At 70.4% G+C, this 113,940-nt stretch carries 92 protein-coding genes, 1 other RNA gene and 7 pseudogenes (2 of these 100 only partly in view); 52 read left to right on the top strand and 48 right to left on the bottom strand.

The features are described 5' to 3' along the window. Positions 1-329: the 3' end of a sensor histidine kinase gene (locus ACIA8E_RS08930; RefSeq protein WP_399295966.1), read on the top strand. Its footprint begins 940 nt before the window's first position; only the last 329 of its 1,269 coding nucleotides appear in the window; its start codon lies beyond the left edge, outside the window; it ends in the stop codon at positions 327-329. After that, positions 314-961 carry a response regulator transcription factor gene (locus ACIA8E_RS08925; RefSeq protein WP_326603290.1) on the top strand — a complete coding sequence of 216 codons (648 nt, stop codon included), beginning with the start codon at positions 314-316 and terminating at the stop codon, positions 959-961. The genes ACIA8E_RS08930 and ACIA8E_RS08925 overlap by 16 nt, the downstream gene beginning before the upstream one ends. A 22-nt stretch (positions 962-983) precedes the next feature. Here the strand turns inward: ACIA8E_RS08925 and ACIA8E_RS08920 are convergent, their stop codons facing one another. Both ACIA8E_RS08920 and ACIA8E_RS08915 read right to left on the bottom strand, forming a co-directional pair. Further along, positions 984-2,675 carry an alpha-L-fucosidase gene (locus tag ACIA8E_RS08920; protein ID WP_399295963.1) on the bottom strand — a complete coding sequence of 564 codons (1,692 nt, stop codon included), beginning with the start codon at positions 2,673-2,675 and terminating at the stop codon, positions 984-986. Positions 2,676-2,811: 136 nt separating this feature from the next. Further along, positions 2,812-3,315: a MarR family winged helix-turn-helix transcriptional regulator gene (locus ACIA8E_RS08915; RefSeq protein WP_399295961.1), complete on the bottom strand. Its 504-nt coding sequence runs from the start codon at positions 3,313-3,315 to the stop codon at positions 2,812-2,814. A 70-nt stretch (positions 3,316-3,385) separates the two neighbouring features. On the opposite strand from ACIA8E_RS08915, the gene ACIA8E_RS08910 reads away from it, so the two are divergent. Beyond that, on the top strand, positions 3,386-3,949 hold the full coding sequence (locus ACIA8E_RS08910) for a carboxymuconolactone decarboxylase family protein (protein ID WP_399295959.1): 564 nt from the start codon (positions 3,386-3,388) through the stop codon (positions 3,947-3,949). Between the two features lie 107 nt (positions 3,950-4,056). Continuing rightward, positions 4,057-5,592 (top strand): DUF1996 domain-containing protein, encoded by a 1,536-nt coding sequence (locus ACIA8E_RS08905; protein WP_399295957.1) that lies wholly within the window; start codon positions 4,057-4,059, stop codon positions 5,590-5,592. 38 nt (positions 5,593-5,630) lie between these two features. On the opposite strand, the gene ACIA8E_RS08900 is transcribed toward ACIA8E_RS08905, so the two are convergent. Continuing rightward, positions 5,631-6,158, bottom strand: coding sequence for a hypothetical protein (locus ACIA8E_RS08900; RefSeq protein ID WP_399295955.1), 528 nt, complete (start codon positions 6,156-6,158; stop codon positions 5,631-5,633). 109 nt (positions 6,159-6,267) lie between these two features. Between ACIA8E_RS08900 and ACIA8E_RS08895 the strand changes: the two genes are divergently transcribed. The 5 genes from ACIA8E_RS08895 (at position 6,268) to ACIA8E_RS08875 (ending at position 11,961) form a co-directional block, all read left to right on the top strand. Further along, on the top strand, positions 6,268-8,238 hold the full coding sequence (locus tag ACIA8E_RS08895) for a hypothetical protein (RefSeq protein ID WP_399295953.1): 1,971 nt from the start codon (positions 6,268-6,270) through the stop codon (positions 8,236-8,238). Between the two features lie 378 nt (positions 8,239-8,616). Next, entirely contained in the window at positions 8,617-8,934 is a 318-nt protein-coding gene (locus tag ACIA8E_RS08890; protein WP_399295951.1) for a hypothetical protein, read from the top strand. A 246-nt stretch (positions 8,935-9,180) separates the two neighbouring features. Continuing rightward, a complete protein-coding gene (locus ACIA8E_RS08885) occupies positions 9,181-10,086 on the top strand; it encodes a metal-dependent hydrolase (RefSeq protein WP_399295949.1) in 906 nt (301 codons plus the stop codon). Positions 10,087-10,089: 3 nt separating this feature from the next. Further along, the gene (locus ACIA8E_RS08880) at positions 10,090-11,169 is read left to right on the top strand and encodes a PDR/VanB family oxidoreductase (RefSeq protein ID WP_399295947.1); all 1,080 of its coding nucleotides are present in this window, start codon (positions 10,090-10,092) and stop codon (positions 11,167-11,169) included. Positions 11,170-11,238: 69 nt separating this feature from the next. Continuing rightward, positions 11,239-11,961, top strand: a complete 723-nt coding sequence (locus ACIA8E_RS08875; protein ID WP_399295945.1) for a TetR/AcrR family transcriptional regulator — start codon at positions 11,239-11,241, stop codon at positions 11,959-11,961. 12 nt (positions 11,962-11,973) lie between these two features. On the opposite strand, the gene ACIA8E_RS08870 is transcribed toward ACIA8E_RS08875, so the two are convergent. The 9 genes and pseudogenes from ACIA8E_RS08870 to ACIA8E_RS08830 form a co-directional block, all read right to left on the bottom strand. Continuing rightward, the gene (locus tag ACIA8E_RS08870) at positions 11,974-12,324 is read right to left on the bottom strand and encodes a 5-carboxymethyl-2-hydroxymuconate Delta-isomerase (RefSeq protein ID WP_399296055.1); all 351 of its coding nucleotides are present in this window, start codon (positions 12,322-12,324) and stop codon (positions 11,974-11,976) included. Positions 12,325-12,591: 267 nt separating this feature from the next. Next, positions 12,592-13,584, bottom strand: a pseudogene (locus ACIA8E_RS08865) (ATP-binding protein); the annotation flags it as partial. A gap of 264 nt (positions 13,585-13,848) precedes the next feature. Beyond that, a complete protein-coding gene (gene pulA / locus ACIA8E_RS08860; protein ID WP_399295943.1) occupies positions 13,849-19,161 on the bottom strand; it encodes a pullulanase-type alpha-1,6-glucosidase in 5,313 nt (1,770 codons plus the stop codon). Between the two features lie 260 nt (positions 19,162-19,421). After that, positions 19,422-21,128: a carbohydrate-binding module family 20 domain-containing protein gene (locus tag ACIA8E_RS08855; protein ID WP_399295941.1), complete on the bottom strand. Its 1,707-nt coding sequence runs from the start codon at positions 21,126-21,128 to the stop codon at positions 19,422-19,424. A 416-nt stretch (positions 21,129-21,544) separates the two neighbouring features. Continuing rightward, positions 21,545-22,603: a LacI family DNA-binding transcriptional regulator gene (locus ACIA8E_RS08850; RefSeq protein ID WP_313936984.1), complete on the bottom strand. Its 1,059-nt coding sequence runs from the start codon at positions 22,601-22,603 to the stop codon at positions 21,545-21,547. After that, entirely contained in the window at positions 22,588-24,264 is a 1,677-nt protein-coding gene (locus ACIA8E_RS08845) for a glycoside hydrolase family 13 protein (RefSeq protein ID WP_399295939.1), read from the bottom strand. Before ACIA8E_RS08845 ends, ACIA8E_RS08850 begins: the two co-directional genes overlap by 16 nt. A 99-nt stretch (positions 24,265-24,363) precedes the next feature. Then, positions 24,364-25,263: a sugar ABC transporter permease gene (locus tag ACIA8E_RS08840; RefSeq protein ID WP_399295937.1), complete on the bottom strand. Its 900-nt coding sequence runs from the start codon at positions 25,261-25,263 to the stop codon at positions 24,364-24,366. Further along, a complete protein-coding gene (locus ACIA8E_RS08835) occupies positions 25,260-26,273 on the bottom strand; it encodes a carbohydrate ABC transporter permease (protein WP_030970645.1) in 1,014 nt (337 codons plus the stop codon). The genes ACIA8E_RS08840 and ACIA8E_RS08835 overlap by 4 nt, the downstream gene beginning before the upstream one ends. Positions 26,274-26,295: 22 nt before the next feature. After that, a complete protein-coding gene (locus ACIA8E_RS08830) occupies positions 26,296-27,570 on the bottom strand; it encodes an extracellular solute-binding protein (RefSeq protein ID WP_313936987.1) in 1,275 nt (424 codons plus the stop codon). Positions 27,571-27,975: 405 nt separating this feature from the next. Between ACIA8E_RS08830 and ACIA8E_RS08825 the strand changes: the two genes are divergently transcribed. Together ACIA8E_RS08825 and ACIA8E_RS08820 are read left to right on the top strand one after the other, a co-directional pair. Then, entirely contained in the window at positions 27,976-29,043 is a 1,068-nt protein-coding gene (locus tag ACIA8E_RS08825; protein WP_399295934.1) for a LacI family DNA-binding transcriptional regulator, read from the top strand. Between the two features lie 73 nt (positions 29,044-29,116). After that, positions 29,117-30,049, top strand: coding sequence for a phosphatase PAP2 family protein (locus ACIA8E_RS08820; protein WP_399295932.1), 933 nt, complete (start codon positions 29,117-29,119; stop codon positions 30,047-30,049). 92 nt (positions 30,050-30,141) lie between these two features. Here the strand turns inward: ACIA8E_RS08820 and ACIA8E_RS08815 are convergent, their stop codons facing one another. Further along, positions 30,142-33,132: a bifunctional [glutamine synthetase] adenylyltransferase/[glutamine synthetase]-adenylyl-L-tyrosine phosphorylase gene (locus ACIA8E_RS08815; protein ID WP_399295930.1), complete on the bottom strand. Its 2,991-nt coding sequence runs from the start codon at positions 33,130-33,132 to the stop codon at positions 30,142-30,144. 137 nt (positions 33,133-33,269) lie between these two features. Between ACIA8E_RS08815 and ACIA8E_RS08810 the strand changes: the two genes are divergently transcribed. After that, positions 33,270-33,785, top strand: coding sequence for a pyridoxamine 5'-phosphate oxidase family protein (locus tag ACIA8E_RS08810; RefSeq protein WP_399295928.1), 516 nt, complete (start codon positions 33,270-33,272; stop codon positions 33,783-33,785). A 100-nt stretch (positions 33,786-33,885) separates the two neighbouring features. Here the strand turns inward: ACIA8E_RS08810 and ACIA8E_RS08805 are convergent, their stop codons facing one another. From ACIA8E_RS08805 to ACIA8E_RS08795, 3 genes are all read right to left on the bottom strand, one after another. After that, positions 33,886-34,698, bottom strand: a complete 813-nt coding sequence (locus ACIA8E_RS08805; protein ID WP_399295926.1) for a putative protein N(5)-glutamine methyltransferase — start codon at positions 34,696-34,698, stop codon at positions 33,886-33,888. Between the two features lie 148 nt (positions 34,699-34,846). After that, positions 34,847-35,116: a hypothetical protein gene (locus tag ACIA8E_RS08800; protein WP_399295924.1), complete on the bottom strand. Its 270-nt coding sequence runs from the start codon at positions 35,114-35,116 to the stop codon at positions 34,847-34,849. Positions 35,117-35,397: 281 nt separating this feature from the next. Continuing rightward, a complete protein-coding gene (locus ACIA8E_RS08795; protein ID WP_399295922.1) occupies positions 35,398-35,994 on the bottom strand; it encodes a TetR/AcrR family transcriptional regulator in 597 nt (198 codons plus the stop codon). Between the two features lie 221 nt (positions 35,995-36,215). Here ACIA8E_RS08795 and ACIA8E_RS08790 point away from each other — a divergent pair, with 221 nt between their 5' ends. Together ACIA8E_RS08790 and ACIA8E_RS08785 are read left to right on the top strand one after the other, a co-directional pair. Then, the gene (locus tag ACIA8E_RS08790; RefSeq protein WP_399296053.1) at positions 36,216-37,829 is read left to right on the top strand and encodes an MFS transporter; all 1,614 of its coding nucleotides are present in this window, start codon (positions 36,216-36,218) and stop codon (positions 37,827-37,829) included. Positions 37,830-38,121: 292 nt separating this feature from the next. Further along, positions 38,122-39,024 carry an NmrA family NAD(P)-binding protein gene (locus ACIA8E_RS08785; RefSeq protein ID WP_399295920.1) on the top strand — a complete coding sequence of 301 codons (903 nt, stop codon included), beginning with the start codon at positions 38,122-38,124 and terminating at the stop codon, positions 39,022-39,024. Positions 39,025-39,536: 512 nt separating this feature from the next. Here ACIA8E_RS08785 and ACIA8E_RS08780 read toward each other — a convergent pair. The 3 genes from ACIA8E_RS08780 to ACIA8E_RS08770 all read right to left on the bottom strand — a co-directional run bounded on the left by ACIA8E_RS08780 (position 39,537) and on the right by ACIA8E_RS08770 (position 41,158). Continuing rightward, a complete protein-coding gene (locus tag ACIA8E_RS08780; RefSeq protein WP_355993761.1) occupies positions 39,537-39,683 on the bottom strand; it encodes a hypothetical protein in 147 nt (48 codons plus the stop codon). Positions 39,684-39,846: 163 nt separating this feature from the next. Further along, positions 39,847-40,863 carry an alpha/beta fold hydrolase gene (locus tag ACIA8E_RS08775; protein ID WP_399295917.1) on the bottom strand — a complete coding sequence of 339 codons (1,017 nt, stop codon included), beginning with the start codon at positions 40,861-40,863 and terminating at the stop codon, positions 39,847-39,849. A 49-nt stretch (positions 40,864-40,912) separates the two neighbouring features. Beyond that, positions 40,913-41,158 (bottom strand): hypothetical protein, encoded by a 246-nt coding sequence (locus ACIA8E_RS08770; protein WP_399295915.1) that lies wholly within the window; start codon positions 41,156-41,158, stop codon positions 40,913-40,915. A gap of 75 nt (positions 41,159-41,233) precedes the next feature. Between ACIA8E_RS08770 and ACIA8E_RS08765 the strand changes: the two are divergent. Next, positions 41,234-41,636 (top strand): annotated as a pseudogene (locus tag ACIA8E_RS08765) (hypothetical protein); the annotation flags it as partial. Positions 41,637-41,755: 119 nt separating this feature from the next. On the opposite strand, the gene glnA reads toward ACIA8E_RS08765, so the two are convergent. Then, positions 41,756-43,117 (bottom strand): type I glutamate--ammonia ligase, encoded by a 1,362-nt coding sequence (gene glnA / locus ACIA8E_RS08760; RefSeq protein ID WP_399295913.1) that lies wholly within the window; start codon positions 43,115-43,117, stop codon positions 41,756-41,758. Positions 43,118-43,357: 240 nt separating this feature from the next. Between glnA and ACIA8E_RS08755 the strand changes: the two genes are divergently transcribed. The 6 genes from ACIA8E_RS08755 (at position 43,358) to ACIA8E_RS08730 (ending at position 49,391) form a co-directional block, all read left to right on the top strand. Continuing rightward, on the top strand, positions 43,358-44,035 hold the full coding sequence (locus ACIA8E_RS08755) for a DUF3105 domain-containing protein (protein ID WP_399295911.1): 678 nt from the start codon (positions 43,358-43,360) through the stop codon (positions 44,033-44,035). Further along, positions 44,032-44,811 (top strand): DUF305 domain-containing protein, encoded by a 780-nt coding sequence (locus ACIA8E_RS08750; protein WP_399295909.1) that lies wholly within the window; start codon positions 44,032-44,034, stop codon positions 44,809-44,811. The genes ACIA8E_RS08755 and ACIA8E_RS08750 overlap by 4 nt, the downstream gene beginning before the upstream one ends. 140 nt (positions 44,812-44,951) lie before the next feature. Continuing rightward, positions 44,952-45,377, top strand: a complete 426-nt coding sequence (locus tag ACIA8E_RS08745) for a CBS domain-containing protein (protein ID WP_327124631.1) — start codon at positions 44,952-44,954, stop codon at positions 45,375-45,377. 73 nt (positions 45,378-45,450) lie between these two features. Beyond that, entirely contained in the window at positions 45,451-45,864 is a 414-nt protein-coding gene (locus ACIA8E_RS08740) for a hypothetical protein (protein ID WP_399295907.1), read from the top strand. 62 nt (positions 45,865-45,926) lie between these two features. Then, complete coding sequence (locus tag ACIA8E_RS08735; RefSeq protein ID WP_399295905.1) at positions 45,927-47,558, top strand: multicopper oxidase family protein; 1,632 nt, start codon at positions 45,927-45,929, stop codon at positions 47,556-47,558. Positions 47,559-47,636: 78 nt separating this feature from the next. After that, positions 47,637-49,391, top strand: coding sequence for an NAD+ synthase (locus ACIA8E_RS08730; protein WP_399295903.1), 1,755 nt, complete (start codon positions 47,637-47,639; stop codon positions 49,389-49,391). 120 nt (positions 49,392-49,511) lie between these two features. Here ACIA8E_RS08730 and ACIA8E_RS08725 read toward each other — a convergent pair whose 3' ends face one another. From ACIA8E_RS08725 to ACIA8E_RS08710, 4 genes are all read right to left on the bottom strand, one after another. After that, complete coding sequence (locus ACIA8E_RS08725) at positions 49,512-50,732, bottom strand: MFS transporter (RefSeq protein WP_399295901.1); 1,221 nt, start codon at positions 50,730-50,732, stop codon at positions 49,512-49,514. 120 nt (positions 50,733-50,852) lie between these two features. After that, entirely contained in the window at positions 50,853-51,770 is a 918-nt protein-coding gene (locus ACIA8E_RS08720) for an endonuclease/exonuclease/phosphatase family protein (protein WP_399296051.1), read from the bottom strand. Between the two features lie 295 nt (positions 51,771-52,065). Then, a complete protein-coding gene (locus ACIA8E_RS08715) occupies positions 52,066-52,728 on the bottom strand; it encodes a TetR/AcrR family transcriptional regulator (protein WP_399296049.1) in 663 nt (220 codons plus the stop codon). A gap of 128 nt (positions 52,729-52,856) precedes the next feature. Further along, the gene (locus tag ACIA8E_RS08710) at positions 52,857-54,503 is read right to left on the bottom strand and encodes an MFS transporter (protein ID WP_399295899.1); all 1,647 of its coding nucleotides are present in this window, start codon (positions 54,501-54,503) and stop codon (positions 52,857-52,859) included. A 156-nt stretch (positions 54,504-54,659) separates the two neighbouring features. Here ACIA8E_RS08710 and panB point away from each other — a divergent pair, with 156 nt between their 5' ends. The 3 genes from panB (at position 54,660) to ACIA8E_RS08695 (ending at position 57,580) form a co-directional block, all read left to right on the top strand. Then, complete coding sequence (gene panB, locus ACIA8E_RS08705) at positions 54,660-55,544, top strand: 3-methyl-2-oxobutanoate hydroxymethyltransferase (RefSeq protein ID WP_326603331.1); 885 nt, start codon at positions 54,660-54,662, stop codon at positions 55,542-55,544. Positions 55,545-55,712: 168 nt separating this feature from the next. Continuing rightward, positions 55,713-56,726 (top strand): ATP-binding cassette domain-containing protein, encoded by a 1,014-nt coding sequence (locus ACIA8E_RS08700; RefSeq protein WP_399295896.1) that lies wholly within the window; start codon positions 55,713-55,715, stop codon positions 56,724-56,726. Further along, a complete protein-coding gene (locus ACIA8E_RS08695) occupies positions 56,723-57,580 on the top strand; it encodes an ABC transporter permease (protein ID WP_399295894.1) in 858 nt (285 codons plus the stop codon). Before ACIA8E_RS08700 ends, ACIA8E_RS08695 begins: the two co-directional genes overlap by 4 nt. Before the next feature lie 13 nt (positions 57,581-57,593). Here the strand turns inward: ACIA8E_RS08695 and ACIA8E_RS08690 are convergent, their stop codons facing one another. Next, positions 57,594-61,106 carry an AfsR/SARP family transcriptional regulator gene (locus ACIA8E_RS08690; protein WP_399295892.1) on the bottom strand — a complete coding sequence of 1,171 codons (3,513 nt, stop codon included), beginning with the start codon at positions 61,104-61,106 and terminating at the stop codon, positions 57,594-57,596. Between the two features lie 232 nt (positions 61,107-61,338). Between ACIA8E_RS08690 and ACIA8E_RS08685 the strand changes: the two genes are divergently transcribed. Next, positions 61,339-62,133 carry a site-2 protease family protein gene (locus ACIA8E_RS08685; RefSeq protein ID WP_399295890.1) on the top strand — a complete coding sequence of 265 codons (795 nt, stop codon included), beginning with the start codon at positions 61,339-61,341 and terminating at the stop codon, positions 62,131-62,133. A gap of 179 nt (positions 62,134-62,312) precedes the next feature. On the opposite strand, the gene ACIA8E_RS08680 is transcribed toward ACIA8E_RS08685, so the two are convergent. Continuing rightward, a complete protein-coding gene (locus tag ACIA8E_RS08680) occupies positions 62,313-62,489 on the bottom strand; it encodes a hypothetical protein (protein WP_267005466.1) in 177 nt (58 codons plus the stop codon). Between the two features lie 81 nt (positions 62,490-62,570). Next, positions 62,571-63,281, bottom strand: a complete 711-nt coding sequence (gene npdG / locus ACIA8E_RS08675; RefSeq protein ID WP_399295888.1) for an NADPH-dependent F420 reductase — start codon at positions 63,279-63,281, stop codon at positions 62,571-62,573. A 140-nt stretch (positions 63,282-63,421) separates the two neighbouring features. Here npdG and ACIA8E_RS08670 point away from each other — a divergent pair, with 140 nt between their 5' ends. Together ACIA8E_RS08670 and ACIA8E_RS08665 are read left to right on the top strand one after the other, a co-directional pair. Continuing rightward, on the top strand, positions 63,422-64,024 hold the full coding sequence (locus tag ACIA8E_RS08670) for a hypothetical protein (protein ID WP_399295886.1): 603 nt from the start codon (positions 63,422-63,424) through the stop codon (positions 64,022-64,024). Between the two features lie 74 nt (positions 64,025-64,098). After that, complete coding sequence (locus ACIA8E_RS08665; RefSeq protein WP_399295884.1) at positions 64,099-65,391, top strand: MFS transporter; 1,293 nt, start codon at positions 64,099-64,101, stop codon at positions 65,389-65,391. Positions 65,392-65,443: 52 nt separating this feature from the next. Here the strand turns inward: ACIA8E_RS08665 and ACIA8E_RS08660 are convergent, their stop codons facing one another. Then, entirely contained in the window at positions 65,444-65,674 is a 231-nt protein-coding gene (locus tag ACIA8E_RS08660) for a hypothetical protein (RefSeq protein WP_030926153.1), read from the bottom strand. A 58-nt stretch (positions 65,675-65,732) separates the two neighbouring features. On the opposite strand from ACIA8E_RS08660, the gene map reads away from it, so the two are divergent. After that, complete coding sequence (gene map, locus ACIA8E_RS08655) at positions 65,733-66,590, top strand: type I methionyl aminopeptidase (RefSeq protein WP_313937012.1); 858 nt, start codon at positions 65,733-65,735, stop codon at positions 66,588-66,590. Positions 66,591-66,791: 201 nt separating this feature from the next. Continuing rightward, positions 66,792-67,457: a heme oxygenase (biliverdin-producing) gene (locus tag ACIA8E_RS08650; RefSeq protein WP_399295882.1), complete on the top strand. Its 666-nt coding sequence runs from the start codon at positions 66,792-66,794 to the stop codon at positions 67,455-67,457. Positions 67,458-67,604: 147 nt separating this feature from the next. Here the strand turns inward: ACIA8E_RS08650 and ACIA8E_RS08645 are convergent, their stop codons facing one another. Continuing rightward, positions 67,605-68,336: a PhzF family phenazine biosynthesis protein gene (locus ACIA8E_RS08645; protein WP_399295880.1), complete on the bottom strand. Its 732-nt coding sequence runs from the start codon at positions 68,334-68,336 to the stop codon at positions 67,605-67,607. 312 nt (positions 68,337-68,648) lie between these two features. On the opposite strand from ACIA8E_RS08645, the gene efeO reads away from it, so the two are divergent. Genes efeO through ACIA8E_RS08625 form a run of 4 tightly spaced genes read left to right on the top strand, consistent with a single transcriptional unit; the run spans position 68,649 to position 72,983 of the window. Continuing rightward, positions 68,649-69,785 carry an iron uptake system protein EfeO gene (efeO, locus tag ACIA8E_RS08640; RefSeq protein WP_399295878.1) on the top strand — a complete coding sequence of 379 codons (1,137 nt, stop codon included), beginning with the start codon at positions 68,649-68,651 and terminating at the stop codon, positions 69,783-69,785. A 20-nt stretch (positions 69,786-69,805) separates the two neighbouring features. Beyond that, positions 69,806-71,110, top strand: coding sequence for an iron uptake transporter deferrochelatase/peroxidase subunit (efeB, locus tag ACIA8E_RS08635; protein WP_399295876.1), 1,305 nt, complete (start codon positions 69,806-69,808; stop codon positions 71,108-71,110). Between the two features lie 33 nt (positions 71,111-71,143). Next, positions 71,144-72,115 carry an iron uptake transporter permease EfeU gene (gene efeU, locus ACIA8E_RS08630; RefSeq protein WP_399295874.1) on the top strand — a complete coding sequence of 324 codons (972 nt, stop codon included), beginning with the start codon at positions 71,144-71,146 and terminating at the stop codon, positions 72,113-72,115. Continuing rightward, entirely contained in the window at positions 72,048-72,983 is a 936-nt protein-coding gene (locus ACIA8E_RS08625) for a hypothetical protein (RefSeq protein WP_399295872.1), read from the top strand. The genes efeU and ACIA8E_RS08625 overlap by 68 nt, the downstream gene beginning before the upstream one ends. A gap of 147 nt (positions 72,984-73,130) precedes the next feature. Here ACIA8E_RS08625 and ACIA8E_RS08620 read toward each other — a convergent pair whose 3' ends face one another. Next, positions 73,131-73,877 (bottom strand): bifunctional DNA primase/polymerase, encoded by a 747-nt coding sequence (locus tag ACIA8E_RS08620; protein ID WP_030970575.1) that lies wholly within the window; start codon positions 73,875-73,877, stop codon positions 73,131-73,133. A 341-nt stretch (positions 73,878-74,218) separates the two neighbouring features. Here ACIA8E_RS08620 and ddaH point away from each other — a divergent pair, with 341 nt between their 5' ends. Further along, positions 74,219-75,076: a dimethylargininase gene (gene ddaH / locus ACIA8E_RS08615; protein ID WP_399295870.1), complete on the top strand. Its 858-nt coding sequence runs from the start codon at positions 74,219-74,221 to the stop codon at positions 75,074-75,076. A gap of 17 nt (positions 75,077-75,093) precedes the next feature. On the opposite strand, the gene ACIA8E_RS08610 is transcribed toward ddaH, so the two are convergent. After that, positions 75,094-76,092, bottom strand: coding sequence for a small ribosomal subunit Rsm22 family protein (locus ACIA8E_RS08610; protein ID WP_399295868.1), 999 nt, complete (start codon positions 76,090-76,092; stop codon positions 75,094-75,096). A 194-nt stretch (positions 76,093-76,286) separates the two neighbouring features. Between ACIA8E_RS08610 and ACIA8E_RS08605 the strand changes: the two genes are divergently transcribed. Continuing rightward, positions 76,287-77,621 carry a hypothetical protein gene (locus ACIA8E_RS08605; protein WP_399295866.1) on the top strand — a complete coding sequence of 445 codons (1,335 nt, stop codon included), beginning with the start codon at positions 76,287-76,289 and terminating at the stop codon, positions 77,619-77,621. A 58-nt stretch (positions 77,622-77,679) separates the two neighbouring features. Here ACIA8E_RS08605 and ACIA8E_RS08600 read toward each other — a convergent pair whose 3' ends face one another. Further along, entirely contained in the window at positions 77,680-78,984 is a 1,305-nt protein-coding gene (locus ACIA8E_RS08600; protein WP_399296047.1) for a multidrug effflux MFS transporter, read from the bottom strand. Positions 78,985-79,061: 77 nt separating this feature from the next. Between ACIA8E_RS08600 and ACIA8E_RS08595 the strand changes: the two genes are divergently transcribed. After that, positions 79,062-80,063, top strand: a complete 1,002-nt coding sequence (locus tag ACIA8E_RS08595) for a Gfo/Idh/MocA family oxidoreductase (protein ID WP_327124655.1) — start codon at positions 79,062-79,064, stop codon at positions 80,061-80,063. Between the two features lie 19 nt (positions 80,064-80,082). Here the strand turns inward: ACIA8E_RS08595 and ACIA8E_RS08590 are convergent, their stop codons facing one another. After that, positions 80,083-81,711, bottom strand: coding sequence for an alkaline phosphatase D family protein (locus tag ACIA8E_RS08590; protein WP_399295864.1), 1,629 nt, complete (start codon positions 81,709-81,711; stop codon positions 80,083-80,085). A 318-nt stretch (positions 81,712-82,029) separates the two neighbouring features. Here ACIA8E_RS08590 and ACIA8E_RS08585 point away from each other — a divergent pair, with 318 nt between their 5' ends. Together ACIA8E_RS08585 and ACIA8E_RS08580 are read left to right on the top strand one after the other, a co-directional pair. Further along, positions 82,030-82,803 (top strand): SDR family oxidoreductase, encoded by a 774-nt coding sequence (locus ACIA8E_RS08585; protein WP_399295862.1) that lies wholly within the window; start codon positions 82,030-82,032, stop codon positions 82,801-82,803. 201 nt (positions 82,804-83,004) lie between these two features. After that, complete coding sequence (locus ACIA8E_RS08580; protein ID WP_399295860.1) at positions 83,005-83,880, top strand: PhzF family phenazine biosynthesis protein; 876 nt, start codon at positions 83,005-83,007, stop codon at positions 83,878-83,880. Here the strand turns inward: ACIA8E_RS08580 and ACIA8E_RS08575 are convergent. Both ACIA8E_RS08575 and ACIA8E_RS08570 read right to left on the bottom strand, forming a co-directional pair. Further along, positions 83,807-84,832: an NAD-dependent epimerase/dehydratase family protein gene (locus ACIA8E_RS08575; RefSeq protein WP_399295858.1), complete on the bottom strand. Its 1,026-nt coding sequence runs from the start codon at positions 84,830-84,832 to the stop codon at positions 83,807-83,809. The two genes, ACIA8E_RS08580 and ACIA8E_RS08575, sit on opposite strands and share 74 nt — an antisense overlap. Further along, a complete protein-coding gene (locus ACIA8E_RS08570; RefSeq protein ID WP_399295857.1) occupies positions 84,829-85,743 on the bottom strand; it encodes a ScbA/BarX family gamma-butyrolactone biosynthesis protein in 915 nt (304 codons plus the stop codon). Before ACIA8E_RS08570 ends, ACIA8E_RS08575 begins: the two co-directional genes overlap by 4 nt. 199 nt (positions 85,744-85,942) lie before the next feature. On the opposite strand from ACIA8E_RS08570, the gene ACIA8E_RS08565 reads away from it, so the two are divergent. The 3 genes from ACIA8E_RS08565 (at position 85,943) to ACIA8E_RS08555 (ending at position 89,054) form a co-directional block, all read left to right on the top strand. After that, a complete protein-coding gene (locus tag ACIA8E_RS08565; protein ID WP_399295855.1) occupies positions 85,943-86,605 on the top strand; it encodes a ScbR family autoregulator-binding transcription factor in 663 nt (220 codons plus the stop codon). A 196-nt stretch (positions 86,606-86,801) separates the two neighbouring features. Further along, the gene (locus ACIA8E_RS08560; RefSeq protein WP_399295853.1) at positions 86,802-87,950 is read left to right on the top strand and encodes a serine hydrolase domain-containing protein; all 1,149 of its coding nucleotides are present in this window, start codon (positions 86,802-86,804) and stop codon (positions 87,948-87,950) included. Positions 87,951-88,151: 201 nt separating this feature from the next. Beyond that, positions 88,152-89,054 carry a glycosyltransferase family 2 protein gene (locus ACIA8E_RS08555; protein ID WP_399295851.1) on the top strand — a complete coding sequence of 301 codons (903 nt, stop codon included), beginning with the start codon at positions 88,152-88,154 and terminating at the stop codon, positions 89,052-89,054. A gap of 133 nt (positions 89,055-89,187) precedes the next feature. On the opposite strand, the gene ACIA8E_RS08550 is transcribed toward ACIA8E_RS08555, so the two are convergent. Further along, entirely contained in the window at positions 89,188-89,883 is a 696-nt protein-coding gene (locus ACIA8E_RS08550; protein ID WP_399295849.1) for a hypothetical protein, read from the bottom strand. Between the two features lie 411 nt (positions 89,884-90,294). Between ACIA8E_RS08550 and ACIA8E_RS08545 the strand changes: the two genes are divergently transcribed. Further along, entirely contained in the window at positions 90,295-90,504 is a 210-nt protein-coding gene (locus tag ACIA8E_RS08545) for a hypothetical protein (RefSeq protein WP_267005442.1), read from the top strand. Between the two features lie 95 nt (positions 90,505-90,599). On the opposite strand, the gene ACIA8E_RS08540 is transcribed toward ACIA8E_RS08545, so the two are convergent. The 6 genes and pseudogenes from ACIA8E_RS08540 to ACIA8E_RS08515 all read right to left on the bottom strand — a co-directional run bounded on the left by ACIA8E_RS08540 (position 90,600) and on the right by ACIA8E_RS08515 (position 99,464). Next, positions 90,600-92,714 carry a glycoside hydrolase family 6 protein gene (locus tag ACIA8E_RS08540; protein ID WP_399295847.1) on the bottom strand — a complete coding sequence of 705 codons (2,115 nt, stop codon included), beginning with the start codon at positions 92,712-92,714 and terminating at the stop codon, positions 90,600-90,602. Between the two features lie 236 nt (positions 92,715-92,950). Next, positions 92,951-93,706, bottom strand: a pseudogene (locus ACIA8E_RS08535) (cellulose binding domain-containing protein); the annotation flags it as partial. A 27-nt stretch (positions 93,707-93,733) separates the two neighbouring features. Beyond that, a pseudogene (locus tag ACIA8E_RS08530) lies at positions 93,734-94,426 on the bottom strand (hypothetical protein); the annotation flags it as partial. Positions 94,427-94,521: 95 nt separating this feature from the next. Beyond that, the gene (locus tag ACIA8E_RS08525) at positions 94,522-97,266 is read right to left on the bottom strand and encodes a glycoside hydrolase family 48 protein (protein WP_399296045.1); all 2,745 of its coding nucleotides are present in this window, start codon (positions 97,264-97,266) and stop codon (positions 94,522-94,524) included. 119 nt (positions 97,267-97,385) lie between these two features. Further along, positions 97,386-97,604 (bottom strand): annotated as a pseudogene (locus tag ACIA8E_RS08520) (glycoside hydrolase); the annotation flags it as partial. A gap of 930 nt (positions 97,605-98,534) precedes the next feature. After that, a complete protein-coding gene (locus tag ACIA8E_RS08515) occupies positions 98,535-99,464 on the bottom strand; it encodes a TIGR03619 family F420-dependent LLM class oxidoreductase (RefSeq protein ID WP_399295845.1) in 930 nt (309 codons plus the stop codon). A gap of 363 nt (positions 99,465-99,827) precedes the next feature. Between ACIA8E_RS08515 and ACIA8E_RS08510 the strand changes: the two genes are divergently transcribed. The 7 genes and pseudogenes from ACIA8E_RS08510 to ACIA8E_RS08480 all read left to right on the top strand — a co-directional run bounded on the left by ACIA8E_RS08510 (position 99,828) and on the right by ACIA8E_RS08480 (position 105,812). Then, positions 99,828-100,235 carry an archease gene (locus tag ACIA8E_RS08510; RefSeq protein WP_399295844.1) on the top strand — a complete coding sequence of 136 codons (408 nt, stop codon included), beginning with the start codon at positions 99,828-99,830 and terminating at the stop codon, positions 100,233-100,235. Positions 100,236-100,261: 26 nt separating this feature from the next. After that, positions 100,262-101,245 (top strand): CapA family protein, encoded by a 984-nt coding sequence (locus ACIA8E_RS08505; protein ID WP_399295842.1) that lies wholly within the window; start codon positions 100,262-100,264, stop codon positions 101,243-101,245. Between the two features lie 5 nt (positions 101,246-101,250). Beyond that, positions 101,251-102,678 carry an RtcB family protein gene (locus ACIA8E_RS08500; protein ID WP_399295840.1) on the top strand — a complete coding sequence of 476 codons (1,428 nt, stop codon included), beginning with the start codon at positions 101,251-101,253 and terminating at the stop codon, positions 102,676-102,678. A gap of 275 nt (positions 102,679-102,953) precedes the next feature. Further along, positions 102,954-103,625: pseudogene (locus ACIA8E_RS08495) on the top strand (dienelactone hydrolase family protein); the annotation flags it as partial. A gap of 207 nt (positions 103,626-103,832) precedes the next feature. Then, positions 103,833-104,255 carry an RlpA-like double-psi beta-barrel domain-containing protein gene (locus tag ACIA8E_RS08490; protein WP_030926101.1) on the top strand — a complete coding sequence of 141 codons (423 nt, stop codon included), beginning with the start codon at positions 103,833-103,835 and terminating at the stop codon, positions 104,253-104,255. A gap of 11 nt (positions 104,256-104,266) precedes the next feature. After that, positions 104,267-104,881 carry a cell wall protein gene (locus ACIA8E_RS08485; RefSeq protein ID WP_399295838.1) on the top strand — a complete coding sequence of 205 codons (615 nt, stop codon included), beginning with the start codon at positions 104,267-104,269 and terminating at the stop codon, positions 104,879-104,881. Between the two features lie 31 nt (positions 104,882-104,912). Beyond that, the gene (locus tag ACIA8E_RS08480; RefSeq protein WP_399295836.1) at positions 104,913-105,812 is read left to right on the top strand and encodes a MauE/DoxX family redox-associated membrane protein; all 900 of its coding nucleotides are present in this window, start codon (positions 104,913-104,915) and stop codon (positions 105,810-105,812) included. A 131-nt stretch (positions 105,813-105,943) separates the two neighbouring features. On the opposite strand, the gene ACIA8E_RS08475 is transcribed toward ACIA8E_RS08480, so the two are convergent. Beyond that, positions 105,944-107,992 (bottom strand): glycoside hydrolase domain-containing protein, encoded by a 2,049-nt coding sequence (locus ACIA8E_RS08475; RefSeq protein WP_399295834.1) that lies wholly within the window; start codon positions 107,990-107,992, stop codon positions 105,944-105,946. Positions 107,993-108,181: 189 nt separating this feature from the next. Between ACIA8E_RS08475 and ACIA8E_RS08470 the strand changes: the two genes are divergently transcribed. Continuing rightward, the gene (locus tag ACIA8E_RS08470) at positions 108,182-108,427 is read left to right on the top strand and encodes a hypothetical protein (RefSeq protein WP_399295832.1); all 246 of its coding nucleotides are present in this window, start codon (positions 108,182-108,184) and stop codon (positions 108,425-108,427) included. Between the two features lie 527 nt (positions 108,428-108,954). On the opposite strand, the gene rnpB is transcribed toward ACIA8E_RS08470, so the two are convergent. The 4 genes and pseudogenes from rnpB to ACIA8E_RS08450 all read right to left on the bottom strand — a co-directional run bounded on the left by rnpB (position 108,955) and on the right by ACIA8E_RS08450 (position 111,992). Then, positions 108,955-109,356: RNase P RNA component class A (gene rnpB, locus ACIA8E_RS08465), an RNA gene on the bottom strand. Between the two features lie 69 nt (positions 109,357-109,425). Further along, positions 109,426-109,590, bottom strand: a pseudogene (locus tag ACIA8E_RS08460) (Uma2 family endonuclease); the annotation flags it as partial. Positions 109,591-109,699: 109 nt separating this feature from the next. Beyond that, complete coding sequence (locus tag ACIA8E_RS08455) at positions 109,700-110,218, bottom strand: TetR/AcrR family transcriptional regulator (protein ID WP_399296043.1); 519 nt, start codon at positions 110,216-110,218, stop codon at positions 109,700-109,702. 331 nt (positions 110,219-110,549) lie between these two features. Further along, positions 110,550-111,992 carry an RNB domain-containing ribonuclease gene (locus tag ACIA8E_RS08450; RefSeq protein ID WP_399295830.1) on the bottom strand — a complete coding sequence of 481 codons (1,443 nt, stop codon included), beginning with the start codon at positions 111,990-111,992 and terminating at the stop codon, positions 110,550-110,552. A 186-nt stretch (positions 111,993-112,178) separates the two neighbouring features. Between ACIA8E_RS08450 and yaaA the strand changes: the two genes are divergently transcribed. Both yaaA and eda read left to right on the top strand, forming a co-directional pair. Next, the gene (yaaA, locus tag ACIA8E_RS08445) at positions 112,179-112,979 is read left to right on the top strand and encodes a peroxide stress protein YaaA (protein ID WP_399295828.1); all 801 of its coding nucleotides are present in this window, start codon (positions 112,179-112,181) and stop codon (positions 112,977-112,979) included. 67 nt (positions 112,980-113,046) lie between these two features. After that, positions 113,047-113,670: a bifunctional 4-hydroxy-2-oxoglutarate aldolase/2-dehydro-3-deoxy-phosphogluconate aldolase gene (gene eda / locus ACIA8E_RS08440; protein ID WP_399295826.1), complete on the top strand. Its 624-nt coding sequence runs from the start codon at positions 113,047-113,049 to the stop codon at positions 113,668-113,670. 170 nt (positions 113,671-113,840) lie between these two features. Here eda and ACIA8E_RS08435 read toward each other — a convergent pair whose 3' ends face one another. Then, positions 113,841-113,940: the end of a bifunctional RNase H/acid phosphatase gene (locus tag ACIA8E_RS08435; protein WP_399295824.1), read on the bottom strand. The gene runs 1,124 nt beyond the window's last position; 100 of the gene's 1,224 nt are visible here — the last part of the coding sequence; its start codon lies beyond the right edge, outside the window — the gene reads right to left on this strand; its stop codon occupies positions 113,841-113,843.

The raw sequence follows: 113,940 nt of genomic DNA, 5'->3' as shown, positions 1-113,940 counted from the left end.
TGCCCATCGCGGCCGAGGTCGAGGTGGAGCTGGCCGGCCGCGCCGAGGCACCGGTCGAGTCGGCCGCGTACTTCGCGGTCAGCGAGACCCTGACGAACGCCGCCAAGCACTCGGGGGCGGACCGTCTCTGGGTGGACATCCACCACGCCGACTCGATGCTGCGGATCTCCGTCACGGACAACGGGAGGGGCGGCGCGACGATCAGGCCGGGCTCGGGACTGAGCGGAATCGAACGCCGACTCGGTACATTCGACGGCATCATGGCCGTCAGCAGCCCCGCGGGCGGTCCCACCATGGTGACCATGGAGATCCCTTGCGAGTTGTCCTAGCCGAAGATCTCTTCCTGCTGCGCGACGGCCTGGTCCGGATGCTGCAGGCGTACGACTTCGAGATTGCGGCAGCCGTCGAGACCGGGCCCGAACTGACCAGGGCACTGGCCGAGCTGGAGCCGGACGTCGCTGTGGTCGACGTCCGGCTCCCGCCGTCCCACACGGACGAGGGCCTGCAGTGCGCACTGGCGGCCAGAAAGGCCCGGCCGGGGCTGCCGGTGCTCGTGCTCTCGCAGCATGTGGAGCAGTTGTACGCCCGCGAGCTGCTGGCGGACGGCAACGGGGCCATCGGGTATCTGCTCAAGGACCGGGTCTTCGACGCCGACCAGTTCATCGACGCGGTACGCAGGGTCGCGGCCGGCGGCACGGCGATGGACCCGCAGGTGATCTCGCAGCTGCTGTCGCGGCGGGCGCAGGACAAACCGATGGGCGGGCTGACGCCGCGCGAGCTGGAGGTCATGGAGCTGATGGCCCAGGGCCGTTCGAACGCGGCGATCGCCTCGAAGATGGTGATCACGGAGCGGGCGGTGGCCAAGCACACCTCGAACATCTTCGGGAAGCTCGGCCTGCCGCCGTCCGACGACGACAACCGCCGCGTTCTTGCGGTGCTGGCCTATCTCGACCGGGGGTGACTCCCTGCCCCCGGCCGGCGGCTCATCCGGTCGAACTCAGATGCAGGGTGGTCGCCCCGAGGTGAGGTGCGGCCCGGGACTCCAGGACCTTGACCCGTACCGCCGTCGCGGTGACGGGCGAGGCGAGCGGCAGGATGCGCCGGTTGCCGATCGTGGTGCCCTCGGCTATCCGCTGCCAACTGCCGTCGATCCTGGCCTCCACGGCGAACTTCTCGACCCGCTGCCCGTGCCGGATGTCCTCGCGCACGGCGACCCGGTCGAAGGTGTACGGCCCCGGAACCTGCGTGCGTCGCACATCGGTGCCGTAGGTGCTGCGTACCGCCTTGCCGAAGGCGGTCAGTGACGCGACGTCCGCATCGGCGATCCGGCCGTCCCGGTTGGGCGGCACGTTCAGCAGCAGTGCGGCGTTCCGGCCGACGCTCTTCTCGTACAGATTCATCAACTGGGCAGCAGTCTTGGGCTGTTGTTCCGGGTGGTAGAACCAGCCGGGCCGGATGGAGACGTCCGCCTCGGCCGGGTACCACTGCAGATACCTGGTCGTCGGGTCGAGGATCCTTTCGCGGGAGCCGATGTCGGCGTCGGTCGAGTCGTTGGGCAGGCTGCCGAGCCCGGTCCACGGGTCGGTGGCGTGCGGGGTGACGCTCCACTCGGTCTCACGGGCGGTGCCGCCCTCGTTGCCGACCCAGCGCACGCCCTGCGGGCCCTGGAAGACGACGGTGTTCGGCGACAGCGCCTTGACCATGTCGAACCACTGCTTGACGTTGTACTTCTGGGTGATGCCGGAGCCGGACCAGGGGTTGGCGCCGTCCAGCCAGAGCTCCTCGATCGGTCCGTACTGGGTGAAGATTTCGTACAGCTGGTTGAGGTAGTACGCGTCGTAGTCGTCGGCCATCACCGTGAAGGTGGGGAGCTTGTGACGCTTGACTGCGGCGGTGCGGTCGTCGCCGGGCACGAGGGTGGGGATGGTGCGCTCGGTGACGGCACTGCCGTTGCCGAACCTGCCCTCGCCCGCGGGTTCCCGGTCGCCGTCCTCCAGCGCCATCTGTTCGGGCAGGCTCAGCGGCTTGCCCTCCGCCTGCTTCTTGCGGATCGACTCGACCCACTGGGCATGCCAGGCGTGCGGGAGTTCGGCGCCGTCGGAGGGCGAGAGATAGAGACCGACTTTCAGGCCCGCCTTACGGGCGGCCTTCACGTAGGCGCCGACGACATCGGGGCTGCCGGGGCTGAGTTCGACGGAGTGGTCGGTGTAGCGGGACGGGTACAGGACGAACCCGTCGTGGTGCTTGGCGGTGAGCATGACCTGCTCGGCACCGGCCGCCTTGTAGGCACGCATCCATTGGTCGGCGTCGATGCTCTTCGGGGCGAAGAGCTTTTCGTCCTCGGTACCCGATCCCCATTCGCGGCCCGTGAAGGTGTTCATGCCGAAGTGGGTGAAGGCGGTGACCTCCCGCTGCTGCCAGGCGAGTTGGCCAGGGGTGGGGACAATGTTCGCGGCCTTCTCGATGATCCGCTCCGGGCTGTCGCAGGACTCGACGGCCATCTGCGAAGCGGGCTTCACAGGCGCGGCGCACGGGGTGCCCGGTGGTGCGGCGGCCCGGGGTCCGGGCTGCTGCCCGGCCGCCGGCGCGGCTTGCTGAGCGGTGGCCTGCACGGGAACGAGCGCGGCCGCGGCAGCCAGTGCGAGCGCACTGAGCACACGAGTGCGTCGTGCCATGGTTCCCTCTCATTCTCGACCTCATTGGTCGGATCTCTCGGGTGTCGACCTGGGCATGCTGCCGCACAATGAGGCACGCGGGAAGGGTGCCCACGAAATACGTCCCATCTATTGCTGGGGATACCCGGAGAGCACCTCAGCCGTTGAACCACGCCGCAGCGTCGAGCCGGAACCCGTCGGCGGGCGCCATCGTGCGCAGATCGGACTCCAGCGCCCGCAGCCGCTCGGCACCGAGCGCCTGGGCCCATTCGGCGCGCAACCGGTCGAACCCTTCGGCGGAGCGGACCAGCACGTCGACACCGCGCCGGGTCACCCGGACCAGCTTGCGGCGCCCGTCCTGCGGATCGTCGACCCGCTCGACGTAGCCGAGGCTCTCCAGCCTGTCGACGGTCTTGCCCGCGGCCTGTTTGGAGACGCCCAGCCGTCGGCCGATCTCGCTGGCGGTAGCGCCGTCGCGACCGATGGCCTGAAGTGCGAAGCCGTAGGCGGGCCGCACGTCGGGGTGGCCGTGTTCGGCCAGTTCGTGATGGAGCGCGTCGATGATCGAGCGGAACCCGGCGAACAGGAGCAGGGGCAGCTCGAAGCCCACGCCATCGCCGTCGGGCGCCACACCTTCAACTCGCCCCGTCGGCTCAGCCATTGCAAAACTCGACAACTTGATTTACGTTTTCGTCAATCACGTTGTCGAGTTTATCGCGAGAGGTCCCACCATGCCCGCGCCCGCGTTTCCCGACCACACCCTCGAATCCGCCCCTGCCGCAGCCCGTCGCTCCATGGCGGCCGTGGTGAACAAGCAGGGTTATCTGCCCGCCGCCGTCGGCCGGCTGGCCACGTCGCCACAACTGCTCGACGGCTTCCTGAAGATGAGCGCGACCTTCGAGTCGACCACTCTTGACCCGCTCTCCCGCGAGGTCCTGATCATGACGGTCGCCACCCGCAACGACTGCCACATCTGCGTGGCCATGCACACCGCGAAACTCACCGCGCTCGGCGCGGACGCCGACCTGATCGCCGCACTGCGCGAGGAGAGGCCGCTGCCACTCCCGGACGAACGGCTCGATGCGGTACGACAGTTCACCCTTGCCGTCATCGCGACGGCGGGCGCGATCGACGACGACGCACTGCAGGGCTTCCTGGCACACGGCTACACCCCGCAGAACGCCCTCGAAGTGGTCCTCGGCATCGGCGCCTACACGATGTCGACGCTGGCCAACCGGATGGTCGATGCACCCATGGACCCACAGCTCGCCGAGTTCGCTCCCGCCCCCATGTGACCCGTTTTGCGAATGGAGATTTCTACGAACTTCCCCTTTCGCTGAACGCCCCCCGAACCACACCCGTATGGAACGTCACGCTTCTCCCTCGAAGCATGAGGAGTTCCATGGGACGCACATCACGCAAACGTTCGACGCTGGCCAACCGGGCGATTGTCGCCTCGGCCGCATTGATTCTGGGTGGAGGTGGCTTGATCGCGGTCAATGTCTACGCCTCGGCGGGAGAAGGAGCTTCCGGCTCGCCTCCCGACCGCACGTGGAATATGGGCACGCAGATGTCCACCATCGACTGCCCCGACGTGGGAAACGAACTTCCCGATGTGCCCGACGAGGCGCGCTGGGAGGTCGACCGCGAACTGGCGGCCATGGATACCCAGATCACCGATGCCTACCAGCAATTCGCGGATCGGAAGGACGAGATCTCCCGTGATCCCAACCTTGCCGAGAATGCCGTACTCGGTCCACTGAAGGCCAAGCGGGCGGCGAGTATCGACCGTATCGCCACCGCCGTAGAGCGCAACGCTGACCGCCCGCAAGGACTGGACGGGCTGGCTCCGTGCAGTCTGCGCGCCGACGACAACAACCATGACGGTGGTGGCTACGGGGCCGGCGACAGTCAGGGCCAGGACGCCGGCCAGGGCAATGACCAGGGCAATGATCAGGGTGCCGACCAGGGCCAAGGCGGCGATCAGGGTGCCGACCAGGGCCAGGGGCAGGACGGCGGCCAGGACGGCGACAACGGTCAGGGCCAGCAGGGCAACGGCCCTGAGGCGTCCGACTTCGTCGACATCCAGTCCGTGCAGCCGAATGTCGACAGGCCACGCCAACGCCGCGGTGCCTCGCGCGGTACGTTCACCACCGACTGCGGGCGTAACGAGAACGGAAAATTCAACCCGGACAATGTCATCGTCGCGCCCGGCGTGAGCAACGGCGCTCACCATATGCACGATTACGTCGGCAATCAGGCCAACGACGCCTTCGCCAGCGATGACGATCTGGCCAATGGCGATAGCAGTTGCCGGAACCAGGGCGACAAGTCCACGTATTACTGGCCTGTCCTGCGTCTGCAGAACGGGACGGCGGAGAACGACGCGGACGCGGATGGCGGCGGCAAGGACCAGAACGTCGGAGAGATCCAGACCCCGTCCCAGGTCACGCTGAAATTCGTCGGCAATCCCACCGGGAAGGTCACGGCGATGCCGCGCTTCCTGCGGATCATCACCGGGGACGCCAAGGCATTGACCAACGGCGACGCCAACGCCAATGCCTCATGGAGCTGCACCGGATTCGAGAACCGGCAGCTCAAGGACAAATACCCGATCTGCCCGGACGGCAGCCAGGTGGTCCGCTCGTTCGCATTCCAGAGCTGCTGGGACGGGCAGAACACCGACTCCGCCAATCACCGCACCCATGTCGCCTTCGCCCAGGACAACGGGCGGTGCCCGAACGGCTTCAGAGCCATTCCGCAGCTGGTCCAGCGCATTGTGTACGACGTGCCGCCGGGCCCCGGCTTCGCGGTCGACTCCTTCCCGGAGCAGCTGCACAAGCCCGTCACCGATCACGGTGACTTCATCAACGTCTTCGACGACAACCTGATGAAGAAGGTGGTGAGCTGCATCAACGGCGGGCGCAAGTGCCGCTGATTCCCCCTCTGCAGCACCCCACCCCCCTACCTGCGCGGTCAGCTCCCGTGGTGACCGGAGTGCCCTCCCTCGCTCCCCCCACTGCCACTACTCCCCGAGTGGTGCGGCGAGGCGGTCTCCACCGTCCCCCCGAGCCGGCCGCGCAGCGCTGCGACCACGTTCGGATCGCCGACGGCGACCCACTTCCGGCCGACGAGATACGAGCCGCCGTAGTCGTTGGCCTCGTTGATCCACTCGCGCTGCCCGCGGTCGGTCGCGAAGGTGGCCAGCACATAACGTCCGTCGTCCGTCGTGCAGTTGGCCTGGCGCAGTTCCTGCGCGTCGGTCTGGATGTTCGGCTTGCACTGCGCCTTCGTGGCCAGCTGCTCCAGGCTGCCGGTCGCGGTCGGCGGGACGTCCGGCTTGTCGTCGCCGCCCCCGCCGGCGGAACAGGCCGTGAGAAGGGTCAGGCCTGCGAGGGCGGCCGCGGCTGCCCGGATCCCGAGCCTGCCGGTCCCGAATCTGCCGGCCTTGAACCCACCGGCCCCGGAACCACGTCCTCGTCGCATCTCCAACTGCGTCACCATCCGGCCATCGTGCCCCTTCGCTCCCATCGGCGCGGGCCGAACGGCCGGATCGGGCAGCAGCGACCGTACGCCGGAGTGACCATCGCACGATTCGCTCGTTCTGCTGAACGTGCGCCCACTGCCAGAAGTACCTTCCGCCGCCGCCCCGGTGGATGGGGGGCAGGTCGATGTGGAGCAGGCCGAAGCGGCGCTCGTCGAGCATTATCCGCGGCTGGTCCGGCTCGGCTATCTCGTCCTGCCGCCCTCCCTCGGCCGCAACCGCCGCGTGCTGACCGCCCACTCCCTCGCGCAGCGGTCCCTGCCGCTGGGACGCCGGACGGCGTTCGACGCCGGGGACGGCGTCCCGCTCCCCCGCCGGCCCATCGGTGCGACCGGGGTCGACCCGGGTTATGCGCTCGTCCGGCAGCGGGTGCTGCGTGCCGCACTGCAGGCGGGCCTTCCCCTGCGCCGGCCGGCGTGGCCGCGACGGGCCCAACTGCCCCCGCTGCTCCCACTGGTCTGGGGCCTGCGACTGTTGCCGCACTCCGGCGGCGCGGACGAACTCGCCCTGGACCAGGCGCTGTCGGCGCTGTCCGGCCCGGCGCGGGCGGCGCACGTCCTGCGCGGCCTGGAGGGTCTCACGGACGGCGAGGTACGGCGGGTGCTCGCCGCCGCCGGGGTGGCGGACCCGCATGCGGCGCTGATGGAGGCCGACGCGCTGGCAGCGCCGTACGCGCTTCTGGCCTCCACGGAGTTCGACCCCTGTTCCCTTCAGGCCCGCCCGCCGGATCTGCTGCGCCGCCGCCGGCGCGCGAAGGCTGCGCTGGCGGCGGTCGCCGCACTGCTGGTGTGCGGGGCACTGCTGGGGCTGCCCGGCAACGGCTGGGGCCGGGACCTGACGTCCGCGCCCCTGTACGCCCGTAACTCTGCGGCCGAACAGGCCCTGGAACCAGCAGCGTTACGGCGCGTGAAGCCGGCCTTCTGGCAGCGTTCACCCCGTACCGACTTCACCGCCTGGCCCACTCGCGGGGACCGCACCGAAGACGCCCGGCTGCTGCGGCGCGCACTCGCCGTCTGGGCGCGCCCCGGCGCAGCGGTGCGGTCGTCGACGACGCCGGGGACGCCGGTCGGGCCGCCGATGGGCTCCCCGCAGCTGCTGTACGCGGGCGAGGTGGGGACGGCCGCGGTCGTGCTGTTCTACGACGGGCTGCGCATCGTGCGGTACGCGGAGGCACGCAACGCCGATCCGGCGCAGGGCGCGGCGCTCGACTTCGCGCGGGTCGACAGCGCGGACGCGACCTCCGCCGACGCCCTGATCGTGAGCCGTGGGACCGGCACGGTCCGCTATCTGACGGCGCCCTGGGTGCGCGGGGTGTCCGTACGGGATCTGCTCGCCCCGGCCCGGGCCGCACGGGCGCTGCACCGCGACCGCAACGGCGTCACCGATGCCCTGCCGAGCCCGGCAACGGCCGCGCGCTGCCGCTCCTGGTCCGCCGTCGAGATGCACGCCGGTACCTCGACCCGGCTGCTGACGGACCTCGGCGAACTCGCCCCGGCGCGGCTGACCTCGGGGTCGCCGTCGGCGCCGCACGACGTGTCCGGGCGGGCGGAGCGGGAGAGCTGGGGTCGGACCGCCTGTCTGCTGACGGCGGTACGGTCGCGCGGCGTACGGTCGGTGAACTCCTGGCCGTACGCCCGGCAATGGCTGCCCGATGGCAACGGCTACGCGCAGTGGCTGTGCACCCGGGCGGAGACCTGGCGGGGCACGGGGAGCAGGGTTCTCGCCCAGTTCCAGGCCCCGTCCACGCCGCCCGCCGCAGGGGGTGTGGTGTCCCCGGGAGCCGTCGCGGCGCGCGCCGAGGATTCACCGGCCTGCGGGGTGCGGGATCCGCGGGTGCTGGCGGGTGTGCTGTGGAAGTCGCGCGGCGGCCGGTGGTACGTACTGGCGGCGGGCAGCAAGGAGTTCGCGTCGCTGACGACGTCCGGCGGGGTGAGAGGCCGGGCGCAGGGGCATCTGCTCGCGGTACCGGCACGGGCGGGCGACCGGGCGCAGCTGAGCGGGCTGCTGGCGGACGGGAGGCGGGTAGGCGCCCTGCGCTGACCATGCCGCCGTACCCCTTCCCGTGCTGCACGCCGTGATCCTCTGCTCGGCCGAATGGCGCGCGGCGGCGGACCGTCCGGTGTGCCCGCGGAGTGGGAGGCGCAGTCGCCGCCGGGCGGGCGCGCCCCGATACCTCGGAGAGAACCGGCAGGTGGGGCGGGGTGCCGAGGGACGGATGGCGACGGACACGGAAGGGGACGGGGGAGGCAAACGGAGGTCCACGGATTGCCTACAGGACTCGGTTCCACGATCGGCGGCATTGCAGCAGATCGGGTGTCTTGGAGCGCGTGGCGCGGTCGTTAACGGTCGTCGGGGGGCGACGGTTGCGAGGTCAAATCCGAGCAGGCGCTTCGCCGCCTGCTGCGACAGGAGATTTCTATGCATGTTCCACGCTTCGCTGCCGCAGTCTGTGTGGCCGCCGTCGTCGTGCTGGGCGGTGCCGGCGCAGCTCAGGCCGCCCCCAGCTCTGTCGGCGTTGCCCACTCCGTGCAGGTCAAGGACGGTCGGCACGGGGATGGCGACCGCCGGGACGACGGACGCCGGGGCCACAACCGCTGGGACGACGGCCGGTGGGGCCAAAACCGCTGGGACAACGGCCGCTGGGGCCACAACCGCTGGGGCCACGACCGCCGTGACCACGGACGCTGGGGCCACGACCGCCGTGACCACGGACGCTGGGGCCACAACCACCGCTGATCCGATCCGCACCGCAGTTTGAACTGGGCCCGTGGCGTCCTCCACCGAGGAGGACCGCCACGGGCTTTTTCGACGCGTGCACCCTGACTCGGCCGCGCCGCCGACCGGGCACGGTCCGGGGCGAACTACCGGCAGTCGCTGGGACGAACAGAACGGACAGCGCCCTTTGTCACCCACCGATCAGCGACTGCAGGAATTCGCTGCACGCCCCTGTTCCCCCCGCGTACCCGTCAGTACATTGACAACATGTCTAACACGCAGCCAGCGGCGGTCGCGTCGGAGCGAACCGAGCTGAAGGCCCGCAAGGTCTCGTTCGCCTGGGAGAAGACTCCCCTCCACTGGGTGCCGGGCGACCCCTTCAGCACGCACACGATGAATGTGCTCCATCTGCTGCTCCCGGCCGGGGAGCGCTGGTTCATCCATGTGTACCGGCAGGTGCTTCCGTACATCCATGACGAGCAGCTGCGACGCGACGTGATCGGGTTCATCGGCCAGGAGGCCGTGCACTCCCAGGCCCACGACGACGTGCTCCCCCACCTCAAGAAACTCGGGCTCGACCCGACCCCGTACACCGCACAGGTCGACTGGTTCTTCGAGAAGCTGCTCGGCGACCGGACGCTGCCGCCGGGGCGCGCCCGCAGGTGGTGGCTGATGGAGCGGGTGGCGATCATCGCGGCGATCGAGCACTACACGGCGTTTCTCGGCGACTGGATCCTGAACTCCGAGACCCTGGACCGCAAGGGGGCCGACCCCACCATGCTGGACCTGCTGCGCTGGCACGGCGCGGAGGAGGTCGAACACCGCTCGGTGGCCTTCGAGGTCTTCATGCATGTCGACGGCGGCTACCGGCGCCGGGTGCGCACCTGGGGACTGGCCTTCTCCGCCCTGGTCTTCCTCTGGCAGCGCGGTGTCCGCTTCTTCATGGAGAACGACCCCAGCCTGCTGGACGGCAAGGCGTCGTTCAAGGCGTTCTACGACAGCGGCAAGCGCGGCACCCTGCCCTCCACGCCTGCCCTGCTGCGCTCCATCCCGCGCTATCTGAGCCACTCCTACCACCCCTCCCAGGAAGGCAGTACGGCGCAGGCCATCGACTATCTCGCCCACTCGCCCGCGGCCCTGGCCGCCGAGGCCCGTATGACGGGAACCCCCTGACCCATGGCCCTGCCCCGCCTGCGCACCGTCCTCCTCGTGACCGGCGCCGCGCTGCTCGCCAAGAACGCCCTGCACCGCCGCATCGAGAAGTCCCCGCTGTGGCCGCTGCCGGCCCTGGAGGAACCGGTCTCGGGTCACTCCGGCCGCCGCTCCACCACCACCCGCCGCCTGCTGATCACGGAGCGGACCACGCCCGCGGACGGCGTGGTCCAACTCCGCCTGGAGGGCCCGGACCTCCCCGCCTGGCAGCCCGGCGCCCACCTGGACCTCGTCCTCCCCTCGGGCCTGGTGCGTCAGTACTCGCTCTGTGGCGACCCGGCCGCGCCTGACACATACACGGTCGCGACCCGCCTGGTCGAGGACGGCCGCGGCGGTTCGCGTGAGGTCCACGCCCAGCTGCACGAGGGCGTGGAGATCGAGATCCGCGGCCCCCGCAACCGCTTCCCGCTCGTCGCCGAAGCCCCCGCGTACGTCTTCGTCGCAGGCGGCATCGGCATCACCCCGATCCTCCCCATGCTGCGGGCGGTTGCCGCCTCCGGCGCCGACTGGCGGCTGCTCTACGGAGGCCGTACGCGGGCCTCGATGCCGTTCCTGGACGAGATCGAGAAGGTCGGCGCGGAAGGCAACCGCGTCACGGTCGTACCGGAGGACGAATCCGGCCACCCGGACGCGTCGGCAGCCCTCACGGGCCTCGCACCCGGCACGGCGGTCTACTGCTGCGGCCCGGAACCACTGATGGCCGCGGTCACGGCCGCACTCCCGGCGGACTGCACCCTGCACCTGGAGCGCTTCACTGCGGCGGCCACATCACCGGGCGACTCCGGCGCCTTCGAGGTGGAACTGCACCGCACCGGCCGTACGGTCCGGGTCGCGGCCGGCCAGTCGATCCTGGCCGCGGTCCGCGAGGAACTCCCGCATGTCTCGTACTCCTGCGAACAGGGCTTCTGCGGAACGTGCCAACAGCGCGTTCTGGAAGGCGAGGTGGACCACCGCGACGAACTCCTGACGGACACGGAACGCGACGACTCGATGCTGATCTGCGTGTCGCGGTGCCGGGGGGAGCGGCTGGTGCTGGATCTGTAGGGAGGTGCGGGCGCGGGCCGCCCGGACACCACCGAACCCCCTTCCCGGCCCGGTCGGTACGCTGGTGGCATGACGACCGGGGTGCGGCGCAGGATGGGCGTCGATGAGCGCAGGCAGCAGCTGATCGGTGTCGCGCTGGAGTTGTTCAGCCACCGCGCCCCCGACGAGGTGTCCATCGATGAGATCGCTGCGGCCGCCGGGATCTCACGACCGCTGGTCTACCACTACTTCCCGGGCAAGCAGAGCCTGTACGAGGCGGCGCTGCGGCGGGCGGCCGATGAGTTGGCCGGGCGATTCCTGGAGCCGCGTGAAGGCCCCCTGGGGGCACGGCTGTTGCGGGTCATGGGGCGGTTCTTCGACTTCGTGGACGAGCACGGGACCGGGTTCTCCGCGCTGATGCGGGGCGGGCCCGCGGTCGGGTCGTCGACGGCGAACGCGATGATCGACGGGGTACGGCAGGCGGCCTACGAGCAGATCCTCGCCCACCTGGGGGTGGAGGAGCCCCCGGCGCGGCTGGAGTTGGTCGTGCGGTCGTGGGTGTCGCTCGCCGAGTCGACGGCGTTGATCTGGCTGGACGGGCGGCGGATTCCCCGCGCGGATCTGGAGATGCAGCTGGTGCACGACTTCGCGGCGCTGGCCGCGGTGAGTGCGGCGTACGACACGGAGATGGCGGGCATCGTGCTGCGGGTCCTCGCTGAGGAGCCGGTCGACGGGCCGTTCGGAGATCTGCTGACGCGGCTCTCCGCCTTGTCGCCCGCCGTGCCGGCTGTGCCCTCGCAGCGGTTGTCCTGACAACCGCACGGGTCAGCGCTTGCGGTAGGACGGGTCCAGGTCGCGGGTCTCGGCCGAGGCGTGGACCGTGAGGCCGTCGGCGGGCTCGATGTGTGCGGTCAGCAGCTCCAGTACGGACTCGGTGAGCTGTGCCTTGATCTCGTCGGAGCGGCCGGGCAGCAGGCCGATCGAGATGTGCAGGATCGCGTCGCCGGTGACTGCGTCGGCCACGACGGACTCGTCGACCCGGCGGAAGCGGGTCTTGCAGGCGGCAATCTTCGTGGCGACCGTCTCGGCGACCAGCGGGTGCAGGGCTTGTGCGAAGCCGCGGCGGTCGAAGGCGTCGTCGAGTTCGGCGGAGTAGTCGACGGTGATCTGCGGCATCAAGCGCTCCAGGGTGCGGTACGGGCCGTTGTCGGATCTCACCCTTACGGTGATCAACACGACCGCACAAGGGGATTCACGTGGGGCTGCGGGCTCTCGTCATCCGCTCGCGGAAGGGGCCGCGCGGGTCGAGGAGAGCTGGGACGAGGCCCTGCGTCCTCAGGGCGCCACCGATCCGGGTGCCATCGGTGCCGGCGAGTGACCGGATGATCGGGGTCGGACGGGTCACGGCGTCCGGTGAGGCGCGTCGCGAGGCGTCGAAGGTCCCTCGCCGAGCTCGGCGAGCCACATCCGGCCGTACTCACGGATGGTGTCGAGCATCCGGTGCCGTCCCCCGTCCCGTTTGACGACGGACTTGGCGACCAGCCCCCTCAGCGCGGTGACCACGCCGTCCTCGGTGAGCGGTCCTTCGGCGCAGACCTCACGGGCGGCCACTTCGTCGAAGTCGCCGCGCAGGACGGTCAGCCGGGCCCAGAGCAGCCGTTCCAGCGGGGTGCAGAGTTCGTGGCTCCAGCCGATCGTGGTGCGCAGGGTGCGGTGGCGCGGCGGCCACAGCGAGGAGTCGGTGAGTACGTCGAAGCGGGAGCCGATCCGTGCGGCGACCTGCTCGACGGTGTGCCGGCCGACGCCTCCGGCGGCCAGTTCGATGGCGAGCGGAATGCCTTCGAGGCGGCGGCAGATCTCGGCGGCGGCCTCGGCGTCCCCCGGTGCGTCGAACGTGACGTCGGGGTCCGCGGCGCGGGCCCGGTCCTGGAACAGGGTGAGTGCGTCGGCCACCCCTTCGACCGGCAGCGGTGCCACCTCGATGAGCTGCTCGCCCTTGATGTCGAGGGGCTGTCTGCTGGTGGCGAGCACGGTGAGGCCGGGCGACGTGGTGAGGATCTCGCCGAGCAGATGGCCGCAGGAGGGGCGCAGATGCTCGCAGGAGTCGAGGATGAGCAACAGCTGTTTGTCGGTGAGCCATTCGCACAGGGCGTCGATGGGCATGCGCAGGGTGTGGTCGGAGAGCCCGACGGCGTCGGACACGGTCGCGACGAGCGGCCCGTCGCCCTGGAGCGGGGAGAGATCCGCCCACCGGACTCCGTCGCGATGGGCGGGTGCGGCCTGGCGGGCGGCGCGGACCGCGAGTCTGGTCTTTCCGACGCCGCCGGCGCCGACGAGTGTGGTCAGCCGGCAGGCACCAAGCGTGTGTTCGAGCCGGGCGAGTTCCGCCGTGCGTCCGACAAAACTCGTCGTCTCCTCGGGAATGTTTCCCACCATGGTCACCGTCACTGTCACTGTCCGGCACGCGGCACGATCGACACCTGCTCCGCCGGTGGAGTGCCGGGACGCCCTGCTCCTTCTGCCCGGACGGCCGGGGCGGGCTGAACCGGCCCGCCGGCCCGTACGACGCGGGCATACGCCCTTCGCCTGTGCGTACGGGACGGCGGGCCGTGACCCGTCCATGTGGTGGGAGGGGCGCGCCCGGGAGTGTGGGATGTAGCTCACTCCCTGGCGGCTGACCTCAACGTAGTCCTGTCCAGGTCACCTCAGGGAGTACACGGCCACCGTGCGTCCCGGGACGGTGAAGTTTCCCGAACTCCTCTCGTACGAGGCCTTCTTGACCGTAGAATCCGCCCCCGCGGCCTGGACCGGGTGCAGGGCGTAGTCCTGCCCGGCCAGCTCCGCGATCTGCTGGTGCTCGGTGCCGGGGGTCGCGTTGAGGACGATCACCAGCTTTCCGAGCCGCATCGTGATCACGCCGGGCGTCTCGTCCTTCCCGGAGAGCGGGAACGACAGGGCAGACTGCACCTGCTCCGTGGTGGAGAGGTCGAACTCCTTCTCCGTCGTGCGGATGGTGAGCAGGTCCTGGTACGCGGCGGACGCACCGTTGATCTGCGCGCAACCGGGGCTGAGCACGGCGGAGGTCAGCAGCGGCTTGGCATAGGACCACTTGGACTCGTTGTCGGCTGCCGGGGGAAGTCCGCGGCCGAAGCCGTTGCCGTCCCGGCAGTCCCAGTGCAGTGCGTTGAACCAGTCGCCGCTGTCGAACGAGTTGCGGTCCAGGGACTTGGAGCGCAGCAGGTCCGATCCCGCCTGGGAGAGCGACGGACCCTGCGAGAGGGCGGCGGTCGCCATCGCCAGGACCTGCATCCTGGCCCGGTCGGCAGCCGAGGTGGCCGCCGGCAGTTTGAAGGCGAGCGCGTCGTACAGCGACTCGTTGTCGTGGGCGTCGGCGTAGGCGAGGGCGTCGCCGGGGACCGCCGCGTATCCGGCGGGGGCCCCGTTGTAGTCGACACCCGAGCCCTTGACCGTACGGCCCGAGGAGTCGGTGAAGGTGTAGTCGGCGAGGTTGCCGGTCAGGCCCACCTTGATGAGGTCCTGGTAGTGGAGCAACCGGGCCTTCTGTTCGGCGCGGGTGCCGTTGGCGGTCGACGTGTTGGGGTCGGTGTAGAGGCCGCTGGCAAAGCCCTGGACGCCGGGGTCCTCATCGAACGGGCCGCCGCCGCGGACGGCGTCGCGGGCCCGGTCGGAGAAGGTGGCGACGCCGGTGCCGGCCATGTTCTTCTGGGTGGCCTGGACGAAACGGGCGTCGTCGGCGATCTCACCGAAGTTCCAGCCCTCCCCGTACAGGATGATCTTCTTCCCGTCGACGCCGTCCTTGGCCACGGTCAGCGTGTCGAGAGCCTTGCGGACGGCGAGGATGTTCGCCTTCGGGTGGTGGCCCATCAGGTCGAAGCGGAAGCCGTCGACCTTGTACTCCTTGGCCCAGGTGACGATCGAGTCCACGACGAGCTTGCCCATCATGGTGTTCTCGGGCGCGGTGTTGGCGCAGCAGGTGGAGGTGGCGACGGTGCCGTCGTCCAGGAGCCGCTGGTAGTAGCCGGGCACGATCCGGTCGAGGACGGACTTGTCGTCCTGGCCGGAGGCGACGGTGTGGTTGTAGACGACGTCCATGACGGTCCGCAGTCCGGCGCCGTTCAGCCCCTGCACCATCTGCCGGAACTCGACGGTACGCCGGGTGCCGTTGGGGTCGGAGGCGTACGAGCCCTCGGGGACCGTGTAGTGCAGCGGGTCGTAGCCCCAGTTGAACCCGTCGTTCGCGGCGGCCTTCGCCACGCACGCCTGCTGCTCCTCGGAGTCGGGGGCGTACACGGACAGGTCGCAGGCCGGCTTCTGCTGGGCCGACTTCTTCTCGGGGATGGTGCCGATGTCGAAGGCGGGCAGCAGATGGACATAGCTCGTGCCGGAGTCGGCGAGCTCCTTGAGGTGCTTCATCCCGTCCGAGCGGGTGTCGGTGAAGGCGAGATACTCGCCCGGGTGCTCGGACGTGGGGTCCGCGATCGAGAAGTCGCGGATCTGCAGCTCCTGGATCTGGGCGTCCCGCAGCGGGACGGCGGCGGGCTTCTTCAGCCCGGTCCAGCCCTTCGGCGCGAGACCCGGGGCGTCGAGGTCGACGACGAGGCTGCGGGCGGAGTCGGTGGTCAGGGCGGTGGAGTACGGATCCGTGACCTTGTTGGTGACGATCTTCTGGACGGTGGGCGCCCAGACCTTCACCACATAGCGGTACGGCTTGCCGGTCCACTGCGCGGTGCCGGTGACGGACCAGACACCGGTGCGGTCGTCGCGCCGCATCGGGATGTTCTTCCCGTCGAGTTCCAGGGCGACGGTCTGCGCGGTGGGCGCCCACACGGAGAGGGTGGGACGGCCGTGGCCGAAGACCGGACCGAGCGCCGCGGTGCTCGCGCTCTTCCCGTACAGGTCGTCGAGCACACCTGCGCTCTGTACGCCGGTGGCGGCGAGCAGAGCGCCGTTGGCGGCGCGCTGGGTGGCGATCAGCTGGCCGCGCAGCGCCTCGCGGATCCTGTCCCGGTCACGCGGGTCGACGGTGAACGCCGGGTAGTCCTTGAGGTGCGGGTACTTCGCCTTCTGGGCGTCCGTCAGCGCGGACGGGGTGAGCCGCAGCCACCGGCCCTCGTCGGAGAGCGCCCCGTCGACGACGGAGATCCCGCCGTCCTTCGCGTAGACGAGCTGCTGGCTGGTGGCGCCGCCGGCCTTCACCTTCCACACGACGGTGTCGGAGTCGATCCACTGTGCCTCGGCCTTGGTGAGGTCGGGGGTGGGCACACCGCCGGTCTGGGGCAGCAGATAGCCGGGCTGTCCGGCGATCATCCACACCTCGTGGTCGTACGTGGCGATGTCGAGCGACTGGTCGCTGGGGAGGTCCTTCTCGTCGCCCTTGTGAAGGATGTAGCTCAGCGAGGTGGCGCCGTCGGTGAGCGGCACCTCGAAGGTGACGCCGTAGGCGTCCTTCTTCACCGGCTGGAGCGGCTTGGACCAGTCCGTGGGTTCCTTGGCGCCGGTCCAGGTGTGCAGTCCCCAGCCGTCGTAGTCGCCGTCGGCCCGGTGGTAGTGCAGGACCGCCTTCGTCGTGTCCTGCGCCGGATAGGCCCCCTCGGGGGCCTCGTCGGTCTGGCCGTCCTTGCCCTGCTCGATCCAGACCTGCCCGGTCCTCGCGAGATCGACGGTGCGCTGCGGCCCGTCGGCGGTGCCGTCCTTCTCGACGGTGTACGGGACGGAGGACACGCCCTCGTCGAGCTTGATCCAGGCGAACGCACCGTAGGCGTCGCGTCCGGTGAACTCGGCGGACCTGTCGCCCGACTCGATGTGCCAGCCGTCGTAGTCGCCGTCCGCGCGCTTGTAGTGGACGACGGCGTAGTCGCGTTCGACGGCGACGGGCTTCCCGTCCGCCGGGGCCTGTCCCGCTGTCGTCGAGGCGAGGGCGCTCGCGGTCCGTCCGGTGCGGTCGACGACAACGGCCTTGTAGCGCAACGGTGTTCCCGCCGCCACCTTGCTGTCCAGGTGCTGGGTGACCTTGTACGGGGCGTGGTCGGCGGAGCCGAGGGTGACCCATGTGCCGCTGCCGGTCTGGGCGGCGAAGACGACCCGGTTGAGGGATCCGCCGTCGACGTCCGCGGAGACCTCCACGGTGCCGGTGGCTCCGGCGGCGGGTGCCGTCAGCGCGATCGAGGGCTTGGCGGCCGGGGCGCCCAGAGGCTTCTCGGCACGCAGCACGATGCCGGCGAGGGCGGGCACGGTGACGGTGATCTTCTTGTCCGAGCCGCTGCGAACCGTACCGGAACCGCCGTACAGCGTACGGAAGTTCATGGCGGCCGACGCGGTGGGCAGCTCGACGGTCTTCGCAACGGTGCCGTTGTTGGTGACGACGACGTACTCGTTCGACCGCTCGGGGTCCGTACGGGAGAAGGCGTAGACGGATCCTTCCGCGTACCGCTCGGTCTGGACGCCGTCGCGCAGGGCCGGGTTCTGCTTGGTCAGTTCGGAGAGCGCGGCGATGTTCCGGTACAGCGGGTGGCTGGTGTCGTACGCGTCGGAGGCGTGCGTACGGTCGGTGCCCAGCTGGTCGTCGTCGAGGTAGTCGGCGGTCTTCGACGCGAACATGGTCTGGCGGGCGTCCTTGTCGCCGCCCGCGCCGGTGAAGCCCTGTTCGTCGCCGTAGTAGACGACAGGGTTGCCGCGGCTGAGGAACATCACCTCGTTGGCGAGGCGGGCCCGGTCGACCAGCTCGGCGTCGTCGGCCTTCGGGTTGTCCTGCTTCAGGAACGTGCCGATGCGGCCCATGTCGTGGTTGCCGAGGAAGGTCACCTGTTCATAGGCGTTGGCCTTGTCGGTGGTGTACCGGTAGTCATCGGCGAAGACGGCGGCGAGCTTCGAGGCCGGGGCGCCCTGCGAGGCGTACTGCCGGGCCGCCTCCTGGAACGGGAAGTCGAGCGTCGCGTCGAGCCGGCCCCGGGTGACGTACGGGGAGGTGAGGGCGGTGTCGGCGGAATAGACCTCGCCGAACATGAAGAAGTCGTCGCGCCCGTGCCGGGCGGCGTAGGTGTCGAGGGCGGTCGCCCACTGGGTCCAGAAGTCCAGGTCGACGTGTTTGACCGTGTCGATCCGGAACCCGTCGATATCGAAGTCGCGTACCCACTTCTCATAGATCTTCTCCATGCCGGAGACGACCTCGGGGCGCTCGGTCCACAGGTCGTCGAGGCCGGAGAAGTCGCCGTACGTGGTGGACTCGCCGGCATAGGTCGAGTCGCCGCGGTTGTGGTACATCGTCGGGTCGTTGAGCCAGGCCGGGACCTTCTCCCCGGTGTTCTTCGGCGTGTACGGGAAGGAGTCCGCGTCGACCTTCGCCAGGCCCTTGCTGTCGTCGAACGGGCGGCCGTCCCGGTCGAGGTACGGGTAGGCGCCCTTCGGCCTGTACCCGTACTCCTTCTCGGCGTAGTCGACAGTGTCCGCGGTGTGGTTGGTGATGACGTCGAAGAAGACCTTCATGCCCTTGCCGTGGGCCTTGTCGATCAGTTTCGACAGGTCGGCGTTGGTGCCGAAGTGCGGGTCGACCTGGGTGAAATCGGTGATCCAGTAGCCGTGGTAACCGGCCGATGCGTCCTTGCCGGTGCCCTGCACGGGGCGGTTCTTGAAGATCGGGGCGAGCCAGATGGCAGTGGTGCCGAGGCCCTTGATGTAGTCGAGCCTCTCCGTCAGGCCCTTGAGATCGCCGCCCTGGTAGAACCCCTTGTCCGTGGGGTCGTAGCCGGTCTCCAGCCGCGAACCGGTGAGCCCGCCGCGGTCGTTGGAGGTGTCTCCGTTCGCGAACCGGTCGGGCATGACGAAGTAGAACTGCTCGCGGGTCAGATCGTGCCGGGCGGACTGGGCGGCGAGCGCCGCGTCCGACGGCGGGCCCGGGGGCCTCGGCGCAGCGGAGGTGGCTGCCGCCGGGACGACGGGTATGAGCGCCGCGCACAGAGCGGCGACGGCTCCCCGTCTGAGGGAGGTACGGGACACGGGTGAGGTCTCCTTGATCGGTGTTGCAGGGGTTCTCGGGGTGGACGGACTCGTGGGGTGGGCCGGGGGGCGGGGGTCCACCAGGGCGTCTCCTCGGACGCCGCAGACTCCCCGATGCGGCACCGGCCCCCGGGCCTCCGTCCGGACCGGGGCGACAGGGTCAGTGCCCCGCCCCAGGCGCACCGACCCCCGGTTCGGCCCCCGGTTCGGCCCCCGGTGCGGGACGACGTTGGTCAGCCGCCCCAGCCCACGCGCCGGGTTCAGCTTCGCCAGACGTCGCTGGTCAGCGACACCTTGCCCGACGACGGCACCGTCGCCGTGCGGTTGGCGCCGCTCTCCCACGTGACGGCGCCGCTCGCGTCCTTGCGGATGTACTTGTACTCGAACGACGTACCTGCGGGCATGCTCACGTCCAGCTTCCAGACCGGGTACGTGGCCGGGTCGAGCTTGAGCGCGCTGTCCGTGTTCCAGTTGCCGAGCGCGGACTGGTTCCCGGTGAGGTAGATGTTCTGGCCGAGCTGGGTGGTCGCGTCGACACCGAAGGAGGCGCCGGAGGTACCCGCACCGGGGTCGATGGTGCCACTGCCGGTGCAGGTACGCGCGTTCACCTGCAGTGCGACAGCGGTGTTCGCGCCGAGCGTCGCGGTGAACTGTCCGGAGCCGTTGACGGTCACCCCGTTGCCGGACTGGATGTCGCAGTAGTCACCGGCGGGCAGCGATGTCTGGAAGGTACGGGTGAGCGACGAGCCCTCGTGGTTGATGGCGACGTACGCCTTCGAGCCGCGGCCGAACGCGATCTGGTCGCCGCCGTTGTCCCACCAGTCGGTGACAGCCTCGCCGTGCGCGGTGTTGCGGAAGCCGACCATGGAGGAGATCTGCGGCCAGGCGTGCTGGCACTTCCAGCCGTCGCTGTAACAGGCGTTCACCGTACCGCCGTTGGGCGGTCCCGCGTCCTTGTCGGACCACTCGTAGCCGGAGTGGACGTCGGGCGAGCCGTACGGCCAGGCCAGCATGAAGACGTTGGCGAGGGTGTAGTTGGCGCCGTCCTTGTAGTTCAGGGTGTCGCCGCCGCGCTCGGTGTCGTGGTTGTCGACGAAGACCCCGGCCTTCGAGGACGGCATGAAGCCCCAGCCCTCGCCGAAGTTCTTCAGTTCCGCGAGGTTCTCGTTGTTGAAGACCTGCTTGAGGCTGCGGGCGTAGCGGAACTCCTGGACGTCCCCGGTGCCGGTGTACTCGTCGGGCGAGACGGCTTCGCCCGCCCCGTAGATCGCCTCCTGCTTCCAGTAGACGCCGGGGTCGGTCAGCCGCGACTTGATGTTGGCGAGGTCGCTCGCGGGCATGTGCTTGGCGGCGTCGATGCGGAAGCCGTCGACACCGAGCGAGCGCAGGTCGTTGAGATATCCGGCGATCTTGCCGCGGACGTAGTCCTCACCGGTGTCGAGGTCGGCGAGCCCGACGAGTTCGCAGTTCTGGACGTTGGCCCGGTCCTGGTAGTTGCTGATCTGAGCGGTGCAGTCGTCCATGTCGGACGAGGAGTACAGGCCCGGGTAGTTGTACTTCGTGTACGAGGAGCCTCCGGTGCCGGTGCCCGAGCCGGCCGACATGTGGTTGATGACGGAGTCGGCGACGACCTTGACGCCCGCGCTGTGGCAGGTGCTGACCATGGCGGCGAAGGCGGCGCGGTCGCCGAGCCGTCCGGCGATCCTGTAGCTGACCGGCTGGTACGAGGTCCACCACTGGCTCCCCTGGATGTGCTCCTGGGGCGGCGAGACCTGGACGTAGCCGTAGCCGGCCGGGCCGAGGGAGTCCGTGCAGGCCTTGGCGACGGAGTCGAATTTCCACTCGAACATCACGGCGGTGACGTCCTTGTTGCCGGGTGCGGACGCCTGGGCGGGGGTGGCGGTGGGGACGAGAGCGGCGGCGCCGGCTATCAGGGCGAGCGCTGCAGACAGCGGTCTGCGTGCCATGTCTTTCCTCCTGCGGTGGGGGAAATGCGGGGATGACGGTGCAGCCTCACGTGGCAACGCGTCCTGCCCTCAAGGCTCCTGAAGGTTCTTGCTGCAAGAATGCAAAGCTTGCCGCGGAGCTGACCGTACGAGCCCGCCCCATCCGGGTCAACCCCCTGGACACGCCCCGCTCACATCCACGAAATCTTGCATTTTTCTTCCTGCAAGGACTTACGCAAAATATTGCGGCACTGTTAAGTTCATCCCGACTCCGGCCCGGTCGGCCGGGGGCCCCGGCACCCCAGGGGCCCCACGCGCCCGGCCGGCCGGGCCGGTCACGGCAAGAGAGGCACCCGGAGTCGCTCACTCCCCGCCGGCCCTGTCCAGGGCCGACTCCTGGTGCCTCTCCTGTGCGTGCTGTCCGCTCGGTCAGACCGTCACGCGGGACGGACCGCGGCGGTGGACCCCCGTACCACCAGCTCCGGCTGGAACACGTACTCCGTGCGCTGCACGGGGCTGCCGCCGATCTCCTCCAGCAGCGCGCCGACCGCTGCCGCCGCCATCGCCTGTACGGGCTGCCGCACCGTCGTCAGCGGCGGATCGGTGAACGCGATGAGCTGCGAGTCGTCGAAGCCGACAACCGACACATCGCGCGGCACGTCGAGCCCGCGGTCCCGGGCAGCACGCACCACGCCCAGGGCCATCAGGTCGCTGCCGCAGACGATGCCCGTGCACCCCTGGTCGAGCAGCGCCCCGGCCGCGACCTGGCCGCCCTCGACGCTGAACAACGTGGAGCAGACGAGGAGTTCGGCCTCGGCGCGGGTCAGGCCCAGCAACTTGACGGCGGCGTCGACGAAGCCGTCCCGTTTGCGGCGGGACGGCACATAGCGCTGCGGCCCGATGGCCAGGCCGACCTTGCGGTGGCCGAGTTCGGCGAGATGTCCGACGGCCATCCGCACGGCGGCGGAGTCGTCGGGCGAGACGAAGGGGGCGCTGATCCGCTCGTTGTAGCCGTTGATCAGGACGAACGGCACGCCGCGGTCGGTGAGCGCGGCGTACCGGGAAGGGTCGGCCGACAGGTCGGCGTGCAGCCCGGAGAGGAAGACGATGCCGCCGACGCCGCGTTCGACGAGCTGCTCGACGAGCTCGTCCTCGGTGGCGCCGCCGGGTAGTTGGGTGCAGAGCACCGGGGTGTAGCCGTGCCCGGCCAGGACCTGCTCGACGGACTGCGCGAACGCCGGGAAGATCGGGTTGGTGAGCTCGGGGGTCACCAGTCCGATCAGCCCGGCGCTGCGCTGCCGCAGCCGTACAGGACGCTCGTAGCCCAGGATGTCGAGCGCCGCGAGCACCCGCTGACGCGTGGTGTCGGCGACGCCCGGCTTGCCGTTGAGGACCCGGCTGACGGTCGCCTCGCTGACCGAGGCCTGACCGGCGATGTCCGAGAGCCTCAGCGCACCGCCGGTCCTGGGCAGGGGGACGGTCACACCGTCCACCACACCGTGGTGTCCGCGGGCAGCTCGATCTCGGCGCCGTCGGTGGCGACGGGGCTGCTGGACAGCAGCACCTGGCCGCGGACCGGGATGCGAACCGGGCGACCGGTCGTGTTGACGGTGCAGACGAAGCCGGGGCGGGCGAAGGCCAGCAGCCCCTCGGGGGCGTCCAGCCACTCCACGGCGGTCCCGGCGCCGAGCCCCGGGTGCACCCGGCGGGCGGCGAGCGCGGCCCGGTAGAGCTCCAGTGTCGAGCCCGCCCTGCCGGTCTGGGCCTCGATGCTCAGCTCACCCCAGCTGTCGGGCTGGGGCAGCCAGCTGCCGCCGTCGCCGAAGCCGTAGGAGCTGCCGTCGCGGGTCCACGGGATCGGCACCCGGCAGCCGTCGCGGTAGCCGTCCTGCCCGTCGGCGCGGAAGAACGACGGGTCCTGGCGGGCCTCGTCGGGCAGGTCGGTGACGTCGGGCAGGCCGAGTTCCTCGCCCTGGTAGACGTATGCGGAGCCGGGCAGCGCCAGCATCAGCAGGCTGGCGGCGCGGGCCCGGCGCAGACCCATCTCGCGGTCGCCCGCGGTGCGGATCTGGGTGCCGAGACCGGGCGGGTTGGCGAACCGGGTGGCGTGCCGGGTGACGTCGTGGTTGGAGAGCACCCAGGTGGTGGGCGCGCCGACCGGACGCATCGCGTCGAGCGAGACGTCGATGACCTTGCGCAGCCCGGCCGCGTCCCAGTCGGTGGACAGGTACTGGAAGTTGAACGCCTGGTGCATCTCGTCGTGGCGCACATAGTTGGCGGTGCGCTCGACGGTCGGGGTCCAGGCCTCGGCGACGGCGATGCGGTCGCCGGGGTACTCGTCGAGGATGGTGCGCCAGGAGCGGTAGATCTCGTGCACCCCGTCCTGGTCGAAGAACGGCATGACATCGTTTCCGAGCAGCTTGAGCTGGTCGTGGGCGCCGAGGTCGGGCAGGCCCTCGGCCTTGACCAGGCCGTGGGCGACATCGACGCGGAAGCCGTCGACGCCCATGTCGAGCCAGAACCGCAGGATCGAGCGGAACTCGTCGGCGACGGCCGGGTGTTCCCAGTTGAAGTCGGGCTGCTCGGGCGCGAACAGGTGGAGGTACCAGTCGCCGGGGGTGCCGTCCGGGTCGGTGGTCCGGGTCCAGGCGGGGCCGCCGAAGATGGACTCCCAGTCGTTGGGCGGCAGTTCGCCGGCCGTGCCCTTGCCCGGGCGGAAGTGGTAGCGCTCGCGCAGTGCGGAGCCGGGGCCCTCGGCGAGGGCGCGCTTGAACCACTCGTGCTGGTCGGAGGAGTGGTTGGGCACCAGGTCGACAATGATCCGCAGGCCGAGGTCGTGGGCGTCCCGGATCAGCGCGTCGGCGTCCAGCAGCGTGCCGAACATCGGGTCGATGGCGCGGTAGTCGGAGACGTCGTAGCCCGCGTCGGCCTGCGGCGACGCGTAGAACGGGCTGAGCCAGACCGCGTCGACGCCGAGGTTCTTGAGATACGGAAGTCTGTCCCGTACGCCTGCGAGATCGCCCATGCCGTCGCCGTTGCCGTCGGCGAAGCTCCGCGGATAGACCTGGTAGATCACCGCGTCCTGCCACCAGCCGGTGCGGTGGCCCGGAGCAGCGTCGGACGTGCCGGTGGAGGGGGCAGCGAGGTGCTGGGTCATGTCGTCCCTGGGGTGTCTGGGTGGGGAGCGGCGCCGGGACCGGGTCGGGGATCCGGCGCCGCCGTTCCTTGGTGCGTGCGGGTCGTGCTGCTGGGTGCGTCAACCCTTGACGGCCCCGGCGGACATGCCGGTCACCAGGTGGCGCTGGGCGAAGAGGAAGACCAGGGCCGCGGGTATCGCGATGAGCACGGACGCGGCGGTCATCGGCCCCCACTGGGCTCCGTACTGGTTGACGAACTTCTGCAGCCCGCCCGCGAGCGTGAGGTTCTCGTCGCCGACCATGAAGGCGGAGGCGTACGCGACCTCGCCCCAGGCGGTGATGAAGGAGTAGAAGGCGGTGACGGCGAGGCCGGGCTTGGCGAGCGGCAGGATCAGCCGCCAGAACGTGCCGAACGGGGTGAGGCCGTCGACCTGCCCCGACTCGTCGATCTCGCGCGGGATGGTGTCGAAGAAGCCCTTCATCATCCAGGCGCAGAACGGCACCGCGATGGTGAGGTACGTGATGACGAGGCCGGCGGGCTGGTTGAGCAGGCCCAGGCTCGCCATGATGTTGTAGATCGGCACGATGAGGACGGCGACCGGGAACATCTGGGTGATCAGCAGCGTCCACATCAGCCCGCGCTTGCCGGGGAACCGGAAGCGGCTGACGGCGTAGCCGGTGGTGGCGGAGACGAAGACGCCGAGGACGGTGGTGAGTCCGGCGATGACCAGCGAGTTGCCGAACCAGGTCAGGAACTCGGTGTCCTTGATCAGGTCGGTGTAGTTCTCGAAGGTCGTGTCCTTGAAGAAGTCCGTCGTCGTCGCGTACGCGGCGGGCTTCAGCGAGGTCAGCAGGACCCACAGCACGGGGAACACGGCGATCACGGACGCCACGATCAGCGTGAGGTGCAGTCCGACGGAGGCGAGCGGCGAGCGCTCCCCGCGCCGCCGGACCTTGCGGGCCGAGTGGCGCGCGGCGGGGGCGACGCGGCGTGCGGTGGGTGCGGGGGCGGTGGTCACCAGTTATCTCCCTGCGTGCGGAGGACTCGCCGGTAGACCGCGGCGAAGAGCATCAGGAGGACGAGGATCAGCACGCCCCAGGTGGAGGACTGCGCGAAGTCGCGCGGGCTGATCTCGAAGGAGAACTTGTACGCCTGGGTGACCAGGATCTGGGTGGCCTCGCCCGGTCCGCCGCGGGTCAGCAGGAAGATCACCGGGAACATGTTGAACGTCCAGATGGTCGACAGCAGGATCACGGTGGTGGAGACCGGCCGGAGCCCCGGCAGCGTGATGTGGCGGAACCGCTGCCAGGCGGTGGCACCGTCCATCTCGGCGGCCTCGTACTGCTCACTGGGGATGGACTGCAGGCCGCCGAGCAGGGCGACCATCATGAACGGCACGCCGAGCCACACATTGACGGCGATGACGGAGAACTTCGCCCAGGTGGGGTCGTTGAGCCACGGAATGCCGTCGATGCCGGCACCGGAGAGGATCTTGTTGAGCAGCCCTCGGTCCTCGTTGTAGAGGAAGCGCCAGGCGAAGACGGAGACGAAGCCGGGGATGGCCCAGGGCAGGATCAGCGCCATCCGGTAGGCGGAGCGGCCGGCGATCCGGCGGTTCAGGATGTTGGCCAGGGCCATGCCGAGGACGAACGTGACGCTCACGCAGGAGACCGTCCACACCAGGGTCCACCCGAGCGTGCCGAGGAACTGGTTGCCCGTGAGCGCGTCGGCGTAGTTGTCCAGGCCGACGAACTTGTACGTCGCGGGCATGTGGTTGACGCCGATGGACCGTTCGACGTTGCGCTCATTGGCGTCGGTCAGCGACAGGTAGATGCCGCGGACCAGCGGGTAGCCGATGATCACGCCGATCACGACGACCACCGGGGCGACCATCGTCCAGGCGTACCAGTGGGTCGACAGAGTCCGCCGGAACCTGCTCGGTGGTGGGGTACCAGTACCGCGGCTCCGGCCGCGGGCGACATTGTCGCCCGCGGCCGTTGCCACCGACTGGCTGGTGTGGACAGCCATCAGTCGGCCTGCCTTTCTCTGGCTACTTCCAGCCCTTGAGGAGCTTGCGGTAGGAGTCACCGGTGGCCTTGGCGGCCTTCTCCGGCGTGGTCTGGCCGGTCAGGACCTTGGTGTACTCGGTGACGAGCGGGGCGAAGAGGCTGCCGGTCTCCGGGATCCAGGGGCGCTCGACGGCGGTCTCGACGACCGGCTTGAAGAAGCCGACGATCTCGTTGTCGACGACGGCTTCCTCCGAGTACGCGGAGGTACGGGTCGGCAGGAGGTTCAGCTCCTTGGTGACCTGGGCCTGGGTCTTCGTGGACGTCATGTAGTCGACGAAGGCGTAGGAGGCGTCGAGGTTCTTGGAGCCCGCGTAGACGGCCAGGTTGTGACCGCCCTGCGGGGCGCCCTGCGCGGCGGAGCCGGCCGGGACCGGGGCGACGCCCAGGTTGGCCTTGTCCTTGAACTCCGTGCCGGCGTAGGTGTCGGCGACGGCCCACGGGCCGTTGATGATCATGGCGACCTTGCCGTCCTTGAAGGACGACTGCATGTTCTCCCAGCCGTCCGTCGCGTCGGTCTTGGCCGCACCGGAGTCGACGAGGTCCTTGACGACCTTCATCGCCTTGACACCCTCGGGGTTGTCGACGGTGACGGACTTGGTGGACGCGTCGACGAGGTCGCCGCCCTCGCCGTACAGGAAGGACAGGAACCAGTACGCGTCGTCGCCGCGCAGGTACAGGCCGGTCTTGCCGGTCTTTTCCTTGATCTTCTTGGAGACGGTCTTCAGCTGGTCGACGGTGGTGGGGACCTCGACGCCGGCCTCCTTGAAGATCTTCTTGTTGTAGAAGATGCCCATGGAGTCGATGACCTGCGGCACCGCGTACGTCTTGCCGTTGTACTTGGTGGAGGCGGCGGCCTGCTTGAGGAAGTCGTCCGCCTTCTGCAGGGCGGGGGTGCCGTCCAGCGGGGCGAGGTAGCCGAGGTCCGCGAACTCGGGGGTCCAGGCGACCTCCGAGCGGATCACGTCGGGGGCGCCGGAGCCGGACTGGGCAGCGTTCTTGAACTTGTTCTGCGCCTCGCCGAAGGGCACGTTGACGTACTTGACGTCGACCTTCGGGTGCTGCTTCTCGAAGTCTTCGGCAATCTTCTTGAAGACCTTGTCCTCGCTGCCCACGGTGGAGGTGTCCCACCATGTAACGGTCCCGGAGAGCTCGCCGGAGCTCTTGCTCGAGCCGTCGGACTTGTCATCGCTGCCGCAGGCGGTCGCCGCAAGCGCCAGGGCCGCGACCAGGGCGGTGGCCGTTATGCCACGTCGCATCTGAACTCCTTCAACTGCCGTACCGCTCCATCGCGGCGCCGGGTCGACGAGGAACGTAACAAGGATGAAAGATGGCCGAAAGAGTTTGCGGAAGATTTCTGCAAGCTCCGACGATCGTTACATTCGCGTGTCCTCACGGTTGCCGTCAAGCCTCTTGACGGGAGCGCCTCGCCCCTGGCAGCAGAAGGGGCCGGTCGTGATTTCGCAGTGCGACGATCCGACTGCAGCCCGCGGCCCGGCTTCGCAAGACCTTGCAAGATGTTGCGGCGACACCGACGATCGGCCTGCGGCGGTGCGTACCGCCGCGCACATCGCCGGTCGCCGCCACCCTCCGGACAGCACCGCAGTCGCCCGATTCCCCCGCATGGTGGGCAATCCGACACGCGCCCGGTACAGTCCACTCCCATGACCGCACGGCTTGCCGATATCGCAACTCAGGCGGGGGTCAGCGAGGCTACGGTCAGCCGTGTACTGAACGGCAAGCCAGGTGTTGCTGCAGCCACCCGCGAATCAGTCCTCGCCGCGCTCGACGTCCTCGGCTACGAACGGCCGGTACGGCTGCGCAGGCGCAGCGCGGGACTGGTCGGGCTGATCACGCCCGAGCTGGAGAACCCCATCTTCCCGGCGCTCGCCCAGGTCATCGGCCAGGCGCTGACGCGGCAGGGCTACACGCCGGTGCTGGCGACGCAGACCCCCGGCGGTTCCACCGAGGACGAACTCACCGAGATGCTCGTCGACCGTGGCGTCTCCGGCATCATCTTCGTCTCCGGGCTGCATGCCGACACGTCGGCCGATACGCAGCGGTACGAGCAACTGCGCGCCCAGGGTGTGCCCTTCGTGCTGGTCAACGGCTTCTCACCGAAGGTGCAGGCGCCGTTCATCTCGCCCGACGACCGGGCGGCGATGCGGCTCGCGGTGACGCATCTGGTCTCGCTCGGCCATCAGCGCATCGGCCTTGCGGTCGGCCCCAAGCGTTTCGTTCCGGTGCTCCGCAAGATCGAGGGGTTCCGCTCCACCGTGCAGGAGCAGTTGAACCTGACCTCGGACGAGGTGGAGGCGCTGATCCAGCACTCGCTGTTCACGCTGGAGGGCGGCCAGGCGGCCGCCTCGGCGCTGATAGAGCGCGGGTGCACGGCGGTGGTGTGCGCGAGCGACATGATGGCGCTGGGTGCGATCCGGGCCGCGCGCCGGCTGTCGATGGAGGTGCCGCGCGACCTGTCGGTCGTCGGCTACGACGATTCGCCGCTCATAGCCTTCACCGATCCGCCGCTGACCACGATCCGTCAGCCGGTGACGGCGATGGGCCAGGCCGCCGTGCGCACCCTCCTCGAGGAGATCGGCGGCACACCGGCCCCGCACAGCGAGTTCGTCTTCATGCCGGAGTTGGTCGTCCGCGGTTCGACGGCCGCGGGCCCCGGCCCTGATCCGGCCTCTGCTTCCGGGGCGGAATCAGGGTCGCACGCCCGCCTGTAGAGGCATGATGTGCAACCGGAACCCGACCGGAGGATGATCGGGAAGAGGGACGCAACTGAAAGAATCGACGCCTATGGGTGAAGTGAGCGTGCAGTCACAGGACGGCCGACCGGCGGCCACCCCGTCACCCATCGCGGACGAGGCGGCTCCCGGGACCCAGTGGGACGACAGGCCGGCACGGCTGCGTTCGCTGCGGTCCCCCCGCCCGCCGCGGATCTATTTCGAGGTCCTGCTGATCGCGGTGAGTTACTGGGTCTACTCGCTGGTGCGCAACGCCGTCCCCGAGCAGAAGGCCGCGGCACTCAGCAACGCCGACTGGCTCTGGTCGCTGGAGAAGTTCCTGGGCATCGCCGTCGAGCAGTCGGTCAACCACGCGGTGAACTCCGTGACATGGCTGATCGTCTCGATGAACTACTACTACGCGACACTGCACTTCGTGGTCACCATCGGTGTGCTGCTGTGGCTGTTCCGTCGCCATCCCGGACGTTATGCGGCAGCGCGCCTGGTGCTGTTCGCGACCACGGGCGTCGCGCTGCTCGGGTACTACCTGTATCCGCTGGCGCCACCGCGCCTGATGAACGGCGGCCACTTCATCGACACCGTGCTGGTGCACCACACCTGGGGTTCGATGGCCTCGGGCAACTTCAAGAACATGTCGAACCAGTACGCCGCGATGCCGTCGATGCATATCGGCTGGTCGCTGTGGTGCGGCCTGACCATCTACGCACTGGCGTCGGCGCCCTGGGCACGCATCGCGGGTCTGCTGTACCCGGCGACCACACTGATCGTGATCGTGTCGACCGCCAACCACTTCTGGCTCGACGCGGTGGGCGGCATGACCTGCCTGGCGTTCGGCTACGCAGTGTCGTTCGCCTGGTACGGGTCGCTGCCGCACCACCTTCAGAAGCGGGTCACGGGCCCTGCCGGGGCCAGACTCTCGGCGCTCGGCCCGGGCGCGCCGATCAGGGTCGGGCAGTCGGCCGCGGAGGCACCGGTGCGCCGGTAACGGCTTCCTCCTCGGCCGCCGGACCGGCCGTCATGGCCGCCCGCCCCTGGAATGCCGCTGGAATTGCCGGCTGCGGTGGTTCGGCGACGCCCTCACGCCCCGTAGAACCGCTCCTCCACCACCGCCCGCGCCCGCCGGGTGATCCGCCGGTAGTCGTCGAGCATGTCGCCGACATGTCCCGGTTCGTATCCGAGATAGCGCCCCACGGCCGTCAGCTCGCGCGGGCCGGACGGGAAGGTGTCCCCGGGGCGGCCGCGTACCAGCATCACCGCGTTGCGGACCCGGGTCGCCAGCACCCAGGCCTCGTCCAGGGTCTGCGCGTCCTCACCCGGGATCAGTCCGGCCGCACACGCGGCTGCCAGCGCCTCGCGGGTGCGGGTCGTGCGCAGGCCCGGTTCCACCCAGCCGTGCTGCATCTGCATCAGCTGAACCGTCCACTCGACGTCGCTCAGCCCGCCGCGCCCCAGTTTCGTGTGCAGCGTCGGGTCGGCTCCGCGCGGCATCCGTTCGGACTCCATCCGGGCCTTGAGGCGGCGGATCTCGCGGACCGCGTCCTCCCCCAGCCCTTCCATCGGGTAGCGCAGCGGGGCGATCAGCTCGATGAATTCGCTGCCGAGGTCCGCGTCGCCCGCCATCGGTTCGGCGCGCAGCAGGGCCTGGCTCTCCCAGACCAGCGACCACCGCCGGTAGTACGCCTCGTACGACTTCAGCGTCCGTACCAGCGGGCCGCTCTTGCCCTCCGGCCGCAGATCCGCGTCGATCATCAGCGGCGGATCGGCGGTGGGCAGCTGCAGCAGCCTGCGCATCTCGCCGACGACGGTGTTGGCGGCCCGGGCGGCCTCCTGTTCGTCGACGCCCTCGCGCGGCGCGTGCACGAACAGGACGTCGGCGTCGGAGCCGTAACCGAGCTCGTGGCCGCCGAACCGGCCCATGCCGATGACCGCGAACCGGGTCGGGAGGGTGTCGCCCCACTGCTCGCGTACGGCGGCACGCAGCGCGCCCGCGAGCGTGACGGCGTTCAGGTCGGTGACCGCGTTGCCGACCCGGTCGACGAGTGCGCCGGGGTCGGGTTCGGCGGGGTTCTCCTCCGTGCCGTACGAGCCGATGAGGTCCGCGGCGGTCGTACGGAACAGTTCGCGTCGCCGCACCCCGCGGACCACCGCGACCGCGGACTCGGCGCCGTCCGCCCGCCCCACCGCGGCGAGCACCTCCTGCTCCAGATGGGCGTGGCTGCGCGGCTTCAGCCCCTGCGGGTCGCCGAGGATCGCCACCGCCTCAGGGGCCCGCAGCAGCAGGTCGGGGGCGAGCCGGCCGGCCGACAGGACGCGGGCGAGGTTCTCCGCGGCCGCGCCCTCGTCGCGCAGCAGCCGCAGGTACCAGGGGGTCTTGCCGAGTGCGTCGGACACCTTGCGGAAGCCGAGGAGCCCGGCGTCCGGGTCGGCGGAGTCCGCGAACCAGCCGAGCAGCACCGGCAGCAGGGTGCGCTGGATGGCGGCCTTGCGGGAAACCCCGGACGACAGCGCCTCCAGGTGCCGGAGCGCGGCGGCCGGATCGGCGTACCCGAGCGCTTCGAGCCGGTGCCCGGCGGCCTTCGCGCTGAGCCGGGTCTCGCCGGGCGCGAGCTGGGCGACGGCGTCCAGCAGCGGCCGGTAGAACAGCTTCTCGTGCAGCCGTCGCACCACGGACGCGTGCCGCTTCCACTCCTGGTTGAGTTCGGTGAGGGGGTCCGTACGCATCCCGAGGGAGCGCCCGAGCCTGCGCAGATCCGCCTCGTCCTCGGGGACGAGGTGGGTGCGGCGCAACCGGTACAGCTGGATGCGGTGCTCCATGGCGCGCAGGAAGCGGTACGCGTCGTCGAGCTGCGCGGCGTCCACCCGCCCGACGTAACCGCCCTCGGCGAGTGCCCGCAGGGCCTCCAGGGTCGAGCCGCTGTGCAGGGAGGCGTCGCTGCGGCCGTGCACGAGCTGGAGCAGCTGTACGGCGAACTCGACATCCCGCAGTCCACCGGGTCCCAGCTTGATCTCCCGGTCGACACGGTCCGCGGGGATGTTGTCGACGACGCGGCGGCGCATCTTCTGTACGTCACCGACGAAGTTCTCCCGGTCCGCGGCCTGCCACACCAGCGGCGAGACGGCGTCGACGTACTCCGCGCCCAGCTCGGGGTCGCCGGCCACCGGCCGGGCCTTGAGCAGCGCCTGGAACTCCCACGTCTTGGCCCAGCGCTGGTAGTACGCGAGATGCGAGGACAGTGTCCGTACGAGCGGCCCGTTGCGGCCCTCCGGGCGCAGGTTGGCGTCGACCGGCCAGATGGTGCCCTCGACGGTCGTGTCCGAACAGATCCGCATCATGTGCGCCGCCAGTCGGGTGGCGCCCTGCACGGCCTTGCTCTCCTCGGCGCCGTCGAACGGTTCCGCCACGAAGATCACGTCGACGTCGGAGACGTAGTTCAGCTCGTGGCCGCCGCACTTGCCCATCGCGATGACCGCGAGGCGGCACACGGCGGCGTCCTCGGGGGCAGCCGTGCGGGCGATGGCGAGCGCCGCGCGCAGCGTCGCGGTCGCCAGGTCGGCGAGTTCGGCGGCCGTCTGGGCGACATCCGTCGTACCGCACACATCGCGGGCCGCTATGGCCAGCAGGCACCGCCGGTAGGCGACGCGCAGCGAGTCCGGATCGTCGGCCCGGGCGAGCTCGTGCTCGAACTCGGCCACCCCGGGGTGCAGATCGGTGGCCTCGTACGTGACGAGCGCGTGCCAGTCGCGGGGGTGGCGCGCCAGATGGTCGCCGAGTGCCTCGGACGCCCCGAGCACCCCGAGCAACCGGTCCCGCAGCGGCTTGGCGGTGATGAGGGTGTCCAGCAGGACCCGCCGCTCGTCGGCGTCCACGGCCTCCACCAGCCGGACGAGGCCCTTCAGCGCCAGATCGGGGTCGGCGGTCGCCCCGAGCGCGTCGAGCAGGACCGAGTCGGTACGTACGGTCGACAGAGCCGGCAGGTCCAGCAGCCGTTCGGCGGCGGACGGGTCGGTGAAACCGTGCCGCAGCAGTCTGGTGAACGTACTGCTCCTGCGCCCCGGCACCGTCGTCATTCCGTGCTCTCCTGCTCGCCGCCCGATCACTTTCCAGCTTTCCGAGCCTAGCCCCGCACCGATGAATTCGGAGCGGGTGCGCGGTCCACACTTCGCAGGCACGATCGCTTTCAGGACCCGCTCACGAGGAGGTCACCGTGTCCGGACACCAGCCCGTCGCCGAGCTGCACCCCGGCTACAGCGACAAGGGCGCGACGGCCCGACCGTGGTCGGAGGCGGTTGCCGTGCTGACGCGGGCGGAGGTGTTCTGGCTGTCCACGGTCCGGCCGGACGGCCGCCCGCATGTCACGCCGCTGATCGGGCTCTGGTCGGACGACGCGCTGCACTTCTGCACGGGCCCGGCCGAGCGCAAGACACGGAATCTGGCGACGAACCCGGAGGTCGTCGTGACGACCGGCACCAACACGCTGCACCAGGGCTTCGACGTGGTGGTCGAGGGCCGGGCGGACCGGGTCACGGACGAGGCGCGGCTGACCCGGCTGGCCGAACTCTGGGAGGCGAAGTACGGCGCGGACTGGCACTTCGAGGTCTGCGCGGGCGCGTTCGCCAACGCTGCGGGGGGCCGCGCGGAGGTGTTCGAGGTGGTTCCGCGCACGGCCTTCGGCTTCGGCAAGGGCGAACCGTACAGCCAGACCCGCTGGCGCTTCGGCTGAACGGTGTGCCGAACCCGTACCACCGCTGTCCCCCGCGGAGCCTGCCGACGCGGATCCGCACTGCGGCTGAGCGGGGGCTGCTCAGCCGCCCCGGGGCAGGCTACCTGCCCTCCCCGGTACCGGGCCTGGTGCCGATGACGACGGTCGCGTACAGCTCGTCGGAAGTGACCACCCGCGCCAACAGCCCGCTCCGGGCGACGGTCTCCTCGGCCCGTGCCGCCTGCCGTTCGCTCGTCTCGACCAGCAGATGTCCGCCCGGCGCCAGCCACTGAGGCGCTTCGGCGGTCACTCTGCGCAGCACGTCGAGCCCGTCGCCGCCACCGTCGAGCGCCACCCTCGGTTCATGGACCCGGGCCTCCGCGGGCAGGAGTTCGACGTCCTCGCTGGGGACGTACGGCACATTGGCGAGCAGAATCCCGACCCGGCCGCGCAGCGAGGCGGGCAGCGGTTCGAAGAGGTCGCCCTCGTACACCTCACCCGCACCGGCGACATTACGGCGCGCGCACCGCACCGCGGCAGGTTCGACATCGCTGGAATGCAGCTCGACCCGGTCCAGGGCGGCGGCGAGCGCGGCGCCCAGCGCACCCGAACCGCAGCACAGATCGACGACGACGGCGGGACCGTCCGCGGGGCGGGTGAGGCCGACGGCCTGGTCGACGAGGAATTCGGTACGGCGCCGGGGGACGAAGACACCGGGGTCCACCGCGATCCGCAGACCGCGGAACTCGGCCCAGCCGAGGACGTGTTCGAGGGGCAGTCCGGCTGCCCGCCGGTCCACCATGGCGGTGAGTTCGGCCGGGTCCGCGGCCGTGGAGAGGATCAACTCCGCCTCGTCCTCGGCGAATACACAGCCGGCGGCGCGAAGTCTGGTGACGATGACGGAGTAAGGGAGCGGTGTCGAGGAAAGCGACATGGAGCGGAGCCTTTCGGGAAGCCGATGGGTGCTCCGCGGTCCGCCTATACCGGTCCGACCACGCAATCGCGAGAGGTGAGCACCCAGCCTGATACAGCGGTAATGGGTCTCACCTCCTCGGTATGTCCCCGTGCTGGGGTCGGCAACACTACCGGAATCGAGTCCCGGCGCCTGCCACGGGCCGGACGCGCGGACGGCCGGTCACGAGCGGCGGCCGCCACCACCGTCGAGGAACCGGTTGTGGACCGCCGCCGAGGTGTTGTTCGCGCGGGTGTGCCGGAATCGCCTCGCGGGCCTGCCGCTCGATCTCCTGCCCGTCGAAGTTCTCGGTCCTGCGCCGCGCCTTCAGCTGCAGCTTGACGACGAGCGCGACGATCAGCGCCAGCGGCCCACCGAGCAGCACCACCAGACTTGCCATGCCCCCCGAGTCCCTCACACCCCCGCCCTGGCCGCATTGTCGCCCGCAGGCCACACCTCGTCCAGAGTCCCGGGCCGGTCCTGCGCGTCTGGTCCCGCGGCCGCGGGGAACACGTGCCGAGCGAGCCGCAGGAGTGCCTTCGGCTCCAAGGCTGTGACCTCGCCGCGACACTCCTCCCGCTCCTGCTTCTTGTCAGGAAGTGATCCGGTCCGTCTCCGGCCTGCGGGCCCCGTCGGCGTGCAGCCGGGCCCGGGCGGCCGATGCCGTCGGCCGGCCCCTGGTCACTCCGTGCGCCGGCGCGGTTCGGACTGCCCGGTGCCGCTCTCGGTGAGAGCCGTGCGCGCGGCCTGCAGCAGTTCTTCGGAGATCGGGTTGCCCCGGGTGGCGCGGGCGAGGGCGAGAGCACCGACCATGGTGCAGAGCTGGGCCATGCCGTCGTCGTCGCCGGTGGCCAGCCGAGCCGCGCGGTTGCGTACCCCGTTGATGTAGACGTGGCGGGCGCGGGCGGCCTGGTCGGGCTCGCGCCCCAGGTCGGCGGCGAATCCGGAGACGGGGCAGCCGTCCCCGGCGTGATCGCGGTGCCAGACGGAGAGGTAGTCCTCGATCAGCGTCCGGCGGGCGGCCTCATGCTCCCCGGCGTGCTCCTCGAGCGTGACCGCCGAGTGTGCCGCCTGCTCGTCGAAGGCGTGGGCGATGGCCTCGTCGACCAGGTCCTCCTTGGAGGCGAACTGCTTGTGGAACCCGCCGTGGGTGAGTCCGGCGGCCTTCATCAGGTCGGCGACGCTGACCGTGGTGCCTTTCTCACGGAACATCCGGGAGGCGGTGGCTACGACGCGCTGCCGGTTCTCCTGTGCTTGCGCCTGGGACACGCGGCCCATGGAATCACTCTCCTCAGATAGATGTCACTTGAAATCTATCGTAGCCCCCGTTTAGATTGTTAACGACATCTAATTGTGCCGATGAGATCACCCGGCAGGTCGAGCGCGGCCTGCGCTGCCTTCCGCCGTCTCAGGCCGGTGGCCTCCGCCCGGCAATGACAGAACCACCGACAGCACTGGAGACCCCTGTGGCATCACCGCCCACCCCCTCCGAGCCCTCGATGCCCGCGGCGTCCACACCACCCGCGCCGCCTGCCCAGCGACGAGGCGTTTCCGAGGCGGTCCACCGCCGACGCTGGGCCATCCTGACCGTGCTCGCGTTCAGCCTCCTGGTGGTGATGCTGGACAACTCGATCCTCAACGTGGCGATGAAGACCATCGCCCAGCCCGCTCCCACCGGACTCGGCTCCACCCAGAGCCAGCTGGAGTGGGCGGTCAACTCCTACACGCTGGTCTTCGCCGGACTGCTCTTCACCGCGGGCCTGCTCGGTGACCGGCTCGGCCGCAAGAAGGTGCTGCTCTTCGGCATGCTGGTGTTCGGCGTGGGATCCGCGCTGTCCGCGCTGTCGGACTCCTCCGGGCAGCTCATCACCTTCCGCGCCGTGATGGGCTTCGGCGGCGCCTTCATCCTGCCCGCCACCCTCGCGATCATCATGAACGTCTTCGAGCGCGAGGAGCAGCCCAGGGCCATCGGCATCTGGACCGGTGTGGTCGGTTTCGCCATCGCCGCCGGCCCCATCGCCGGCGGCGTTCTGCTGGAGCACTTCTGGTGGGGTTCGGTCTTCCTGGTCAATGTGCCGATCGTGGTCGCCGCGATGGTCGCGATGGTGGTGATCGTCCCCGACTCCAAGGACCCCAGGCCCGGCAGGCTCGACCCGGTCGGCGTGCTGCTGTCGATCGTCGGTCTGGCGCTGCTGGTCTACGGCATCATCAGGGGCGGCCAGCTGGGCGACTTCACCCGGCCCGAGGCCTGGGCGACGATCCTCGGCGGCCTGGCTGTCCTCGCCGGCTTCGTGGTGTACGAGGCCCGCAGCGACCATCCGGCCCTCGACGTCACCTACTTCCGCAACCGGCGGTTCTCCGCATCCGTCGCCGCCATCGGCCTGGTCTTCTTCGCCCTCATGGGCGTCACGTTCTTCAGCGTCTTCTACAACCAGAGCGTTCGGGGCTACAGCGTCCTGCAGTCCGGTCTGCTGGTGCTGCCGCTGGCCGCCTCCCAGATGTTCTTCGCCCCGCGGGCCCGGCTGGTCGTCAACCGCTTCGGTGCCCGAGCCGTGTGCGCCACCGGCCTCGTCCTGACCGCCGTAGCCTTCGCCGGCTTCCTGCTGCTCGGCCAGGACACCCCCATCTGGGTGCTGGAGGTGCTGTTCTTCCTGATGGGCACAGGGATGGCCCATGTCATGCCCCCCGCCACCGTCATGATCATGTCGTCGCTGCCGCGGGAGGAGGCCGGCTCCGGATCCGCGGTCAACAACACCTTCCGGCAGGTCGGCGGGGCCATGGGGGTCGCCGTGCTGGGGTCGCTGCTGTCCACCACCTACCGCAACGGCATCGACGGCCACCTTGGCGTACTGCCCGCCTCCGGCCGGCACGCCGCGGGTGAATCCGTCCAGGCGACCCTGGCCGTCGCCGAGAAGCTGGGACCGGCCGGCAGGGCGCTGGTGCGGCCCGCGAACGACGCCTTCATCCATGCCATGCACATCACCGCGATAGGTTCGGCGGCCGTCGCCCTGGTCGGCGCGGTCGTCGTGCTGGTCTTCCTGCCGGGCAAGGACGCCACCGTGGCAGCCGGCGGTGACAAGACCCAGCGCCGGACCGTCCGAGCCCGACGGTGATCACGAACCCTCCCCCACGCGCCCGAGCTGTGGCAGCGCTACCGCGACACCGACATCCTGGTCCGCCGGACTCAGGTCCTCAAGGTGCTGCAGCGCGGCATCGACACCGGGGAGATCCGCGGCGCCGTCGATCTGGGGCTGCTCGGCGATCCGATCGTGGGGCCATCGACAGCACTGGAGACCCCGTGAAATCGCTACCCGGATCAGCCGTGACATCGCCGCGGCCAACACCTGCTGACGTTCTGATCACACCTCAACTCAGATATTCCATTACTCCGAAGGAGATCGACTGATGGTTGCCGACAATCTTGTTCTCATCCCCGGTGCCGGCGGCGTGGGCCGTACGGTCTTCGAGCAATTGCGTGCTCAGGATGTGCCGGTGCGTTTCATGGTCCGTCGCGAGGACGAGCGTGCGGCTGAGCTGCGGGCGCTCGGGGCGGAGGTCGTCATCGGCGACCTGACCCGGCCCGAGACGGTGGCGGCCGCGCTGCAGGGTGTGGCGCGGATGTACTTCGGGATGCGCGTGTCGCCGGACCACCTGCTGGCGGCGACCGTGGTGGCCTCCGTCGCGAGGGAGTACGGGAAGCTGGAGGCTCTGGTCGACCTGTCGCAGATGACGGTGTCGCAGATGACCGCCACCAGCACCGAGGAGTCGCACCAGCAGCGGCTGCACTGGCTGGCGGAGCAGGTGTTCGACTGGTCCGGCCTGCCCGTGGTGCACATCCGGCCGACGGCGTTCCTGGACACTCCGCTGTTCACCGCGATGGCGGCTCGGTCGATCCGGGAGAACGGCACGATCGCGCTGCCGTTCGGCACCGGACGCACCTCGCCGGTCGCCGTGGACGACGTAGCCCGGGTCATCGCCACCGTGCTCCGCGACCCGGCTCCGCACATCGGACAGGTCTACGAGCTGACCGGGCCGCGCTCGGTCGACATGAAGGAGCTGGCCGCGGAGTTCTCGCGGGCGCTGCGTCGTCCGGTGTCCTATGTGGACGTGCCGCTGGACCGGTGGGAGGCCCAGCTCCCGAAGCTGGGGATGCCGCCGCACCTCGGACAGCACGTAGCCACCATGGCCCAGCTGCACCGGGACAACCGTTACGACCGCACGGCCGACGGCGTCGAGCGCGTGACGGGCATCCCCGCCCGGTCGATCGAGGCGTTCGTGGCCGCCCGCAGGGACTTCTACCTGGGCTGAGCCGCCTCGGCCAAGGCCGGCTGTCGCGGGGCCGGCCGGTCCCTCTTGGCCGTGTCCGCCCGCAACCGATCGGGAACCGTCACCAAGCTTCGGCCCCGGGCGCAACGTCGGTCCGGTCGAACTCCTGAACCGGCGCTCGCGCCTCGGGCCGGGCCGCCCAAGGGCGTTCAGCCGGCGCCACGAATGACCAATGACGAGCACTCGGCGGCGGCCGCATCCCGCCGAAACCTACGAAAACCCAGGGCAAGAAGACCTGCCGCGGGTGCGTGAGTCCGAGACGCCCAGCTCGCCGAAGAGGAACGCGGCCCGCCTGGACCCCGGCCGCCGCCGGCCTCGGGTACGGGCGGAATATCAGCGGATAGGCGGGTACGTGTACGTTTTCGTGCGGAGCGGCGGCGGCACGTCGCAGCGCTCACTGCAGAGGTAGACCGTGACGCCGGGGCCGGTCGCCCCGGGGACCTCGTACGGCTTCGCATTCGCAGGGTCAATCGGCTGGTCGCAGCGGTCGCACATCATCGGCGAGCCTCCCGCCAGGCGCGGCCCAGCCGGGCAGCCGTGGAGCAGGGCGTACCGGCGCGGCAGCCTGCGCACGTCACGGTGTGGCCGAGGAGTTTGCGGTACGCGGCCTCGGCACGGCCGGATTTCGTCAGCGTGATCATCCGAAGTGCTCCGCTCCGGGACGCGGACCGGCGGCGTCTTCGAGTGCGGCTTGTAACGCCGCTCGTCGTCCCGAATAAGGTCAAGGCGAGATCCAGACCATGGCGCGTGGACGCCGCGAGGCGCGCCGGGCGGCCCGGGGCGAGGCCTCGCCACCGCGTGGGGCTATGGGGCCGGGGTGATGCCCATGCGGCTCAGCCAGTCGGCCAGGTGCGCGTTCACCAGGTCGGGGCGTTCGAGCTGGAGCCAGTGGCCGGCCGGGACCCGCGCCTCCGTGAGGTCGGAGCAGTACGCGCGCATGGGCTCGGCGAGGCGCGTCGTCACGACGTCGGCCGTGGCGTCGTAGTCGGCGCCCAGGAAGAGGACGGGAAGGTCCAGCCGGCCGCCGTTGACCGCCTGCCGGGCGTACACGGCGTTGGCCTCGTGGTTGAGGTAGTAGGCGGTGGGTCCCGCGAAGCCGTTGCGCGCCAGCGACTCGGTGAGGACCTCGGCGTCTTCCTCGGTGAGGACGGCCGTGTCCAGCGGGAGGTCGGGGGCGCGGTCGGCCCCGCCGAACCAGCCGCCGTCCCGCCGTAGCGTGGCAAGCGGGGAGACCCGCGTGCCCGGCGCGATCGGGTCGCCGCGCCGGTACAGCGCCCTGACGCTGCTGCCCGGGTCGGCGTCCAGCACCGCCGTGGCCCGCTCGGGATGCTCCTCGTAGTAGGCCATGTAGTCGAACTGCGCCATGGGATAGGTGACTTCGGGGTACAGGTCGCGGTTGACCAGCGGCAGCATGGCCGCCAGGCCCAGTTCCAGGCTGCGGTAGGGAACGGCCAGGCCGGCCACCGCCGCTGTGCGGTCGGGGTGATGGCCGGCGAGGTTCCAGACGGTTGGGCTTCCCCAGTCGTGGCCGATCCAGACCGCCCGCTCGCGCCCGAGGTGGTCGAGCAGTTCGAGCATGTCGTGGACGACGTTCTCCTGGCGGTAAGCGTCCGGGGAGCCGTACACGGTGGAGTGGCCGTAGCCCCGGAGGTCGGGTGCCACGACCCGGTAGCCCAGGGCGGCGAAGTGCGTCAGCTGCTTCCGCCACGTGGCGGCGAGGGCGGGCCAGCCGTGCGCGAACAGCAGCAGCGGCCCCCCGGCCGGGCCGGCCGCGAGGTAGGACGTGGTGTGCGACGGAGTGGTGAGGGTGTGTGCGGTCATGGCGGGACGGGACATTTCGATGTGCCTCCGGCGGTGAGGGCGCGCGAGGTCAGCGCGCAGCGGACCGGTCGGGTGCGGTGGACCGGTCGGATGCGGCCGGTCCGTGCGGTTCGCCGCCGGCCGCCGGTGTGTCGGCGGGACGTCGAGAGGGTGTCATGCCGAAGGCGGCCAGCGCGCCGAGGATCGCCGAGCCCGAGATGATCCACCCCCCGGACGCGTAGACGGCGCGGACGTCGGCAGCCGTGGCTGTTCCGAGGACGGCGACCCCGAGAGCGGTGCCGATCTGCCGACTCATGTCGACCACCGCGGACCCGGTCGCGGCCTGGTGCGGCGGCAGGTCGGCCGTGGCCGCGGCGAGGATGGTGAGCAGGGCGAGCCGTGGCCCGGGATTCCGGCACGCGGGCGAGCGGCCTCCAAGCGGGCTGAGGCGTGCTGGCTGCCGATCGCGCCGGGGCTGACACCGCACGGGCTGCGCCACACTCACAAGACCCTCATGCAAGAAGGTGTGAGCCGGCAGCGAGCAGTTCCGGGATGGTTCGGCCATCCGTGCGGCTGCCGCCCGCGAGCACGGGATGCATACGCTGCGGCACTTCTACGCCTCGGTACTGCTGGACGCAGGGGAGAACATCAAGGCCCTCTCCACCTACCTCGGGAACTCTGACCCCGGCTTCACGCTCCGGACGTACACGCACCTGATGCCGAGTAGCGAGGGGCGCACCCGGACGGCCGTGGACGGCATGTACGGCCCCGCTGCTTCCGCGCCTGACGGCCCGCATACGGCCCGCATACGGCCCGCATACGGCCCAGGGTGCCTGAACGGACTCCGGGCCAGAGGCAGAACCGCCTCCGGCCCGGATCGTCACTGTGTCGCCGCGATGCGGCTGACCTGCGGTTACAGCACCGGCAGCAGTGCCTTCAGCTCGAAGGCCGTGACCTCGCTGCGGTACTCCTCCCACTCCTGCTTCTTGTTGCGCAGGAAGAAGTCGAAGACGTGCTCACCGAGCGTCTCGGCGACCAGTTCGCTCTTCTCCATCAGCGAGATCGCCTCGCCCAGGTTCTGCGGCAGCGGCTCGATGCCCATCGCGCGGCGTTCGGCGTCGGACAGCGCCCAGACGTCGTCGTCGGCGCCGGCCGGGAGTTCGTACCCCTCCTCGATGCCCTTGAGACCGGCGGCGAGCAGCACCGCGTAGGTCAGGTAGGGGTTGGCGCCGGAGTCGATGGACCGGACCTCGACGCGGGCCGAACCGGTCTTGCCGGGCTTGTACATCGGGACGCGGATCAGGGCGGAGCGGTTGTTGTGGCCCCAGCAGATGTACGAGGGGGCCTCGCCGCCGGCGCCCGCGGCGCGGGCCGAGCCGCCCCAGATGCGCTTGTACGAGTTGACCCACTGGTTCGTCACGGCGGAGATCTCCGCGGCGTGCTTGAGCAGGCCCGCGATGAAGGAGCGTCCGACCTTGGACAGCTGGTACTCCGCGCCCGACTCGTAGAACGCGTTGCGGTCGCCCTCGAAGAGGGAGAGGTGGGTGTGCATACCGGAGCCGGGGAACTCCGAGAACGGCTTCGGCATGAAGGTCGCCTGCACGCCCTGCTCCAGCGCGACCTGCTTCATGACCAGACGGAAAGTCATGATGTTGTCGGCGGTGGAGAGCGCGTCCGCGTACCGCAGGTCGATCTCCTGCTGGCCGGGAGCGCCCTCGTGGTGGCTGAACTCGACCGAGATGCCCATGGATTCGAGCATGGTGATCGCCTGGCGGCGGAAGTCCATGCCGACGTTCTGCGGGGTGTGGTCGAAGTAGCCGGAGCTGTCGGCTGGGGTGGGCCGGCTGCCGTCGACCGGCTTGTTCTTGAGCAGGAAGAACTCGATCTCCGGGTGGGTGTAGAAGGTGAAGCCCAGGTCGGAGGTCCTGGCGAGGATGCGCTTGAGGACATAGCGCGGGTCGGCGAAGGACGGCGAGCCGTCCGGCATCAGGATGTCGCAGAACATCCGCGCGGTGCCGGGGGCCTCCGCGCGCCAGGGCAGGATCTGGAAGGTGCCGGGGTCCGGCTTGGCGATCATGTCGGACTCGTAGACCCGGGCAAAGCCCTCGATGGCCGATCCGTCGAAGCCGATGCCCTCGTCGAACGCCTGCTCCAGCTCGGCGGGCGCCACGGCGACGGACTTGAGGTAGCCGAGCACATCGGTGAACCACAGGCGCACGAAGCGGATGTCGCGCTCCTCGAGTGTCCTGAGGACGAATTCCTGCTGCTTGTCCATAGCCACATCCTTGCAGTTCAGACGGTCTGTGCACCACCGCCCGGGGTAGGGGACAGACTCCAGTATCACGACCCGGGATTTCACCCAGATTACGCACTCGACGTGACATGGAGCACGCGGCCACCCACTACGATCTGCGCCCATGGAGCCCAAGGGGTGGAGCGGCTTCGCAACTGCCCCGTGAGTACCGGTTTCCTGACCTGTTCCTGCCCCCTCCCCTTCGCAGAAGGACCTGACGACATGAGCTTCGACCGCAGGACCCGCATAGAGCAGATGCGCAACGCCGACCGGGCGCGCGACCGCCGCAACCGTGTCCTGGCCATAGGGCTGAGCGTCGTCGTCGTCGCAGGTCTGGTCGGCTTCGGTACGTCCGTGCTGCTGGACAAGTCCGAGGCCGCGGAGAAGAAGCAGGCGGCCGCGGCGCAGGACGCGAAGGCGGCCGCGACGGACAAGGAGAAGCTGGCCTCCGAGCCGATCAAGGGGCTGAAGACGTGGGACGCGAAGAAGCTGACCCGTAACCACGTCACCACGACGGTGACGTACCCGATGAAGCCTCCGGTCGGGGGTGACCACAGCCCCGTCTGGATGAATTGCGACGGCGAGGTATACAAAAAGGCGATCCCCGACATGAACGCCGTGCACTCGCTGGAGCACGGTTCGGTGTGGGTCACGTACACGGACAAGACGTCGGCCGCAGACGTCACCGCGCTCGCGGAGCGGGTCGGGAAGACGCCGTACTCGCTGATGAGTCCGTATCAGGATCAGGCCGGCACGATCACACTGAGCGCCTGGGGCAACCAGGTCACCGTGGACAGTGCCGCCGACCGGCGGGTGGACCAGTTCTTCGCCAAGTTCGTGCAGGGGGCACAGACACCTGAACCGGGTGCCGCGTGCACGGGCGGACTGGGCGCCCAGTGACCGCTGGACAGGGTACCCGCCGCACCCAGTGGGCGGCGGGTACCGCCGTCGCGCTCGCGCTGCTCTTCGCGGGCGTGGCGACGGTCGCCGCGGCACGGGACGACACGGCGGACGGGAAGCAGCCGCAAGCCGCCTCCGCGGCGGTCCGGGCGCCTGCCACCGATTCGGCCGACGCCGGGTTCGCGCGCGACATGGCGGTCCACCATCAGCAGGCCGTGGAGATGTCCTTCATCGTGCGTGACCGTACGCAGGACGAGGAGGTACGCCGCTTCGCGTACGACATCGCCAACACGCAGGCCAACCAGCGGGGCATGCTGCTCGGCTGGCTGGATCTGTGGGGGCTGCCGAAGGTGGCGGTCGCCGGGCAGGAGCCGATGGCGTGGATGGCGGCCCACAGTGATCACGATGAGCACGGTGGGCGCAGTGGAGGCGACGGCCACGACATGGCCGGTATGGACGGCATGGCCGGCATGGGTGACATGACGGCCGGCTCGGGCAGCGGGTTCACGGCGCACGACGGGGCTCTGATGCCCGGCATGGCCACCCGGACCGAGCTCGACCGGCTGAGGAAGGCCGACGGCAAGCAGGCCGAGATCCTCTACCTCCAGCTGATGACCGACCACCACAAGGGCGGCGTCGCCATGGCGCGCGGTTGCGCCGAGCTCTGCACGGTGAAAGCGGAGAGACGGCTCGCCCAGGGCATGGTCGAAGCCCAGCAGTCCGAGCTGGACGCGATGGCGCAGATGCTGGCGGCGCGCGGGGCCGAGCCCAGGTAGTCACCGGTCCCCGGCGCCCGTGGTGGCGCCGGGGGAGGCACCCGGATGAGTGGCAGCGGTCGCGTAACCCGAACGGCCGCATGACGATGGTTTTCTCGGGGTCGTAACGGCATGCCCACCGGCACCAGGAGGAAATCCCCATGACCACCGCCAAGGACATCATGCACACCGGGGCCCAGTGGATCCCGGCGCACGAAACGCTCGACCGGGCCGCCCAGCTGATGCGCGAGCACCACGTCGGTGCCCTGCCCATCTCGGCCAGCGGCGAGCAGGACCGGATGATCGGCATACTCACGGACCGTGACATCGTGCTCGACTGCGTGGCAGTGGGCCACGATCCGTCGAAGGTGACGGCCGGCGATCTCGCTCAGGGCACACCCCGCTGGATAGACGCCGAGGCCGGCGTGGACCAGGTCCTGGAGGAAATGCAGAGCAATCGAATCCGCCGGCTTCCGGTGGTCGAGAACAAGAAGCTGATCGGCATGATCAGCGAGGCGGATCTGGCACAGCACCTCTCCGAGGACCAGATCGCGCTCTGGGTCGAGAAGGTCTACGCCCCCAGCTGACCGACCGGCGGCCCGGCGCCCGGTACGACGGGGCTGTCGGGCCGCCGTGCGAGGTATACCCGGCGGGGGTAGTGTGCTCGACATGGGCCCGAAGTGGAGTGCGACGTACGGACAGTTGTTGCTGTTCGCTGCGCTGCTGTTCGGGATTTTCGCGATGCATACCGTCGGTCATCCGACGGAACATCACGGCCAAAACGCCGTGGTGACGATGGACAGCGGAGTTCACGGGGCAGGCTCTGCGGCTGAACCGTCGCGCGGGCACGCCTCCGTCCTGACCGCGACGACGGGCGAGGGCATGCCCCCCATAGGGGTCTGTCTCGCGGTGCTGGGCACGTGGAGTGTCACTTTGCTGGCCGTCTGGCTGATGGCGCTGCGGCCCGCGGATCATCTCCTCCGGGCCGCCGGGGCGCCGCTGTTGCGCTTCCCGTGGTCCCTTTCCCCACCCGCAATGACTGCGCACGGCAGGTCGTCGGTGCTGCGGATATAAGGAGCGGCGCGCTCCGCATCCCTCCCCCAGCACCCCGACGACACCATGAGGTGTAGCCAGTCATGCGCACTCAGCACACTCGACGCGCCGTGCTCGGCGCCGGAATCGCCCTGGCCGGAACGGGAGTCCTGGCCGCCTGCTCCAGTGGCAAGGACGTGGACAAGCCCGTCGCGCACCCCGGCGGCATGAACCACGACGACATGACCCGGAAGCCGTCGTCGCCGGTGAAGAGCCACGGTGAGTACGTTTCGCCCAACGGCGAGGAGGTCGCGGCCGTCGAGGCCAAGCGGGGCTCCGGTCCCGTACGGAAGTTCCACCTCACCGCCACCCCGGCCCGCCTCGATCTGGGCGGCGGTCTCACCGTCCCCTCCTGGGCGTACGGGGACCGGCTGCCCGGCAAGGAGATCCGGATCACCGCGGGCGACACTCTGGCAGTCACTCTCGCCAACCACCTGCCGACGCCGACCACCCTGCACTGGCACGGACTCCATGTGCGCAACAACATGGACGGCGTTCCCGGCCTGACACAGCCGGGCGTCAAGGCGGGCGCGGAGTTCACCTACCGCTTCGCGGTGCGACAGACGGGGACGTACTGGTTCCATCCGCACGTGGGCGTGCAGCAGGACCGCGGCCTGTACGCCCCGCTGATCGTCGAGGACCCGAAGGAACCCCTGTCGTACGACAAGGAGTGGGTCGTCATGCTCGACGACTGGGTCGACGGGGTGGAGGGTTCCACACCGGACGCGGTCCTCAACGAGCTCTCCCACGGCATGGCCAGCATGGAGGGGATGGATCACGGGTCCTCCGGGTCCGACGACAAGTCCGGTTCCGGGCCCTCGCGGGCGCTGATGGGCGCGAGGAGCGAACTGCTCCGCGGCGCGGCGAGCGATGTCGCCTACCCGCACTACCTGATCAACGGCCGTATCCCGAAGGACCCGACCACATTCACCGCGAAGCCCGGTGACCGGATCCGGGTGCGCATCATCAACGCGGGCGGCGACACCCCCTTCCGCGTCGCGCTCGGCGGCCACCGGATGACCATCACGCACGCGGACGGCTTCCCGGTCCGGCACACCACGACGGACGCACTGCTGCTGGGCATGGGCGAGCGGTACGACGTGCTGGTCACCGCCGGGGACGGGGTGTTCCCGCTGACGGCGGTCGCCGAAGGGAGGAACATGTCGGCGCTGGCCCTGCTCCGTACCGGCGGTGGCGCGGCGCCGAAGGCCTCCGTGTGGCCGAAGGAGCTGGACGGGCAGCTGGTGTCGGCCCCCGAGCTGAAGGCGGCCACGTCCGTGGCACTGGCCGCACGGGAGCCCGACCGGACGATCCGGATCAAGCTGACCGGCAACATGAGGTCGTTCGACTGGGGCTTCGACCACAGGAAGTACGACCCCGACTGGCGCCATCCGGTCAAGGCGGGCGAGCGGGTCCGGCTGGAGTTCTACAACATCACGGAGATGTGGCATCCGATCCACCTGCACGGGCACACATTCGCGCTCGCGGGATCTGCGGGACCGCGTTCGGTGCTCGACAGGGCTCCCGGCGCGCGCAAGGACACGGCGGTCGTCCTGCCCAACAGCTCGGTGGCCGTGGAGTTCGACGCGGACAACCCGGGGCTGTGGATGCTCCACTGCCACAACGTCTACCACTCGAACGCGAACATGATGACGGTCCTCGGCTACCGCCGCTGACCCGGCCCTGGCGGGCCGCGGCCGTGGTGGAGCGGTCCGCCAGCACATCGCGTCAGAAAGACGATTAGACTGGGCCGCGTGCCTCAACTACGCCTCGCACTGAACCAGATCGACTCGACCGTCGGTGACCTCGCCGGCAACGCCGAGGCGATCGTCCACTGGACCCGGCACTCCGCCGAACAGGGCGCCCATCTGGTGGCATTCCCCGAGATGGTGCTGACCGGTTACCCCGTCGAGGACCTGGCCCTGCGGCCGTCGTTCGTCGAGGCGTCGCGGGACGCGCTGCGTGCGCTCGCCGCCCGTCTCGACGCGGAGGGCTTCGGGGAGCTGCCGGTCGTGGTCGGATATCTCGACCGTTCCGAGAAGGCCCAGCCGCGCTACGGCCAGCCCGCCGGGGCGCCGCAGAACGCCGCCGCGGTGCTGCACCGCGGGCAGGTCGCTCTGCGCTTCGCCAAGCACCACCTGCCCAACTACGGCGTCTTCGACGAGTTCCGGTACTTCGTGCCGGGCGACTCGATGCCCGTCGTGCGGGTCCACGGTGTCGATGTGGCGCTCGCGATCTGCGAGGACCTCTGGCAGGACGGCGGCCGCGTGCCGGCCGCCCGCGCCGCCGGGGCCGGGCTGCTGCTGTCGATCAACGCCTCGCCCTACGAGCGGGACAAGGACGACACCCGGCTGGCCCTGGTCCGCAAGCGGGCCCAGGAGGCCGGCTGCACCACCGCCTATCTGGCGATGATCGGCGGCCAGGACGAACTGGTCTTCGACGGCGACTCGATCGTCGTCGACAAGGACGGCGAGGTGATCGCCCGGGCCCCGCAGTTCGCCGAGGGCAGCGTCGTTCTCGACCTGGACCTGCCGGCCGCCGCGCCCGAGGCGCCGTCCGGGGTGGTCAACGACGGTCTGCGGATCGACCATGCGGTCCTCTCCGACAAGCCCGTCCCGGCGTACGAGGCGGAGCTGACCGGCGGCTATGCCGAGCGGCTCGACGACGACGAGGAGCTGTACTCGGCACTCGTCGTGGGGTTGCGCGCGTACGCCGCGAAGAACGGTTTCAGCAGTGTGCTGATCGGGCTCTCCGGCGGGATCGACTCGGCGCTCGTCGCCGCCATCGCGTGCGATGCGCTCGGTGCGCAGAACGTGTACGGGATCTCGATGCCGTCGAAGTACTCCTCGGACCACTCCAAGGGCGACGCGGCGGAACTGGCGCGGCGCACCGGGCTGAACTTCCGCACCGTGCCGATCGAGCCGATGTTCGACGCGTACATGGAGTCGCTGGGGCTCACCGGTCTGGCCGAGGAGAACCTGCAGTCGCGGCTGCGCGGCACGATGCTGATGGCCGTCTCCAACCAGGAGGGCCAGATCGTCCTGGCGCCGGGCAACAAGTCGGAGCTGGCGGTCGGCTACTCGACGCTGTACGGGGACTCCGTCGGCGCCTACGGGCCGATCAAGGACGTCTACAAGACGTCGATCTTCCGCCTGGCGAAGTGGCGCAACCGGGCCGCGGAGGAACGCGGCCGGACGCCGCCGATCCCGGAGGCCTCCATCACCAAGCCGCCCAGCGCCGAGCTGCGGCCGGACCAGGTCGACACGGACTCGTTGCCCGACTACGACGTGCTGGACCGGATCCTGGAGATGTACGTCGACCAGGACCTGGGGCTGGACACGATCGTGGCAGCCGGGTTCGACGAGGCGCTGGTGACGAAGACGCTGCGGCTGGTGGACACGGCGGAGTACAAGCGGCGGCAGTACCCGCCGGGTACGAAGATCTCTGCCAAGGGGTTCGGCAAGGACCGGCGGCTGCCGATCACGAATCGTTGGCGCGAGTCGGCGTGAACGGGGCGGGGCGGGCCGGTTTCGATGAGAGCCGGGCCGCCCCGGCGACCGTTTCGTCAAGCCCCCATGCCCCGGAGCACGGGGCCACTCGACGGGGTTGATCCGGGCCGAGCGCCGCCCTCAGGCCACGTCCGCGTGACTCCCTTCCCGCGCACCCCGCGTCGTACCTGCGCCCGCCACCACCCGGGACTTTCGCCGCCCGCCACGGTCCAGCACGCCCGCCGTGACCGCCACGGCCAGGCCCGCCACCGTCAGGACCGCGCCCACCAGCGCCGGGGACGTCCAGCCCCAGCCCGCCGCGATCGCCGCGCCGCCCAGCCAGGCGCCGCCGGCGTTGGCGAGGTTGAACGCCGAGTGGTTGGAGGCGGAGGCCAGCGTCGGGGCGTCCTTCGCCTTGTTCATGACGAGCATCTGCAGCGGCGTCGTGGTCATGAACCCGACCCCGCCGAGCAGGACGACCATCACCAGCGCCGCCCACTTCACCTGCACGGCGAACGGGAAGACCACCAGGACCACCGCAAGTGCGGTCAGGGAGCCGTACAGCGTGGGCCGCAGCGCGCGGTCCGTCAGGGGTCCGGCGGCGAGTGCGCCGAGTGTCATACCGATACCGAACAGCGCGAGCACCAGCGTCACCGAGGACTCGCCGAAGCCCATCGCCTCGGTCGTCATGGCCGACAGGTACGAATAGACGGCGAAGACCCCGGCGAAGCCGAGGACGGCGGTGAGCAGGCCGAGCAGCACCTGCCGGTTGCCTAGTGCACGCAGTTCGCGGCCGAGGCCCTGCTGCGCGTCGACCGGTATGTGCGGAACGAGCCGGGCGAGCGCGGCCATCGAGCAGAGCCCGATCACCCCGACGACCAAGAAGGTCGAGCGCCAGCCGAGGTGCTGGCCGAGGAGTGTGGCCGCCGGTACGCCGACGATGTTGGCGACGGTGAGGCCGAGGAACATCGTCGCGACGGCCCTCGCCTGCCGCCCCTCGCCGACCAGCCGCGCGGCGACGACCGCGCCGACGCCGAAGAACGCGCCGTGCGGCAGCCCGGCGAGGAACCGGCCGGCGACCAGCCAGCCGAAGCCGGGGGCGAACGCGGAGGCGAGGTTGCCGAAGGTGAACAGCGCCATCAGCAGCAGGAGCATCCGCTTGCGCGGGACCCGGGAGCCGACGGCGGTGAGCAGAGGGGCGCCGAGGACGACGCCGAGCGCGTACGCCGATACGAGATAGCCCGCGGTGGGCACGGATGTGCCCAGGTCGTCCGCGACATTGGGCAGCAGGCCCATCATCACGAACTCCGTGGTGCCGATGCCAAAGGCGCTTATGGCCAGCGCTAGAAGAGCCAGCGGCATGAGGAGAGACCTTTCCGCAGGGGATCCCGGCCCACCGGCTGTCTCGCCGGCAGGTCCTTGTCCCCGATTGGAACAAATACTCTCAGACGGTTTGTGCCACGAGGTGAACGGACCGTTTCGTCAGAGTGCGACGCGGGCGGCGATCGGCAGGTGGTCACTGTCCGTCGCCGGAAGCGTCCATGACGACATGGGCTCGACGCCCTTGACCATGATCTGGTCGATCCGGGCCATCGGGAACGACGCCGGCCAGCTGAACCCGAAGCCGTCGCCCGCCGCACCCTGGGTGGACCGCAGCTGGGAGGTGACCGCGTTCAGCGAGCGGTCGTTCATCGTGCCGTTGAGGTCGCCGAGCAGGATCACCCTGTCGAGCTGTTCGTCGGCGATGGCCTCACCGAGCGCGTCCGCGCTCTCGTCCCGCTGGCTGGCGGTGAATCCGGCGTTCAGCTTGACCCGTACGGACGGCATATGGGCCACATAGACCGCGACCTCGCCCTCGGGTGTCGTCACCGTGGAACGCATCGCCCGGGTCCAGCCCATCCTGATGTCGACGGGCCTGGTGCCGCTCATCGGGTACTTGCTCCACAGGCCGACCGTCCCCTCGACCGAGTGGTACGGATAGCGGGCGGCGAGCGCCGACTCGTACGCCGGGACCTGGCCGGGCGGCAGCTCCTGCAAGGCGATGACGTCCGCGCCGGAGCCCGCGACCTGCCGGGCGGTGCCCGCCGGGTCGGGGTTGTCCGCGTTGACGTTGTGGGTGGCGACGGTGAGGTCGCCACCGCTGCCCGACTTGTCGGTGAGCAGCCCGCCGAAGATGTTGAGCCAGACCACGACCGGCAGCAGCAGGGCGATCAGCGCGGTCGCGGAGCGGCGCACCAGCCCCAGGACCAGCAGCAGAGGAATGAACAGGCCGAACCACGGCAGGAACGTCTCGGAGAGGCTGCCCAGGTTGCCGATGGTGTTCGGGATCTCCGCGTGGAAGATCATCACGAGGGTCAGCAGGACCGCGCAGACGGCGAGGACGATGCCGCGCCGCCACATGCCCTTGCCGTCGGTCCATCTGTCGCGCAGGCCCTGGAACCGTGATCCGGTGCGCTGCGGTTCCGCGCTGCCGTTCTCGGTGTCCGCCCTGTACGCCTGCACCATCGCGCTGTCCTCACTGCCTTGCCGTGCACATCGCCGCGCCCCTGACCCTAGGGGATGAGCGATGTCTTTCCTGCCGTCGACGACGGCTGTACTGCCACAAGGACGAAGGACGTGGACCGGCGGGTTCCGGCCGGAAGGGCTCCGCGGGGCCTTGTGACAGAACGCGCACACTCGGTCGGATCCGGGCGAGTCAGCCGTGGCCTGCGCTTTTGCCGGATGCGGCGGGGGCTCGTGCGGGTTCGGGGACGGGGGCGGGCCGTGGCGCCAGGCCCTCGACCAGGGCCCCGATGATGCGGTCGGCGAGATCCTCCGGCAGTGGCGCATCGGGCCGGTGAATGGTCCGTACCAGCATGGGGCCGACGAACAGGTCGTCCATCAGCTCCACATCCAGGTCCGCCCGGAGCTCCCCCGCGTCGACCGCCCGTTGCACGGCGGCCCGCATCGCGACGCGGCGGGGTTCGATCACCGTGGAGTGGTACTCGGTCCACAGCTTGGGGTGGCTCTTCATCTGTACGAAGACGTTGTGGAGGAAGACCGAGGAGCGCTGGGCGAGTCCGCGCCTGCGCAGCGACTCCAGCATCAGCCGCAGATCGGTGAGCCCGGCGGTGCCGGAGACGGTCGGTTCCGGGGGTTCGATGTCGCGCAGTACGTCGACGAAGAGCTCTTCCTTGCCGCTCCAGCGCCGGTAGATGGTCGCCTTGCCGACCTTCGCGGTCCGGGCGATGCGCTCGATGGACAGGCCGGCCAGCGGTTCACCGGCCTCCAGAAGTTCGACGACGGCGTCCAGGATGGCCCGTTCGGCAGCCACGCTGCGCGGTCGGCCGCGCCGCGGTTCCAGCTCCTCGTCCTGCATCTGCACGTGGTTCCACCTCTCGCCGCACCCGTCCGCCTCCCCCACCCCGATTCTCGCCGACATGGGCGGTGTCCCGCTCGACGCCCCGGGCGCCCGGGAGTGTCCTGGGCTGCCCGGGGCGGCCGTTCTCAGCTGTCGGCGGCCGTGGTCTTCATCGGTCCGCCCGCGGGCACCGTGCGCTCGCCCTCGCGGCTGTCGCTCTCGCCCTCGCCGGCCGGCTGCTCGACGGGCGGCCTGCCCGGCAGGAACAGGCCGACCACCAGCGCGCCGATCAGCGCGACGGAGGCGGAGCCGACGGCGGTGACGTGCATGGCGCCGAGGAACGCGTCGTTCGCCGCGGCGACCAGCGGCCGGCCCGCCGGGCCGAGCTTCTCCGCGATGCCGAGCGTCGCCTCGATCGACTCCCCCGCCGCGTCCCTGGCCGGGGCCGGCAGCGCACCGAGGTGGCCTTCGATGTCACCGCGGTAGACGGTGGACAGCACCGAGCCCAGGACGGCGATCCCGAGCGCCCCGCCGACCTGCCGGAAGGTGTTGTTGATGGCCGAGCCGGAGCCGGCCTTCTCGCGCGGCAGCGCCTGCATCACGGCGACGGTGACGGGCGGCATGACGTGCGCCATGCCGGTGCCCTGGACGAAGAAGACCACGCACAGCACCCAGACGGGCGTATCGGCGTCGAACAGTGTGAAGGCCAGCAGTCCGGCCGCGACCAGCAGCATCCCGGCCGTACACACCGCACGGGCGCCGAACCGCTGGACGACCAGCCGGGCGCGCGGCGCGAAGATCATCTGCGCGGCGGCCAGTGGCACGATCAGCAGACCGGACTGCAGGGCGCTGTAGCCGCGCACGCTCTGCAGGTAGAAGGCGGAGAAGAAGGTCACCCCCATCAGCGCGAAGAAGACCAGCGCCACGGCGGCGACAGCGGCGGAGAACGCCCCGTTCCTGAAGTACGAGACATCGATGGCCGGGTGACTGCTGCGCTTCTCGTGCCAGACGAAGCCGGCCAGGACGACCAGGCCGCCGATGATCGACAGAAGCACGACGGGGTCGGCGAAGTCGGCGAGTTCGCCGCCGCGGATGATGCCGAACACCAGCAGGACCAGGCCGACGATGGAGAGTACGACGCCGAGGGGGTCGATCCGGCCCGGCTTCGGGTCCCTGGAGTCCGGCACCAGCACCACCATCGCGATCAGCGCGACGATCACCACGGGGACGTTGACCAGGAAGATCGAGCCCCACCAGAAGTGTTCGAGCAGCAGTCCGCCGGTGATCGGGCCGATGGCGATGGCCAGGCCGACGCTGCCGGCCCAGATGCCGATCGCCTTGGGCTGCTCGTCGCGCTCGAAGACGTTCATCAGGATGGCGAGGGTGGCGGGCATCACGAACGCGGCGCCGAAGCCCATCACGGCGCGCCAGGTGATGAGTTCGCCGGGCGAGCCGGACATCGCGGCGAGGGCCGAGCCGATACCGAACAGCAGGATGCCGAAGAGCAGGACCTTCTTGCGTCCGATGCGGTCACCGAGCAGACCGGCGGTGAAGAGCAGTCCGGCGAAGACGAGCGTGTAGGAGTTGATAGCCCACTCCAGCTCGCTCTGGGTGGCTCCGAGCCCGGTGGGCGCCGGGGATGCGATGGTCTTGACCGCGACGTTCAGGATCGAGTTGTCCAGCACCACGATGAGCAGGCTGAACATCAGAACGACGAGGATCGCCCAGCGGCGACGGTGGATCGCTTCGGGAACTTGGGACGCGGCCGCGGGAGGGCCGGACGGTATCGACATGACAGGGAGCCTAGCCCTGTTTCGATACGAGACCGTCTCGTATTGGAAAGTCTTTGCCGAGCAGGCCCACTTCCCGAGGACGGCCCGGGATGCCACCATGGAACCGGTCCGGGGACGCCGTCAGGGCGCCTCGAGATGACGAAGGAGCCGTTGGCAATGACGCTTCAGGCTGCGCAGAACCAGCCCGCAACCCCCGCGGAGGCCCCCACCGACAGCAGCAAGGCGCTGTACGGAGGCAAGAGCACCCGCCGCATCACCGTCCATGACATCGCCGCCGCAACCGAGCGTGGCGAGAAGTGGCCCATGCTGACCGCCTACGACGCGATGACCGCGTCCGTCTTCGACGAGGCCGGCATCCCGGTCATGCTCGTCGGCGACTCCATGGGCAACTGTCATCTCGGCTACGAGACCACCGTGCCCGTCACGATGGACGAGATCGCCATCCTCTCCGCCGCGGTCGTACGGGGCACCAAGCGCGCCCTCATCGTCGGAGACCTGCCCTTCGGGGCGTACCAGGAAGGGCCCGTCCAGGCCCTGCGCAACGCCACCCGGCTGGTCAAGGAGGCCGGCGTGGGTGCGGTGAAGCTGGAGGGCGGCGAGCGTTCGCTCGCGCAGACCGAGCTGCTGGTATCGGCCGGCATCCCGGTCATGTCGCACCTCGGACTGACCCCGCAGTCTGTGAACACCATGGGCTACCGGGTGCAGGGCCGCAGCGACGAGGCCGCGCACCGGCTGATCCGGGACGCCAAGGCGGCACAGGACGCGGGGGCGTTCGCCGTCGTCCTGGAGCTCGTACCGGCCGAGGTGGCCGCCGAGATCACCCGCAGTCTGCAGATCCCGACCGTCGGCATCGGCGCCGGTCCGGACACCGACGCCCAGGTGCTGGTCTACACCGACATGGTCGGGCTGACCGGCGGCAAGGTGCCGCGCTTCACCAAGCAGTACGCGAACATGCGCAAGGTGCTCGGCGACGCGGCGAAGGAGTTCGCGGACGAAGTCGTCGGCGGCACGTTCCCGGCGCCGGAACACACCTTCCACTAGGGCCTGTCCCCTCCGGGGGATCACTGACCACTGCCCGCACCACGACAGCCCGCCGACTTCCCCCATCGGCGGGCTGTCGGCGTGTATCGGCAGCCTGTAGGTGCGGCCCGGGCACCCTGTCGGCGGAATGTCGGTGGACTGTCGGTGGCGGGTGTTCCCATAGTGGGCATGACGCGAATCGACAAGAACCCCAGGACCGGCGGCAACGCCGTCGAGGTACGGGGGCTGGTCAAGCACTACGGCGAGACCAAGGCACTGGACGGCGTGGACCTCGACGTGCGCGAGGGCACCGTCCTCGGTGTGCTCGGCCCCAACGGCGCCGGCAAGACCACCCTCGTACGCTGCCTGTCCACCCTGGTCCTCCCCGATGCCGGGCACGCCACCGTGGCGGGCTACGACGTGGTGAAGCAGCCCCGCCAGCTGCGCCGCACCATCGGCCTGACCGGGCAGTACGCCTCGGTCGACGAGAAGCTCTCCGGCTGGGAGAACCTCTACATGATCGGGCGGCTGCTCGATCTCCCGCGCAAGCAGGCGCGGTCCCGCGCCGACGAACTCCTGGAGCGGTTCTCGCTCACCGACGCGGCCAGGAAGGCCGCGATGGACTACTCCGGCGGCATGCGACGCCGTCTCGACCTGGCCGCCTCGATGATCGGCAGCCCGGCCGTGCTGTACCTCGACGAGCCGACGACCGGGCTCGACCCCCGTACCCGCAACGAGGTCTGGGACGAGGTGCAGCGGATGGTCGCGGAGGGGGCGACCGTCCTGCTCACCACCCAGTACATGGAAGAGGCCGAGCAGCTCGCCAATGAGCTCACCGTCATCGACAAGGGCAAGATCATCGCCCGTGGCGGGGTCGACGAGCTCAAGGCGAAGGTCGGCGGCCGCACCCTGCAGATCCGGCCCTCGGACCCGGCACAGCTGGCCGCCATGGCCCAGGCGCTCAGGGAGACCGGACTGGACGGGGTCGCGGGCGCACAGGCCGTCCCGGACGAGGGACTGCTCTACGTGCCGATCCTCAGCGACGAGCAGCTGACCGCGGTCATCGGGCTGCTCGGCACCCGCGGCTTCTCGCTGGCCCATGTCGCCACCGCGCTGCCCAGCCTGGACGAGGTGTTCCTGGCCATCACCGGCGGCAAGTCCACGTCCGCCACCGACACGATCCCCCAGGAGGTCGCCGCATGAGCACGACGACTCTGACGCCCACGCCCACCGACGCGGCCGATCCCGCCCCGGCGAAGAAGCTCCACGACGAGGGCCGGATCGGGCTGCGGGCCAATCTGCGCCACATCGGCGCACTGGTGCGGCGCAACCTGCTCCAGATCAAGAAGGATCCGGAGTCGATGTTCGACGCGCTCCTGATGCCGATCATCTTCACGCTGCTGTTCGTGTACGTCTTCGGCGGCTCGGTCGGTGGCAGCATGGGCGGCGACCGGCAGGATTATCTCAACTACCTGATCCCCGGTCTGATGGCGATGATGGGCATGAACATCGCCATGGCGGTCGGCACCGGCGTCAACGACGACTTCCGCAAGGGCGTCATGGACCGGTTCCGCACGATGCCGATCGCCCGCTCCTCGGTGCTCATCGCAAAGATCGTGGTCGAGCTGGGCCGGATGATGGTCGCCACGTTCATCCTGCTGGGCATGGGCTTCGCGCTCGGCATGGAGCTGCAGGCCTCGTGGTTCGGGCTGATCGAGGCGATCGCACTGTCGGCGGTGTTCGGCGCCGCCATCATGTGGATCTTCATCCTGCTCGGACTGGCCATGAAGACGGCCCAGGCGGTTCAGGGAATGGGGATGCTCGTGCTGATGCCGCTCCAGTTCGGTTCGTCGATCTTCGCCCCGACCAGGACGATGCCCGGCTGGCTCCAGACGTTCACCGACTACAACCCGCTGTCCAATCTGGCCGACGCCGCCCGCGGCCTGATGATGGGCGGCCCGGTCGCCCACTCGGTGTGGGTGACGCTCGGCTGGACCGTGGTCATCACCGCGGTGATGGCGCCGCTCGCGGTCGCCAAGTTCCGCAAGAAGACCTGACGGCCGCTCCGGTTCATTCCCGGAACGCGTCCGCCAAGGCGATGGCCTCGTCCAGTCCGAGGCCATCGCCTTCGGCGTACGCGGCCTCGTAGCCGGCCTCGCCGAGAACGGCGCGGGCCGCCGCCTCCGCCTCGGCGTAGTTCCTCCGCTCTGTCGTCGTCGGCACATGGCCGTTCGGCAGCAGACCACTGCCCGCGCCCAGCAGCCGGGCGGCGAGGGCCGCCCGGCGCTCGCCGCCGAGCCCGGCCAGGGCCCGCGCGAGGGTGACGAGGTTGATGACGGACATCTGGGGCGCCACCATCTGTGCCAGCCGGTCCCCGGACCGCTCCAGCGCCTGCCGGCTCCGGACCAGGGCGTCTGCGTACAGCCCCTCCTGGTTGTCCAGCCAGGCCTGCCCGCCCATCACGAACCCTTCGAAGATCGCCAGGGTCTGCGATCTGAACTCCTCGCGCAGCACGGCGTACTGTTCACGGGCCTCGGCGACGCGGCCGGTGCTGCCCAGATGCACGGCGAGGAAGAGACGCGCGAACGGCATCGCCTCGTGTCCCGCCGCCCGCCCCTCGGCGAGCACCTCGCGCAGGATCGCCTCGCCCTCCGCGCCGCGGCCCAGTTCGGTCAGCGCGGAGGCGTACCGGGTACGGAGCACCGCCACCTGGGACTGGGCACCGAGCCGCTCGGCGTAGCCGATGGCGGCCTGGTAGTCGTCGGCCGCGCGGGTGTAATCGCCCCGCCGCTCGTTGGCCTCCCCGCGGGAGGAGAGCGACTCGGCGGCGCCCCAGTCGTCACCGAGCCGGCTGAAGATCTCCAGGCTCTCGTCGGCGTCCACGCGGGCCTCGCCGGACCAGTCGGGGCGGTTGGCCAGCACATTGGCGCGCATCTGGAGCGCTGCGGCCAGCTCCCACCCGTAGCCCAACTCGCGGGAGGCACGGACCGTTTCGTCCAGCATTCCGCGCAGGTCCTCGACGCCCCCGGTGAGCATGACCGCGAAGAACCAGAGCGACGCCGGGGCTCGGCAGGTCTGCGGCTGGCCCGCCCGGTAGGTGGCGGCGATGACACGCAGCCGCGCCATGCTCTTCTCGTTGGTCCACTCGTCCAACGCATGGTCCATGCTGACCAGTTGGATCAGCGCGATCCCGCGCCGCGCCTCCTGGAGCAGCTCCGGACCCATCGGCGGCGGCGCGTCGGTGCAGCGTTCCCGGATGGAGGGGGCGGGCCGGGCCGGCGGGGCGAAGGGGTCCGGACCCAGCGCGGCGGCCGCGTCGGCCCAGTGCAGGGCGTCGGCGCGCAGATCACGCATCTGCCAGTACCAGGCGAGCGAGAGCACCAGGCAGACCACCTCCTGCTCGTCGCGGACGGCGACGGCGTGGCGCAGCGCGGTGCGCAGATTCTCGTACTCCCGCTGGAGGAGGTCGATGGCGGCCCGCTGCCCGGCGCCGCGCAGCAGGGGGTCGGTGGTACGGGCCAGCTCCCGGAAGTACACCAGGTGGTGCCGCTCGACGGTGGCCCGTTCCCCTGCCTCGTCGAGCCGCTCGGCGGCGTACTCGCCGACGGTCTCCAGCAGCCGGTAGCGCATTTCTCCGTCGTCGGCGGGTGCGGCGACGACGAGGGACTTGTCGACGAGCGAACCGAGCACCCCGGCGACCTCGCGCGCATCCTGCGGCCGGTCCGCGCAGACCGCCTCGGCCGCGGTCAGCGTGCAGCCGCCGGCGAAGACGGACAGGCGGCGCAGGACGGCACGTTCGGGCGCGTCGAGGAGGTCCCAGGACCAGTCGACGACGGCACGCAGGGTCTGCTGGCGCGGCAGGACGGTGCGGCTGCCGCTGGTCAGCAGGCGGAACCGGTCGTCGAGCCGGTCCGCGATCTGGCGCGGGCTGAGCATCCGCAGCCGAGCGGCGGCGAGCTCGATGGCGAGCGGCAGTCCGTCGAGCCTGCGGCAGATCTCGGCGGCGGCGGCCGCGGTCTCGTCGTCCGCGTCGATCCGGAAGCCCGGCTTCGCGGCTGCGCCGCGGTCGGCGAGCAGGCGCAGCGCCATCGGGTCGGGCAGCGGGTCGACGGGACGGACGAACTCGCCCGGCACGCCGAGGGGTTCGCGGCTGGTGGCCAGGACGGTGAGGTCCGGGCAGTGGACGAGCAGATGGTCGGCGAGTGCCGCGGCGGCCTCGATGACGTGCTCGCAGTTGTCGAGGAGGAGCAGCATCCGGCGCCGGGAGCAGTGCTCGGTGAGCCGGACGAGCGGGTCGCCCGCGCCGCGCTCGGCGGCCCGGAGCTCCTCGGCGCCGGCGCCGCGCAGCACGGTCTCGCGGGCGCCGAGCGCGGTCAGTACGGCTGCGGGGACGGTGTCCGGGTCGTCGACGGGTGCGAGCTCGGCCAGCCAGACACCGTCCGGCCAGCCGGGTGCGACGGATTCGGCGGTCTCCTGGGAGAGCCGGGTCTTGCCCGCACCTCCGGGCCCGAGGAGGGTGACGAGCCGGGCCTGCGCGAGGTCGTCCCGAAGCGCCTCGATATCGGCCTCGCGCCCGACAAAGCTGGTGAGCCTGGCGCGCAGGTTGCCGTGAGGGGCGGCGGGGGCGTACGGGGCCGGGGGGCCGTCGTGGGCGAGGGCAGGGGCGGGCGCCGGGGTACGGGCCGGTCGGGGGGCAGGGTTGGACACGGCAGTCGGGTCCGCCAGCGGCGGCCGGTTCGGCGCAGGCGCGTGGCGCGGCGCAGCAGCCGGGCCCTGTCCGGGTGTCCGACCGGGCCCGGGCGTGCGACCCGGCGCGGGCGCCCGCCCTTGTCCGGCCCCTCGGTTCGACGGTGCCCGCGCCGGTTCCTGGCGAAGCAACTCTGCATGCAGGGACCGCAGTTCGGGGCCCGGGTCCGTGCCGAGGTGGTCGGCGAGTACGGTGCGTACCTCCTCGTACGCCGCCAATGCCTGCGCCGTACGCCCGGCGTCCCGCAGCGCCCGCAGGCGCAGCGCCTGGAGCGGTTCGTCTATCGGGTGGTCGGCGCAGAGCGCGACCAGTTCCGGCAGGACCTCGTCGGCACGGCCCAGCGCCAGCACCGCGGCGAGCCGGGTGCGCCGGGCGTCCAGCCGACGGGCCGCCCAGCGGGCGGCGACGACGCCGCGGTCGGGCAGATCGGCGAGGACCGGGCCCCGCCACAGGGCGAGCGCATCGTCGAGGACGGTGACGGCCTTGGCCGGATCGCCCGACTCCAGGGCCCGCACCCCCTCCCCCGTGAGCCGGTCGAAGCGGTGCAGGTCGACCGCGTCGGGGTCGGCGGCAAGCCGGTAGCCGCTCTCGGCGGAGGTGATGGCCTCATGGCCGAGAACCCGCCGGAGCCGGCCGACGAGCGCCTGCAGGGCGCCCACGGCGTCGGCGGGCGGCTCGCCGTCCCACACCTCGTCGACGAGCACCGCGGCCGGGACCGCACGGCCGGGGCTCAGCGCGAGAACGGTCAGCAGGGCGCGCAGCCGCGCCCCACCGATGGCGACGGCCGTGCCGTCGTCGTGGAGTGCCTGCGTGGTGCCGAGGATGCTGTAGCGCACGTCCCTATTCTCCGTGACCGGAATCGGGAATCGGACAGACTCCCGGCAGCGGCGATCCATTCCGGCCCTCGGCGTCGCCCGACGGTTCCCCGGTATTGCTCGTCATGTATCCACCCTGTCCGGAACCACCACCCGGATGCGAGTCGTTTCCGCCGTGTCGACTGTACGGTCGGGACTCGTCCCGCCCGTGACGCGCTCCACCCTCTGCCGCCGAGCCACTTGGAGTCCGCTGATGACCACCGCAGTTGCCCGCAGCGACCGGCGAATCAGTCCCATCTTCCTCGGGATCGCCGCCGTCATGGCGGTCTCGGGCTGGGCGGTGTGGACGGACTTCGCCGAGCCGCCGGGGCTTGCGATCTTCCTCTTCGTCACGGCGGCCTGGGTCGTCTCGCTCTGTCTGCACGAGTACGCGCACGCGCGCACCGCACTGCACAGCGGGGACATCTCGATCGGGGCGAAGGGCTATCTGACGCTGAACCCCCTCAAGTACACCCATGCGCTGCTGAGCATCGTCCTGCCGGTGCTGTTCGTGATCCTGGGCGGGATCGGGCTGCCCGGTGGCGCGGTCTTCATCGAGCGGAACCGGATCAGCGGCCGCTGGAAGCACAGCCTGATCTCGGCGGCGGGCCCCCTGACGAACGTACTGTTCGCGGTCGTCTGCACGGCGCCGTTCTGGCTGCACGCGCTGGACGGTGTCCCGTTGGGGTTCCGGTACGCGCTGGCGTTCCTGGCGCTGCTCCAGGTCACCGCGTCGATCCTGAACTTCCTACCGGTCCCGGGGCTGGACGGGTACGGGGTGATCGAGCCGTGGCTGTCGTACGGCATCCGCCGCCAGGTGGAGCCGTTCGCGGTGTTCGGCCTGTTCGCGGTGTTCGGGCTGCTGTGGATCCCCGAAGTCAACACCGTCTTCTTCGACGCGATCCACGGCCTGCTGCAGTCGCTGGGCGTCAGCGAGTTCGACACGTACTGCGGCTTCGACGCCTACCAGTTCTGGCAGCAGTCGAATCCGTCCTGCGCCGTCGGTTAAGGGCTGTCCCGTAATCCCTGGTGGATCAGCACGCGGCGTCGGATGCGGTGCATCGCAAGGCGGAGGGGCGTCATCGTACCGGCCGTATTCGGGCGTTCCGGCAACGCTGCGAGGTGCCGTAGCTGCCGTCGTGCGCCCGCCAGGGATTACGGACTGCCCTCAGGGGCGTCCGGCCGCGGTCATCCGGCGGCGGTCTCCGCGCGGTGCTTGCGCAGGTAGTACCACGCCATGTTGGAGGAGAGTCCGGCCAGCAGCACCCAGATGATCCCGAGCCAGGTGCCCTGGACGAAGGAGATCACGGCCGCACCGACGGCCAGGACGCAGACGGCGAGGGCGTAGAGAGCGAGGCGGGGCATGGGGGGCAGCTCCTGTCCGGGATGGCGCGTGGTCCCGTCCAGTGTCCCTCATGCCCCATTCCGCTCTCCGCAGGGTGCGGCTCACACGTCCGTGGTGCGCAGCCCGGCGTGCGCCTTGTAGCGGCGGTTGACCGAGATCAGGTTGGCGACCAGCGACTCGACCTGGTGGGCGTTGCGCAGCCGGCCCGCGAAGATGCCGCGCATACCGGGGATCCGGCCGGCGAGCGCCTGCACGAGATCGGTGTCGGCGCGGGCCTCGCCCAGCACCAGCACATCTGTGTCGATCTCCTCGATCGTCTCGTCCTGGAGCAGCACCGCCGAGAGGTGGTGGAAGGCGGCGGTGACCCGGGACTCGGGCAGCAGGGCGGCGGCCTGCTCGGCGGCGCTGCCCTCCTCGGGCTTCAGGGCGTACGCGCCCTGCTTGTCGAAGCCGAGTGGGTTGACACAGTCGATGACGAGTTTCCCGGCGAGCTCGTCGCGCAGCGACTCCAGGGTCTTGGCGTGGCCGTCCCACGGCACGGCGACGATCACGACGTCGCTGCGGCGGGCGCACTCGGCGTTGTCGGCGCCCTCGACGCCGAGGCCCAGCCCGTCGGCGGCGGTCCGGGCGCGGTCGGCGGCGCGGGAGCCGATGATCACCTTCTGCCCGGCGCGCGCGAGCCGGTAGGCGAGACCGCGGCCCTGCGGGCCGGTGCCGCCGAGCACGCCGACGGTCAGCCCGGATACGTCGGGAAGGTCCCAGGGGTCCTTGGCGGGGGGCTTGGGCGCGCTGCCGCTGTCATTCGTAGTCATGGGCCCGACACTACTGCGCGCCATGGAGGGGAACGCAGCGTGTCACCCGTGCGACATCCGTCACTGCGTCTGCCCCCGTTCGGCTGGTTCGGTGCCGTTCGCCGGTGCGGGGTACGGGTCCTGCGGCATGATGCCGGGCCATGGATGCCGTACGCGTCGCCCTGCTCCGTGAAGTGCTCGCCGGGACCGAGTGGCCCGCGGCGGCCCGCCGGTTCGCGGGGGCCCTCCGGTCGTCCGTCGTTCCGCACGGCGGCGGGCTGCTGCTGGTGGGGACGGCGGCGTACGAGCCGTGGCACCTGGCGGCCCATCTGGTCGACGAGTCCACCTGGTCCGGGCTGCCGGAGCTGGCGCCCACGCTCGTACGGCACCGGGTGGAGCCGGGCGATCCGGCGCATCTGGCCGTCGGTCTGGGCCGGATCGAGGCGGCCGGGCGGGGCGAGACGCTGTTCCTGGTGGCTCCGGAGCGGCCCGGGGACGGGCTGCTGGAGCGGGTGCACGACGCGCGCCGGGCGGGGGCGACGGTGCTGTCGCTGGACAACGGCGATCCGGAGGTGCGGGGGCTCGCCCATGAGACCCTCGCGGTGACCTGCCGCGACGATGTGGACCTGGACACCGTGCAGCATCTGGTGAGCGCGGCGGCCGGGGAGAACAGCGTCCCCGCACCGCGCGGCCGCCGTCGCTTCCGGGACCGGCTGTCCCGGCTCGCCGACCAGCTGACCGCGCCGCCGCCCGCGCGCTGGTGACGAGGTCGAGGCCGCCGCAGGCCCCGGCAAAACCGGTTGCACAGGGCACGTACGGCGCCGGACCATGACCCCTCGTGACCTCTGCCACCGCCCTGCCCGCCAGGCTCTCCGCGCTCCTGCCCGACCTCTCGCCCTGGCGTTCCTCGGCGGACTTCCGGCTGCTGTGGGTCCAGGGCCTGGTGACCTACTTCGGCAGTTTCATGGCGCTGATCGCGCTGCCGCTCCAGATCAAGGAACTCACCGGTTCGCCGCTCGCCGTCGGCGCGATGGGTGCGGTGGAGCTGGTGCCGCTGGTCGTCTTCGGTCTGTACGGCGGGGCGCTCGCCGACTCCGCGGACCGCCGCAAGGTGATCCTCGGCACCGAGGCGGGGCTGGGGCTGCTCGCGCTCGTCCTCCTGGTGAATGCCGCGCTGCCCGACCCGATGCTCTGGCCTCTCTATCTCGTCGCGGGCGGCGTCTCCGCGCTCGCCGGGCTCCAGCGGCCCGCGCTGGACTCCCTGATCGCCCGGATCGTGCCGCACGACCAGCTCACCGCGGCCGCCGCGCTGAACTCGCTGCGCTGGCAGTTCGGCGCGATCACCGGCCCGGCGGTGGCGGGTCTGGTGGTGGCCTATGCGGGGCACGCCACGGCGTACACGGTCACCGTGGTCACGTTCACCGTCTCCGTGCTCCTCTGTCTGCGGCTGGCGCCCGCACCGCCCGCCGAGCACGCACGGAAACCGTCGCTGCGCGGCATCGCCGAGGGGGCGGGGTACGCCTGGAGCCGACCGGTGCTGCTGGGGACGTACGCGATCGACCTGGCGGCGATGTTCTTCGCCTTCCCGAACACGATCTTCCCGTTCCTGGCGGACGAGCTGGACGCCGAGTGGTCACTGGGGTTGATGTACGCGGCGGGGTCGGTCGGCTCGCTGGTGCTGGGCCTGACCAGCGGCTGGACGTCACGGGTGCGGCGGCACGGGCTGTTCGTGGTGTTCGGGGCGACGGCCTGGGGGCTGGCGATCGCGGCAGCCGGGTGGTTCAGCAATGTGTGGCTGGTGCTGGTCTGCCTGGCGGTGGCGGGCGCGGGCGACATGCTCAGCGGTCTGGGCCGCTCCACGATCTGGAACCAGACCATCCCGGAGGAGCTGCGCGGCCGACTGGCGGGCATCGAGGTGCTTTCGTACAGCGTGGGGCCGCAGCTGGGCCAGGTACGGGCGGGCGCGATGGCGGGCTGGACGGGCACGCGGACCGCGGTCTGGACGGGCGGGGTGGCGTGCGTGGCCTCGGTCGCGCTGCTGGCTGCGGCGCTGCCGAAGCTCCTCACGTACGACTCCGAGACGGACGCGGACGCGGTGCGGCGCCGGCGGTCCAGCCCCTCCGGCGTGTGAGGAGCAGGGTCCGGGGCCGGAGCCCCGGGGCAGCTGCCGGACGGGCCGGAACCTACGCGTCGGTCTCCGGAGGCGTGGCGTTGTCGTGCCACTTGGGGTCGTTCTCCCACTCCAGATTCCGCTCCTTCGCCGTGTCCATCGCGTGCTGTGCCTCCTCACGGGAGGTGTAGGGGCCGAACCGGTCCTTCGCGGGGCACTCGGGGCCTTCCTCGACCTTCTGGTGCACCAGGCAGTAGTACCACTCGCCCGGCTTGCCGACCGTGCGCTTCTTGAACAGGGCCATCATCGGCTCCTTTCCTCGGAGCCATGCTGCCCCAAGCTCGCTGGTTAGACTCGCTGACATGTCTGGCCAGTCGCTGCTCGCACCAGGGGAGATCACTCCCATCCGTTCCGTACCGGGAAATATCCGGCGCCCCGAGTACGTGGGCAAGCCGGCTCCTGCGCCGTACACCGGCCCGGAAATCCAGGACGCCGACACCGTCGAGCGCATGCGCATCGCCGGCCGGATCGCCGCACAGGCGATGGCCGAGGCCGCGAAGCACATCGCTCCTGGCGTGACGACGGACGAACTCGACCGCGTCGCCCACGAGTTCATGTGCGATCACGGCGCCTATCCGTCGACGCTCGGCTACCGCGGCTTCCCCAAGTCGCTCTGCTCGTCGCTCAACGAGGTCATCTGCCACGGCATCCCGGACTCCACGGTGCTGCGCGACGGCGACATCGTGAACCTCGACGTCACCGCGTACATCAACGGTGTGCACGGCGACAACAACGCCACCTATCTCTGCGGTGATGTGGACGAGGAGTCCCGGCTGCTCGTGGAGCGCACCGAGGAGTCGCTGAACCGCGCCATCAAGGCGGTCCGCCCCGGGCGCCAGATCAATGTGATCGGTCGGGTCATCGAGTCGTACGCCAAGCGCTTCGGGTACGGCGTGGTCCGGGACTTCACCGGGCACGGGATCAATTCGTCGTTCCACTCCGGCCTGATCATTCCGCACTACGACAGCCCGCACGCGACCACCGTGATGCAGCCCGGCATGACATTCACCATCGAGCCGATGCTGACGCTCGGGACACACCAGTACGACATGTGGGACGACGGCTGGACCGTGGTGACGAAGGACCGCAAGCGCACCGCCCAGTTCGAGCACACGCTGGTGGTGACCGAGACGGGCGCCGAGATCCTGACCCTTCCCTAGCCCTTCGTACGCGATCCGCAACCCCGGCGAACGGGTGGAACCGGGCGTATCGTCTTACCGACGGACCGTCGGGAAGCTGTTGACTTAGGTAAGCCTAAGTTGGAGGATCGGAGATGTCGACAGTGGCTGCCGAGCGCAGTCGCCGTCGGCTTTCCGTCTTCTTCCGGACTTCCCTCCCTCCTCGGTCCCCGGAGGCCCGCCTTGGACGCAACAGCCGCCACCACGCCCTTCTCGACGCTGATCCGCACGGCGTCGCACGAGCAGCACACCGAGGCGGAGACCTCGGCCTTCATGAGCGACCTGCTGGGCGGGCGGCTCGGAGTGGTTGCGTACACGCGCTACACCGAGCAGCTGTGGTTCGTCTACCGGGCGCTGGAGGAAGGCGCGGAGGCACTGCGCACCGACCCGGTCGCCGGTCCGTTCATACAGCCGGAGCTGATGCGCACCGCGGAGCTGGAACGCGACCTGGCGCATCTTCGCGGTGCGGACTGGCGCAGGGGCCTGGAGCCACTGCCCGCGACGGCCGCGTACGCCGACCGGGTCACCGAGTGCGCGCGCACCTGGTCCGCCGGATACGTCGCACACCACTACACCCGCTATCTCGGGGATCTCTCCGGCGGCCAGATCATCCGCGACAGGGCGGAGAAGACCTGGGGCTTCGCGCGCAAGGGCGACGGTGTCCGGTTCTATGTCTTCGAGGAGATTGCCAACCCCGCCTCGTTCAAGCGGAGTTACCGCGAGCTGCTGGACGCGGTGGACGCGGACGAACTGGAGAAGAAGCGGATCGTCGACGAGTGCAGGCGCGCGTTCGCGCTGAACACGGCGGTGTTCCGGGAGCTGGGCGAGGTGTTCCCCCGCAGTGCGTAGGCCTCACGGGGCGCGGGGGCGGGGCGACCGGGTTCCGACGGTGGACCCGGTCACCCGTGCCGCTTCGCCCTCAATCACCGGACGGGCTTGAAGTCGCCCCGCCCGACGTCACACCGCCGACACCACTCCGAATTCGCCCGTCCGACGTCAGAGCGCCGGCGACAGGCTTGCACCCGCCAGCAGGACGCGGCCCCCGATCTCCACCGTGCCGTCCGGTGCGGGCGCGGTGAGGATCTGGGAGCCGCACCCTTGCGTGATGTTGAGGGCCCGGCCCAGTTGCGCGCTGAGCAGCAGCGCCGCCGCGCCCGTCGCCTCGTCCTCGACGATCCCCCCGGTGCAAGCCCCGGCTCCACCGGGGCGGCTGACACCGCGCTCATGGATGCGCCGCGGGAAGGCCCGCGCCCTCACCCGTCCCGCCGCCTCGTCCTCCCACGCCCATACGTACAGCCAGCCCTCCCCCGGGGGAGGCCCGGTCAGCGCCTCCACCTCGGCGGCGGATGCGTACTGCTCCAGCGTGCGCGGCGGCACCCACTCGGGGCGGGCCGCGATCCAGCTGAACTCGCCGTCCTGACGGGCGTAGACGTCGCCGACCGGCAGCTCCAGGATCTCCAGGTCGAGCAGCCAGGCGGCGCCCACGAGCGGATGCCCGGCGAACGGCAGCCGGAGTCCCGGCGTATAGATGTCGACGTGCCCGCGCTCGGGATCGTCGACGAACACGGTCTCACTGAAACCGAGCTGCCCGGCGAGCGCCTGCCGGGACGCCTCGTCGGCGTACGTACGCCCGTCGCGTACGACCCCGAGGGCGTTGCCGTGCCGTCCGTCCGGGCCGCAGAACACGTGCAGTACGTCGATGCCTGCGGGTACGTCGTAGTCACTCACGTGCGCATTCAAGCATCGTGCGGCCCGGTGGTGCCGCAGGAACGGATCGGACGGTACGGCGGCGGGGCCGCGGCGACGGCTCCGGTACCGAGGCGCCCCCCGTCCGCACCACCAAGAACCGGTTGACCATCCCTTGACCCTTCCGTGGGGCGCCCATGGGTCGTCCGTGATCGCCCCGTTCTCCGGCACCCCAGGTGAGAGCTGAATCACTGCACGGGTGGGTACCGGTGAGGTAAGCCTCGGTTAAGTTAGGTCCGCCTCACCCGCCCATTTCCGGCCCTGTTCATCCTCTTCAGCCTTTGTGGAGCCCGTATGCGAGCCGTTCGTTTCTCCGTCGTCACCGCTGTCGCCACCGCGGCGGCTCTGACCGCCGTCACGGGCTGCGCCGAGAAGAGCGACGGCAAGGGTGACGACGCGGTGAAGGTCACCGCGAAGGACGACTCCTGCGCGGTGTCGAAGAAGAAGCTCCCGGCCGGTCACATCGCACTCGCCGTGGAGAACAAGGGATCCAAGGTCACCGAGGTCTACGTCCTCTTCCCGGACGACCGCATCGTCGCCGAGCGCGAGAACATCGGCCCCGGCACCAAGGCCACCATCACCGCCGAGGTCAAGGCCGGTTCGTACGACGTCGTCTGCAAGCCCGGCATGAAGGGCGCCGGCTTCCGGCAGAAGATCGAGGTCACCGGCGGCACCGCGGTCAAGCGCAGCCCCGAGATGGACAAGGCCGTCGCCGGCTACCGCACCTACGTGCAGGCGCAGGCCGACGAGACGCTGCCGAAGGTCAAGGTATTCACGGACGCCGTCGCCGCGGGCGACATCGAGGCCGCGAAGAAGGCGTACGCCGACTCCCGCATCGGCTGGGAGCGCACCGAGCCGGTCGCCGAGTCGTTCGGTGACATCGACCCGAAGGTCGACGTCCGCGAGGACGGCCTGGAGGACGGCCAGAAGTGGACCGGCTGGCACCGCCTGGAGAAGGCGCTGTGGCAGGACAAGAAGCTCGGCGCCGAGGAGAAGGCCCTCGCCCCCGTCCTCTACAAGGACCTCGTCGACTGGCAGAAGCGGGTCGGCAAGGCGGAGATCACCCCGACCTCGATGGCCAACGGCGCCAAGGAGCTCCTCGACGAGGTCGCCACCGGCAAGGTCACCGGTGAGGAGGAGCGCTACAGCCACACCGACCTGATCGACTTCAAGGCCAATGTCGAGGGCGCGCAGAAGTCGTACGAGCTCCTCAAGCCGATCGCCTCGAAGAACGACGCGGCGCTGACCGCCACCCTGGACAAGCAGTTCGCGGCGCTGAACACGCTGCTGGACAAGTACCGCGAGGACAAGAACTCCTACGACTTCACCTCGTACGAGAAGGTCGGCAAGGCGGACCGCAAGGAGCTGTCGGACGCCGTCAACGCGCTGGCCGAGCCGCTGTCGCAGCTCGCCGCCGCAGTGACGAAGTAACGGGCGGGGAGGCACCGGTCATGTCCGAGGAGAATCAGAACACCGCCGGGACGGACGTCGCCGATACCGTCGCCGCCGAGTCGGTCGCCACCGGCGGCCGCGCCCCGTCGCGCCGTGCGCTGCTCGGCTGGGGCGGTGCCGGGCTTGCGCTCGGCGCGGTCGCGACCGGTGGCACGGTCGCCGCGGTGCGTACGGAGAACGACGCCGTGCCGGCTGCGGACAGCGGCGCCGCGGTGCCGTTCCACGGTGTGCACCAGGCCGGTATCGCCACCGCCGTCCAGGACAGGCTGCACTTCGCCGCGTTCGACGTGACCACGAAGGACCGGGCCGAGCTGATCGCGCTGCTCAAGGAGTGGACGCGGGCGGCCGAGCGGATGACGGCAGGTCACGCGGTCGGCGACGGGGCGTACGGCGGTCTCGCCGAAGCACCGCCGGACGACACCGGCGAGGCGCTGGGACTCAAGCCCTCCCGGCTCACCCTGACCATCGGCTTCGGTCCCTCCCTGTTCACCAAGGGGAGGTTCGGCCTTGAGGACCGGCGCCCGGAGGCGCTCGTCGATCTGCCGAAGTTCCCCGGCGACAATCTCGACGCGGCCCGCAGCGGCGGCGACCTGTGCGTCCAGGCGTGCGCGGACGACCCGCAGGTCGCGGTGCACGCCATCCGCAACCTCGCCAGGATCGGCATGGGCCGCACCGCGATCCGCTGGTCGCAGCTGGGCTTCGGCAAGACGTCGTCGACGACGCCCGACGCCCAGACCCCGCGGAACATGATGGGCTTCAAGGACGGCACCCGGAACATCTCCGGCACCGACACCGCAGCCCTCGACAAGCACGTGTGGGTCGGCGAGAAGGACGACGCCGGCTGGATGACCGGGGGTTCGTACCTGGTGGCCCGGCGCATCCGCATGCACATCGAGACCTGGGACCGGACCGGACTCCAGGAGCAGGAGGACGTCTTCGGCCGGGACAAAGGCGAGGGGGCCCCGGTCGGCAAGGCGAAGGAGCGCGACGAGCCGTTCCTGAAGGCGATGCTGCCGACCGCCCATGTGCGGCTCGCCCACCCGGACAGCAACGACGGTGCGAAGATCCTGCGCCGTGGCTACTCCTTCACGGACGGCACGGACGGCCTGGGCCGGCTCGACGCCGGGCTGTTCTTCCTGGCCTACCAGCGCGATGTCCGGAAGGCGTTCATTCCGCTGCAGCGCCGCCTCGCGGCACACGACGCACTCAACGAGTACATCCAGCACGTGGGTTCGGCGCACTTCGCCGTCCCGCCGGGCGTCCGCTCCAAGGACGACTGGTGGGGCCGGGCGCTGTTCTCGTAACGGGACTCGAAGCGGAAGAAGGAGAACCGAAACGTGTTCAGCAACTATCTGATCGGCCTGCGCGAGGGCCTCGAGGCCAGCCTGGTCGTCTGCATCCTCGTCGCCTATCTGGTGAAGACCGGCAATCGGAGCAAGCTGATGCCGATCTGGGTCGGGGTCTCCATCGCGGTCGTCGTCAGCCTGGCGTTCGGCGCGGGGCTCGAATTCGGCTCGCAGGAGATGACGTTCAAGGCACAGGAGGCGCTCGGCGGTTCGCTGTCGATCCTCTCGGTCGGCCTGGTCACGTGGATGGTGTTCTGGATGCGGCGCACCGCGCGGCATCTGAAGGCGGAGCTGCACGGCAAACTCGACGCGGCGCTCGCGATGGGCACCGGCGCGCTGGTCGCCACGGCGCTGCTCGCCGTCGGCCGGGAGGGGCTCGAGACCTCGCTGTTCGTCTGGCGTGCGGTGCATGCCGCGGACGACGGCTGGCATCCGATGATCGGTGCGCTGCTCGGGATCGCCACGGCCGTGGTGCTGGGCTGGCTGTTCTACCGCGGCGCGCTGAAGATCAACCTGGCGAAGTTCTTCACCTGGACCGGCGGCATGCTGGTGGTCGTCGCGGCGGGCGTGCTCGCGTACGGCGTCCACGACCTGCAGGAGGCGGAGTTCCTCGGCGGTCTGCAGAACCGGGCGTTCGACATCAGCGCCACGATCCCGCCGGACAGCTGGTACGGCACGCTGCTGAAGGGCACCTTCAACTTCCAGCCGGATCCGACCATTCTTCAGGTCACGGTGTGGGCGCTGTATCTGATCCCCACTCTCGCGTTGTTCATCGCCCCGGTAGGCTTCGGACGGTCAGTGGGGGCGACGGATCAGAAGGCGCAGAAAGCAACGGATGAGAAGCCTGAGGCCGATTCGGCTGGCGACGGGGCTCGCGACAGCGACGGTGCTGAGCATGACGGCGAGCGCGTGCGTGACGGTGCACGGCGAGCTGGAAGTCGTACCGGCGGCGACGAAGTCTGAGGCCGCGAAGGCCCTTGCGGACTTCACCACCGCGTACAACGCGGCGGACAAGGCCTACGACCCTGCGCTGGACGCTGACCGGGTCACCGGTTCGCTCGGTGCGATCAACCAGGCCGGTCTGCGAGCGCGGCAGAAGAACAACCCCGACGGCAACGCGAACCACCGGCCGCTGGAGCTGACCGACGCCACGTATCTCATCCCGAAGAAGGCCGGCTGGCCGCGCTGGTTCCTCGCGAACACCGACTCCAACCGCGACCAGGACAGCGGGAAGCAGGACACCAGCTGGCTGATCGTCTTCGTCAGGACCGGTCCCGACGCGGTCTGGAAGGCGTCGTATCTCGCGGTCGTGACGCCGTCCGAGCTGCCCGCGTTCGCGAAGGACGGCGAAGGGCGGGCCCGGCCGGTCACCGCGGACAGTGCGGAACTGGCCGTGGCGCCCAAGGACTTGAGCACGTCGTACACGCAGTACCTGCAGAAGGGCACGCCGGACGTGTTCGCCCCCGGGGTCGCCACCTCGGCCTGGCGGGTCGAGCGCAGAAACAGCCGGCGGGCGGGCTTCTCCTTCCAGTTCATCGACCAGCCGTTGGACGGCGGTACGTTCGGCCCGCTCGGCCTGGAGACGGAGGACGGCGGGGCGCTGGTCTTCTTCAGCAGCAAGCACTTCGAGCAGCAGACCGCGGCGAAGGGACTGCGCCCGCCGGTCAACGCGGATGTACAGGCGCTGCTGACCGGCGAGGTGAAGACCACCCTCACCAAGGAGCGGGTCTCCAGCCAACTGGTGTACGTACCGAAGAAGGGCGCCGGGAACAACACCAAGGTGATCGTGCTGAACCGGCTGCCCGGGCTCACGGCGGCGAAGGGCTCGTAGGCGCGGTCCTGCGCTGCCGTGGGCGGCGTTCCGTTCTGCGTGGGAGCCGTCCCCTGCTGGCCCGTGATGCAGGGCTCGCGCTGTGCCCGTGGCGCAGGGTTCGGGCCCCGCGTTCCCGGCTCGCCCGTTCTTCCGCCGCGGGGGATTTCAGCGGCTGAGCGGCCAGGCCACCGAGTCGTGGTCGAGATCGCTCTGGTCCGCCGTGTCGGCGTACTGCGCGCAGGCGTCGGTGAGCGTCTCCAGCAGCGTCAGCGGGTCCGGCAGCGGGTTCTCCGGGCCGCGGACCCAGTGCACGTCCAGCTCACCGGGGAGCATGGCGGGCGGCAGGAGTACGTAGCTTCCGCGGCAGTGCCAGCGCATCCCCGGATGCTCGTCCATGGTCTCGGGATGACAGTCCAGCTCGCAGGGCCACCACTCGTCCTCGTCCTCGGGGGTGCCGCGGGTGGCGGTGAAGAAGAGCATCCGGTCGTCACCGGAGACTGCCACCGGGCCGACGTCGATGTCCGCGGCGAGGAGCCGCTCCAGAGCCTGGTTGCCCGCGGTCAACGGCACGTCGAGAACGTCATGGATCATGCCGGTCGCGGTGATGAAGTTGGCCTGCGGCTGGCTGCGGGCCCATCGCTCGATCTGGGCGCGGTCCGTGGTGGACTGCGTCTGCCAGGCGAACGAGATGGGATGCCGGGCGGGGGTGGGACAGCCGATGCGTTCGCACGAACATCGGTAGCCGACCGGGTGGGCGGCCGGCGAGATGGGCATTCCGGCTTCGGCGACAGCCAGGAGCAGCGCCTCCCGGGCGGTGTCGTCGACCTCGCTGTGCTGCGATTTGGGTCGTCGGCGAAGCCATTGGGAAAACTTGCTCTCTGTGCCGCGAGAACGGCCGAAATCGGCGCCCATCAATCCCCTTACCTCAGCGTTGCCCCTGCCTATGGTCCCACCATCCTGCGCCTCGGGTGGCCAGAGTTCTCAAGCGGGGTGCGAGGACCGGCGCACTGAGCTGGGCACTATGCCAATAATTGGCCTGAAATGGCAGGTGTGGCTCAGTAGGTGTCCACCGGCAGGGCGAGACGGAACGTTGCGCCTCGACGCCTCTCCGTAGTCGTTACCGAGCCGCCCGTACAACCACCCGATCGGTTCACTGCGCGGTCGCCCCGGACGGCGCACCATGGGCTCACGCACAGACCCGTGCGAGCCCCGACTGTCCGCAGGCCACCCCTGCTGTCCGTGAGGAGCCCCCATTGCCTCGTGAAGCCACACCCTCATCGCTTCGTGAAGCGACCCCGCGCCGCTATCTGATGTGCGCCCCGACCCATTTCGAGGTCACGTACTCCATCAACCCTTGGATGGACCCGAGCAAGCCGGTCGATCTGCAGCTGGCCCAGGCCCAGTGGGAGGACCTGCGCGACCGCTACCGGGCGCTCGGCCACACCGTCGAGCTGCTCACCCCGCGTCCCGACCTGCCCGACATGGTCTTCGCCGCCAATGGCGCCACCGTCGTGGACGGCCGGGTGCTGGGCGCCCGGTTCGCGTACCAGGAGCGGTACCCCGAGGCCGCGGCGCACCGGGACTGGTTCCGGGACCACGGTTTCACCGAGATCCACGAGCCGGCCCACGTCAACGAGGGCGAGGGAGATTTCGCGGTCACCTCGTCGTACCTGCTGGCCGGGCGCGGCTTCCGGTCCAGTCCGCTCTCGCACGACGAGGCACAGGAGTTCTTCGGACGGCCGGTGATCGGGCTCGATCTGGTGGACCCGCGGTACTACCACCTGGACACGGCGCTGTGTGTGCTCGACGAGGCGGGCGACGAGATCATGTACTACCCGGGCGCCTTCTCGCCGGGCAGCCGCTCCGTGCTGAGGCGGCTGTTCCCCGACGCGTTGACGGCCGAGGAGGCGGACGCAGCGGCCCTCGGGCTCAACGCGGTCAGCGACGGCCTCCATGTCCTGGTGCCCCAGGGCGCCGGGGGCCTCTTCGACCCGCTGCGGGCGCGCGGTTTCGAACCGGTCCCGATGGACCTGAGCGAGCTGCTCAAGGGCGGCGGCAGCGTGAAGTGCTGCACCCAGGAGCTGCGCGGCCAGGTCTCTCTTCCGGCCTGATATCCGGAAGAGAGGCTCTAGTCGTCGTCACCGGGGGGCGGCCAGGCGTCGCCCCACGCGATGTCCCGGGCGGCCCGGTACAGCTCGCCGTGCCGCTTGGTGACCGTGGAGCGCTTCAGTGCCTCGTCACGGGTGCAGAGGTCCAGCAGCACCTGCCCCTTGCGGATCTGCGGCTTGCGGGTGACCCGGGCGAGTACCGGCTCGGTGGCGAAGCGGGTCGCCACGACATAGCTGAACTTCTCGTCCTCGTACGGCAGTGATCCGCCCTTCACCTGCCGGTGCAGCGAGGAGCGGCTGACCCGGGCGGAGAAGTGACACCAGTCGGTGCCCGGCTCGATGGGGCACGCCTCGCTGTGCGGACACGGCGCGGCGACCGTCAGCCCGGCGGCGATCAGCCGGTCGCGGGCCTCGATGATGCGGGCGTATCCGCCGGGGGTACCGGGCTCGACGATCACGACGGCCTGTGCGGCGGCTGCGGCCGTGTCGACGAGGGCGGTGCGTGCGGCCGCCGTCAGCTCCCCCAGCACGTAACTGACGGTCACCAGGTCCGTGGGGTCGAGCTCCAGGCCCGCACCGATCCGGGCCCGCCGCCAGTCGGCGGTGCGCAGGGCCTCGACACCGGAGGCCCCGGCCAGTTCCCGGCCGAGGACGAGGGCGGGCTCGGCCCAGTCGAGGACGGTGGTCCGGTGCCCCTCCCAGGCCCCGGCGACGGCCCAGCTCGCCGCGCCGGTGCCGCCGCCGATGTCGGTGTGGGTGGTGGGTGCCCATTCCGGAGCGGCCTCACGCAGGGCGGTGAGGGCGGACCGTGCCGCTTCGAAGGTCGCGGGCATCCGGTACGCGGCGTACGCGGCGACGTCCGAGCGGTCGCGGAGCACCGGGGCATCGGTCGGGGTGGTTCCCCGGTAATTGGCGATCAGCCGGTCGACGGCCTGCGCGGCCTGCTTGGGCGGCAGTCCGTCGAGGAGTCCGGCCAGCGCCGCGCGCAGGGCTTCCGCAGTGGAGAGGGTGACGTTCACCGAAAAATTGTAGGCGGACACGACCGGCCGTTCTCCGGCCGGTGCCCGTCCCGTCCGGCGCACCGTCGCCCGCAGTCGATCCCCGCACCACGGCCGCCGAGCTGAACTGCCGGGACGCCTGGGCCAGTTGCTACGCTGATCGGCGCGAGGTCAGGAATGCTCACGTGAGGTCGGGAATGCTCATCAAGGGGACAATGCGACAGAAGATCGTGCGCCTGACTCTGGTCGCCGGGGTGCTGGTGCTTGCCCTGCTGCTTCTGCTGGCCACCTGCGGTGCCGGGGGGAACGGGAAGAAGGGCGAGGAGGGCAAGGGCGACGGCGGGCCGAAGAAGCCGGTTCGGACGGGTGCGGGCCCGGCGACACAGCTCACCGTTCCCCCCGCGTACACGACCCGACGCGGCTGGGAGCTCATCAACACCTCACCCGACTACGCGATCTCCCGGACGACGGGACGCCTCGCCTACCTGCTGCGGGTCTCCGACAACCAGTACCGGCTGGAGACCATCGACTCGGAGACCGGGAAGGCAGGCTGGAAGGGCGAGAACTGGCGGCCGCCGGCCTCGAAGCACTTCCCGAAGCTGCTCCTGGTCACCAAGGACGACGTGGAGTACTTCGTCACGTGGGCGTACGGGAAGGTCGGCGTGAACGCGCTGACCCCGGCCGACACGATCGTCTCCCTCGATGTGTACAACGCGACGGACGGCTCCCGGCAGCGCATCGAGGTGCCGTGGAACTCCGCACCGACCGTCGACACCAGCGGACCCGGCATCCTGATCAGTGACGGCCGCACCAACAGCGTGCTGGTCGACCCGGCGAGCGGCCGCATCACGAAGATCGCTCCCACGGCGCTGAAGTACCCGAAGGGCTGCCCGTCCTGCAGGCAGCTCACCGAGGTGTTCGGACTGACCACGAAGGGCCTGCTGGTCAGCGGGGCACGGGAGTTCTGGGTGCAGGGCGGCTGGTTCAGCCGGAACGTCGCCCCGAAGGGCACCGACCGTTCCAGCGGGATCCCGACCACGGTGGCCCCCGGCTGGGTGCTGGCGAAGTGGCAGCTCGCGAAGGGCCAGAAGCGGGCGACGACCCATGACCTGTGGGCGGTGCACGACGCGGAGACGGGGAAGCCGGTGGCCACGGTGGAATGCCACAAGGTGGCGATCAAGCCGGGCCAGTATCCGCAGGCCGTCATGTCGCCCTCGCGGACGTACCTGGTGGCCGGGAACCTCGCCTTCGACCTGGAGACGAAGAAGGGGTTCTGTCTCGAGGCGACGGACGGCTCCAAGCCGCTGACCCTGGTCTCCGTGACGGACGAGGGCATCGCGTACGGCGCGACGCCCGGACGCAACGCGGCGGACGTGCTGGCCGGCCGCGGCCGTCCGGTCCAGGTCGAGGTCACCAGCGGGGTGCCGGAGGCGCTGCCCGCGAATGTGCGGCTGCCGGCCACGGAGGCCGCGGCGGGGGTCGGCGTGTTCCGCTGGACGGACGAGCTGGACCGGCTGCATCTGCTCGGCTACCCGCGCGCCGACCGCTAGGGGGTGCCGGGGAAACCTGGCCGGACACCCCCTGGGCGAGTGGCCCGAGGGTCCGTGCTCAAGCCCTTGCGTCACCGCGCTGCCAGGGCCGGCACAGGCCCAGGAAGCACGCCATGGCCCCGACCGCGCACACCAGCTGGACGACCGCCATGGGTACGGCCGTCGCGTCCCCCGCGATCCCGACGAGCGGTGAGGCGATCGCGCCGATCAGGAACGACGACGTACCGAGCAGCGCCGAGGCGGAACCCGCGGCGTGCTTGGTACGCATCAGCGCCAGGGCGTTGGTGTTCGGCATCGCCAGCCCCATCGCCGACATCAGCACGAAGAGCCCGGCGGCGACCGGCACCAGACCGACGTCGCCGAAGGCCCCGGACGTCATCAGCAGCAGGGCGGTCGCGGCCAGCACGATGACCCCGAGCCCGAAGCCGAGCGCCTTGTCCAGGCTGATCCGGCCCACCAGTACCTTGCCGTTGATCTGGCCGACGGTGATCAGGCCGATCGAGTTGATGCCGAAGAGCAGGCTGAAGGTCTGCGGCGAGGCGCCGTAGATCTCCTGCACGACGAACGGCGAGGCGCTCACGTACGCGAAGAGGGCCGCGAAGGCGAGACTGCCCGCGACCATGTAGCCGGTGAACGTGCGGTCGCCGAGGAGTCGGCGCATGGTGCGCAGCGCGTCACCGACCCCGCCGGTGTGCCGTTCCTCGGGTGGCAGCGTCTCGTGCAGCCACTTCCAGACGACCAGGGTGAGCAGCACGCCGACGACCGTGAGGACGGCGAAGATGCCCCGCCAGTCGGTGAACCGCAGCACCTGTCCGCCGATCAGTGGCCCGACGACCGGTGCGACGCCGGAGATCAGCATCAGGGTGGAGAAGAACCGGGCCATCTCCACACCGTCGTACATGTCACGGACCACGGCCCGGGCGATGACGATGCCGGCCGCACCGGCCAGTCCCTGCAGGAGGCGGAAGCCGATGAGGAGTTCCGTGGTGGGCGCGAAGACGCAGAGCGCGGTGGCGAGCACGTAGACGACCATGCCGAGCAGGAGCGGCCGGCGCCGGCCCCAGCGGTCGCTCATCGGTCCGACGACGACCTGTCCGAGCGCCATGCCGCCGAGGCAGGCGGTGAGGGTGAGCTGGACGGTGGCGGCCGGGGCGTGCAGGGCGTCGGTGACCGCGGGGAGCGCCGGGAGGTACATGTCCATGGAGAGCGGCGGAAGTGCGGTGAGACCGCCGAGGACAAGAGTGACGAGGAGTCCGGTGCGCCGGGCCGCCGCGGTGGCGGTCGGACCGGTCGCGGCACGGATGCCGGTCCTGTCGGTCGGTATGTGGGTGTGCTGGGCTCGGCTCACGCCGCTCTCCGGCATTCTCATCTCCAAATAGTTGAATCCGCCTCTATGCTCTCAGCTCAGCCGGAGTGGTCGAGACCTTTTTGGGAGCAGGCATGAGCAGGACCGTGCGTTGGGGCGTGCTGGCTACGGGTGGCATCGCCGCGACCTTCACCGCTGATCTTCAGGCGGTGCCCGGCACGGAAGTGGTAGCCGTGGCCTCGCGCACGGACACGTCGGCCAAGGCGTTCGCCGAGCGGTTCGGGATACCCAGGGCGTACGGCAGCTGGGCCGAGCTCGCCGCGGACGACGAGGTCGACGTGGTGTACGTGGCCACCCCGCACTCCGCGCACCGGGAGGCCACCGAGCTCTGTCTGAAGGCCGGGAAGCACGTGCTGTGCGAGAAGGCGTTCACGCTCAATGCCCGGGAGGCGGAGGAGCTCGTGGCGCTCGCCCGGGACCGTGGCCTCTTCCTGATGGAGGCGATGTGGACGTACTGCAACCCGGTCATCAGGCGGCTGACCGCGCTGATCGCCGACGGTGCCATCGGCGACATCCGCACCGTGCAGGCCGACTTCGGGCTCGCGGGCCCGTTCGGCCCCGACCACCGGCTGCGGGACCCGGCGCTGGGCGGGGGTGCGCTGCTGGACCTGGGGGTGTACCCGGTGTCGTTCGCACAGCTGCTGCTGGGTGAGCCGGACCGGATCCAGGCCGATGCGCTGCTCTCCCCGGAGGGCGTCGATCTGAACACCGGCATGCTGCTGGGCTGGGAGTCGGGCGCCACGGCGCTGCTCAGCTGCTCGCTGGTCGCGGACACCCCACAGACCGCCTCGATCACGGGCACCCGGGGCCGGATCGAGTTCCCGCGCGGCTTCTTCTACCCGGAGCGGTTCGTGCTGCACCGGCCGGGACACGACCCGCAGGAGTTCACCGCGGGGTCGTCGGACGAGGGACTCAGCGGGATGCAGTTCGAGCAGGCCGAGGTGGTGCGGGCGCTGCTGGCGGGCGAGACGGAGTCACCGCTGGTACCTCTGGACGGTTCGCTGGCGGTGATGCGGACGCTCGATGCGGTACGGGACCGCATCGGCGTCCGCTACCCGGCGGACGGCATCGGCTGAGCGGGACGGAGTCAGGGCCTCACGCAGGCGTGAGGCCCTGGTTGCCCACCTCCGTGACGAACGATCCGGCCGTCGCGACGGGCGCACCGGGCGTGGTGACGGCCGACACCGTGCGGAAGTCGGCGCGTGCCTGGTCCTGGCCCAGCGTGACGACCGCGTACCCGCGCCGTCCGTTGAAGAACTTCATGTGCGGGTTGGCCTGCATCTGGTTGTTCCAGCTGGCCGGCTTGTCTGAGCCGTCCTTGCCGCTCGCGATCGACGTGGCGACGATCTCCGTGCCGAGCGTGCGCGACGACGGATCGTTGAAGTCCTTCTTCAGGTCGAAGCCGTAGCCGACGTGGACGTCGCCGGTCAGCACCATCAGGTTGTCGATCCCGGCGGCCTCCGCGCCCTTCAGGATCCGGTCGCGGGAGGCCGGGTAGCCGTCCCAGGAGTCCATGGACAGCTTGAAGGCGTCGGTCGGTACATCCCGCCGCTGGGCGAAGGTGACCTGCTGCGGTACGACGTTCCAGGTGGCCCGGGAGGCCTTCCATCCGTCGAGCAGCCAGCGCTCCTGGGTGGCACCGGTCAGGGTGCGCGACGGGTCCTCGGACTCCGGTCCCGGCTTCTGCCAGCCGTCCCCGTACGCCTGGTCGCTGCGGTACTGACGGGTGTCGAGGATGTCGAACTGGGCGAGCCGGCCGAACTGCAGGCGCCGGTAGAGCTTCATGTCAGGGCCGGTCGGCCGCTGCGGGGTGCGCAGTGGCTGATTCTCCCAGTACGCGCGGTACGCGGCGGCGCGCCGCAGCAGGAACTCCTCCGGCGGGACGTCGTTCTCCGGGGTGTCGCCCGCGTAGTTGTTCTCGGTCTCGTGGTCGTCCCAGGTGACGACGAAGGGGTGCGCGGCGTGCGCGGCGCGCAGATCCGGGTCGGACTTGTAGAGGGCGTACCGCAGGCGGTAGTCCTCCAGGGTGACCGTCTCCCGGTTGAAGTGGGCGGGGAGTGTGCGGTCCGTGTAGTTGCGGGCTCCGCCGGTCGCGGTCACGGCGTACTCGTAGAGGTAGTCGCCGAGGTGGAAGACGACGTCGACGTCCTCCTGCGCGAGGTGGCCGTACGCGGTGAAGTAGCCGTCGTGGTAGGCCTGGCAGGAGACCGCGGCGAGGGACATCGCGCTGTTGCGGGCGTGCCGGGCGGGGGCGGTGCGGGTCCGGCCGACCTGGCTGACCCACTTCCCGGCGCGGAAGCGGTAGTAGAGGACGCGGTCGGCGTCGAGGCCCTTGATCTCGACGTGGACGCTGTGGTCGAACTCCGGGTGGGCGGTGGCGGTGCCGCGCCGGACGATCCGGGTGAAGTGCTCGTCACGGGCGAGCTCCCAGCGCACCTGGACGCGGGCGTTCGGCAGTCCGCTGTCCGGCTCGTACGGGCGCGGTGCGAGTCTCGTCCACAGCAGGACCGAGTCGGGCAACGGGTCACCGGAGGCCACGCCGAGCGTGAACGGGTCCTCGCTGATCTTCCTGGCGTCCAGCTCGGCGGCGCTCGCGGCGCCCGCGGCGGGCAGGTTGACCGAGAAAGCGAGCGCGGCGGCGGCACCGGTGACGGTGAGAAAGCGGCGGCGTCCGACCTGACGCGCGGCGTCGCGCATCTCCTGCTGGTGCGATGAGTACGTCATCTGTCCCTCCCCTGACTGGCGGTGTACGCGTGGAAGTCCACCGGTCCCGCACATCGAGTGGCTGTCGTGGTGGCGTCGCACAGGCGTCGCGCTGATGAGGAGTGCGGCGGGATCGCCCCCCGGGGGACGAATTGCGCTGAGGTACCGCGGACACGGAGGTACGCAGACAGAGAGGTACGCAGTCGCAGGAACATGATCATCGTCAAGCGGCCCCGGCGGCGCTGGAATCGCCGACGAATGATCAAGAAGTCATTCCGTCGAACCCGAACCGGCCGCTTGCCGGGGACCTTTGACCCGGGAGGCGTACGCTGCGGCGTCATGAGCAACAAACTGTTGAACTCCGATGCGAAAACGGCCGTCGTCACGGGCGCGGGCTCCGGGATCGGCCGTGCAGTGGCTCTTGCCCTTACCGGCGCCGGCTGGTCGGTGGCACTCGCGGGCCGCCGCCCCGAACCCCTCGCCGAGACCGCGGAACTGGCCGGGGAGAAGGCCAGGGTGATCACCGTCCCCGCCGACGTCTCCCGCCCCGAGGACGTGACCGCGCTGTTCTCCTCCGTACGGGAGTGGATCGGCCGGGTCGACCTGCTGTTCAACAACGCGGGGACGTTCGGCCCGCGCTCCGTCCCGGTGGAGGACCTGTCGTACGACGACTGGCGCACCGTGGTCGAGGTGAACCTGACGGGGGCGTTCCTGTGCGCGCAGGCGGCGTACCGGCAGATGAAGGAGCAGGACCCGCAGGGCGGCCGGATCATCAACAACGGCTCGATCTCCGCCCATGCGCCGCGTCCTCACTCGGTGGCGTACACGGCGACGAAGCACGCCATGACGGGGCTGACGAAATCGCTGTCGCTGGACGGGCGCCCGTACCGGATCGCCTGCGGCCAGATCGACATCGGCAACGCGGCGACCGAGATGACCGAGCGGATGCAGAGGGGCGTCCTTCAGGCCAATGGCGAACTGGCTGTGGAACCGGTGATGGCGGCGGACGACGTGGCCCGGACGGTGCTGCACATGGCGGAGCTGCCGCTGGAGGCGAATGTGCAGTTCGCGACGGTCCTGGCGACGACGATGCCGTACGTGGGCCGCGGCTGACAGCGGGCGCGTGTCGGACCCCGGGCGGCATCCGACCGCTTTCGACGCCACCGGGCGGGTGCCCACCGTCCCGACTCCTGCTTGGCCGAAGACGGGCAACGGCATCGCGAACCGCCACCGGGCCGGCGCCCCGGCCGCGGTTCGCGGTGTCGGCCGTCCCGGCCGGGAATCCCCTGAGCCGCGGTGCGGTTGACGTGCGTCATGAGTCAGATTTCAGGCACCGAGGTCCTTCGCTACACCGCGTTCTCCGCCGACCCGGAGGGCGGCAACCCGGCGGGGGTCGTCCTCGACGCGTCCGGTCTCGACGACGCGGCGATGCTCGCCCTCGCGGCCGAGCTCGGCTACAGCGAGTCGGCGTTCCTGACCGGGCCGGGCGAGTCGGGCGGATCGACCGGTCGTGCTTACACGATCCGCTACTTCAGCCCGAAGGCGGAGGTTCCGTTCTGCGGCCACGCCACTGTGGCGACGGCCATCGCCCTCGCCGAGCGCAACGGCCCCGGCGATCTGGTCTTCACCACGCAGGCGGGCACGGTCCCGGTCACCGTCGCCCAGGATGGCGCCGAGCTCCGGGCCACCCTCACGAGCGTGGAACCCCACGTAACCGATGTCGCTCGGGACGAGCTGACCGAGGCGCTGGCCGCCCTGGGCTGGCCGGCCGCCGACCTGGACCCGGCTCTGCCGCCCCGTATCGCCTATGCGGGCGCCCGCCACCTGGTGCTTGCCGCGGCGAGCCGCGAGCGGCTCGCCGACCTCGACTACGACTTCGCGCGCCTAGAAGCGCTCATGCGCCGACTCGACCTGACGACAGTTCAGCTGGTGTGGCGTGAGTCGCCGGCCGTCTTTCACGTCCGCGACCCGTTCCCGGTCGGCGGTGTGGTCGAGGACCCGGCGACGGGAGCGGCGGCGGCCGCCTTCGGGGCCTACCTGCGCGAGCAGGCCCTCGTCCCGGACGCCGCGGTCCTCACCCTCCACCAGGGCGAGGACATGGGCCGTCCCGGCACGCTCACCGTCGAACTGCGTGCGGGCGATGCGCGGGTGCGGGTGAGCGGGACGGGGACGCGGATCCCGGCGGAGTGACGTACCGCCCCAGGAACTGCCGGTACCAAGGGGCGTGCCGGGCGAAGGTGGCGGCGAAGCCCGCGCCCGGCTCGCAGCCGACGTCCTGCCACACCCGCTCGTCGGCGAACCAGTGGTCCACCGCGAGCATGTCGAGATGGTGCAGTGCGTACGGGACCTGGGCCAGCCGGGCACGGGCGGCGTCGACACCGATGCCCGCACCTGCCCAGGGCAGCCCGAGTTCGTCGATGACCGTCTCCAGCAACTCCGAACAGGCCACCGGCTCAGGGTGGTTGACGTGGTAGACGCCCGTCGGTTCCTTCGGGGAGAGCGCCGCTCCGAGCAGCGCTCTGCCCAGCGTCTCGACGTCGATGAGCGAGTGCCGCGTCTCGCACCCGGTCAGTCCAGCCCTCAACTGCCCCAGCAGGGCGGCGAGTCCGGGCACCGCCCAGCGGTCCCCGGCGCCGTGCACGATGTGCGGACGCAGTACGGCCCCGCCCGCCGCGAGGACGTGCTGCTCCGCGGCGGCGCGGGTCAGGCTGGTGGCCGAGGCGGGGGCCGGCTCCACCCGGCCCGGCATCAACTCCGTGAACGGGCCGCGCCCGTAGACGGATGCCGTGCTCAGGTGGACGATCCGGGCGACGCCGCTGCGGGCGGCCTCCTCGACCAGGGCCCGGGTGCCGTGGTCGTTGACGGTCGTGGCCGTCTCCGCGTCGCCGCCGATCTGCGAGGCGCAGTGAATCACGGCGTCGATACCATCGCAACTGCCGTGCAGGGAGGCAGGATCGGCGAGATCCCCGTACACGGTCTCGACGCGGGTCCCGATGCCGGTCACGAAGTGGCGACCGCTGTCGAGCGCGGTCCGGTGCGTCATCAGGCGCAGGCGGGCCCCGGGGATCCGGAGCGCGGCGGCCACGACATGGCTGCCGATGAATCCGGTCGCTCCGGTGATGAGGATGCGCGGCGCCGTCACGGCCGTATGCCCTGCGCCTCTTCGGTGCAGTCCGGCGATTCGAGCGTGCTGGTGAAGACCGGTTCGCCGTCCTGGGTGGCCCGGACGTGCACCCTGGTCGTCGACCGGGTGTCCGCCGGGACGATCCAGGCCTCGATCCAGCACGGGCGGTCGAGCTCGATGTAGCGGAGGAAGGCGGCCTCCAGCGACACCGGCAGGAAGGCGCGCCCGGGGCGGACGGCATTGGCGGCCTGCCGGGCCGCCTCCAGCAACAGGACTCCCGGCACGTGGTCGTTGGGCCGGCCGAAGAGGGTCGGATGCCCGGTGTCGAGCCGCAGCCGCCAGAGACCCTGACGCGGAGTCGGTGCCAGCACGACGTCACGCTCCGAGACCCGGCCCGCCTCGCGCGGTGCGACGGACGGAAGGAGGGGGACGGGTACGCCCATCCCGGCGCGGCGGTTCCCCCGCAGCCGCTCGTACACCTTGGCCGACGTGCAGCTGATCCGGCCGCCGCCGGTTGCGATCCGGCTGCCGCTGCGATGCAGGAGCAGTTCCAGGCTCATGGAGCCGAGGCCCCGGCCCCGCTGCCTGATCCGGGAGCACGAGACGTCCACGGTGATGTCCCAGGATCCGTCGGGACGGTCCAGATGCTCGGGGCGCGCGCCCAGGGCGAGGCGTTCGGGCGAGGAGATGTATCCCAGCTCCCACATCACGAACTGGTCCCCGACCGGAACGTCGAATTCCGCGTGAGCGAGGAGCATCGTCGTCTGCCGCATGGTCTCCGCGATCAGCAGTGGGTCCTGGTAGCGGCCCGCCACGGGGGCGAAGAAGCGGTGCGCACGCGGCCAGCGGGCCGACACCGAGAACTGGGTGTCGGTCTGTCTGGTCCAGCCGGTGGGGAAGACGTCCTCGGGATCGGACCGGTGGACCAACTGCCGTGGAAATTCGGCATGTCTGCCTTTGGGTGGCACCGAAGCGGTGCGTGAGACGAGCAGAACCATGAAGTTCCCCCCCAGAGGATCCACGCAGGAGGCCGATCACCCCCGCAGTAAGATACTGACAGCCCGGTTTTCCTTTCCAGCCAGAACCCTGTGGTGCTGACCACGCCACGACTAGAGAGACACGTAGCTGATGGCACAGCAGGCGCGCGCGATCCAGACTCGGCGGTCGATCCTGGTGGCGGCCGCCGCCGTTTTCGACGAGCGCGGCTACAGCAGCGCCACCATCAGCGAGATCCTCGCGCGGGCAGGCGTGACCAAGGGCGCGCTGTACTTCCACTTCAACTCGAAGGAAGAGCTGGCGCTCGGCGTGATGGACCTCCAGCTGGACATCGTTCCGCTGCCGCCTCAGCTGACGAAACTCCAGGAACTGGTCGACCAGGGCATGTTGCTCGCCCACCAGCTCCGACATGAACCGCTGGTGCGGGCCAGTGTCGGACTGGCGATGGACCAGGGGGTCGAGGGCCTCGACCGGGGTACCCCGTTCCGGGCCTGGATAGATCGGCTCGAACATCTGCTGAGCGCGGCGAAGAACCAGGGTGAGCTCCTGCCGCACGTCCAGCCGGGCGAGACCGCGGAGCTGCTGGCGGGCGCCTTCTCCGGCGTGCAGGTGATGTCCCAGGTCCTGTGCAACCGCGAGGACCTGGGGCGCCGGATATCCGTACTGCTGCACTACATCCTGCCGAGCATTTCGACGCCCGCCGTGCTGGCCACCCTCGACATGGCCGAGGACCGCGGCGAACGGCTGTACGCCTCTCTCGAATCCGTACCGGGTCAGGCCACCGCCACCGGCTGACCATCCGGAACTGGCCCGTCCGGCCCGGAACCGTACCGGGCGGTCTTCGATGACGGCCGACAGCTGAGGCCGGTAGCACGGCCCCCGGCACCGACCTCGACAGAGCCGATCGTGCGTAATCGGTGTGAACGGTCCGATGATTCGGGGCGGCGGCGGAAGTCTTGGTTCCGACCGCACGAATCGAGAAGGTGGACCGATGACGACCGACCTGCACGAGATCCTGGATGCGCACGTCAGCAAGGGGCCGGTGCCGGGCGCGGTGGGCCTCGTGGCCCGGGGCGACCGGACCGAGGTACGGGCGGCCGGTTCGGCCGACGTCGAGGGCACGGCCCCGATGGCCCGGGACTCGATCTTCCGCATCGCCTCGATGACCAAGCCGATCGTCGCCGCCGCGGTCATGGTGCTGGTCGAGGAGGGCCGGATCGCGCTGGACGAACCGGTCGGTCGATGGCTGCCGGAACTGGCTTCGCCGAAGGTGCTCCGCACCCCGTCCGGTCCGCTCGACGAGGTGGTCCCGGCGACCCGGCCCATCACCGTGTTCGACCTGCTCACCTTCCGTGCCGGGTACGGCTTCCCGTCCGACTTCACGCTGCCGGGAGTCGCGCCGCTGTTCAGCGAGTTGAAGCAGGGACCGGAGCCGGCGGACGTCCCGGCGCCGGACGAATGGATGGCGACGCTGTCCCGTATCCCGCTGCTGAACCAGCCGGGCGAAGCCTGGCTGTACAACACCTGCTCGGACATCCAGGGTGTGCTGATCGCCCGGGTCTCGGGCCGTTCGTTGCCGGAGTTCCTGGACGAGCGACTGTTCGAGCCGCTGGGCATGGTGGACACCGGTTTCGCGGTACCGGCCGCGAAGCTCGACCGCTTCACCAGCCTCTACCGCATCGATCCGAACGGCGATCCCCAGCTGGTGGACGCCCCCGGCGGCCAGTGGAGCAGCGTGCCCGCGTTCCCGTCCGGCGCGGGCGGGCTGGTCTCGACCCTCGACGACTGGCTGGCCTTCGCCCGCATGATGCTCGCCGACGGGACGTTCGGCGGCCGCCGGCTGCTGTCACCCGCATCGGTGCGCCGGATGACCACCGACCATCTGACCCTGGCCCAGCGCGAGGCCAGTGGACTGTTCATCGAGGGTCAGGGGTGGGGCTTCGGCGGCTCGGTCGATGTCGGGACGGCCGAGCCGTGGAACGTACCGGGCCGCTACGGCTGGGTCGGCGGCACCGGCACGACGGGGCACCTCGTCCCGTCCACGGGAACGGTCACGATCATGCTCAGCCAGCTGGAGATGACGGGGCCCAAGCCGCCCGCGCTGATGCAGGACTTCTGGCGGTACGCGATGGACGCCTGAGGCCGCCGCCCGCGTGCGTCGCCCGGACTGACCGGGCGCCGGTGGTTCGCGGCGACGAGTGCCCGACGCCACACCCGGCTCCCGACGGCCCGGTGTCCGCTACCGGACACCGGTCAACCCGCCGTGACAGGGCGGCAGCCGGAACCTGAACAGCAAGCGACTACGATCACGGGCACCGCAGCGAGCCCAGGAGTGCTGACCTTGTCCGAACCGCGCATCGGCGTATCCATCGTGACCATGGGCGACCGCCCGCAGCAGGTCGAAGCCCTGTTGGCCTCGATCGCCATACAGGACCTCCTGCCGACCCGTCTCGTCATCGTGGGCAACGGCACCTCGCTGCCGGACTTCACCGCCTTCCCCGGCCTGTCCGGCCTGTCCGGCGGTGTGACCACGATCGAGCTCGACGAGAATCTCGGCTGCCCCGGCGGCCGTAACGTCGCCATCCGCCGACTCGCGGAACTCGGTGACGTGGACGTCGTCGTCGAGCTGGACGACGACGGGCTCCTCGTCGACAGCGGTGTGCTGCGCAAGGTCCAGGAGATGTACGCCGCCGACCCGAAGCTCGGCATCGTCGGCTTCCGCATCGCCGACGAGCACGGCGAGACGCAGCGCCGCCATGTCCCCCGGCTGCGCTCCACCGACCCGATGCGCCGCGGCCCGGTCACGGCGTTCCTCGGCGGCGGCCACGCACTCTCCATGAAGATGCTTGCCGAAACCGGCCCGTGGCCCGCCGAGTTCTTCTTCACGCACGAGGAGACGGACCTGTCCTGGCGTGCGCTCGATGCGGGCTGGAAGATCCTGTACGAACCCGACCTGCTGCTCCAGCATCCCAAGACGTCACCGGCCAGGCACTCGGTCTACTACCGGATGACGGCCCGCAACAGGGTCTGGCTGGCCCGCCGTAACCTGCCTCTCCCCCTGGTCCCGGCCTACCTGGGCACCTGGACCCTCCTCACCGTGGCCCGCACCCACTCGGCCGCGGGTCTGCGCGCCTGGGCCGGCGGCTTCGCAGAGGGGGTCCGCACCCCGTGCGGCCGACGGCAGCCGATGCGGTGGCGCACGGTGTGGCGCATGACGATACTGGGGCGGCCGCCGGTCATCTGAAGGGCGCCGCAGTCCCGCCCCACCCGTGGGGGGGCGGAGCCTTCCGGCACCTGCCGTCGCGGGCGTCGGACCGACCACGAGTTGGTCGTCGGAATCCCCACGCCGGCGGCGGCCTCGCGGCCGCCGGACGCTCTCATGCGAATCCTTGCCAGGAGGCCGTGGGGGCGGACGAAACCTGCCACTGGTCGAGGATGCCGTCCCAGTCGTGCATCGGTGCGGAGCCGAAAGTGGTGGATGAGGATTGCTGGTCCCATACCGCCTCCTGGTGCGGCGGTCGAGGCTGGCTGGGGTAGTACCACTGCCGGGGCTGGGGCATGGCGGGCGCCTCCGTGCCGTCGACGCGGCGATGCCGGCCGGAACGGTCCAGCGACGGCGCGGCATGTGTGAGGCGGCCCTGTGCCTCCAGATACCGGGTGCGTGCGACGAGGCGGGGGAGATCGAGACCGAGCTCGCTCGCCAGCACGGCGAGGTCGGTCCCGGTGCTCCACGCTCCGACCAGGACCGCGTCCACCGCTGTCGACGACGCCGTCACGTGGACCGGTTCATCAATGACCGGAGCATGAAGGGGAGTTGGAGGCGCGGCCGGCGTCTCGTGGGACACATGCCTTTCCTCCGGTTCCAGGTACGACGGGCATCCGTCCGCGTCTTCGGCAGGGGGCTTGTACGCATCGGCAGCGTGATGGTCCAGGAGCGCCTTGGCGATGGCCCGGGCGTCGTCCTTGCCCACGGTGCGGCGGGCCAGGCGCACTTCGCGTTCATGGAGCCCGAGGAGTTCCGCGACGGTCCCGTCGCTGCCCAGCGTCACCGCGAACGCGGCCAGCGTTCGCATGCGGTCCGCATTTCGTTCGTCAAGGTCCCCCTGCGCACGGCGTACATCCTCGTCATTCCCGAAATAGGCCCGCGCCAGTACGGCATGGCGCTCCCACATCTCCCTCGGTTCCATGCCTGGAGCAACGTCTCTGTTACGGATTTGAAGCGATATTCGATCTAAAGACATCAAGAAAGGTGAAACGCCATCTAATCATTCTGTGTCGCACTCTAGTTACTCATATGGGTGCTGATCGTTACCACCGTCATGAACGCACCCACATCCGCCACCGCTACCGGCAGAGGCACCGCGACATCCGTTCCGCACCCCTCGCAGGCCCCCCGCGCATCTCATGCCCGTCCGCGCCCGCGGCCCCAGCTGGATGCGCCGCACGGAGCACGCACATCACGGGGGCAGCTTGCCGGCGCGTTCGTGGCGGGTCAGACGTACACCGAGGCGGCGAGCGAGACACCGCTGTACGCCGAACTGGTCGCAAGCTGGACCGCAAGCGCCGCTACGGTGCCCGGCATCCCCGACTCCGAATGGCAACGCCTGACCTCCTACCAGTCCTTTCTCCGTGAGGTCGAGTCGGTCCTCAGGGACCTTCGCCCCCACCGCGCCCCCGACATGCTGCGCAGATGAAGTGTGATGCGGGGACGCCCGTCGCTCCCGCCGCCGCGACACGGAAGCGGCAACGGGAGCGACGGAACTGGTGGCGCGAGGGGTGACGGGCAGGGTCAGGGGGCGGTGCCCCAGGTGAGGGTGGAGCCCACGTAGACACCGATCTTCGACGCGTCGGCGTAGGCCGTGTTGGTGGTGCGGCTGTAGTCGTCGGCCTCGTTGAAGTTCGACCAGTCGCTCTTGTTCAGGCGCAGCTGGATCTCCCCGGTGGACGCTCCCGCCGCCAGGCTGCCGCTGCCGAAGCCGACCTCCAGGTAGTGGCTGGCCCCGGCAGCCGAACTACCGGAGGCCGTCACGCCGGTGGTCACACTGCCGCAGCCCAGCACCGCGTAGTCGCAAGCGGTGCCGAAGGTGCTCGCGCCGGCCTCGGGGGTGAACCAGTAGCGCACCTTCACCGTGGACAGGTTGACCGCGGTGCTCCCGGTGTTGACCAGTTGCAGGCCCATCCGGATCTGGTTGTCGGTGGCCGAGGAGTCGCTGTTCTTGTACTGGACCTTGAGGGTGCCGGTGCCGGTTCCGCCGCCCGCGGACGTGGTCGCCGAGACGGCGGCGGAGGCCGCCGAGACGTTCCCGGCCGCGTCCCGGGCCTTGACCGTGTAGCTGTACGCCGTCGAGGCGGTGAGCCCCGTGTCGGTGAACGAGGTCGTGGCCGAGGAGCCCACCTGCACCCCTGCGCGGTACACGTCGTAGGCGGTCACGCCGGTGTTGTCGGTCGAGGCCGACCAGGACAGCGAGACGCTGCCGCTCGTCTGCCCCGTGACCGTCAGGCCGGTCGGCACGGAAGGCGCCTGGGTGTCGTCGTCACCACCGCCGCCGAGGGTCGGGTACGCGTTGCGCACCAACTCCTGGAACTGGGCGGAGAACCAGTGGCCCGCCAGCGGCGAGCCGGACAGCGCGCCGGTCAGGTTGTTGCCGTTGCGCCCGTTGCCCGTGTACGTCGGGTCGCACATCCGGTCGAAGCCCTTGCCCTCGTCGTTCTCGATGGGCTGGCTGTTGCCGTCCGACTCGCCCGGGGGCTTGGCCCAGACGTAGGCGTCGATGCCGGCCGCGGGGGCCGACTTCGGCCGCTCGCCGATGCCCGCACCCTTCTGGTTGCACCAGTTCCCCGCGTGGATGCGCCGGTCGATGCGGCCACCGTTGACATAGTCGTCCACATTGGTCGTCGGTCCCGCGCCGGAGGGCCGGGCGCTGCCGCCCCAGCCGTTGCGGGCGGTGTCGATGAGCATGCCGATGCCGGAATCGAAGCCGCCGCGGCTGACCAGGAGCGAGCGCAGTCCCTGGGCGTAGGTCAGTTCGTCCACGTACTGATTCCAGTCGACCCACTTCGACTGACGCACAGTCGTACCGTTCACCGAGTCGGTGACCTTGAAGTACGGCTCCTGGAGGGCGGAGTAGTTGGCCGTGTTCACGATGAAACCGTGGACATCGGCGACGGTCGCGCCCTCACTCGTGGCGGCCTTCTTGAACTCGTCGACCGCCGGGGCGAGGTTGGTGTCCCAGCCGAGCCACCCGTGGTGCGCCGCGTCGATGTAGTTGTAGACGTTGGGAATGGCCGCCAGGGTGTGCAGGGCGTAACCGACACCCTTCTCGTAGTTGCCGTTCGCCTTCATCACCGCGCACGCCTCGGTGGCACCGGCCTCGCCGCCGGCGTTGGTGACGATGTTGGGCAGCGAGTCCGGTTCGATGACGGCGACGATCCGAAGGCTCGCGTAGGCGGGGTCGTCGAGGACGTCGGCGATGGGGTTGATGTACTCGGTCTTGTACCGGTCGAGTTCGGTGGGACCGAGCTCACCGTTGGAGGCCAGCGCGGCGCAGTCACGTCCAGGCAGGTCGTAGATGACGACCTGGAAGAGGTTCGCCCCCTGGTCCAGCGCCTCGTCGAGGTGCTCGCGCAGGCTCATCGCGTCGCCCGCGCCCTCGATGGCCGCGATGCGGTCCATCCAGACGAACGAGGGCTCGTCGGCGATGACGCTGCCGCCCGGCTCCGCGGCGGCCTTGGCGGACCACTGCGGGTTCACATACGCCTTGGCGCCGACGTACGGGTTGTCGACGCGGGCCGCGGCGGAGGCCGGGGTGGGGACGGCCACGGCCAGGGCCGCTCCGATCGCCAGCGCGGAGAGCGCGGCGAACTTCCTGCGTATCCCGTGCAGCGTGGAACTTCGTGATCTCATTGCGGCTCCGTATTCCTTTCGTACGTACGCCTCCGGGCACTCCCCGAGGGCGGGTTCAGGGGTTGTTCTAGGGGCTCTGCGGTGTTTGCGGCTCGATGCCCCTTTCTCATCAGGGGAGCTCGGGACGGCGTTCCCGGGCGGGTGCGTGGTCGGGGCGGTGCCCCGATGGCGGGAGGAGCGGGGCGGGCATCCCGCCATCGGGAGTGCGCAGTCGTGCTGTGCGCGACGGTGGAGTCTCAGGGGGCGGTGCCCCAGGCGGGCGTTCCGTCGACGTACACGGCCACCTTCGAGGCGTCGGCATAGGCGGTGTTGGTCGCCCTGCTGTAGTCGTCGGCCTCGTCGAAGTTCGACCAGTCGGACTTGTTGAGCCGCAGCTGGATCTCACCGGTCGAGGCGCCCGCGGGCAGGCTGCCGCTCCCGAAGCCGACCTCCAGGCAGTGGTCGGCGCCCTGTCCGGCGCCGGCGGAGGACACCACGCGATGCGTGACACTGCCGCAGCCGATCGCGGCCCAGTCACAGTTGGTGCTGTACGTGGTCGCGCCGGACTCGCCGCTGAACCAGTAGCGGACGGTGACATCCGACAGATCCACGGGTTGCGTGCCGGTGTTCACCAGCTGCAGGCCGGGCCTGATCTGGTTGTCCCCGGGAGACGGGTCGTTGTTCTTGTACTGCGCCTTCAGCGTGCCGCTCCCGGTGCCGCCGCCCGGCCCGGTCGTCGCCGTGACCGCGGCGGAGGCCGCCGAGGTGTTCCCGGCGGCGTCCCGGGCCCTGACCGTGTAGCTGTACGCCGTCGAGGCGGTGAGCCCCGTGTCGGTGAATGACGCGGTGGCCGTGGTCCCGGCCTTCACGCCATCCCGGTAGACGTCGTACGCCGTGACGCCGGTGCCATCCGTCGACGGTGTCCAGGACAGGACGGCGGTAGTGCTGGTCGTCCCGGTGGCCCGGAGGTTCTCCGGTGCCGAGGGGGCGACGGTGTCGCCCCCTCCGCCGCTGTCCGCGCTCGCCGTGAAGGAGAAGCTCCTGGTGCCGAGGCCCTGGCCGCCCTGCCAGATCTCGAACCCGGCCTCGGCGTCGATCAGAAAGTGCGCGGGATCGATCTGGCCGCGCGTGACGGCGTCGTCGATCAGGCTCTTCACATCGAGATCGGCGAACTCGGTGACGCCCTGCTGCAGTACGTACGAGATGACCTTCCAGCCGGAGGCACCGGGACCCGTCCAGACGTCCCACGCCTTGCCGTCGAGCTGCACCGTGCCGGTGCGGGATCCGATCGGCTGGGCTCCGCCGCGGTGGTTCATCCAGATCATCACCTCGGTCCCGTCCGGCTGGTCGTCGGTGACGGGAGCCGAGTTGAACCAGAGGTCCATCGAGACGTTGTACGCACCCGAGGCGACCTGGGTCGTGGACCAGGAGGTGCGGGTGGTGGCGAGTTCGTCGACGCGCAGCGGCAGTCCGCTGTCCGTCGTGCACGCACCCCAGTGGCATCCCTTGTAGCTGGACGGGTACGTGGCCGGGGCGCCGTTGGTCGGGAGGGCGAAGGACGACTCCGTGACGCTCCAGGCCCCGGTCTCCGGGTCGACGCTCACACACTGCCGGGCCGTGGAGTTCCACTCGTTCTGCTGGTAGATGTACTCGCCGCCCTGGAGCTCGGTCGTCCCCCAGGCGGTGCAGTCGGTCACCGGCGCGGCCGCGGCCGGAGCGGCGCCGGTGAACATGGATGCGGCGGCGAGCAGCAGCGCCGCGGCGGTGGCGGCGAGGGGCGGGAACCAGCGGCTGCGGTGGCGGGCCGCCGTGTTCGTGAGGAGTCCGCTCACGGTTCCACTCCCCAGGCGAGAGCCGAGCCCACATAGGCGGCGAGGCGGGGTGCGTCGGCGTAGGCGGTGTTGGTGGCGCGGCTGTAGTCGTCGGCCTCGTTGAAGTTCGACCAGTCGGACTTGTTCAGTCGCAACTGGACCTCGCCGGTCGAGGCGCCGGCGGCCAGGCTGCCCGCGCCGCCGGTGAAGCCGACCTCCAGGTAGTGGTCGGCCCCGGTCTTCGGGCTGCCGGCCGTCACCACCGTGTGGTCGATGTTCGACGATCCGAGCGCGGCGTAGTCGCAGTACGTGGAGAAGGTGCTCGCACCGGCCTCGGAGCTGAACCAGTACCGGACCTTGACCGTGGACAGATCGACCGGGGCGCTGCCCGTGTTGACGATCTGCAGTCCGAGCCGGATCTGGTTGTCGGTGGCCGACGAGTCGGTGTTCTTGTACTGGACCTTCACCGTGCCTGTTCCGCCGCCGCCCGATTTCGTGGTGGCGGACACGGTCGTGGAGAGCGCCGAGGTGTTGCCGCCCGCATCCCGCGCCGCCACCGCGTAGCTGTACACGGTCGCGGCGGCGAGGCCCTGGTCCGTGAACGTTCGCGTCGTCGCGCTGCCCGCGAGTACCCCGTTGCGGTACACGTCGTAGCCGGTGACGGCGACGTTGTCGGTCGAGGCGGACCACGACAGCGACACGCTGTTGTTCGTCGTCGCGGTGACCGCGAGCCCGGCCGGCGCCGTCGGTGGTTCGGTGTCACCGCCGCCGTCCCCCTCCACCAGCAGTTCGGCGTAGATCGAGAAGGCGAGCGCGAGTGCCGCCTGGGCCCAGAACCGGTGGTACGTGAAGGTGGGTGCCGGTCCGCCGTCCAGGTAGGCCTGGACCTTGGGCCAGTCCGGGTCGTCCCGGTACCAGGACCGCATGCCGATGAAGGTGACGCCCGGCTCGACCGTGTCGCCGCCCGGCATCTCGCCCGACCACCCGTCGGGTACGAACACCTCGTCGTCGAACCGGTTGTAGTCGGCCCTGGTCTCCGGTACCGCGATGCCCTTGTCGTCGGCGTTCAGTGCCATTGCGTCGAGCAGGGCCTTGGCCAGGGCCCCGGCGGCGGTGTCGCCCGATTTGGCGGCGTAGTAGGTCAGCGTCTTGACGTAGGCGGCGCCCACCCCGACGTCGTTGGAGTAGTCCACGACCGAGACGTGCAGTCCCGCGTTGTTCCCGGGGGACGTGGGGTTCCAGGTGTCCGGCTTGCCCGTCCAGTTGAGGGTGGAGGGGAAGCGGTAGCTGCCGTCGGCGCCGACGGTGGTCTTCCCGGAGGCCCAGGCGACCCATTTGGACAGCACGGCCTCGGCGGTCGCGTTGCCGGTGACGTAGTAGTACGCGGCGACGCGTTCCATGCCCCACACCTGGAAGCCGAACCAGTTGTTGCTCGGCGGGTCGTGGTAGACCGGCTGCCAGTCGTACGCCATGCCGTAGAACGTCGGCGTGCCGGCCGGCGGGGTTCCGTACTTGCCGTCCCAGCTGTTGGTGCAGCCCCCGGCGAAAGCGCCTTCCGCGGACTGCAGCCACTGCAGGAACTCCAGCTGCCTGGTCAGACTCTTCGCCCAGTCGGTGCGCGCCGTCGCCGACTTGGGCGTCAGCGCCGGGACATTGGACAGAGCCCATGCGGCGAGCGGGTTCTGGTAGCCCTGGTGGGAGGCCCCGTCACCGATGCGCCAGGCCCACCCGCCGCTGCTCCCCGCGGCCGCGCCGCCCCAGGCGTAGTACCACGACAGCAGATAGTGCTGGGAGTCACGGCCGGACGCGGCCGGGCAGGAGTTGGGATCCGTGCAACTGCCGATCCGCTTGAAGTACTTGTCGAACATGGCATAGCGGAGGTAGTCGCCCATCTTGGCGGCCTTGGCCACCGACGCCGCGATCTCACCCTCCTTGCCCTGGGCGGAGGCCCAGCGGTACGCCCAGTAGGCGGCCTGCACCGCGCGGGCGTCGGCGTCCGGGGCGTTGGTGTACTTCCACTGCTCGGCATAGCTCGCGTCGTCGACGAACAGGTCGAGAAAGCCGTTGGGCCCGCCGTAGTTGAAGAGATCGGTGGTCGGCTGCGGGATGGTCTCCCACACGGATTCCTGTGCGCCGCGCTGGTAGGTGTTGATGAACGAAGGTCCGGCCCCCGGCCCCGACTCGCCGCCGGTGCCCGGCTTGTTGCCGTAGCCGTAGGTGTTGTCCAGGTCCATCAGCCAGTGCATGCCGTAGACGTCCATCGTGCCGTAGGACGAGGCCAGTTCCGTGGCGATGGGGTCCGAGCCGACCGGGACCGAACTGTTCAGGGCGGACGGGTAGTTGTCGGGCAGCGGCCATTCGGGCGCGTAGGTCGCCGGGGAGCTCGGGTTGTACGCGTCGGCGGTGGACTGATCGGCGTGCTGCGGGATGATCGTGCGCTCCGCGATCGCCCAGGCTTCGTTGAAGGGGCCCCAGTCCCCCGTCACCCGGCCGTACGCGGCCTCCAGCCACATCCAGAAACTGACGGCCTCGGAGGTCGTCTCGTGACCGTGGTCCGGCGCCTCGACCATCAGCGTCTCGGCCGAGTGGTACGGAAGGCCGTCCGGGCTGAAGTAGCCGTTTCCCGCCGCCTTGATCTTGCCGTACTGGGTGAGGAACGCCTGGGTGTACGGGTCGTCGGCCGCCGCGGCACGGGCGCCCTCGCCCGTCGGAGTGGCGGGCTTGGCCACGGCGGTGCCCTGGGTCAGGCCCACCGCGATCAGGCTGCCGCTCAAGGCAGTACTGAATGTTCTACGTGATATCGACACAAATCCTCCGTTGGCGGGTGTCGTAGGGGGAGGGAGGGCTGTGCAGGTGGTGCGGGCCGTCAGGGCTCGATGCCTCAGGCGAGTTCGCCGCCGATGTAGACCGCGACCTTCGGGGCGTCCCCGTACGGGGTCCCGGTGGTGCGGCTGTAGTCGTCGGTCTCGTCGAAGTTCGACCAGTCGGTCTTGCTCAGCCGCAGCTGGATCTCACCGGTGGAGGCGCCCGCCGCCAGGCTGCCGCTGCCGAAGCCGACCTCCAGGCAGTGGTCGGCGCCGGCCTTCGGCGAACTCACGGCGGCGGGTGGGCGCCGCGGCGGTGTCGGGCAGTTCGGGGTTGTCGGTGGCGGAGCCGAAGTATTTCCCGTGGGCGGCGGCCAGGTCGTGCAGGGTGCTCTGCTCGGCCGCCGCGGCCGGCACTCCCGCCAGGGATGTGGCGACTGCACATGCGGTGAGTAACAGGACCGGCAGCCCGCCGGGGCAGCCGTGCGTGGAGCGCTTTGCCAGACTCATGACATTCGCTTTCCTCGGCCGAGAACAGCCGGAGACATGGGTGCGCGACAGCGCCCAAGCCTCCGGTTCACGTCTCGAAGGTGTGGGGAGCGGAGGTAAGGAAGCGTGCAAGTCTTGATGGTGGGAGCGCTCCCAAAGTGGCGTGGTGATAGGCACCTGTCAAGTGTTGAATCACAACTGCCTTACGTATTCGTTAACTTGGACGCACACCGCCGGGCCCTTCGCGACACACAACAGCAGGTCCGGGCCGGGCGGCGATCCGGAATCACATGCGCCCCCACCGCGCGCCCGGCGACTGCCCCCTGCACCGCATTCCGGCCGGACGATTCCCCTCTCCGGTGACCACCCACCCGGACCCATGCGCCCCGCCCCGGAACGCCGCTACCGGAACACCTCCCTCCGGAGGCCGTCTCCCGGCACGGGACCGCGGCAACCCCCTGGCCGAAAATCGCCCGACGAAGACCACCACGCACGAGGGGAACGAGACGGTCCCGGCATGGGAATCACGGCGCGAGAGCTCAACCGCTCCACGCTCGCTCGGTAGTTGCTCGTGGCGAACCCGGAGGCGTCCGCCGCGTCCCTGCAGACGCTGGTCCTGCACCGTCCCGAGGGGCCGGCACCGCCCCGGCTGGGGGCCGTCGACGGTGACCGGCACCCGATGAGGGGGATGCGGCGGGGCTGCCGGACGGCGGACCGGTACTCCCCCGGTGCGACCGTCAGACGCCCGCCGCTCGGGCCTCCTGATACACCTCGGCCGCCACGTCGACGAGTTCGGCGGCGTCACGCGTCGTTGCCTGGAAGTCCAGCAGGATCTCGGGTACGCCCGTTGCGGCATGTGCCACCAGATCCTCGACGATCTGGGCCACGCTGCCCCGGAAGGGCTGCCGGTCCGCGCCCTCGAACGGCTTCGCGCTGTACCCCGCGTTGGCGCGGACGCACACGCCGATCGGCCGGTCCCTGCCGCGCTCGGCAGCCAGGTCCTGCACCTTCCGCCACTGTTCGGCCAGTGTCGCGGCACCCATGGCGACGGGCATCCAGCCGTCCGCCCGGTCCACCAGGCGGCGGGTGGCGCGCGGGCTGTTGGCCGGCAGATAGACCGGGATGGGACGAACGGGCTTGGGGCCGACCTCGGCCGGTGCGATGGTGGTCAGCTCGCCCCGGTACGAGACCGGGTCCGGGCCCCAGACGGCCGCGCAGACGTCCAGCAGTTCGTCGAGGACTGCGCCTCGCTTCTCGAAGGGGGCGACCGAGGCGGCCGCGTACTCGTCGAGTGACCAGCCGGTTCCGAGGCCGGCGACCACCCGGCCGCCGCTCGCGACGTCGAGCGAGGCGAGCGAACGGGCCAGCTGGAACGGTACGTGGAGCGGGGCGATCAGGACGCTGGTGCCGAGCCGGGCCCGGCCGGTGGCCGCGGCGGCCAGCGCGAGGGTGACCAGCGGGTCGGCGACGCTGCGGTACCCGTCCGGCCACGGCAGCCCCGGTACGCCGTACAGCCCCTGGGTGGCCGGCTCGGGAAAGAGCACGCGTTCGAAGACCCACAGACTCTCGTACCCGGCGTCCTCCGCCGCGCGTGCCACCGTGGCCACGTCGCGGCCGATGTCGTACTGCTTCATCTGCGGAAGACCGAGACCGAGCGAGACCGGCATGCGTGCACTCCTTCACGAGGATGACGGGACAACTACCGTATGTCACCTTTCGATTGCCTGTGGTCAACGAGGCGGGCGTCGGCGGGTGAATGTGTGCGACGCCGGCGCGTGGTCGACGGTGTCCTCGAGGCTTCGATGGCCGTAACCCGGACTCCGTCGCCGATGGCCCCGCGCCCGGTGACAGCTTGCGCCGCCTCGTGCAGGTTGCCCCGGAGCGGTGTACGGGACGACTCTGGAGGAGGCATCGCCTGCGGTTCGGGAAACCCGGCAGCAGGCTGTGCATCCGGAGACGACGGAGAGGCGCCGACCGTGGACGGTCGGGAACCCGTGGGGAAGCAGCCCGGCGCGAGTGGACACGGGTCTGTGCCGCACACCGCGGACATGCAGGTGGAGGCGTGGTCGCCGACGGCCGAAGGGTGCATCGGCGAGGCGGTCCACGCCATGGTGGAGGGCTTCGCCGACACGTCCGGGGCCGCGGTTGTCCGTGAACGCGCATACGTGGTCACGGCGGAGTCCGACGTGGATCTGCTGGTGTCTGTCCTTGAGGAGGTCGTCTACCGGATGGATGCCGACGGTGAGATCCCGCTCGATGTGGAGGTGGGGTCCATCCGGTCGGCGGGGGCCGGCCGGGACCTGTCGGTCCGCTTCCGGATGGCCGACGCCGGCACCGTCGTGCCGGTCGGTGCGGTGCCGAAGGCCGTTTCGCTGCACGACCTGCACCTGCGCGGCGGCCCCGGCGGCTGGACCTGCCGGGTGACCCTCGACGTCTGAGTGCAGGACGGGGAAGGGACGGGATCATGGCGCTCACGGTGGCACTGGCCGGCGACACCATGCTCGGGCGCAGCGTCGCCGAGGAGCTGCGCCGCTCGCCGACACCGGGGACGCTGGTCTCCGCAGGGGTGAGGGAGGCGATCGCGGAGGCGGACCTGTTCGTGCTCAACCTGGAGTGCTGTGTCTCCGACCGAGGGCACCGCTGGCCCGACCCGCAGAAGCCCTTCTTCTTCCGCGCTCCCTCCGCCGCCGCGAAGGTGCTGGCCGAACTGGGCGTGAACTGTGTGACGCTCGCCAACAACCACGCTCTGGACTACGGGTTCGACGCCATGGCCGACACCCGCACGCTGCTGGCCGGGGCGGGCGTGCACGCGGTCGGTGCCGGGGCGAACGCAAGCACGGCCCGGGAGTTCGCGGTGCTGGAGGCGGACGGTGTGCGGCTTGCGGTGGTGGGCGTCACGGACCACCCGCAGGAGTACGCGGCCGGGGCGGCCAGTCCCGGTGCGGCCTGGGCCGATCTTTACGCGGGGGTGCCCGACTGGCTGGCGCAGTCGGTGGGCCGGGCCGCCGCGGCGGCGGATGTCGTGCTGGTCACCCCGCACTGGGGGCCCAACATGACCTCGCGGCCGCCGCGTCACGTCTCGGCCGCTGCCCCGGAGCTGCTGGCGGCGGGAGCGACGCTGGTCGCCGGGCACTCCGCCCATGTGTTCCACGGGATCGCCGACCGGATCCTGTACGACCTGGGCGACTTCGTCGACGACTACGCCGTCGACCCGGTCCTCCGCAACGACCTGGGGCTCCTCTTCCTGGTGACCCTGGACGGCCCGGATGCCGCGCACCTGGTTCCCGCCCGGGTGGAGGCGATGCCGCTGGCCCTGGACTACTGCCACACCCGCCTGGCGAGCGGCGAGGACCGGGAGTGGATCCGCGAGCGGCTCACCACCGCCTGCGCCGAGTTCGGCACCGCCGTCGCCGATCGGAGCGGACGGCTGACGGTCGACTGGAGGTGAGGGACGTGGACATCGCACTGGTGGAGGAGGGCCCGTACCGCTTCCGTATCGAGCAGCGGGAGCCGATGCGGGTACCCGGGATGGTGTTCGCCTCGCGGGCGCTGCTGCCACAGGCGGCCGGGGACAAGGCGCTGGAGCAGGTGGCGAACGTGGCGACGCTGCCCGGCATCGTCCGCGCCTCCTTCGCCATGCCCGACGTCCACTGGGGCTACGGCTTCCCGATCGGCGGGGTGGCCGCCACCGACATCTCCCACGGCGGGGTGATCTCGCCCGGCGGTGTCGGGTTCGACATCTCCTGCGGCGTACGGCTGCTGGGCGCCGACATCGACCATGAGGCACTCGGCCACGACCGGCTGCGGCGGCTGATGGACATCCTCGACGGCACCATTCCGCGCGGCATGGGGCGCGGCGGCCTGTGGAGGCTCTCGGGCGCCGGGGAGATCGATGAGCTGCTCGTCGGTGGCGCTCGGTACGCGGTCGAGCGCGGGCACGGTGTGCCGCGCGACCTCGCGCGCTGCGAGGACTACGGCGTCCTGGACGGCGCGGCCCCGGGGCAGGTGAGCAGGCGCGCCGTCGAGCGCGGCCTCCACCAGGTGGGAAGCCTCGGCTCGGGCAACCACTTCCTGGAGGTCCAGGCGGTCGACCAGATCTTCGACACGGCCACCGCGGCGGCCTTCGGGCTGCGGGTGGGCCAGGTGTGCGTCATGATCCACTGCGGCTCGCGCGGCCTGGGGCACCAGGTCTGCACCGACCATGTCCGCGTGATGGACCAGGAACTGCACCGCCACCACATCCAGGTCCCGGACCGGCAGCTGGCCTGCACGCCGGTCGAGTCGCCGCGGGGCCACGCCTACCTGGGGGCGATGGCGGCAGCCGCCAACTACGGCCGGGCCAACCGCCAGCTGCTGTCCGAAGCCGCCCGCCACGCCTTCGCGACGGCTGCGGGAGTCGGTCTGGAGCTGGTCTACGACATCTCGCACAACACGGCCAAACTCGAGACCCACGAAGTGGACGGTGTGGCACGTCCACTGTGTGTCCACCGCAAAGGGGCGACGCGGGCGCTGCCGCCCGGCGACCCGAGCCTGCCCGAGGACCTCGTCCGGGCGGGCCAGCCGGTACTGGTCCCCGGGACGATGGGCACCGCCTCGTACGTGATGGTCGGCCTGCCCGGCAACGAAGCCTTCCACTCCGCCTGCCACGGCGCCGGCCGGGTCTGGAGCCGCCATCATGCGCTGCGCATGGTCCGCGGGGAGCAGCTTCGCGGGGAGCTGGAGGCCCGGGGCATCGCCGTACGCCCCTCCTCGTGGCGTGGTCTCGCCGAGGAGGCGCCGGAGGCGTACAAGGACGTCGACGCGGTCACCGCGGTCACCGAGGGCGCCGGACTCGCCCGGCTGGTCGCCCGCCTGGTGCCGCTGGGCGTCGTCAAGGGATGAGCCGGTACGGAGCGGGAGAGACGGGCACAGCTTGCGGCTTCTCCGGAGGCCGGGACGGCGGCCACGGTGGGCTCCGGCGGTGAAGTCGTCCGGCGCTCGCACCTCGGCCGAACGCGAGTAGCGTGGAATGAGGGTGCAACGTCGCCTGGAAGTCCGGCCGTGAGCCGCGAGCGGTGACGACCGATGGACGTCCTGGCCTGCGGACGACGCCGGGCGGAAGAGCCCACCTTCTCGAGGGAATCGAGCAGCGGCACGAAAACGCAGCAAGCGTGGGAGCTGCGGGAGGAGCGGGGATGGTGGCCGCGGATGTCGTCGTGCACGCCGGACCGGTCCGGCTCGGCGGGGAACTGACGGTCCCCGAAGGGGCCACGGGCGTCGTGGTGTTCGCCCACGGCAGCGGCAGCAGCCGGCACAGCCCGCGCAACCGCTCCGTCTCGACCTCACTGAACAGGGCCGGGCTGGCCACCCTGCTGTTCGACCTCCTCACGGCGGAGGAGGAACTGGACCGGGCCAACACCTTCGACACCGCCCTGCTGGCCGGCCGCCTGACCGGCGCCACCCGCTGGCTGCTCGACCGGCTCGAGACCCAGGGCCTCGCAGTCGGCTACTTCGGGGCCAGCACCGGTGCGGCTGCCGCGCTGTGGGCGGCGGCGGAGCCGGACTCCCCGGCCGTGGCGGTCGTCTCGCGCGGCGGCAGGCCCGATCTGGCCGGGCCCCGGCTGCCGGCGGTGACCGCGCCCACGCTGCTCATCGTCGGAGGCGATGACGAAGTGGTGCTGGACCTCAACCGCCAGGCCCAGGCGCTGCTGCGCTGCGAGAACCGGCTCGCCGTGGTCCGCGGCGCCACTCACCTGTTCGAGGAGCCCGGTGCTCTCGGGAAGGTGGCGGAGCTGGCGGGGGAGTGGTTCGCCGGACACCTGGGTCGTCGAGCAGGACCGGAAGGCTGATCACCGGCTCGCCACCCGGCCGACGAGGCCCTCGATGATTCGGAACGAGGCCATCTATGCAACCCGCTTGTCTACGCGCATCATTGGGTTGCTTCGCTCGCACAACCATCCCCGGCCGCAACTCGGGCATCCCCGCTTCACATGTGCGCGTCGACGGCCGGTCCAGTGTTTGTCATGAACTTGTCACTTCCTGGGAGGGGCAACACGATGGCTTGCGGATCAACCAGCCTGTGGGCCGGTGAGACCAGCTGGTTCTGCTGCGGCAACGCCTGGGGGCCATGCTCCAGTGCCGGCGGCGGCGCCTGCGGCAACTGCCAGTCCAGCGCACACCACGGCGCGTGGCCCAATGCCTCGCAGGCGTGCTGGAACATCACCCGGCCCGACCTCTGCGGCGAGAACATCCCCAGACGCGGCTGCGGCGCGGTGATGAACGTCAAGCACCAGTGCTCGGGCGCGACGGTGTGCATCACGATCACCGACTGCGGCCCGCGTACCAAGGACTGGTGCGGCGAGGCGACTTGCTGCAACGGCACCTGTCGCACCAACCGCGTCCTCGACCTGACGCCGGCCGCCTTCTCGGCGATCGGCAACCTGAGCTCGGGCAAGCTGCCGGTCTACATCTACGAGTGAGGAGGACCGACATGACCGCACGACACGACCGGGCCGACGGGATGCGCCGCCGGCGCTTCCTCACCAATGCCGCCCTCGGCGGCGCGACCATCATCGGCGCGACCGCGCTCGGCGGCCTCGACGCCGAGGCCGCCTTCGCCGCGGAACCCTCGCTCGACCCCGCGATAGCCAGGTCCACCTTCGTGGAAGGCCGCATCACGGGCATCACCGGCAGCATCCTGGAGGTGGCCGGATCCAACGGCGGCCACTCCCGGGTGCAGATGACCAACGTCACCAGCGTGTGGAAGGTGCGCGCCACCACAGCCGAAGTGATCGAGGTCGGCGACGGGCTCTACGCACGCGGCGTCAAGATGCCGGACGGCACCGTGGCCGCCGACGCGGTGTGGGTGAACATCGTGAATCTGGACACGCAGATCCGCGGCATCGCGAAGAACCGGCTGCACCTCGCCCACGGGCAGCACGAACTGGTCGGCCACGTCGCCCCGGACGCCAGCGCCTCCTACGCGGGCCGCGCGCTGACGTCCGACCTGTCCCGGCTGCGCATCGGGCAGAGCGCCCAGGTGCTCGGTGCCTGGCGGCCGTCCGACAACTCCGTGGACGTCGTCCGCATCTCCGTCGGGCACTGATACAGGCCCAAGGACACAGAGAGAGGTAGAGATGCTGTCACTGACAACGGGCCTCGCCCCGCTGGTCCTCGCGGGCCTGCTCGGGTGGACCGGTGCGGTCAAGGCGTTCAGCCGGGGCACCGCACAGCAGGCGCCGAAGACGGCGCTGGCCCGCATGCTGCGCAGCAGTGAGCGGGCCACGACGGTGCTGCGTGCGACCGGCGCAGGTGAACTCCTGATCGCCGCAGGTCTGCTGGTGGTCCCGGCGAACCCGGTGCCGGGGGCCGCCGCCGCGGTCCTCGGGGCGGGGTTCCTCGGCTACCTCGGCTACGGCCGGGCCGTGGCACCGGAGTCCTCCTGCGGCTGCTCGGCAAGTGAGGACACCCCCATCACCTGGCGGGCGTTCGCGCGGGCGGCGGTCGTGCTCATCGGCGGGGCCGCGGTGGCGGTGGCACAGGACACCTGGTGGGCGGCTGTCTCCGAGCGGCCTGCCGGTGCCCTGGTCCTCCTGACCGGGGCGGCGGCGGTTCTGGTCGCCCTCTCGGCCGACCTCGACCGGTGGTGGCTGCTGCCACTGCGCCGGACGAGGCTGCGTGTCTTCGGGCACCCGCTCCTCGGCACCGCCACCGGTCAGGTGCCGGTCGCGGCGAGCGTAGAACTCCTGGAGAACTCCCTTGCCTGGCAGGCCGCCGCACCGGTGGTCCGGTCCGCCTTGCTGGACCACTGGGAGGACGACGGCTGGCGCATTCTCCAGTACTCGGGTGTGTACGGGGACCGGGAGGACGCGCGCCCGGTCGCGGTGGTGTTCGCACTCGACGCCACGGCGGGCCGCGACACCGGTGACGACCCGATCGTCCGAGTCAGTTATGTCGACGCGGACAGCGGGGAGGCGGTGGCCGTGGACGAACTGCGCGCGGCGCCGTCGCGGAGGATCCTGCCGATGGCGGGCTGACGCCCCGGCCGGCTCGCCGGCCCGCGCAGACCTCCGGAACACAGCGCAGCGGGCAGCGCCGGACCGAAAGCCGGGTCCGGCGCTGCCCGCTCCGGGATGCCCCGGATTGCCGTCGTCGAGAGACTGGTCCCTCACCAGCCGCCGGAACTGATCTCGACGCGGGCGTTGAGGCCGCCGTTGCCGGTGCCCTTGTAGAAGTAGAGCTTTCCGGTGGCACCCGGTTCGGACTTGACGGCCATCAGGTCACCCGTACCGTCACCGGTGAAGTCGGCGCCGGCGTAGTCCGAGATGCCGTTCCAGCCACGGGAGCCGATCTCCGTGCGGGAGGGACCGCCGTCGATGGTGCCGTTGCCGTGGCCCTTGTAGAGGTAGAGCTTCCCGGTGGACTTCTCGGTGGCGACGATGTCGTCCCTGCCGTCCCTGTTCATGTCACCGGGACTGACGATCTTGTCCATGCCGTTCCAGCCGTAGGAGCCGATCTCCGTCCGGGAGGGGCCGCCGTCGATGGTGCCGTTACCGCGGCCCCGGTAGAGGTAGAGCTTCCCGGTCGACTTCTCGACACCGCCGAGGTCATCCCTGCCGTCACCCGTGAAGTCACCGACGAAGATGTTGCTCATCCCGTTCCAGCCGCCGGAACCGATCTCCGTCCGGGAGGGGCCGCCGTCGATGGTGCCGTTGCCGTGGCCCTTGTAGAGGTAGAGCTTCCCGGTCGACTTCTCCGTGGCGACGATGTCGTCCCTGCCGTCCGAGTTGAAGTCACCGACGGCCAGATTCGCCATGCCGTTCCAGCCACCCTTGCCGATCAGCAGTGGCGGCGACGTCAGGTTGCCCGTGCCCGTACCGGGATACAGCCACAGGTTGCCCGTCGCCACCTGAACGGCCACCAGGTCCTTCCTGCCGTCCCCGTTGAAGTCACCGGCCGTCAGGTTTGTCATACCCGGGTCGCCCGTGGTCGCAGCAGCGCCGACGTCGACGTAGTTCCGGTCGATGTTGATCGTCGTCCCGCTGTACGACTCGGTGACATTGCCCGAGTACTGGTGAACACGCTGATGGTTGGCCCAGTACCCGGCCGGGATGTTCACGTCGGCGGTGTTGGCCACACCGTTCCAGTTGCCGACCCAGACCACGTCCGGACGCACCAGTGTCGTGGACGAGTAGACGGAGGCGAGGTCCTTGATGCCACTGGCGGAGGAGCTGTACACGCCTGACCGGTAGCGCAGTTCGTGCAAACGGGCGGACCAGCCGGAGAGATAGTTGAGGACGTTGGTGCGGTACCCCGAGGAGTACGCCTCCATGTCGATGTAGAGCACCGTGCCGGGGACGAATCCGAGCGCTTGTGCCAGATCGACAGCCGCGTCGGCGGCCGAACGGCCCTGGCTGGTCGCGCTCGAGGCGGAGATGCTCCCCGCTTGGAGGCCCGCGTAGATGGGGAGCAGATGCCAGCCACGGTTGCTCTGCTCGGCCACCCATGAAGCGGTGAGGTTCGGCTGGGAGCAGGCCCGGCTCGGCCCGCCCATGTAGATGCCCACTCCTCTGTAGGGCGAGGACGCCCAGTCCGCCATGGCGCCCGAGGAGGGTGCCGAGCAGGCATCGAAGGCTTTGCCGGTGTAGCCGGTGCTCGGGATCGCGGAAGGGGCGGCCGAGAAGACCGGCGCCCGGGGCGCCGGAACCGTCTGCGGCTCGGCCGTGCTGCCGGTGGTGGCGGAGCCCAGGACCTCCTCGATCGCTGCCGTCGACGAGCCGTAACTGACGGTTGCGTAGACGCCGGCACCTTCGAAGGCCAGCCGTACCTCGCGGGAGTCCCCGGCCGGGAGGGCCCTGGGAGCGGTGGAGCCCGCCGGGACGTTCACGGTGGGCACATCCTCTCGGGGCGCAGCTCCGGTGAAGGGCTCCAGCACAATCGCTTCGGTCTTCGCCGCGATCAGGTGGGTGGGGCAGGACTGCTGGGCTCCCGGATGCCCCAGGTACACGGTGTGCTGATCGAGTCGTACGCAGGCGTTCGGTTCCTTCTCCAGGTCCACCAGCCTCCACCCGGCCGGAACGTCGATGGAGAGTCCCCCGTACTCGACGTGGGTGCGCGATTCCGCCGCCGAAGCGGTGGCGGAGGGCTGGAACATGGCGGTCAGTCCGATGGCGGCGATGAAGGCAGAGGCTGAACGGCGCAGATGTCGGATCTTCATTCTCTCTTCCCGGAGTTGGGCCGATGGAGCACAGCCGGCGCGGTCGGGCCGCGGGAGCGCACAGAGGCGGGGCAGGGCCGCAGTGAACTCGGACCCGCCTGGTGGGGCGCCACCAGCCGCCGGTGCCGATTTCGATGCGGACGTCGAAGCCGCCTGTGCCGTCGACCTTGTAGAGGTAAGGGTTTTCCGGTGGCGCCCGGCTGGGACTCGATTGGCTGCCAGGTCACCCGAACCGTCACCGGTGAAGTCACCGCCGGCGCAGTCCGAGATCCCGTTCCAGCCACCGGAACCGATCTCCCCACGGGGGGAACCGCCGTCGATGGCGCCGCCGCCATGACCCTTGTACAGGTAAAGCGTCCCGATCGACGCCCCGACACCGCCGAGGTGATCCCCACCGTCACCCGTGAAGTCGACGACGAAGGCGTATCGAGGTGATGATGCACCGACAGGGGAGAAGGACCTGGTCCGCCGTCAGCAGGACCTGGCAGCCGCGAATCCGGACGCCGACGGCGCGATCACCGCGCGTGCGGAATGGCGCCCCGCACGAGGGGCACGACAACGACGCAGCAGCAGCTCGGGCTCGAGACCGGTCATCTTCTCCGGGGGTCCTCGCCAGGACTGGTCGCACCCGCTCGGCGAGGAAGCGATGAGCCGCGAAATGGCTTCCTGACCGTCTGTCAGGGCAGGGTCGGGGCCGGCCGAAGACGAGCAGCCGAGGGGCTCGGACGTGCGCCGTCCGTACGTGGCCGTGGGGCTGAGCCCGTCCTGGGGCTCGACAGCGTCGACGCGAGTCTCACCGTGCACCGTCCGACGCCCCCGCCCCCGCCCCCGCCCCCGCCCACGGAACGGCTCGGCGCAGGCACCCGCTTCGAGGCCGGCCCGAAGGCCGCGCACCCGGCCCGGTCTGACGCCCCCTCATTGCCCGGAAGAAACACGTCCTGACTTGGGGCAGTCAGAGACGGCAGACGAGTCGGCCTGTACGCCGGGTTCTGTCACCCGGTCGCCTCGCGGCGGCCGGGGAGACGGCCATCCATCTAGGGCCGGCATTGCTGTCGGCCTCGTGCGGTCTACCCGCGAACTCGGGCGGGCAGCCCTCGAACGTTCGCGCAGGACCGTCTTGCGACGGCCCCTCTTGACCTTGCTCCGGGTGGGGTTTACCTAGCCGCCTGAGTCACCTCAGGCGCTGGTGGTCTCTTACACCACCGTTTCACCCTTACCGAGGACCGAAGTCCCTGGCGGTCTGTTTTCTGTGGCACTGTCCCGCGGGTCACCCCGGGTGGCCGTTAGCCACCACCCTGCCCTGTGGAGCCCGGACGTTCCTCGGGAGGATCCGAAGATCCTCACGCGGCCGTCCGGCCGGCTCGTCTGCCGTGTCGACCATGCTACCCGGCGGGGCGGGGCCGGTCGGACGAGGCCGGCGGGCGGGCCGCTCAGAGGATCAGGCTGATGCAGTCCTCGTGGTCCCCGCCCGGCGGCGGCGTCACGACGATCTCCCCCTCGACCAGCTCGGCCCGGAAGCCCTCCGGCGTATCCAGCGCCAGGAAGCCCTCCAGCAGGACGTCCGCGTGCGTGAGCGGTTCGTGCGGCACGGCACTCATGTCACGCCCCTCCCTCGGTCGCTCGCCAGACCGGGACATCAGTGGATCAGCCGTCCGCGAGATGGGAGTACTTCCCTGGTCGTGGCACAGGACCGCACGAACGAACTCGTCAGAGGCGGACTGTGCCGAAGGCGGCGATGCCCGCCGACCAGGCTGCCGACAGGTCGGCGCCCGGAGGGAAGCGGCCGTTGAGTTCCAGGACCACCATCCCGTGCGCAAAGGCCCAGGCGGCCCGGGCCCGCTCCTGGTCCCCGTCGACGGCCCGGAAGAGCGGGGCCGCGGCGCGTTGCTCCAGGCCCGGCGGGAGCGATGTCCGGTCCACGAGATGCTCGGTGGTGAGGCGGTACAGATGAGGGTGGGCCACGGCGTAGGCGCGGTACGCGGTGGCGAGGGCCGGGAACGACCCGGGGGCCGCGGACTCCGCAGCTTCCAGCGTCTCGGCCGTCTCCCGCAGCACCTCGCCGGCCAGGGCCGTCAGCACGGAGGACTTGTCCGGAAAGTGCTTGTAGAGGGACGGTGCCGTGATCCCGATGCTGTCGGCGAGCCGGCGCATGGTGAGGGCTTCCGGGCCTTCCGCCTCCAGGAGGGTGCGGGCGGCGGCGATGATCTGCCGGGCCCGGTCCGTCACATGGCCCGTGACGCGGTCCGTCGTGGGGGCGGTGACACGCTCAGTCACGCTGGAACGCCTTCCTTCGTACGGAGTCCGCCGGAGTGCGCCGGAAGTCCGTGGGCCCGTCGGAGCCCGTATCCGAAGGCGTGATCCTACGAGATGGGGAGGTCCGGCGTGGCAATCGGTCCGGGCGTGTTCGCCATGCGGCCGCGTCAGGGTTTCCACGCTGCCGGGGTGCGGTCCTGGGGAACGCCGAGGCCCTTGTTCCGGACACGCTCGCTCAGGAGGCCGTCGACCTGCGGCGGCTGTGCCCCGCGGGGCCACGACCCGCGCACCGCTGTCGTCGCGCTCACGCGGGGGCGAAGAGCACCTTCGCCGTACCCGGGTCCGCCTGGGTGAGGCGGACCCGGAGCCGTTCGCCCAGCGGGAGCTTCGTCGTGCCGCCGTCGATGCGGGCGACGACGGCCGGATGCTCGATGTGGACCGTGCCGATGGTGGGTTCCTGGACCTGCACGTCGACCACGTACGCGTCGAAGACCTCGCCCACCTGGTCACTGAGGAGTGCGGCCTCGACCAGATCGACGCACTCACGTTCCACCGTGTTGGCGCGTCGGGTTCCTTCGGCCATTTCCTTCGGGAGACCGGGGAGTGCGGCCATCACCCACTCGGGCGGTTCCCGGTCCGCGACCGCCGCCAGGCACAGTTCGGCCGCGTACCGGTCGACGAGGCGGCGCAGCGGCGCGGTGCAGTGCGTGTAGAGGTCGGCGACGGCGGCGTGCACGGCGGGGGTGGGAAGTTCGCCGTGGTCGAAGACCGTGTAGCCGGCGCCGCGCAGCAGGGTGGTGCACTCCTGGAGGAACGCGGCGTCGCTCGTCTTCTTCGGGTCGAGCGACCTGACCACCTGGGCGTACGGGACGTGGTGCGGCCAGTCGATGTGCAGGGCCTCGGCCGAGCGGCGCAGACGGGCGACGGCGCCGTCCGGAGCGACCGGAAGCGTACGCAGGATGCCGGTGCCCGCCTCGGTCATCAGATGGGCCGCGGCCATGCCGGTGAGGAGGGAGATCTGGGCGTTCCAGCCGTCGGCGGGCAGCGGCACGCGGTACTCCAGGCCGTATCCGCCGTCGCGCTGGACGATCTCCTGCTCGGGCACGTCGAGCGAGATCCCGCCGCGGGCGACCTCCTGCTCCTCGCGGAGCCGGCCGACGTCTCTCAGCAGGGCGAGGGGTTCCTCGGCGATGCCCGCGTCGATCTTCCGTTGGACGCCCGCGTAGTCCAGCTTGGCCCGGCTGCGGACCAGGGCCCGGCGTACGTCGGTGGCGACCGCGCGGCCTTCCGTGTCGAGGTCGATCCGCCAGAGCAGGGCGGGGCGGGTCTGCCCGGGGAGCAGGCTGGCGGCGCCCTCGGAGAGCACGGTGGGGTGCAGTGGCACCTTGCCGTCGGGGAAGTAGAGGGTCGTCACCCGGCGGTGGGCCTCGGTGTCGAGTGCGCCGCCGGGGCGGACGAAGGCGGCGACGTCGGCGATGGCGTAGTGCACACGGAAGCCGTGCGGGCGGCGTTCGAGGTGCATCGCCTGGTCGAGGTCGGTGGACGTGGGCGGATCCATGGTGAAGAAGGGCAGGTCGGTCGCATCCTGGTGTCCGGTCAGGACGAGGGACTTCGCCACCTGTGCCGCCTCGGCGAGGACCTCGGGCGGGAAGTCTGCGGGCAGTGCGAGCGAGGTGCGCAGATTGCGCAGGGCCGCCCGCAGCGGGGTGTCGGCTGCGCCGGTCATGTGGAGATGGCGGCGGGGCATGGACCGAGCGTATGGCGGGGCGGGGCGACCGGCATCCCGGGTGCGGGCGGCCCTGCGGACCCGGGGCACCCGGCCCCTGCGGACCGGGTACCGGGCCTGGGCGGTCCGCGCGTCCCCGTACGCTGGCAGGCGGGGCCTTGGGCAGTTGTGGGGGCCGCTTCCCTGTTCGTACGAAGGAGTACCGCCTTGCTCGTGCTGTTGCCGCCCTCCGAAGGAAAGGCCGCCTCGGGGCGCGGAGCACCCCTGAAGCCGGAGTCGCTGTCGCTGCCGGGGCTGGCCGAGGCCCGGGCCGCAGTTCTCGACGAGCTGGTCGAGCTGTGTGTGGCGGACGAGGAGAAGGCCCGGGAGACGCTCGGCCTGAGCGAGGGGCTGCGCGCCGAGATCGCGAAGAACGTCGAGCTGCGGACGGCGGGGACGCGGCCCGCCGGGGAGATCTACACCGGGGTGCTGTACGACGCGCTGGACCTGGCGTCCCTGGACACGGCTGCCCGGCGGCGGGCCGGGAAGTCCCTGCTGGTCTTCTCCGGGCTGTGGGGCGCGGTGCGGGTGGGCGACCGGATTCCGTCGTACCGCTGCTCGATGGGGGTGAAGCTGCCGGGTCTCGGTGCGCTGGGCGCGTACTGGCGTGCGCCGATGGCCGAGGTCATGCCGGAGGCAGCCGGGGACGGGCTGGTACTGGATCTGCGGTCGTCCGCGTACGCGGCGGCGTGGAAGCCGAAGGGTGCGGTGGCGGAGCGCACGGCGAGTGTGCGGGTGCTGCACTCCCAGATGGTGGACGGGGTGGAGAAGCGGTCGGTGGTCAGCCACTTCAACAAGGCGACGAAGGGGCGGATGGTCCGCGACCTGCTGCAGTCGGGGGCCCGGCCGAACGGGCCCGCGGAGCTGGTGGACGCGTTGCGGGGGCTGGGGTACGTGGTGGAGGCGGGGGCTCCGGGGCGGCCGGGACGGCCGTGGGCGCTCGATGTGATCGTGACGGAGATCCACTGACCCAACGCGATTGCAACATGTGCAACGCTCGTTGCGCATGGTGCGGTGCGCACGGCAAGATGAGGCCATGACCTCCTCCTCCGTGCTGGACCTTGCCCCCGTTGTCCCCGTCGTCGTCCTGGAGGACGCCGCCGACGCGGTGCCGCTCGCCCGGGCCCTCGTCGCGGGCGGGCTCCCGGCGATCGAGGTGACGCTGCGGACGGCTGCGGCACTGGCTGCGATCGAGGCGATCGCAGCCGAGGTGCCGGGTGCGGTGGTGGGGGCGGGCACGGTGATCTCCGCGCGGAACGTCTCCGACACGGTGGCGGCCGGGGCGCGGTTCCTGGTCAGCCCCGGCTGGACGGATCCGCTGCTGGACGCGATGAAGGCGTCGGAAGTGCCGTTCCTGCCCGGGGTCTCGACGACGTCCGAGGTCGTGGCGCTGCTGGAACGCGGGGTCAGCGAGATGAAGTTCTTCCCGGCGGAGGCAGCGGGCGGTACGGCGTACCTCAAGGCACTGTCCGCACCGCTCCCCCAGGCCCGTTTCTGCCCGACGGGCGGCATCTCGCTCACGTCGGCGCCGACGTACCTGGCGTTGCCGAACGTCGGCTGCGTGGGCGGCAGTTGGATGGTTCCGGGAGATGCGGTGGCGGCGAAGGACTGGGCACGGGTGGAGCGGTTGGCGGGCGAGGCTGCGGCACTGCGCGGCTGATTTCCCAGCCCGCTCCTTCCCGGAACCGACGCTCCGCCCCCGGACCCCACTGGGTGCTGACGGGGGGTACGGGGTACCCCCCGTCGCCCGGGGAAGCGGCAGCTTCGCGTCACCGGGGAGCCGCTCCGCTGCCCCGGAGCGCCCCACTCCCCCGCGGCAGCTTCCGCTCCCTACCGCAGGTGCGACGTGTCGTTCAGCAGTCTCAGCGACGCGTTGCCGTCCGCGTAGTACGCCACTGCCGACAGCGACGCCGCCGAGAGTTCCATACGG

The organism is Streptomyces sp. NPDC051664 (assembly GCF_044453545.1).
In the GTDB taxonomy this organism is placed as follows: Bacteria; Actinomycetota; Actinomycetes; order Streptomycetales; family Streptomycetaceae; genus Streptomyces.
Note: the sequence above shows the minus strand (reverse complement) of the source record. Positions and strands in the feature narration are given on the sequence as shown.

What these genes read in the sequence shown, in the direction of transcription:
- ACIA8E_RS08580 (WP_399295860.1), top strand. Translation starts at nt 83,005, where the DNA reads ATGAGTCAGATTTCAGGCACCGAGGTCCTTCGCTACACCGCGTTCTCC.
- efeO (WP_399295878.1), top strand. Translation starts at nt 68,649, where the DNA reads ATGCGAGCCGTTCGTTTCTCCGTCGTCACCGCTGTCGCCACCGCGGCG.
- efeB (WP_399295876.1), top strand. Translation starts at nt 69,806, where the DNA reads ATGTCCGAGGAGAATCAGAACACCGCCGGGACGGACGTCGCCGATACC.
- ACIA8E_RS08780 (WP_355993761.1), bottom strand. Translation starts at nt 39,683, where the DNA reads ATGATCACGCTGACGAAATCCGGCCGTGCCGAGGCCGCGTACCGCAAA.
- ACIA8E_RS08755 (WP_399295911.1), top strand. Translation starts at nt 43,358, where the DNA reads ATGAGCTTCGACCGCAGGACCCGCATAGAGCAGATGCGCAACGCCGAC.
- ACIA8E_RS08870 (WP_399296055.1), bottom strand. Translation starts at nt 12,324, where the DNA reads ATGCCGCAGATCACCGTCGACTACTCCGCCGAACTCGACGACGCCTTC.
- ACIA8E_RS08620 (WP_030970575.1), bottom strand. Translation starts at nt 73,877, where the DNA reads ATGGGCGCCGATTTCGGCCGTTCTCGCGGCACAGAGAGCAAGTTTTCC.
- ACIA8E_RS08775 (WP_399295917.1), bottom strand. Translation starts at nt 40,863, where the DNA reads ATGACCGCACACACCCTCACCACTCCGTCGCACACCACGTCCTACCTC.
- ACIA8E_RS08505 (WP_399295842.1), top strand. Translation starts at nt 100,262, where the DNA reads ATGGCGCTCACGGTGGCACTGGCCGGCGACACCATGCTCGGGCGCAGC.
- ACIA8E_RS08855 (WP_399295941.1), bottom strand. Translation starts at nt 21,128, where the DNA reads ATGGCACGCAGACCGCTGTCTGCAGCGCTCGCCCTGATAGCCGGCGCC.
- ACIA8E_RS08800 (WP_399295924.1), bottom strand. Translation starts at nt 35,116, where the DNA reads ATGGCAAGTCTGGTGGTGCTGCTCGGTGGGCCGCTGGCGCTGATCGTC.
- ACIA8E_RS08485 (WP_399295838.1), top strand. Translation starts at nt 104,267, where the DNA reads ATGACCGCACGACACGACCGGGCCGACGGGATGCGCCGCCGGCGCTTC.
- ACIA8E_RS08820 (WP_399295932.1), top strand. Translation starts at nt 29,117, where the DNA reads ATGGGTGAAGTGAGCGTGCAGTCACAGGACGGCCGACCGGCGGCCACC.
- ACIA8E_RS08560 (WP_399295853.1), top strand. Translation starts at nt 86,802, where the DNA reads ATGACGACCGACCTGCACGAGATCCTGGATGCGCACGTCAGCAAGGGG.
- ACIA8E_RS08600 (WP_399296047.1), bottom strand. Translation starts at nt 78,984, where the DNA reads ATGCCGGAGAGCGGCGTGAGCCGAGCCCAGCACACCCACATACCGACC.
- ACIA8E_RS08890 (WP_399295951.1), top strand. Translation starts at nt 8,617, where the DNA reads ATGCATGTTCCACGCTTCGCTGCCGCAGTCTGTGTGGCCGCCGTCGTC.
- ACIA8E_RS08920 (WP_399295963.1), bottom strand. Translation starts at nt 2,675, where the DNA reads ATGGCACGACGCACTCGTGTGCTCAGTGCGCTCGCACTGGCTGCCGCG.
- ACIA8E_RS08845 (WP_399295939.1), bottom strand. Translation starts at nt 24,264, where the DNA reads ATGACCCAGCACCTCGCTGCCCCCTCCACCGGCACGTCCGACGCTGCT.
- ACIA8E_RS08720 (WP_399296051.1), bottom strand. Translation starts at nt 51,770, where the DNA reads ATGTGGCGGCGCGGCATCGTCCTCGCCGTCTGCGCGGTCCTGCTGACC.
- ACIA8E_RS08770 (WP_399295915.1), bottom strand. Translation starts at nt 41,158, where the DNA reads ATGAGTCGGCAGATCGGCACCGCTCTCGGGGTCGCCGTCCTCGGAACA.
- ACIA8E_RS08900 (WP_399295955.1), bottom strand. Translation starts at nt 6,158, where the DNA reads ATGGTGACGCAGTTGGAGATGCGACGAGGACGTGGTTCCGGGGCCGGT.
- ACIA8E_RS08695 (WP_399295894.1), top strand. Translation starts at nt 56,723, where the DNA reads ATGAGCACGACGACTCTGACGCCCACGCCCACCGACGCGGCCGATCCC.
- ACIA8E_RS08790 (WP_399296053.1), top strand. Translation starts at nt 36,216, where the DNA reads ATGCCCGCGGCGTCCACACCACCCGCGCCGCCTGCCCAGCGACGAGGC.
- ACIA8E_RS08515 (WP_399295845.1), bottom strand. Translation starts at nt 99,464, where the DNA reads ATGCCGGTCTCGCTCGGTCTCGGTCTTCCGCAGATGAAGCAGTACGAC.
- ACIA8E_RS08915 (WP_399295961.1), bottom strand. Translation starts at nt 3,315, where the DNA reads ATGGCTGAGCCGACGGGGCGAGTTGAAGGTGTGGCGCCCGACGGCGAT.
- ACIA8E_RS08880 (WP_399295947.1), top strand. Translation starts at nt 10,090, where the DNA reads ATGGCCCTGCCCCGCCTGCGCACCGTCCTCCTCGTGACCGGCGCCGCG.
- ACIA8E_RS08905 (WP_399295957.1), top strand. Translation starts at nt 4,057, where the DNA reads ATGGGACGCACATCACGCAAACGTTCGACGCTGGCCAACCGGGCGATT.
- ACIA8E_RS08660 (WP_030926153.1), bottom strand. Translation starts at nt 65,674, where the DNA reads ATGGCCCTGTTCAAGAAGCGCACGGTCGGCAAGCCGGGCGAGTGGTAC.
- ACIA8E_RS08885 (WP_399295949.1), top strand. Translation starts at nt 9,181, where the DNA reads ATGTCTAACACGCAGCCAGCGGCGGTCGCGTCGGAGCGAACCGAGCTG.
- npdG (WP_399295888.1), bottom strand. Translation starts at nt 63,281, where the DNA reads ATGACTACGAATGACAGCGGCAGCGCGCCCAAGCCCCCCGCCAAGGAC.
- ACIA8E_RS08590 (WP_399295864.1), bottom strand. Translation starts at nt 81,711, where the DNA reads ATGACGTACTCATCGCACCAGCAGGAGATGCGCGACGCCGCGCGTCAG.
- ACIA8E_RS08685 (WP_399295890.1), top strand. Translation starts at nt 61,339, where the DNA reads ATGACCACCGCAGTTGCCCGCAGCGACCGGCGAATCAGTCCCATCTTC.
- panB (WP_326603331.1), top strand. Translation starts at nt 54,660, where the DNA reads ATGACGCTTCAGGCTGCGCAGAACCAGCCCGCAACCCCCGCGGAGGCC.
- ACIA8E_RS08725 (WP_399295901.1), bottom strand. Translation starts at nt 50,732, where the DNA reads ATGCCGCTGGCTCTTCTAGCGCTGGCCATAAGCGCCTTTGGCATCGGC.
- ACIA8E_RS08910 (WP_399295959.1), top strand. Translation starts at nt 3,386, where the DNA reads ATGCCCGCGCCCGCGTTTCCCGACCACACCCTCGAATCCGCCCCTGCC.
- ACIA8E_RS08550 (WP_399295849.1), bottom strand. Translation starts at nt 89,883, where the DNA reads ATGCGAACGCTGGCCGCGTTCGCGGTGACGCTGGGCAGCGACGGGACC.
- ACIA8E_RS08745 (WP_327124631.1), top strand. Translation starts at nt 44,952, where the DNA reads ATGACCACCGCCAAGGACATCATGCACACCGGGGCCCAGTGGATCCCG.
- ACIA8E_RS08815 (WP_399295930.1), bottom strand. Translation starts at nt 33,132, where the DNA reads ATGACGACGGTGCCGGGGCGCAGGAGCAGTACGTTCACCAGACTGCTG.
- ACIA8E_RS08565 (WP_399295855.1), top strand. Translation starts at nt 85,943, where the DNA reads ATGGCACAGCAGGCGCGCGCGATCCAGACTCGGCGGTCGATCCTGGTG.
- eda (WP_399295826.1), top strand. Translation starts at nt 113,047, where the DNA reads ATGACCTCCTCCTCCGTGCTGGACCTTGCCCCCGTTGTCCCCGTCGTC.
- map (WP_313937012.1), top strand. Translation starts at nt 65,733, where the DNA reads ATGTCTGGCCAGTCGCTGCTCGCACCAGGGGAGATCACTCCCATCCGT.
- ACIA8E_RS08835 (WP_030970645.1), bottom strand. Translation starts at nt 26,273, where the DNA reads ATGGCTGTCCACACCAGCCAGTCGGTGGCAACGGCCGCGGGCGACAAT.
- ACIA8E_RS08830 (WP_313936987.1), bottom strand. Translation starts at nt 27,570, where the DNA reads ATGCGACGTGGCATAACGGCCACCGCCCTGGTCGCGGCCCTGGCGCTT.
- ACIA8E_RS08670 (WP_399295886.1), top strand. Translation starts at nt 63,422, where the DNA reads ATGGATGCCGTACGCGTCGCCCTGCTCCGTGAAGTGCTCGCCGGGACC.
- ACIA8E_RS08540 (WP_399295847.1), bottom strand. Translation starts at nt 92,714, where the DNA reads ATGAGATCACGAAGTTCCACGCTGCACGGGATACGCAGGAAGTTCGCC.
- ACIA8E_RS08735 (WP_399295905.1), top strand. Translation starts at nt 45,927, where the DNA reads ATGCGCACTCAGCACACTCGACGCGCCGTGCTCGGCGCCGGAATCGCC.
- ACIA8E_RS08710 (WP_399295899.1), bottom strand. Translation starts at nt 54,503, where the DNA reads ATGTCGATACCGTCCGGCCCTCCCGCGGCCGCGTCCCAAGTTCCCGAA.
- ACIA8E_RS08605 (WP_399295866.1), top strand. Translation starts at nt 76,287, where the DNA reads ATGCGACAGAAGATCGTGCGCCTGACTCTGGTCGCCGGGGTGCTGGTG.
- ACIA8E_RS08480 (WP_399295836.1), top strand. Translation starts at nt 104,913, where the DNA reads ATGCTGTCACTGACAACGGGCCTCGCCCCGCTGGTCCTCGCGGGCCTG.
- ACIA8E_RS08805 (WP_399295926.1), bottom strand. Translation starts at nt 34,698, where the DNA reads ATGTCGCTTTCCTCGACACCGCTCCCTTACTCCGTCATCGTCACCAGA.
- ACIA8E_RS08875 (WP_399295945.1), top strand. Translation starts at nt 11,239, where the DNA reads ATGACGACCGGGGTGCGGCGCAGGATGGGCGTCGATGAGCGCAGGCAG.
- ACIA8E_RS08715 (WP_399296049.1), bottom strand. Translation starts at nt 52,728, where the DNA reads ATGCAGGACGAGGAGCTGGAACCGCGGCGCGGCCGACCGCGCAGCGTG.
- ACIA8E_RS08680 (WP_267005466.1), bottom strand. Translation starts at nt 62,489, where the DNA reads ATGCCCCGCCTCGCTCTCTACGCCCTCGCCGTCTGCGTCCTGGCCGTC.
- ACIA8E_RS08595 (WP_327124655.1), top strand. Translation starts at nt 79,062, where the DNA reads ATGAGCAGGACCGTGCGTTGGGGCGTGCTGGCTACGGGTGGCATCGCC.
- glnA (WP_399295913.1), bottom strand. Translation starts at nt 43,117, where the DNA reads ATGGACAAGCAGCAGGAATTCGTCCTCAGGACACTCGAGGAGCGCGAC.
- ACIA8E_RS08585 (WP_399295862.1), top strand. Translation starts at nt 82,030, where the DNA reads ATGAGCAACAAACTGTTGAACTCCGATGCGAAAACGGCCGTCGTCACG.
- ACIA8E_RS08825 (WP_399295934.1), top strand. Translation starts at nt 27,976, where the DNA reads ATGACCGCACGGCTTGCCGATATCGCAACTCAGGCGGGGGTCAGCGAG.
- ACIA8E_RS08625 (WP_399295872.1), top strand. Translation starts at nt 72,048, where the DNA reads ATGACGGCGAGCGCGTGCGTGACGGTGCACGGCGAGCTGGAAGTCGTA.
- ACIA8E_RS08700 (WP_399295896.1), top strand. Translation starts at nt 55,713, where the DNA reads ATGACGCGAATCGACAAGAACCCCAGGACCGGCGGCAACGCCGTCGAG.
- ACIA8E_RS08450 (WP_399295830.1), bottom strand. Translation starts at nt 111,992, where the DNA reads ATGCCCCGCCGCCATCTCCACATGACCGGCGCAGCCGACACCCCGCTG.
- ACIA8E_RS08795 (WP_399295922.1), bottom strand. Translation starts at nt 35,994, where the DNA reads ATGGGCCGCGTGTCCCAGGCGCAAGCACAGGAGAACCGGCAGCGCGTC.
- ACIA8E_RS08785 (WP_399295920.1), top strand. Translation starts at nt 38,122, where the DNA reads ATGGTTGCCGACAATCTTGTTCTCATCCCCGGTGCCGGCGGCGTGGGC.
- ACIA8E_RS08490 (WP_030926101.1), top strand. Translation starts at nt 103,833, where the DNA reads ATGGCTTGCGGATCAACCAGCCTGTGGGCCGGTGAGACCAGCTGGTTC.
- ACIA8E_RS08475 (WP_399295834.1), bottom strand. Translation starts at nt 107,992, where the DNA reads ATGAAGATCCGACATCTGCGCCGTTCAGCCTCTGCCTTCATCGCCGCC.